Annotated in this window: 106 protein-coding genes, 1 tRNA gene and 3 pseudogenes (1 of these 110 running past the window's edge); 66 read left to right on the plus strand and 44 right to left on the minus strand. The window is 73.0% G+C overall.

The genetic code is table 11. The features are described from left to right. On the plus strand, positions 1-741 hold the 3' portion of the coding sequence (locus tag ACGRHY_RS22170; RefSeq protein ID WP_394637067.1) for a TetR/AcrR family transcriptional regulator. 27 nt of this gene lie to the left of the window's left edge; the window shows 741 of its 768 coding nt (coding positions 28-768); its start codon lies off the left edge, out of view; it ends in the stop codon at positions 739-741. Positions 742-763: 22 nt separating this feature from the next. On the opposite strand, the gene ACGRHY_RS22175 is transcribed toward ACGRHY_RS22170, so the two are convergent. Together ACGRHY_RS22175 and ACGRHY_RS22180 are read right to left on the minus strand one after the other, a co-directional pair. Continuing rightward, the gene (locus ACGRHY_RS22175) at positions 764-1228 is read right to left on the minus strand and encodes a MaoC family dehydratase (RefSeq protein WP_394637068.1); all 465 of its coding nucleotides are present in this window, start codon (positions 1226-1228) and stop codon (positions 764-766) included. 212 nt (positions 1229-1440) lie between these two features. After that, complete coding sequence (locus tag ACGRHY_RS22180) at positions 1441-1977, minus strand: hypothetical protein (protein ID WP_394637069.1); 537 nt, start codon at positions 1975-1977, stop codon at positions 1441-1443. Between the two features lie 195 nt (positions 1978-2172). Between ACGRHY_RS22180 and ACGRHY_RS22185 the strand changes: the two genes are divergently transcribed. From ACGRHY_RS22185 to ACGRHY_RS22195, 3 genes are all read left to right on the plus strand, one after another. Continuing rightward, positions 2173-2952 (plus strand): SDR family oxidoreductase, encoded by a 780-nt coding sequence (locus tag ACGRHY_RS22185; protein WP_394637070.1) that lies wholly within the window; start codon positions 2173-2175, stop codon positions 2950-2952. A gap of 27 nt (positions 2953-2979) precedes the next feature. Continuing rightward, entirely contained in the window at positions 2980-3588 is a 609-nt protein-coding gene (locus tag ACGRHY_RS22190) for a TetR/AcrR family transcriptional regulator (RefSeq protein WP_394637071.1), read from the plus strand. A gap of 123 nt (positions 3589-3711) precedes the next feature. Beyond that, a complete protein-coding gene (locus ACGRHY_RS22195) occupies positions 3712-4704 on the plus strand; it encodes an NADPH:quinone oxidoreductase family protein (protein WP_394637072.1) in 993 nt (330 codons plus the stop codon). 107 nt (positions 4705-4811) lie between these two features. Here the strand turns inward: ACGRHY_RS22195 and ACGRHY_RS22200 are convergent. Further along, positions 4812-5087 (minus strand): annotated as a pseudogene (locus tag ACGRHY_RS22200) (PIN domain-containing protein); the annotation flags it as partial. Between the two features lie 52 nt (positions 5088-5139). Further along, complete coding sequence (locus tag ACGRHY_RS22205) at positions 5140-6429, minus strand: MFS transporter (RefSeq protein WP_394637073.1); 1290 nt, start codon at positions 6427-6429, stop codon at positions 5140-5142. A 694-nt stretch (positions 6430-7123) separates the two neighbouring features. Here ACGRHY_RS22205 and ACGRHY_RS22210 point away from each other — a divergent pair. After that, positions 7124-7438, plus strand: a pseudogene (locus ACGRHY_RS22210) (ATP-binding protein); the annotation flags it as partial. A gap of 215 nt (positions 7439-7653) precedes the next feature. Here ACGRHY_RS22210 and ACGRHY_RS22215 read toward each other — a convergent pair. The 3 genes from ACGRHY_RS22215 to ACGRHY_RS22225 all read right to left on the minus strand — a co-directional run bounded on the left by ACGRHY_RS22215 (position 7654) and on the right by ACGRHY_RS22225 (position 9596). Beyond that, complete coding sequence (locus ACGRHY_RS22215; protein ID WP_394637074.1) at positions 7654-8022, minus strand: DoxX family protein; 369 nt, start codon at positions 8020-8022, stop codon at positions 7654-7656. A 14-nt stretch (positions 8023-8036) separates the two neighbouring features. After that, the gene (locus tag ACGRHY_RS22220) at positions 8037-8615 is read right to left on the minus strand and encodes a TetR/AcrR family transcriptional regulator (RefSeq protein WP_394637075.1); all 579 of its coding nucleotides are present in this window, start codon (positions 8613-8615) and stop codon (positions 8037-8039) included. A 375-nt stretch (positions 8616-8990) separates the two neighbouring features. After that, entirely contained in the window at positions 8991-9596 is a 606-nt protein-coding gene (locus ACGRHY_RS22225; RefSeq protein ID WP_394637076.1) for a DUF6928 family protein, read from the minus strand. 208 nt (positions 9597-9804) lie between these two features. On the opposite strand from ACGRHY_RS22225, the gene ACGRHY_RS22230 reads away from it, so the two are divergent. Together ACGRHY_RS22230 and ACGRHY_RS22235 are read left to right on the plus strand one after the other, a co-directional pair. Then, entirely contained in the window at positions 9805-10452 is a 648-nt protein-coding gene (locus tag ACGRHY_RS22230) for a TetR/AcrR family transcriptional regulator (protein ID WP_394637077.1), read from the plus strand. Then, on the plus strand, positions 10449-11066 hold the full coding sequence (locus tag ACGRHY_RS22235) for a nitroreductase family deazaflavin-dependent oxidoreductase (RefSeq protein ID WP_394637078.1): 618 nt from the start codon (positions 10449-10451) through the stop codon (positions 11064-11066). The genes ACGRHY_RS22230 and ACGRHY_RS22235 overlap by 4 nt, the downstream gene beginning before the upstream one ends. 74 nt (positions 11067-11140) lie before the next feature. Here ACGRHY_RS22235 and ACGRHY_RS22240 read toward each other — a convergent pair whose 3' ends face one another. From ACGRHY_RS22240 to ACGRHY_RS22275, 8 genes are all read right to left on the minus strand, one after another. Continuing rightward, entirely contained in the window at positions 11141-11542 is a 402-nt protein-coding gene (locus ACGRHY_RS22240) for a hypothetical protein (protein ID WP_394637079.1), read from the minus strand. Positions 11543-11604: 62 nt separating this feature from the next. After that, the gene (locus ACGRHY_RS22245) at positions 11605-13095 is read right to left on the minus strand and encodes an ATP-binding protein (RefSeq protein ID WP_394637080.1); all 1491 of its coding nucleotides are present in this window, start codon (positions 13093-13095) and stop codon (positions 11605-11607) included. 75 nt (positions 13096-13170) lie between these two features. After that, a complete protein-coding gene (locus ACGRHY_RS22250; RefSeq protein ID WP_394637081.1) occupies positions 13171-14397 on the minus strand; it encodes an acyl-CoA dehydrogenase family protein in 1227 nt (408 codons plus the stop codon). 6 nt (positions 14398-14403) lie between these two features. Beyond that, positions 14404-15426, minus strand: a complete 1023-nt coding sequence (locus ACGRHY_RS22255) for a phosphotransferase family protein (protein ID WP_394637082.1) — start codon at positions 15424-15426, stop codon at positions 14404-14406. Between the two features lie 148 nt (positions 15427-15574). Continuing rightward, positions 15575-16048, minus strand: coding sequence for a gluconokinase (locus ACGRHY_RS22260; protein ID WP_394638159.1), 474 nt, complete (start codon positions 16046-16048; stop codon positions 15575-15577). Between the two features lie 17 nt (positions 16049-16065). Beyond that, complete coding sequence (locus tag ACGRHY_RS22265; RefSeq protein WP_394637083.1) at positions 16066-16422, minus strand: DUF202 domain-containing protein; 357 nt, start codon at positions 16420-16422, stop codon at positions 16066-16068. Then, positions 16419-16766, minus strand: coding sequence for a YidH family protein (locus ACGRHY_RS22270; RefSeq protein ID WP_394638160.1), 348 nt, complete (start codon positions 16764-16766; stop codon positions 16419-16421). Before ACGRHY_RS22270 ends, ACGRHY_RS22265 begins: the two co-directional genes overlap by 4 nt. Before the next feature lie 73 nt (positions 16767-16839). After that, positions 16840-17397, minus strand: a complete 558-nt coding sequence (locus ACGRHY_RS22275) for an NUDIX domain-containing protein (RefSeq protein ID WP_394637084.1) — start codon at positions 17395-17397, stop codon at positions 16840-16842. Between the two features lie 94 nt (positions 17398-17491). On the opposite strand from ACGRHY_RS22275, the gene ACGRHY_RS22280 reads away from it, so the two are divergent. Further along, positions 17492-19147, plus strand: coding sequence for an FAD-binding dehydrogenase (locus ACGRHY_RS22280; RefSeq protein WP_394637085.1), 1656 nt, complete (start codon positions 17492-17494; stop codon positions 19145-19147). Between the two features lie 60 nt (positions 19148-19207). Here the strand turns inward: ACGRHY_RS22280 and ACGRHY_RS22285 are convergent. Further along, positions 19208-19292: transfer RNA gene (locus tag ACGRHY_RS22285), tRNA-Leu, on the minus strand. Positions 19293-19431: 139 nt separating this feature from the next. Here ACGRHY_RS22285 and ACGRHY_RS22290 point away from each other — a divergent pair. The 3 genes from ACGRHY_RS22290 to ACGRHY_RS22300 all read left to right on the plus strand — a co-directional run bounded on the left by ACGRHY_RS22290 (position 19432) and on the right by ACGRHY_RS22300 (position 22181). Continuing rightward, positions 19432-20769: a M20/M25/M40 family metallo-hydrolase gene (locus ACGRHY_RS22290; RefSeq protein WP_394637086.1), complete on the plus strand. Its 1338-nt coding sequence runs from the start codon at positions 19432-19434 to the stop codon at positions 20767-20769. 160 nt (positions 20770-20929) lie between these two features. Continuing rightward, the gene (locus ACGRHY_RS22295) at positions 20930-21163 is read left to right on the plus strand and encodes a chaplin (RefSeq protein ID WP_394637087.1); all 234 of its coding nucleotides are present in this window, start codon (positions 20930-20932) and stop codon (positions 21161-21163) included. Between the two features lie 166 nt (positions 21164-21329). After that, a complete protein-coding gene (locus ACGRHY_RS22300) occupies positions 21330-22181 on the plus strand; it encodes a chaplin (RefSeq protein ID WP_394637088.1) in 852 nt (283 codons plus the stop codon). Positions 22182-22269: 88 nt separating this feature from the next. Here ACGRHY_RS22300 and ACGRHY_RS22305 read toward each other — a convergent pair whose 3' ends face one another. Further along, entirely contained in the window at positions 22270-22458 is a 189-nt protein-coding gene (locus tag ACGRHY_RS22305) for a DUF5703 family protein (protein ID WP_093662929.1), read from the minus strand. 47 nt (positions 22459-22505) lie between these two features. Between ACGRHY_RS22305 and ACGRHY_RS22310 the strand changes: the two genes are divergently transcribed. Beyond that, positions 22506-23213 carry a hypothetical protein gene (locus ACGRHY_RS22310; protein ID WP_394637089.1) on the plus strand — a complete coding sequence of 236 codons (708 nt, stop codon included), beginning with the start codon at positions 22506-22508 and terminating at the stop codon, positions 23211-23213. A 67-nt stretch (positions 23214-23280) separates the two neighbouring features. On the opposite strand, the gene ACGRHY_RS22315 is transcribed toward ACGRHY_RS22310, so the two are convergent. Together ACGRHY_RS22315 and ACGRHY_RS22320 are read right to left on the minus strand one after the other, a co-directional pair. Next, positions 23281-25230, minus strand: coding sequence for a helix-hairpin-helix domain-containing protein (locus ACGRHY_RS22315; protein ID WP_394638161.1), 1950 nt, complete (start codon positions 25228-25230; stop codon positions 23281-23283). Positions 25231-25307: 77 nt separating this feature from the next. Continuing rightward, positions 25308-26291 (minus strand): aldo/keto reductase, encoded by a 984-nt coding sequence (locus ACGRHY_RS22320; protein ID WP_394637090.1) that lies wholly within the window; start codon positions 26289-26291, stop codon positions 25308-25310. A gap of 75 nt (positions 26292-26366) precedes the next feature. Between ACGRHY_RS22320 and ACGRHY_RS22325 the strand changes: the two genes are divergently transcribed. Both ACGRHY_RS22325 and ACGRHY_RS22330 read left to right on the plus strand, forming a co-directional pair. After that, complete coding sequence (locus tag ACGRHY_RS22325) at positions 26367-27419, plus strand: LLM class F420-dependent oxidoreductase (protein WP_394637091.1); 1053 nt, start codon at positions 26367-26369, stop codon at positions 27417-27419. Positions 27420-27726: 307 nt separating this feature from the next. Then, positions 27727-28617, plus strand: a complete 891-nt coding sequence (locus tag ACGRHY_RS22330; RefSeq protein ID WP_394637092.1) for a ferritin-like domain-containing protein — start codon at positions 27727-27729, stop codon at positions 28615-28617. On the opposite strand, the gene corA is transcribed toward ACGRHY_RS22330, so the two are convergent. Further along, positions 28595-29587: a magnesium/cobalt transporter CorA gene (corA, locus tag ACGRHY_RS22335; protein ID WP_394638162.1), complete on the minus strand. Its 993-nt coding sequence runs from the start codon at positions 29585-29587 to the stop codon at positions 28595-28597. The genes ACGRHY_RS22330 and corA overlap by 23 nt on opposite strands. Before the next feature lie 67 nt (positions 29588-29654). On the opposite strand from corA, the gene ACGRHY_RS22340 reads away from it, so the two are divergent. The 4 genes from ACGRHY_RS22340 to mshC all read left to right on the plus strand — a co-directional run bounded on the left by ACGRHY_RS22340 (position 29655) and on the right by mshC (position 33361). Beyond that, positions 29655-30359 (plus strand): histidine phosphatase family protein, encoded by a 705-nt coding sequence (locus ACGRHY_RS22340; protein ID WP_394637093.1) that lies wholly within the window; start codon positions 29655-29657, stop codon positions 30357-30359. A 168-nt stretch (positions 30360-30527) separates the two neighbouring features. Then, entirely contained in the window at positions 30528-31124 is a 597-nt protein-coding gene (locus tag ACGRHY_RS22345; protein WP_394637094.1) for a DUF3090 domain-containing protein, read from the plus strand. Then, positions 31088-31999, plus strand: coding sequence for an SCO1664 family protein (locus ACGRHY_RS22350; protein WP_394637095.1), 912 nt, complete (start codon positions 31088-31090; stop codon positions 31997-31999). The genes ACGRHY_RS22345 and ACGRHY_RS22350 overlap by 37 nt, the downstream gene beginning before the upstream one ends. Before the next feature lie 132 nt (positions 32000-32131). Beyond that, entirely contained in the window at positions 32132-33361 is a 1230-nt protein-coding gene (mshC, locus tag ACGRHY_RS22355) for a cysteine--1-D-myo-inosityl 2-amino-2-deoxy-alpha-D-glucopyranoside ligase (RefSeq protein WP_394637096.1), read from the plus strand. Between the two features lie 89 nt (positions 33362-33450). Here the strand turns inward: mshC and ACGRHY_RS22360 are convergent, their stop codons facing one another. The 6 genes from ACGRHY_RS22360 to ACGRHY_RS22385 all read right to left on the minus strand — a co-directional run bounded on the left by ACGRHY_RS22360 (position 33451) and on the right by ACGRHY_RS22385 (position 40983). Continuing rightward, complete coding sequence (locus tag ACGRHY_RS22360) at positions 33451-34497, minus strand: PAC2 family protein (protein ID WP_394637097.1); 1047 nt, start codon at positions 34495-34497, stop codon at positions 33451-33453. Between the two features lie 692 nt (positions 34498-35189). After that, positions 35190-35705: a DinB family protein gene (locus tag ACGRHY_RS22365; protein WP_394637098.1), complete on the minus strand. Its 516-nt coding sequence runs from the start codon at positions 35703-35705 to the stop codon at positions 35190-35192. A gap of 144 nt (positions 35706-35849) precedes the next feature. Next, positions 35850-37469: a glycerol-3-phosphate dehydrogenase/oxidase gene (locus ACGRHY_RS22370; protein WP_394637099.1), complete on the minus strand. Its 1620-nt coding sequence runs from the start codon at positions 37467-37469 to the stop codon at positions 35850-35852. Positions 37470-37474: 5 nt separating this feature from the next. After that, positions 37475-38992 carry a glycerol kinase GlpK gene (gene glpK / locus ACGRHY_RS22375; RefSeq protein WP_394637100.1) on the minus strand — a complete coding sequence of 506 codons (1518 nt, stop codon included), beginning with the start codon at positions 38990-38992 and terminating at the stop codon, positions 37475-37477. A 73-nt stretch (positions 38993-39065) separates the two neighbouring features. Further along, positions 39066-39854: an MIP/aquaporin family protein gene (locus tag ACGRHY_RS22380; protein ID WP_394637101.1), complete on the minus strand. Its 789-nt coding sequence runs from the start codon at positions 39852-39854 to the stop codon at positions 39066-39068. Positions 39855-40218: 364 nt separating this feature from the next. Then, positions 40219-40983 (minus strand): IclR family transcriptional regulator, encoded by a 765-nt coding sequence (locus ACGRHY_RS22385; protein WP_394637102.1) that lies wholly within the window; start codon positions 40981-40983, stop codon positions 40219-40221. A 223-nt stretch (positions 40984-41206) separates the two neighbouring features. On the opposite strand from ACGRHY_RS22385, the gene metH reads away from it, so the two are divergent. The 4 genes from metH (at position 41207) to ACGRHY_RS22405 (ending at position 47888) form a co-directional block, all read left to right on the plus strand. After that, positions 41207-44764: a methionine synthase gene (gene metH, locus ACGRHY_RS22390; RefSeq protein WP_394637103.1), complete on the plus strand. Its 3558-nt coding sequence runs from the start codon at positions 41207-41209 to the stop codon at positions 44762-44764. Positions 44765-44971: 207 nt separating this feature from the next. Continuing rightward, on the plus strand, positions 44972-45679 hold the full coding sequence (locus tag ACGRHY_RS22395) for an HAD family hydrolase (RefSeq protein ID WP_394637104.1): 708 nt from the start codon (positions 44972-44974) through the stop codon (positions 45677-45679). Positions 45680-46065: 386 nt separating this feature from the next. Continuing rightward, positions 46066-47664, plus strand: coding sequence for an ABC transporter substrate-binding protein (locus tag ACGRHY_RS22400; protein WP_394637105.1), 1599 nt, complete (start codon positions 46066-46068; stop codon positions 47662-47664). A gap of 14 nt (positions 47665-47678) precedes the next feature. After that, positions 47679-47888 carry a hypothetical protein gene (locus tag ACGRHY_RS22405; RefSeq protein ID WP_394637106.1) on the plus strand — a complete coding sequence of 70 codons (210 nt, stop codon included), beginning with the start codon at positions 47679-47681 and terminating at the stop codon, positions 47886-47888. A 98-nt stretch (positions 47889-47986) separates the two neighbouring features. On the opposite strand, the gene ACGRHY_RS22410 is transcribed toward ACGRHY_RS22405, so the two are convergent. After that, a complete protein-coding gene (locus ACGRHY_RS22410; protein ID WP_394637107.1) occupies positions 47987-48658 on the minus strand; it encodes a response regulator in 672 nt (223 codons plus the stop codon). Between the two features lie 43 nt (positions 48659-48701). Then, positions 48702-49676, minus strand: coding sequence for a RecB family exonuclease (locus tag ACGRHY_RS22415; protein ID WP_394637108.1), 975 nt, complete (start codon positions 49674-49676; stop codon positions 48702-48704). Between ACGRHY_RS22415 and ACGRHY_RS22420 the strand changes: the two genes are divergently transcribed. From ACGRHY_RS22420 to ACGRHY_RS22430, 3 genes are all read left to right on the plus strand, one after another. Then, positions 49591-51042: a site-2 protease family protein gene (locus tag ACGRHY_RS22420; protein ID WP_394637109.1), complete on the plus strand. Its 1452-nt coding sequence runs from the start codon at positions 49591-49593 to the stop codon at positions 51040-51042. The two genes, ACGRHY_RS22415 and ACGRHY_RS22420, sit on opposite strands and share 86 nt — an antisense overlap. A 121-nt stretch (positions 51043-51163) precedes the next feature. Further along, on the plus strand, positions 51164-52063 hold the full coding sequence (locus ACGRHY_RS22425) for a tRNA (adenine-N1)-methyltransferase (RefSeq protein ID WP_394637110.1): 900 nt from the start codon (positions 51164-51166) through the stop codon (positions 52061-52063). A 157-nt stretch (positions 52064-52220) separates the two neighbouring features. Continuing rightward, complete coding sequence (locus ACGRHY_RS22430; protein ID WP_394637111.1) at positions 52221-52985, plus strand: hypothetical protein; 765 nt, start codon at positions 52221-52223, stop codon at positions 52983-52985. 47 nt (positions 52986-53032) lie between these two features. Here ACGRHY_RS22430 and ACGRHY_RS22435 read toward each other — a convergent pair whose 3' ends face one another. After that, on the minus strand, positions 53033-53344 hold the full coding sequence (locus tag ACGRHY_RS22435; protein WP_394637112.1) for a ferredoxin: 312 nt from the start codon (positions 53342-53344) through the stop codon (positions 53033-53035). A gap of 278 nt (positions 53345-53622) precedes the next feature. On the opposite strand from ACGRHY_RS22435, the gene arc reads away from it, so the two are divergent. The 5 genes from arc to prcA all read left to right on the plus strand — a co-directional run bounded on the left by arc (position 53623) and on the right by prcA (position 59389). Next, complete coding sequence (arc, locus tag ACGRHY_RS22440) at positions 53623-55389, plus strand: proteasome ATPase (protein WP_394637113.1); 1767 nt, start codon at positions 53623-53625, stop codon at positions 55387-55389. Between the two features lie 259 nt (positions 55390-55648). After that, entirely contained in the window at positions 55649-57160 is a 1512-nt protein-coding gene (gene dop, locus ACGRHY_RS22445; RefSeq protein ID WP_394637114.1) for a depupylase/deamidase Dop, read from the plus strand. 228 nt (positions 57161-57388) lie between these two features. Further along, positions 57389-57607 carry a ubiquitin-like protein Pup gene (locus ACGRHY_RS22450; protein ID WP_394637115.1) on the plus strand — a complete coding sequence of 73 codons (219 nt, stop codon included), beginning with the start codon at positions 57389-57391 and terminating at the stop codon, positions 57605-57607. A gap of 125 nt (positions 57608-57732) precedes the next feature. Next, positions 57733-58578, plus strand: a complete 846-nt coding sequence (gene prcB, locus ACGRHY_RS22455; protein ID WP_394637116.1) for a proteasome subunit beta — start codon at positions 57733-57735, stop codon at positions 58576-58578. Positions 58579-58600: 22 nt separating this feature from the next. Continuing rightward, positions 58601-59389, plus strand: coding sequence for a proteasome subunit alpha (gene prcA, locus ACGRHY_RS22460; protein ID WP_394637117.1), 789 nt, complete (start codon positions 58601-58603; stop codon positions 59387-59389). A gap of 38 nt (positions 59390-59427) precedes the next feature. On the opposite strand, the gene ACGRHY_RS22465 is transcribed toward prcA, so the two are convergent. Further along, the gene (locus ACGRHY_RS22465; RefSeq protein ID WP_394637118.1) at positions 59428-60570 is read right to left on the minus strand and encodes a LacI family DNA-binding transcriptional regulator; all 1143 of its coding nucleotides are present in this window, start codon (positions 60568-60570) and stop codon (positions 59428-59430) included. Between the two features lie 96 nt (positions 60571-60666). Here ACGRHY_RS22465 and ACGRHY_RS22470 point away from each other — a divergent pair, with 96 nt between their 5' ends. The 11 genes from ACGRHY_RS22470 (at position 60667) to ACGRHY_RS22520 (ending at position 72803) form a co-directional block, all read left to right on the plus strand. Continuing rightward, complete coding sequence (locus tag ACGRHY_RS22470) at positions 60667-61962, plus strand: MFS transporter (protein ID WP_394637119.1); 1296 nt, start codon at positions 60667-60669, stop codon at positions 61960-61962. Between the two features lie 9 nt (positions 61963-61971). Beyond that, on the plus strand, positions 61972-63333 hold the full coding sequence (gene pafA / locus ACGRHY_RS22475; RefSeq protein ID WP_093850885.1) for a Pup--protein ligase: 1362 nt from the start codon (positions 61972-61974) through the stop codon (positions 63331-63333). Between the two features lie 187 nt (positions 63334-63520). Next, the gene (locus ACGRHY_RS22480; protein ID WP_394637120.1) at positions 63521-64531 is read left to right on the plus strand and encodes an FKBP-type peptidyl-prolyl cis-trans isomerase; all 1011 of its coding nucleotides are present in this window, start codon (positions 63521-63523) and stop codon (positions 64529-64531) included. 79 nt (positions 64532-64610) lie between these two features. Continuing rightward, positions 64611-64982, plus strand: a complete 372-nt coding sequence (locus tag ACGRHY_RS22485; protein ID WP_394637121.1) for an FKBP-type peptidyl-prolyl cis-trans isomerase — start codon at positions 64611-64613, stop codon at positions 64980-64982. 114 nt (positions 64983-65096) lie between these two features. Further along, on the plus strand, positions 65097-66083 hold the full coding sequence (locus ACGRHY_RS22490) for a helix-turn-helix transcriptional regulator (protein WP_394637122.1): 987 nt from the start codon (positions 65097-65099) through the stop codon (positions 66081-66083). A 91-nt stretch (positions 66084-66174) separates the two neighbouring features. Further along, positions 66175-67137: a helix-turn-helix transcriptional regulator gene (locus ACGRHY_RS22495; protein ID WP_394637123.1), complete on the plus strand. Its 963-nt coding sequence runs from the start codon at positions 66175-66177 to the stop codon at positions 67135-67137. A 76-nt stretch (positions 67138-67213) separates the two neighbouring features. After that, positions 67214-67411 carry a hypothetical protein gene (locus ACGRHY_RS22500; RefSeq protein WP_394637124.1) on the plus strand — a complete coding sequence of 66 codons (198 nt, stop codon included), beginning with the start codon at positions 67214-67216 and terminating at the stop codon, positions 67409-67411. Positions 67412-67671: 260 nt separating this feature from the next. Beyond that, entirely contained in the window at positions 67672-67965 is a 294-nt protein-coding gene (tatA, locus tag ACGRHY_RS22505) for a Sec-independent protein translocase subunit TatA (RefSeq protein ID WP_394637125.1), read from the plus strand. Between the two features lie 87 nt (positions 67966-68052). Continuing rightward, positions 68053-69015, plus strand: a complete 963-nt coding sequence (gene tatC, locus ACGRHY_RS22510) for a twin-arginine translocase subunit TatC (RefSeq protein ID WP_394637126.1) — start codon at positions 68053-68055, stop codon at positions 69013-69015. Between the two features lie 17 nt (positions 69016-69032). Continuing rightward, positions 69033-69950 carry a diacylglycerol kinase gene (locus ACGRHY_RS22515; RefSeq protein ID WP_394637127.1) on the plus strand — a complete coding sequence of 306 codons (918 nt, stop codon included), beginning with the start codon at positions 69033-69035 and terminating at the stop codon, positions 69948-69950. A 45-nt stretch (positions 69951-69995) separates the two neighbouring features. Further along, entirely contained in the window at positions 69996-72803 is a 2808-nt protein-coding gene (locus ACGRHY_RS22520; protein WP_394637128.1) for a DEAD/DEAH box helicase, read from the plus strand. A gap of 74 nt (positions 72804-72877) precedes the next feature. Here the strand turns inward: ACGRHY_RS22520 and ACGRHY_RS22525 are convergent, their stop codons facing one another. Both ACGRHY_RS22525 and ACGRHY_RS22530 read right to left on the minus strand, forming a co-directional pair. Then, the gene (locus tag ACGRHY_RS22525) at positions 72878-73126 is read right to left on the minus strand and encodes a hypothetical protein (protein ID WP_394637129.1); all 249 of its coding nucleotides are present in this window, start codon (positions 73124-73126) and stop codon (positions 72878-72880) included. A 62-nt stretch (positions 73127-73188) separates the two neighbouring features. Then, positions 73189-74097 carry a 5'-3' exonuclease gene (locus ACGRHY_RS22530; protein ID WP_394638163.1) on the minus strand — a complete coding sequence of 303 codons (909 nt, stop codon included), beginning with the start codon at positions 74095-74097 and terminating at the stop codon, positions 73189-73191. A 93-nt stretch (positions 74098-74190) separates the two neighbouring features. Here ACGRHY_RS22530 and ACGRHY_RS22535 point away from each other — a divergent pair, with 93 nt between their 5' ends. Beyond that, complete coding sequence (locus ACGRHY_RS22535; protein WP_394637130.1) at positions 74191-74988, plus strand: helical backbone metal receptor; 798 nt, start codon at positions 74191-74193, stop codon at positions 74986-74988. A 150-nt stretch (positions 74989-75138) separates the two neighbouring features. Continuing rightward, positions 75139-76110, plus strand: a complete 972-nt coding sequence (locus ACGRHY_RS22540; RefSeq protein WP_394638164.1) for a DUF2510 domain-containing protein — start codon at positions 75139-75141, stop codon at positions 76108-76110. Positions 76111-76273: 163 nt separating this feature from the next. Here the strand turns inward: ACGRHY_RS22540 and ACGRHY_RS22545 are convergent. Then, a pseudogene (locus ACGRHY_RS22545) lies at positions 76274-76498 on the minus strand (transposase); the annotation flags it as partial. Between the two features lie 224 nt (positions 76499-76722). After that, positions 76723-77937 (minus strand): amino acid deaminase/aldolase, encoded by a 1215-nt coding sequence (locus ACGRHY_RS22550; protein ID WP_394637132.1) that lies wholly within the window; start codon positions 77935-77937, stop codon positions 76723-76725. 304 nt (positions 77938-78241) lie between these two features. Between ACGRHY_RS22550 and ACGRHY_RS22555 the strand changes: the two genes are divergently transcribed. Genes ACGRHY_RS22555 through ACGRHY_RS22565 form a run of 3 tightly spaced genes read left to right on the plus strand, consistent with a single transcriptional unit; the run spans position 78242 to position 81145 of the window. Then, positions 78242-79123, plus strand: coding sequence for a hypothetical protein (locus ACGRHY_RS22555; RefSeq protein ID WP_394637133.1), 882 nt, complete (start codon positions 78242-78244; stop codon positions 79121-79123). Beyond that, positions 79120-80382 (plus strand): type VII secretion-associated serine protease mycosin, encoded by a 1263-nt coding sequence (mycP, locus tag ACGRHY_RS22560; RefSeq protein WP_394637134.1) that lies wholly within the window; start codon positions 79120-79122, stop codon positions 80380-80382. Before ACGRHY_RS22555 ends, mycP begins: the two co-directional genes overlap by 4 nt. Positions 80383-80404: 22 nt before the next feature. After that, on the plus strand, positions 80405-81145 hold the full coding sequence (locus ACGRHY_RS22565; RefSeq protein WP_394637135.1) for an SseB family protein: 741 nt from the start codon (positions 80405-80407) through the stop codon (positions 81143-81145). Positions 81146-81220: 75 nt separating this feature from the next. On the opposite strand, the gene ACGRHY_RS22570 is transcribed toward ACGRHY_RS22565, so the two are convergent. Then, a complete protein-coding gene (locus ACGRHY_RS22570) occupies positions 81221-81625 on the minus strand; it encodes a DUF1844 domain-containing protein (RefSeq protein ID WP_175541057.1) in 405 nt (134 codons plus the stop codon). 421 nt (positions 81626-82046) lie between these two features. On the opposite strand from ACGRHY_RS22570, the gene infC reads away from it, so the two are divergent. The 7 genes from infC to pheT all read left to right on the plus strand — a co-directional run bounded on the left by infC (position 82047) and on the right by pheT (position 89533). Then, positions 82047-82661, plus strand: a complete 615-nt coding sequence (infC, locus tag ACGRHY_RS22575; RefSeq protein WP_394638165.1) for a translation initiation factor IF-3 — start codon at positions 82047-82049, stop codon at positions 82659-82661. Positions 82662-82798: 137 nt separating this feature from the next. After that, positions 82799-82993 carry a 50S ribosomal protein L35 gene (rpmI, locus tag ACGRHY_RS22580; protein ID WP_093850868.1) on the plus strand — a complete coding sequence of 65 codons (195 nt, stop codon included), beginning with the start codon at positions 82799-82801 and terminating at the stop codon, positions 82991-82993. Between the two features lie 137 nt (positions 82994-83130). Beyond that, positions 83131-83514 carry a 50S ribosomal protein L20 gene (rplT, locus tag ACGRHY_RS22585; RefSeq protein ID WP_093662401.1) on the plus strand — a complete coding sequence of 128 codons (384 nt, stop codon included), beginning with the start codon at positions 83131-83133 and terminating at the stop codon, positions 83512-83514. 147 nt (positions 83515-83661) lie between these two features. Next, complete coding sequence (locus ACGRHY_RS22590) at positions 83662-84519, plus strand: TrmH family RNA methyltransferase (RefSeq protein WP_394637136.1); 858 nt, start codon at positions 83662-83664, stop codon at positions 84517-84519. A 39-nt stretch (positions 84520-84558) separates the two neighbouring features. Further along, positions 84559-85719, plus strand: coding sequence for a sensor histidine kinase (locus ACGRHY_RS22595; protein WP_394637137.1), 1161 nt, complete (start codon positions 84559-84561; stop codon positions 85717-85719). A gap of 179 nt (positions 85720-85898) precedes the next feature. Then, positions 85899-87026, plus strand: a complete 1128-nt coding sequence (pheS, locus tag ACGRHY_RS22600) for a phenylalanine--tRNA ligase subunit alpha (protein ID WP_394637138.1) — start codon at positions 85899-85901, stop codon at positions 87024-87026. Beyond that, a complete protein-coding gene (gene pheT / locus ACGRHY_RS22605; protein ID WP_394637139.1) occupies positions 87026-89533 on the plus strand; it encodes a phenylalanine--tRNA ligase subunit beta in 2508 nt (835 codons plus the stop codon). The genes pheS and pheT overlap by 1 nt, the downstream gene beginning before the upstream one ends. A gap of 138 nt (positions 89534-89671) precedes the next feature. Here pheT and ACGRHY_RS22610 read toward each other — a convergent pair whose 3' ends face one another. Together ACGRHY_RS22610 and ACGRHY_RS22615 are read right to left on the minus strand one after the other, a co-directional pair. Beyond that, entirely contained in the window at positions 89672-90529 is an 858-nt protein-coding gene (locus tag ACGRHY_RS22610; RefSeq protein ID WP_394637140.1) for a 3-hydroxybutyryl-CoA dehydrogenase, read from the minus strand. A 159-nt stretch (positions 90530-90688) separates the two neighbouring features. Further along, positions 90689-93355 carry a cellulose binding domain-containing protein gene (locus ACGRHY_RS22615; RefSeq protein ID WP_394637141.1) on the minus strand — a complete coding sequence of 889 codons (2667 nt, stop codon included), beginning with the start codon at positions 93353-93355 and terminating at the stop codon, positions 90689-90691. A gap of 214 nt (positions 93356-93569) precedes the next feature. Here ACGRHY_RS22615 and ACGRHY_RS22620 point away from each other — a divergent pair, with 214 nt between their 5' ends. Continuing rightward, positions 93570-94820 carry a glycoside hydrolase family 10-like protein gene (locus tag ACGRHY_RS22620; protein ID WP_394637142.1) on the plus strand — a complete coding sequence of 417 codons (1251 nt, stop codon included), beginning with the start codon at positions 93570-93572 and terminating at the stop codon, positions 94818-94820. Between the two features lie 54 nt (positions 94821-94874). Here ACGRHY_RS22620 and ACGRHY_RS22625 read toward each other — a convergent pair whose 3' ends face one another. Next, positions 94875-95096 carry a DUF1918 domain-containing protein gene (locus tag ACGRHY_RS22625; protein ID WP_394637143.1) on the minus strand — a complete coding sequence of 74 codons (222 nt, stop codon included), beginning with the start codon at positions 95094-95096 and terminating at the stop codon, positions 94875-94877. Positions 95097-95288: 192 nt separating this feature from the next. On the opposite strand from ACGRHY_RS22625, the gene ACGRHY_RS22630 reads away from it, so the two are divergent. Together ACGRHY_RS22630 and ACGRHY_RS22635 are read left to right on the plus strand one after the other, a co-directional pair. Beyond that, a complete protein-coding gene (locus tag ACGRHY_RS22630) occupies positions 95289-95708 on the plus strand; it encodes a GNAT family N-acetyltransferase (RefSeq protein ID WP_394637144.1) in 420 nt (139 codons plus the stop codon). 72 nt (positions 95709-95780) lie between these two features. Continuing rightward, entirely contained in the window at positions 95781-96353 is a 573-nt protein-coding gene (locus tag ACGRHY_RS22635; protein ID WP_394637145.1) for a histidine phosphatase family protein, read from the plus strand. Positions 96354-96426: 73 nt separating this feature from the next. Here ACGRHY_RS22635 and ACGRHY_RS22640 read toward each other — a convergent pair whose 3' ends face one another. After that, positions 96427-97176 carry a MerR family transcriptional regulator gene (locus ACGRHY_RS22640; protein WP_394637146.1) on the minus strand — a complete coding sequence of 250 codons (750 nt, stop codon included), beginning with the start codon at positions 97174-97176 and terminating at the stop codon, positions 96427-96429. A 137-nt stretch (positions 97177-97313) separates the two neighbouring features. After that, positions 97314-98135 (minus strand): LysR family transcriptional regulator substrate-binding protein, encoded by an 822-nt coding sequence (locus ACGRHY_RS22645; RefSeq protein ID WP_394637147.1) that lies wholly within the window; start codon positions 98133-98135, stop codon positions 97314-97316. Positions 98136-98207: 72 nt separating this feature from the next. Between ACGRHY_RS22645 and ACGRHY_RS22650 the strand changes: the two genes are divergently transcribed. The 6 genes from ACGRHY_RS22650 (at position 98208) to ACGRHY_RS22675 (ending at position 104006) form a co-directional block, all read left to right on the plus strand. Beyond that, positions 98208-98612, plus strand: a complete 405-nt coding sequence (locus tag ACGRHY_RS22650) for a DUF5997 family protein (RefSeq protein WP_394637148.1) — start codon at positions 98208-98210, stop codon at positions 98610-98612. Positions 98613-98833: 221 nt separating this feature from the next. Beyond that, a complete protein-coding gene (gene argC, locus ACGRHY_RS22655) occupies positions 98834-99862 on the plus strand; it encodes an N-acetyl-gamma-glutamyl-phosphate reductase (RefSeq protein WP_394637149.1) in 1029 nt (342 codons plus the stop codon). A 293-nt stretch (positions 99863-100155) separates the two neighbouring features. Beyond that, positions 100156-101307, plus strand: coding sequence for a bifunctional glutamate N-acetyltransferase/amino-acid acetyltransferase ArgJ (gene argJ, locus ACGRHY_RS22660; protein ID WP_394637150.1), 1152 nt, complete (start codon positions 100156-100158; stop codon positions 101305-101307). Then, entirely contained in the window at positions 101304-102218 is a 915-nt protein-coding gene (gene argB / locus ACGRHY_RS22665; RefSeq protein ID WP_394637151.1) for an acetylglutamate kinase, read from the plus strand. Before argJ ends, argB begins: the two co-directional genes overlap by 4 nt. Further along, positions 102215-103438 (plus strand): acetylornithine transaminase, encoded by a 1224-nt coding sequence (locus ACGRHY_RS22670; protein WP_394637152.1) that lies wholly within the window; start codon positions 102215-102217, stop codon positions 103436-103438. The genes argB and ACGRHY_RS22670 overlap by 4 nt, the downstream gene beginning before the upstream one ends. A gap of 7 nt (positions 103439-103445) precedes the next feature. After that, positions 103446-104006 (plus strand): arginine repressor, encoded by a 561-nt coding sequence (locus ACGRHY_RS22675; protein ID WP_394637153.1) that lies wholly within the window; start codon positions 103446-103448, stop codon positions 104004-104006. 45 nt (positions 104007-104051) lie between these two features. On the opposite strand, the gene ACGRHY_RS22680 is transcribed toward ACGRHY_RS22675, so the two are convergent. Both ACGRHY_RS22680 and ACGRHY_RS22685 read right to left on the minus strand, forming a co-directional pair. Next, positions 104052-104618: a GNAT family N-acetyltransferase gene (locus ACGRHY_RS22680; protein WP_394637154.1), complete on the minus strand. Its 567-nt coding sequence runs from the start codon at positions 104616-104618 to the stop codon at positions 104052-104054. A gap of 163 nt (positions 104619-104781) precedes the next feature. After that, positions 104782-105291, minus strand: a complete 510-nt coding sequence (locus ACGRHY_RS22685; protein WP_394638166.1) for a GNAT family N-acetyltransferase — start codon at positions 105289-105291, stop codon at positions 104782-104784. 457 nt (positions 105292-105748) lie between these two features. On the opposite strand from ACGRHY_RS22685, the gene ACGRHY_RS22690 reads away from it, so the two are divergent. From ACGRHY_RS22690 to argH, 3 genes are all read left to right on the plus strand, one after another. After that, positions 105749-106255 (plus strand): PLP-dependent transferase, encoded by a 507-nt coding sequence (locus ACGRHY_RS22690; RefSeq protein WP_394638167.1) that lies wholly within the window; start codon positions 105749-105751, stop codon positions 106253-106255. Beyond that, a complete protein-coding gene (locus tag ACGRHY_RS22695) occupies positions 106252-107448 on the plus strand; it encodes an argininosuccinate synthase (protein WP_394637155.1) in 1197 nt (398 codons plus the stop codon). The genes ACGRHY_RS22690 and ACGRHY_RS22695 overlap by 4 nt, the downstream gene beginning before the upstream one ends. 171 nt (positions 107449-107619) lie before the next feature. Beyond that, positions 107620-109086 carry an argininosuccinate lyase gene (argH, locus tag ACGRHY_RS22700; RefSeq protein ID WP_394637156.1) on the plus strand — a complete coding sequence of 489 codons (1467 nt, stop codon included), beginning with the start codon at positions 107620-107622 and terminating at the stop codon, positions 109084-109086. Positions 109087-109104: 18 nt separating this feature from the next. On the opposite strand, the gene ACGRHY_RS22705 is transcribed toward argH, so the two are convergent. Then, a complete protein-coding gene (locus ACGRHY_RS22705) occupies positions 109105-109812 on the minus strand; it encodes a carbonic anhydrase (protein ID WP_394637157.1) in 708 nt (235 codons plus the stop codon). Between the two features lie 202 nt (positions 109813-110014). Between ACGRHY_RS22705 and ACGRHY_RS22710 the strand changes: the two genes are divergently transcribed. Beyond that, complete coding sequence (locus ACGRHY_RS22710) at positions 110015-110617, plus strand: hypothetical protein (RefSeq protein ID WP_394637158.1); 603 nt, start codon at positions 110015-110017, stop codon at positions 110615-110617. Positions 110618-110691: 74 nt separating this feature from the next. Here ACGRHY_RS22710 and ACGRHY_RS22715 read toward each other — a convergent pair whose 3' ends face one another. Then, the gene (locus tag ACGRHY_RS22715) at positions 110692-111372 is read right to left on the minus strand and encodes a lysophospholipid acyltransferase family protein (RefSeq protein WP_394637159.1); all 681 of its coding nucleotides are present in this window, start codon (positions 111370-111372) and stop codon (positions 110692-110694) included. Between the last annotated feature and the right edge of the window lie 509 nt (positions 111373-111881).

The following is a 111881-nucleotide window of genomic DNA, read 5'->3' on the forward strand; positions in this document are numbered from 1 at the left end:
GCTGCGGAGACGGGAGCGGAGTCCGTGGAGTCGGTGGATGCCGGGAAGACCGCGGACACCGCGGAGGAGGCCCCGGTCGGCGCGGACGGCGCGGGCGAGCCGGACGACTCCTGGGGCGAGGTGGCCCCCGACGCCGCCCGCCGGCTGCTGCTGGCGGCTGTCGAGGCCTTCGCCGAGCGCGGCTTCCACGCCACCACCACCCGGGACATCGCCTCCCGCGCCGGAATGAGCCCCGCCGCCCTCTACATCCACTACCGCACCAAGGAAGAACTGCTCTACCAGATCAGCCGGGTCGGCCACGAGCGCTCGGTGCGCATCCTCACCGAAGCCGGCAACGGCGCCGTGGCCCCCGCCGACCGGCTCGCCGCCGCGGTGCGCGCCTTCGTGCGCTGGCACGCCGAGCGTCACACCACGGCCCGGGTGGTGCAGTACGAACTGAACGCGCTGGCCGAGGAGCACTACGCCGAGATCGTCGCCCTGCGGCGGCGCAGCGAGGAGATCCTGCGCGGCATCCTGGAGGACGGGGTGGCCACCGGGGACTTCACCGTCCCCGACGTCCGGGGCACGGCCCTGGCCGTGCTGTCGCTCTGCGTCGACGTCGCCCGCTGGTTCCGCTCCGGCGGCACACGTACCCCCGAGGAGGTCGGCGAGCTCTACGCCGGACTGGTGCTGAGGATGGCCGGCGCCCCGGCCGCCGCCCCCGCCGGCGAAACCGCGGGCGGGGCCGGCCGGGGAGCGTGAGCCCCGCAGGACACGGTGGGTGTCAGAGGTGGTAGCGCACGACGCTCTCCGCGACGCACACCGGCTTCTCCCCGCCCTCCCGCTCGATCGTCACCAGCGAGGTGAGCTGGGCGCGGTCCTCGCCCACCTCGGAGACCTCCGTGATCCGCGCGGTCGCGCGCACCCGCGAACCGACCGGCACGGGGGAGGGGAAACGGACCTTGTTCACGCCGTAGTTGATGCCCATGCGCACACCCTCGACGCGGATCAGCTGCGGCACCAGTACCGGCAGCAGCGAGAGCGTCAGATAGCCGTGCGCGATGGTCGTGCCGAACGGGCCGGCGGCGGCCTTCCCCGGATCGACGTGGATCCACTGGTGGTCACCGGTCGCGTCCGCGAACAGGTCGATCCGCTTCTGGTCGATCTCCAGCCAGTCGCTGGTGCCCAACTCCTCGCCGACCGCATCCCGCAGCTCGTCGACCGATGTGAAAACCCGGGGCTCCGCCATCGAAGCTCGCCTCCCCAACCATGCGTGGTGTCCGTGGTGTCGGTACGCGCCACTAAGCGCTTGCTCAGCATGGTCGGGGGTGTCGGGCATGTCAACGGCCGCCCCGTCTCCCGTACGCTCCCGACGCGTCACGGCGGACCCCGGAAGACCCGGGACCCGCCGTGACGCGTCATGCCCCACCGGGCCGCCCGAGCCGGACGCGGTCGCGGGCGTCAGCCGCTGACCGCGATCCTCCCCGTGCCGCCGCCGTGCGCCACCGCCCCCGGCCGCCGGGCCCGCAGGGCCTGCTCGGCGGTGTGCATCGCCTGCGCCGCACGCCGCGCCTCGCGCGCCTCCGCCTCGCGGACCAGCCGCCGCAGCACCTCCGCCAGCGGGGCGGGCGGCGCGGCGCCGGGATCCTCGACGGGCAGCAGCCCGCGACCGCCCCAGCAGCGGCGGTGCCAGGCGTCGCCCGGCGGCTGCCGGACGCCGACGTGCTTCTGCTCCCTGCGCCGCCGCGCGAAGTCGCGCTCGTACGCCAGCCACACCTCCCGGGCCTCCTCCAGTTCCTCCAGCGCGGCCACCAGCCGCTCCGGATCGGGGCTGCGGTCGTCGGGAGAGATGCCCGCGCGGGCGCACAGGTGGTGCCAGGTGGCGCGGTGCCCGTACGGTGCGAACCGCTCCAGGCACTTGCGCAGGGCCTGCCTGCGCTGGGACGGGTCTCTCCCGGAATCACGGACCTGTTCTGCCAGAGCATTGAAACCGGCCAACGCGTACCACCTCCGACGTAATCGACCACAGCCGTCATCGCTGGGACGTACCGGACCCTCCAATGGATCCGTGTGCCCCCGAATCTTCCGATGCCACATACCGACTGGTTAGTCTGTGCGGGAAATCCATGGATCACCGGAAGCGGGCCGGACACGGCCACCGCCGGCGACCGGAACGAGACGGAGGGTGGGCACATGGAGGACCTGCGGGACTCGGGCGTCGTGGTGACCGGGGCGGGCGGCGGCATCGGCGCCGCCCTCGCCCGAGCCTTCACGGCACGCGGCGCCAGGGTCGTCGTCAACGACCTCGACACCGGAAAAGCCGAAGCCGTGGCGCGGGAGATCGGCGCCACGGCGGTGCCCGGCGACGCCTCGGACATCGTCCCCGCCGCCCGCGAGGCCCTCGGCGGCGGAATCGACGTCTTCTGCGCCAACGCCGGCATCGCCCCCGCCGGCGGCCCCGAGGCCGAAGACGCCGTCTGGGACGCGGCCTGGGACGTCAACGTCATGGCCCACGTCCGGGCGGCGCGCGAACTGCTGCCCGAGTGGCTGGAGCGCGGCCGCGGCCGCTTCGTCGCCACCGTCTCGGCCGCCGGGATGCTCACCATGGTCGGCTCAGCGCCCTACAGCGTCTCCAAGCACGCCGCCCTCGCCTTCGCCGAGTGGCTGTCGGTCACCTACCGCCACCGCGGGGTCGACGTCCACGCCGTGTGCCCGCAGGGCGTGCGCACCGACATGCTCGCCTCCGCCTCCACCGCCGGCGACCTGGTGCTCAAGCCCACGGCCATCGAGCCGGACGACGTCGCCCGCGCCGCGCTGGAGGCGATCGACACCGGGCGCTTCCTGGTCCTGCCGCACCCGGAGGTCGGCCGCTACGCCGTCGCACGGGCGTCCGACACCGACAAGTGGCTGGACGGCATGAATCATGTGCAGCGGAAGCTGGAGACAATCCAGCGGGACCAGCAGGCCCGGTAAGGCCACCGAAAAGCAGGAGGAACCGCCATGACGAGCCCGGCGAACCAGCGGCAGGACGACGCCCCCACCCAGCCGGTCCCGCAGCGGCTGCTGGCCGCCGCCACCCGGCTGTTCGCCGACCGCGGCTACGACCGCACCTCCGTCCAGGAGATCGTCGAGGCGGCGGGCGTCACCAAGGGCGCCCTCTACCACTACTTCGGGTCCAAGGACGATCTGCTGCACGAGATCTACGGCCGGGTGCTGCGTCTGCAGCAGGAGCGGCTGGACGCCTTCGCCTCCTCCGGCGCCCCCGTGGAGCAGCGCCTGCGCGACGCCGCCGCCGACGTCGTCGTCACCACCATCGACAACCTCGACGACGCCTCGATCTTCTTCCGCTCCATGCACCAGCTCAGCGAGGACAAGCAGAGGCAGGTACGGGCCGAGCGCCGCCGCTACCACGAGCGGTTCCGTGCCCTGATCGAGGAGGGGCAGCGGGCCGGGGTGTTCAGCACCGCCACCCCGGCCGACCTGGTGGTGGACTACCACTTCGGTTCCGTCCACCACCTCAGCACCTGGTACCGGCCCGGCGGGCGCATGACCCCGCAGGAGGTCGCCGACCACCTGGCGGACCTGCTGCTGCGGGCCCTGCGGCCGTAGATCCCCACAGGCCCGGTGCCTCGCGGACCACCCGAAGAACCAGGCACGACCCACGACCCCACACCTTCCACGACATCAGACCCACGACCCCACACGGTCCACGACCCAAGGCGGAGGCCTCAGGTGAAGGCATGGCGCGTCCACGAGAACGGCGAACCGCGCGAGGTGATGCGGCTGGAGGAGGCCCCGGACCCCGAGCCGGGCCCCGGCCGCCTCCTGCTGCGCGTACGGGCGGCGAACGTCAACTTCCCCGACGCGCTGCTGTGCCGCGGCCACTACCAGGTACGGCCCCCGCTGCCCTTCACCCCCGGCGTGGAGCTGTGCGGCGAGGTCGTGGCGGCCGGCGAGGGCACGTCCACCGCCACCGGCACCCGCGTCATCGCCCAGCCCGACCTGCCCCACGGCGCCTTCGCCGAACTGGTGGCGGTCGACGAGGCCCGCTGCGCCCCCGCTCCCGAGGCGCTGGACGACGCCGAGGCCGCCGCCCTCCACATCGGCTACCAGACCGGCTGGTTCGGCCTCCACCGCCGCGCCCGCCTCCAGGCCGGCGAGACCCTGCTGGTCCACGCCGCCGCCGGGGGAGTGGGCAGCGCCGCGGTCCAGCTCGGCAGGGCGGCGGGCGCGAAGGTGATCGGCGTCGTCGGCGGACCCGAGAAGGCGGCGGTGGCCCGGGAGCTGGGCTGCGAGGCGGTGATCGACCGGCGCGCGGTCGACGGCGTCAAGGGCCTGGCCCAGGCGGTCAGGGAGGCCACCGGCGGTCACGGCGCGGACGTGGTCTACGACCCCGTCGGCGGCGACGCGTACACCGCCTCCACCAAGTGCGTCGCCTTCGAGGGGCGGATCGTGGTCGTCGGCTTCGCGAGCGGCACCATCCCCAGCCCCGGCCTCAACCACGCCCTGGTGAAGAACTACGCCATCCTCGGCCTGCACTGGGGCCTGTACAACACCCACGACCCGGCCGCCGTCCGCGCCTGCCACGAGGAGCTGACCAGGCTCGCCGAACAGGGCGCGGTCAAGCCGCTGGTGAGCGAGCGCGTACCGATGCACGGCGCGGCCGACGCCGTCCAGCGCGTCGCCGACGGCACCACGACCGGCCGCGTCGTCATCCAGCCCTGAGCCCTGCCGGTCCACCAGCCGGCGCCGTGTGCCCCGGACCGCCCGGCGGTCCGGGGCACACTCAGAGTTACCGCCATCCCCGACTTCCGCCGCTGCGGCGGGCCGGGTCAGAGGACATCGCGAATGCCGTACTCGGCCAGGTCGGAAGCATGTCGGGCGACCACCCTGCAATCGGCGTCGTCGTGCAGGACGGTCAGCCCGTGGTGGGCGGCGGTGGCGGCGATGACGAGATCCACAGCCGAGGCACTGCGGTGCTCCCCGGCCTGAGCCATGCGGTGCTGTACCGCGCCGACCCAGCGTCCCGCACCCTTCGGTACGGACACATCGGGATAGAGGTCCGTGAACATCTCCGCGATCTGGTCGTACTCGCGACGGTTCCGGGCACTTGAGTGCGACGGGTGGGACAGTCAGGCGGTCGTCCCGCTGCGCAACGGGCTAGCCTGCGGTTTCTTCTCCTGCCGGTTCCGCGGCTACGGTCTTCCGCCTCGTCGCCGCGGGCCGCTCGGCCTGCGCGGGGGCGCGCAGAGTGCGCACCTGCGGCGCCAGCAGTGCTGCCAGGGTCGCCACGGTGATCAGGGCGGAACAGGCGAACAGCATCTGCCCGGTGCCCCATGCGCCGGCGGCCGGGCCCGCCGCCAGCAGGCCCAGCGGAGCGAAGGCGAGCGAGCCGAACCAGTCGTACGAGATCACCCGGGACAGCACTTCTTCCGGCACCTTCTGCTGGATGGTGGTCGACCACAGCACGGCGAAAACGTCGGAGAAGACCCCCGAGGCGAACATCGCCACCGCGATCAGCCACACCGGCGCCCCGGCGCCCAGCAGCGCCATCGGCACGGCCATGGGCAGGGTGGCCAGCACCGCCACCAGGATCGGCCGCCCGACCCGCACCCGGGCCGCCAGGCCCGCACCGGCGATGGCACCCAGGGCCTGCGCGGCGACGATCACCGACCAGGCACGGGCCCCTCCCAGGCCGTCTTCGGCGGCCAGCGGGCCCAGCACGCCCACGAAGGCGTTCAGCGCGGCCACCACGAGGGTGTACTGGCCGACCACGGCCCACAGCCACTGCCGGGAGGAGAACTCCCGCCACCCTTCCCGAAGGTCCGTCCAGCCAGAAGACTTCCTCCGCGGACGCTCGCCGATCCTCAGCAGCCAGGTCAGCACCGCACTGACCACGAAGGACAGGGCGTTCAGGGCCAGTGCCCAGCCCGCGCCCAGCCAGGCGACCGCCGCTCCCGACAGGGCCAGGCCCACCAGCAGCGAGATGTTCGTGCCCACCCGGAGCAGACCGTTGGCCTGCTGGAGCTGCCCGGCCGGCACCACCAGCGGTACCGCCCCGTCCATCGCCGGGGAGAACAGCGCCGTCGCCGTGCCCGCGGCCACGGCGAGGACGCACATCAGCACCAGTGATGCGTGCTCCGCCAGGACCAGGGCCGCGAGCCCGCCATAGGCCACGGCACCGACCACATCGGCCATCGCCATCAGCCGGGACCGCGACATCCGGTCCGCGATCACGCCGCCCAACAGGATGAACAGCAGCTGCGGAACCGCCTGACAGGCCAGCACCAACGACAGCCGTCCCGGACTGGCTCCGGGCAGAGCCAGCACCGCGAAGGCGAGCGCCACCCGGGCGAAGCCGTTCCCCAGGACCGAGATGACCCGTGCGGAAGCCAGAAGAGCGAACCGTCGGTTACGCCCCAACGGCGACCGGTCCAGGGAAGCAGGCATGGCCCCGGACCCTACGACGCCACCACTGCGCGACGAGCCCATCCGGCCAACGCGGCAGGACCATCGGCCCAGCCCCGGAAGGGGCCCAGTGCACCAAGGCCTGCCAGGCGGGAACTCTTCGACGGCCGAAACACATCCCACCCGTCCATCCGGCGGGCCTCGCACTCACCTATGACTGATGGCGGGCCTTCTTCGCTCCGGACGATCTGACCGCTCTGCTGTCCGGCTGCGGCTTCGAGTCCGTCAGACATGTCCGCCAGCGCGAGATGCTCGATGCAGTCCTGTGGGACCGCCAGAAGCACTGGCACCGCTTGACCTGTCCCATATCGCCCACGCCCGGACACGCGGGCAGGGGCGAGCGTACCGCTTCGCCCGGGAAGTGCTCCTTCGGCGACAACGGCTGGGCACCGGAGATACGGTCACACCATGGAGTCTGAGCAGGACATCACCGCAATACGGGAACCTTTGCCGTCCGATCCTCCGGCCAGACACGTGCTGCGTCACACCTTCACGAACCCGCTTCGCGTGGCGGCTCTGGCCGCCGTTGCACTGGGGGTGGTGAATGTCGTGAGGGTCCTCCCGTACCCGTGGGCGGCATTCGTGCCGGGACTTACCGTGGTGCTTCTCGGTTCGTGGATGCGGCACAGCGCCCAGAAGCATTGGTTGGCGGGAACAGGGGTTTCGGGTCGTCCGGGTGCGGCGGAGGGCGACCGACGTTGACAGCCGTCGGCAGGCAGTACGCAGGCCTGCTTCTGTAAGGGGGGGGCAGGGATCGGAAGCCGGTTGTGGGTTCGAGTCGGGGCCGCTTTCCGCTCCGGGATCTGGGCTGAAGCCGCCGTCGGAAGCCACTCGACGGTCTCGTGTTCGTGGGGATCATCAAGCTAAGGTCGACCTTCTGTGTCTGGACGAGTTCGGCTACGCGAACCTGGACAAGAAAGGCTCCAGGCTGCTGTTCCAGACCTTCACGGAGCGGGAGGAACGCAAGGCCACGGTGGTCGCGACGAGCTCCCCCTTCGCTGAGGGGAGAGGACGTTCGGCGACCGCCGGCTCTGCGCGGCCATCGCTGACCGCCTCACCTTCCGCGGCATTCTGCCCCGGACCGGCACCGAGTCCTACCGACTCCAGGCCACCTGCGACGAACGCGAAAACCACTGATGGAGGACCCTGTGGCTTCGTACCTGAGGGCGATCCCGACACTGTCACGACGACAGCGCCCGTGGTGAGTTACAGGCGCACGAAGCTCACCATGAGCACAGCCAGGGACAGAAGTAGCATGCCCAGGCAGTTGACCCAGAACGCGGAGTTCAAGGCTCGCGCGCGAATGTGGGATGCGGCGGCCGCCAGGAAGTAGACAACGATCGCAGCAGTGGTCGTCATGGCGACCCCGGGCACCCAGAGCCCGACGATGAGCCCCACCACGGAGGCCGCCTTGGAGGTGATCAGCGCCCACCACCAGTCGCGCGGGAACCGTACGCCGTCCAGGCAGTCGACGATGAATCTCGGTGGACGGAGCATCATCGCGGCGTCGCCCGCCTGTATCCCGAGCAGGATCAGGATTGGCCAGACGGGAGAGGGGAGTTCAGACAGAGTCATCGGCCATTCCCTGCTTATACGGTGACGAATTCGGCGGCGCGCCGGATCCTGGCTGCCGTCTGCTGCCGGTCGGTGGATCCCGCGGCAAGCAGCATCAGCTCACCCAGGTAGCTGGTGAACATCACCTGCGCACCATGCCGGGCACGGGGGTCGGGTATTCCCGCCTTCACCATCGCGGCGGTGAGATTGTCCTCGGTCAACGTGCGCAGCCCGTCGAGGGCCGCGTTCTCGGCTCGATCTCGGGTCAGGGACCGGAAGTACGAGCGTGCGAGTTCGTCGTTCTCGGTGAACAGGTCGAGGAACGGGTCGAAGTAATGGGCCAGGTAGTCGACTGCGGAGGCCGCGGACTCCGTCGCCGGTGGCGCGGGGATGCGGGCGGCGATGGCTTGGTCGTAGACAAGGCTCAACAGAGACTCCTTGTCCCCCACCGCCATGACGGCACCCACGGAAACATTCGCCTCCGCGGCGATCTGCCGCACCGTTGTGCCCTGGAAGCCACGCTCCTGGAAGAGCCTTTCGGCGGCCTCGATGATGCGGGTGGTGGTCCGCCGTTTTCGTTCGGTGCGAGTCGCCTGAACGTGTTCACTGAACATGTTCAGAAGATAGTCGGTGCGGTTGCACCGACGCAATAGTGTCGGTCAGCACGGTTTCAGGACGGAGGCCAGGGACCGGGGCGAACGCGGCGACGGCAGCACGGAGTGGTTCGCGAAGGCCCACCGTGCTACCCCACGACTCTTTGTGGCTGATGCCTGAACTACGGATCCCGGTCTACCGCACGGACAACAGCCCCACCTGATCCACAAAGGAGCCGGACCCTTCCGAGCCGCGCCTGTCAGGGACGCGGGTCGAGAGGGCCCGGTGACACACAAGCTGTCGCCATCCACCCCCACTTCATCGGGGACACTCCGACCAGCACGATCCTGATCAAGAAGTCACCCGATAGAGGTGGCTCTCATTCACTTTGACGATCATGCGCCTGTGTCGTCGTCCGTCCCCTTCGCGGATGGAGCAACCCGGCCCCGAAACTGACCGATGCGGTGGCTCTCGCTTACCCCGATAAAAACAGGTTCCTCCTCTTCCTCTTCCTCCTCGTCCGGCCAGGGGGTGACGTCGGTGGGACGGTTCCCGGCCCAGTAGGGCAGTTCGAAGGGGAGCGGTTCGCCGATGTTCTCGATGATCCCGTCGTCCGGAGACAGACTCAGAGAACGGACGAGGCGCCCGTCCTCCCACACGGCGGACGCGAACCGGTCGACCATGCTGTGCATGGCGTGCAGGACGAGCCGTCGGCCGGTGCTCGCCGCAACGAGGTACTCCGGAAGCCGCGACGGGAAGTCGACCATCACCCCCCGGTCGCAGACGATCTCCAGGCCCGGCCGGCGGGCTGCGTACACCGTCCCGTCCGGCGGGTACACGCCGTCCCGCAGGTTTGAGCCCGTGCCTTCCCCGCTCTCCTGGCCCGGATGCAGGCGACGCAGCAGGGCGGATGTCTGTGCGGGGTCCGCCGCCCCCACCTGCCGCAGAAGGTCCGGCACATCCCCGTCGGCGCACACGAGCAGCCCCGTCTTGGCTCCCAAAGCCCCTCCCGAGATCATCTACGTCTGTTGTCGCACGCTAGCCGCCCGCACCGACATCGGGCGGGCCTCGGCCACCGTGAGCTGATCGATGCCGCCCGCCGCGACGTGCGGAGGAAGCGGTGTCATTCACGAGGACGGCTCCCATCGTCCAGGGACGCAGGCGGGTCCGATTCACCGGACTGCTGAACGAGCGTTTAGTATGTTGAACATGCGTTCAGCCTCCGAGGGCAGGATCACCCGCGCGGTCCTCCGCGACGAATCACTCCGTCTCTTCGCAGAGAAGGGCCCGGACAGCGTCTCCGTACGGCAGATCGCCGCCGCTGCCGGAGTCTCCCCCGGCCTGGTGCTGCACCACTTCGGCTCGAAGGACGGGCTCCGCGAAGAGGTGGACCGGTACGTGCTCGACGCGTTCGACCGGCTGCTGGGGGCGATCACCGCCGACGGCGCGCCGGGTTTCACCGACCCGGCCGCACACGGGTCGCTGACCGAGGCGATGCTCGAGCACCTGCCGGCCGACTCCCCGATCCCCTCCTACCTCTCCCGGCTCCTGCTGTCCGGCAGTGGTTCCGGGCGGCGGCTCTTCGCCCGGCTCTACGAACTGAGCCGGGCGACCCTCGACGCGATGGTCAGGGCCGGGCTCGCCGCGCCGGGCCGGGATCCGGCGGCGCGCGCGGCGGTTCTGATGGCCAACGACCTGGCCGTGCTGCTGCTGCGCGACCACCTCACCGCCGTCCTGGGCACCGACCCGCTGTCGGCCGAGGGCATGGCCCGCTGGGGGCCTGAGGTGCTCGCTATCTATTCCGGCGGGCTCACCGTCGCACCCGAGGGAGAGCCCGAGGGGGATATCGCTCCATGACCACCGCGGCGAACGCCGCGCCGAGTGCCACGGCCGTACTCCGGGCGCGGGGCCCGTACAAGGCGTACGGACCCCGCCGCGGCCACGGCGACACCACCAGCACCCTCATCCGCACCCGAAGGACACCCACGATGGAGATCACCAGGCGTCCCGCCCCGCCCACCGGCATCCGCCGCCTGCTGTTCCGGGCCCCCATCCATCTCTACCGGCTGCGCCTGGGCTGGGTCTTCGGCGGCCGGCTGCTGCTGCTGAACCACACCGGACGCGTCTCGGGCAAGCACCGTCAAGTCGTCATCGAGGTCGTCGAACACGACCGGACCGACGGCAGCTACGTGGTCTGCTCCGGCTTCGGCACCAAAGCCGCCTGGTACCGGAACCTCCTCGCCACACCCCAGGCCGGCATCCAAGTCGGCCTGCGCACCCTCCCCGTCACCGCACACCCCCTCGACAGGGAAGAGGGCGGTGACTTCATGGCCCGCTACGCGCTCCGCCACCCCCGGGCCGCACGCAGACTCGTGCGCTTCATGGGCTTCTCCGTCGACGGCACAGCGGAGGACTACCGCGCGGTCGGACGCCGACTGCCCTTCGTGCGACTCGGCCCACGCCGACCGTGAAGCCGACGGTTTTCCGGCACCGGTCGGTGTGACGGCTTCCGGGCGGCACGGCACCGACCGCCTCGGAGAGTGCCTCACCCCCGTCCGGGCTCCTCAAGGCGGTTGAAGCCGGAAAGGCGGGGCGAGACGGTGAAGGGGAGGGAATCGCCGCCAGGGGCCCTGAGGGCCGCCACGATGTCGTGGTCCGGTTCGCCGAACACCTCGAAGCGCTGCACGGCGCAGTGCTCCGTCACCTCGCGGATGTACGGATCCGACAGCCGCCAGTGGGTACGGACGGCGTCGGAGTCGCGGTAGAGCTGGAAGCTGTGCGCCAGCATCCGTTCCTCGTCGATGAAGACCTCCACCATGAGTTGGGGGCCGTGCTCCTGAACGAACGCCACTGCCTGCGCGATGGCGCGGCGGAAGCCGTCGAGGCGGCCGTCGGCGATGCGCATGGTGTTGCGGAAGAGAACGGTATTGCTGCCTGTGATCTCCATGCGCCGAGTGTCGTATCTCAAGCGAGGCCGAGGTCAAGGGTGCTCCGGAGCCGCCGCACCGCTCAGGCGTAGAGGTCCTCCAGGCCGACGAGCAGTACGTCGCCGTCGCGTGCCGCCTCGGCGCGCAGGGCGTCGCTGAAGCCCGCGCCGCTGAAGCAGGCCAGCCGGCACCCGCCGGTTTCCGTCGCGCCCCGCCCGGTGAGGATCTCCCGGGCCCGCCTGAGCCTCGCCAGGTGCTTCACGCCCATGACCGTGCCCCACTTGGCCTCGCCGAGCAGGGCCACCGACGATCTGCCCGCCCCCGATCCCGGCTCGACCGCGGCCACGTCGATCTCGATCTGCCTGCGTGCCGCCGGGTCGGTGACGACGCCACTGCCCACCTGTCCGGGGAAGGAGTCGAGCAGGGCCTGCCCCGGGCCGAGTACGTACTCGCGGCACACCGCCTCGAAGTGCGGTCCGGCCACCTGGGAGGCGAAACGCTCGGCCGACCGTTCCCACACCTGGGCCGCCTGGCCGCTCTCCAGCCGCGCCCAGGAGGGGCGCATCACGGCCTCGTAGAAGGTGATCAGCGGCTCGCTGATGCGGTAGTGCGACTTCCCGGCGCGGAAGACGTCCGCCTCGCGGACCAGCAGATGGCTGTCCTCCAGGACGTGGAGGGGGTGGGAGATGTCCACCGACTTGCGGCCGATGTAGCCCGCGATCGCTCCCCGGGAGGTGTTGCCCTGGGCCACCGCGGCGAGGACCGAGTGGTAGAGCGCGGTGTCGCGGATGTCCGCCTCCTCGGCCAGCAGGTACCGGGCCTCCCGGAAGAGCGGGCTGAGGGGGGAGAGGACGGTGCGGCAGAGCCAGTCGTCGAACTCCTCCAGGCTGCCGGGAACGTCGTCCGCCAGGAACTGCCGCCGGTACGCGGGTGTGCCGCCGAGGACGGCGTGGAGCCGGGCCGCGAGGGCGGGCTCGTCCGCCACACCCCAGAAGTCCGCCGCCTCCCGGTAGCCGAAGGGCCTCACGACCAGCTCCAGTTGGGCCCGGCCGCGCAGGGGGGCGGTGCTCGCCAGCAGCCCGCCCATGACGGACATCGCCGAGCCGCACAGCAGCAGCCGCATCCGGCTCTCCCGCACCTGGAAGCGGTCGATCTCCCGCTGGATCAACGAGGGGAGCTCCGGAGCCGTCTTCACCAGGTAGGGGAACTCGTCGATCACCACGAGCACCGGCCCCTCGCCGCGCTCGGGCAGGGCCAGCGAGAACAGGTAGGAGATCGCGTCGTCCCAGGTGGCGAAGGAGAACGGGGCCGGGGAGCCGGTGTACTCGGCCAGGGCGGCGCCGAACTGGCGCAGCGACTCCGCGGCGGTCGCGGTCGTGGCCCCGAAGTGGAAACCGCCCCGCTGCTCCACGAGGGCGCGCAGCAGATAGGTCTTGCCCATGCGCCGCCGGCCGCTGACGACTCCGAGCATGGCATGCGGCAGCGGGCGGGCCGCGAAGGCCGCGAGGCCGCCCCATTCGGCGTCCCGGCCGAAGACGTGGGGCGGTTTGGCGGGGAGATTCGGGCGCGGCATCTTGCTCCAGGTGTTAGGACTACACTCCTTAGGAGTGTAGTCCTAACACCTTGGCACGCCCCTGGGCGCAGGGCCTCAGGGCTGAGCAGGCGCGAAGCGCTTCAGCTCGCGGCGGGCCAGGGAGCGCTGGTGGACCTCGTCCGGGCCGTCGGCGAGCTGGAGGGTGCGGGCCCCGGCCCACAGCTCGGCCAGCGGGAAGTCCTGGCTGACACCGCCCGCGCCGTGCAGCTGCACCGCGCGGTCCAGGATGCCCACCACCGTGCGCGGCACCGCGATCTTGATGGCCTGGATCTCGGTGTGCGCGCCCCGGTTGCCGGCGGTGTCCATCAGCCAGGCCGTCTTGAGCACCAGCAGCCGAAGCTGCTCCACCGACACCCGCGCGTCGGCGATCCACTGCTGGACGACGCCCTGTGCGGCCAGCGGTTTGCCGAAAGCGGTACGGGTGCCGGCGCGGCGGCACATCAGCTCGATCGCCCGCTCGGCCATGCCGATCAGCCGCATGCAGTGGTGGATGCGGCCCGGGCCCAGGCGGGCCTGGGCGATGGCGAAGCCACCGCCCTCCTCGCCGATCAGGTTGGCGACGGGGACGCGCACGTCGTGGAAGAGGACCTCGGCGTGGCCGCCGTGCCAGTGGTCCTCGTAGCCGTAGACCGTCATCGCGCGGCGCACCTCGACACCCGGGGTGTCGCGCGGCACCAGCACCATCGACTGCTGGCGGCGGATGTCGTCGCCGTCCGGGTCGGTCTTGCCCATCACGATGAAGACCGCGCAGTCGGGGTTCATCGCCCCGGAGATGTACCACTTGCGGCCGGTGATGACGTACTCGTCGCCCTCGCGCCGGATGCGGGTCTCGATATTGGTGGCGTCCGAGGAGGCGACCTCCGGCTCGGTCATGGCGAAGGCCGAGCGGATCTCCCCGGCCAGCAGCGGCTTCAGCCAGCGCTCGCGCTGCTCGGCGCTGCCGAACTGGGCCAGCACCTCCATGTTGCCGGTGTCGGGCGCGGCGCAGTTGGTGGCGGTCGGGGCGAGCTGCGGGCTGCGGCCGGTGATCTCGGCCAGCGGCGCGTACTGGAGGTTGGTCAGCCCGGCGCCGTGCTCGGCGTCGGGCAGAAAGAGGTTCCACAGGCCGCGCTCGCGGGCGGCGGCCTTCAGCTGTGCCACCACCGGCGGGGTGCGCCACGGCGAGTCCAGCGCCGCCCGCTGCTCGTCGGCCACGGCCTCCGCCGGATGGACGTGCTCGTCCATGAAGGCCAGCAGCTTCTTACGGAGCTCCTCGGTGCGTGCGTCGAATCCGAAGTCCATGGCGGATCAGCCTTCCTGAAGGGTGGTGAGGCCTTCTGAGACGAAGAGGGGGACGAGTGCGCCGATGCGGTCGAAGCCCGCGCCGACGGTCTGCCCGAGGGTGTAGCGGTAGTGGATGCCCTCCAGGATCACGGCGAGCTTGAAGTAGGCGAACGCCGTGTACCAGTCGATGTTCGACACGTCGCGGCCCGACGAAGCGGCGTACCGTTCGGTCAGCTCCCGCGCGTCGGGGTGGCCGGGCGCCTCGCGGGTGGTGGCGATGGGGGCACCGGGGATGTGCCGCTGGCTGCTGTACATCACCAGCAGGCCCAGGTCGGTCAGCGGGTCGCCGAGGGTGGACATCTCCCAGTCGAGGATGGCGGCGATTCGGTCGTCCGCACCGACGAGCACGTTGTCCAGCCGGTAGTCGCCGTGGACGATCGCGGGGGCGGGAGAGGCGGGCAGCCGGCTGCCGAGCAGGGCATGGAGCTCGTCGATGCCGGGCAGCTCGCGGCTGCGGGAGGCGTCCAGCTGCTTGCCCCAGCGCCGCAGCTGCCGCTCCAGGAAGCCGTCGGGCCGCCCGAAGTCGCCCAGGCCGGCGGAGGCCGGGTCCACCGAGTGCAGCTTCACCAGGGCGTCGGACAGGCCGAGCACCAGCTCGCGGGTGCGCTCGGGGCCGAGCGGGGCGAGTTGCTCGGCGGTGCGGTACGGGGTGCCCTCCACGTACTCCATCACGTAGAAGGGCGCGCCGAGGACGTCCTCGTCCTCGCACAGCAGCACCGCGCCGGGCACGGGCACGTCGGTGGGGCCCAGGGCGTTGATCACCCGGTGCTCGCGGGCCATGTCGTGCGCGGTGGCCAGGACGTGGCCCAGCGGAGGACGCCGCACCACCCAGCGCGAGGTCCCGTCGGTCACCTTGTAGGTCAGGTTCGAGCGGCCGCCCTCGATCAGCTCCGCGTTCAGGGACCCCTGGACGAGCCCCGGGCGCTCGCCGTCCAGGTACGCGCGCAGCCGCGCGGGATCGAGGCCCGGTGGGTGGTGCTCGGTCATCGGTAGGCTCCTCGGCGGGAAGAGGGTGGTCGTGCGTACCGAGCCATGATGCCGACCAGTCGGTATGGAGTCCAGGGAGGGCACCGAAAAGAGAGCCCCGACACCGCGTGGAGACGGCGCCGGAACAGGGCGAAGCGGTACGGACGGGTCAGCGGGGGACGGCGGCGACGGCCAGCTCCGTGACCTCCTGCGGCGTCCCGTCGATGGGAACGACCGCGCCCGCCTCGTCCGCGTCCAGTGCCTCCAGCGTCTCGAACTGGGACCTCAGCAGCGCGGACGGCATGAAATGGCCGGTGCGGCCCGTCAGCCGCTCGCCGATCAGCTCGGGCGAGCCGTCCAGATGGAGGAAGAACACCTGGGGCGCGGCCCGGCGCAGCCGGTCGCGGTAGGCGCGCTTGAGGGCGGAGCAGGTCACCACACCGCCCTCCCCGCTCTGTGCCTTGAGCCAGGCGGCGATCGCGTCCAGCCAGGGGGCGCGGTCGGTGTCCGTCAGCGGTACGCCCGAGGCCATCTTCGCCACGTTCTCCGGGGGGTGGAAGTCGTCGGCCTCCGCGTACGGCACTCCCAGCCGCTCCGCCAACGCCGTGCCCACCGTCGTCTTCCCGGACCCGGACACACCCATCACCACGACGAGCGGACTCACAACAGCCACACCACCACTCCAGAGATCGGCACGGCCAGCGTACAGACGGCCGCCGCGTACGTCGTGCGCGTACCCAGCGGGCCCGGCCGGGCCACATCCAGCGCGCGGATACGGCGGTGGGCCAGGGCCAGGAACACCAGCCACACCAGCGCCCCCAGCGCCGCCAGGACGTACTCCCGCGGCGGCCCGCCGTCGTGCACCGACCCGCGGGCCAGCAGCGCCACCACCGCCGCGAAGGCCAGGGTGGTGCGCCGCCACGCCATCCGGGTGCGCTCCGGCTGAGCGGCCGGATCGCGTACGGCCGCCCCGTCCCCACGTGCCCCGTCCCCGTGCGACCCGCGGTCCGCGCTCACCGGCCCAGCTCCCCGAGCACCACCCCGGCGACCACCACCAGCGCGGCCACCGCCGTGCCCAGCGCCAGCAGCACGGGGAAGCGGGACAGCGGCAGATCGTCGCCGCGCCGCATGGCCCGCTCGGTGCGCAGCCAGTGGTTGACCGCCCGCACCGCGCACAGCGCGCCGCCCGCCAGCAGCACCACGGCGATCGCCGTCCGCGGCGCGGCGCGCATCCCCGTCAGGAACTGGTCCACCGCGATGCCGCCCGCCACCAGCGCCAGCGCGGTGCGGATCCAGGCCAGGAAGGTCCGCTCGTTGGCCAGGGAGAAGCGGTAGTCGGGGGTGGCGCCCTCGGTCCGCATCCGCTCCGGCGCCAGCCACAGCCGCAACGAGTCCCGCAGTCCGTACCAGAGCCGTTCGATCACGCTCCCGACACTACGCGGGACTTCCGTCCCGCTTCCGGTGCCACTCCTCCAGCCGCCGGTGGCACTCCAGCCCGTCGGGCACCACGTCCCACTGCGCCAGCCGCCGCTCCACCTCGTCCTCCGGCAGGAAGTCCCACCAGGCGACCTCCTCGGTCTGCGGGCGCACCGGCAGCTCGCACCGCACCTCGTAGACGGCCAGGAACCAGGTGTGCTCCGGCGACTCGTACAGGAAGGTCAGCCGGTGCTCCGGGTGCGGCAGCCCGCTCACCCCCAGCTCCTCCTCGGCCTCGCGCAGCGCCGCCTCGTCGTAGCTCTCGCCCGCGCCGACCACGCCCCCGACCACCACGTCGTACATCGAGGGGAAGACCAGCTTGCCCGGGGTGCGGCGGTGCACGAAGATCCGGCCCCCGGCGTCCCGCACCCGCACCGACACGCTCCGGTGCCGCATCCGCCGGGCGGTGGCCGTACCGCGCCGGGCGCGGCCGATCACACGGTCGTACTCGTCCACGATGTCCAGCAGTTCGTCCGCGGATCTGCCCGCCGTCTCCTCGCTCGTTTCGCTCGCCATCCGGCCATCCAAGCAGCCCGCGGGGGGTGCCGTACCTCCGGGCGGGAGGTTACTCTCCGGTCACCAGCGGACGGACCGAGGAGCGGATGGGCCGATGGCGTACGACGCCGATGTGATCGTGATCGGGGCGGGCCTGGCCGGGCTCGCGGCCACCGCCGAACTGGCCGACGCCGGGCGGAAGGTGATCCTGCTCGACCAGGAGCCCGAAGCCTCGTTCGGCGGCCAGGCGCACTGGTCCTTCGGCGGGCTGTTCCTCGTCGACTCCCCCGAGCAGCGTCGTATGCGCGTGCGCGACAGCCGCGAGCTGGCCTGGCAGGACTGGCTGGGCACGGCCGGCTTCGACCGCGCGGAGGACGCCTGGCCGCGCCGCTGGGCCGAGGCGTACGTCGACTTCGCCGCCGGGGAGAAGCGCGCCTGGCTGCGCGCCCAGGGCGTGAGGCTGTTCCCCGTCGTCGGCTGGGCCGAGCGGGGCGGCTACGACGCCTGCGGTCACGGCAACTCGGTGCCGCGCTTCCACATCACCTGGGGCACCGGGCCCGGCCTGGTCGAACCGTTCGAGCGGCGGGTGCGCCAGGGCGTCCGGCGAGGTCTGGTGGACCTGCGCTTCCGGCACCGCGCCACGGGGCTGGCCCGCAGCGCCGGAGCGGTGGACACAGTCACCGGCGAGGTGCTCGCCCCCAGTGGCGCCGCACGCGGCACGGCCAGCGGCCGGGAGGTGACCGGCGTCTTCGAACTGCGCGCCCAGGCGGTGGTCATCGCCTCCGGCGGCATCGGCGGCAACCACGACCTGGTGCGCGCCAACTGGCCCGAGCGCCTGGGCGCTCCGCCCGGGCGGATGCTCTCCGGAGTGCCCGCCCACGTCGACGGCGCGATGCTGGGCATCGCCGAGGAGGCCGGCGGCCGGATCGTCAACCGCGACCGGATGTGGCACTACACCGAGGGCATCGAGAACTGGGATCCGATCTGGGCGCGGCACGGCATCCGCATCCTGCCCGGCCCTTCCTCCCTGTGGCTGGACGCCACCGGCCGCCGGCTGCCGGTGCCGCTCTTCCCCGGCTTCGACACGCTCGGCACCCTCGAACACATCATGCGCACGGGGTACGAGTACACGTGGTTCGTCCTCACACAGAAGATCATCGAGAAGGAGTTCGCGCTCTCCGGCTCCGAGCAGAACCCCGACCTCACCGGCCGCAGCGTCCGCCAGGTGCTCGGCCGCGCCCGCTCCGGCGCGCCCGGCCCGGTGCGCGCGTTCATGGACAAGGGCGCCGACTTCGTCGTCGAGCGCGATCTGTCCGCCCTGGTGCGCGGCATGAACTCGCTCACCGGGGACGGCCTGATCGACGAGGCCGCCCTGCGCCGCGAGATCACCGCCCGCGACCGCGAGACCGCCAACCCCTTCACCAAGGACCTCCAGATCACCGCCGTCCGGGGCGCCCGCACCTACCTCGGCGACAAGCTGATCCGCGTCGCCCCGCCCCACCGGCTGCTGGACCCGAAGGCGGGCCCGCTGATCGCCGTGCGCCTGAACATCCTCACCCGCAAGACCCTCGGCGGTCTGGAGACCGACCTGTCCTCCCGTGTCCTCACCGAGGGCGGCGAAGCGCTGCCCGGCCTCTACGCGGCGGGCGAGGCCGCCGGCTTCGGCGGCGGGGGCATGCACGGCTACCGTTCCCTGGAGGGCACCTTCCTGGGCGGCTGCCTGTTCTCGGGCCGCACCGCGGGCCGCGCGGCGGCGAAGGCGGTGGGCTGAGCCGGGCGGGCCGGAACGGCGAGGGCCCCGCGCATATCCGCGGGGCCCTCGACTCTCCTGTGTCCGGAGGGGGACTTGAACCCCCACGCCCGATAAAGGGCACTAGCACCTCAAGCTAGCGCGTCTGCCATTCCGCCACCCGGACAGGTGTGTGCCGCCGACCGTGGTCATGGCGACGTGTAAACCATAGCACTGGAGCGGAGCCGGGCGATCACCCCGGCTCCTGTGCCCCGGGCCCCGGAGACGGGAGGATGGGCGCGGACCACGCAACACGAGGAGGCAGTGTGAGCGAGCCGAACACGACCACCACCGCGTCCGACGCGGTCAGGGGCGAGGACGAGGTCGTCGACCTGTGCCGCGATCTCATCCGGATCGACACCAGCAACTACGGCGACCACTCGGGACCGGGCGAACGGGCCGCGGCCGAGTACGTGGCGGAGAAGCTCGCGGAGGTGGGACTGGAGCCGCGGATCTTCGAGTCGCACCCGGGCCGGGCGTCGACCGTCGCCCGGATCGAGGGCGAGGACCCCTCCCGGCCCGCGCTCCTCATCCACGGGCACACCGACGTCGTCCCGGCCAACGCCGAGGACTGGACCCACCACCCGTTCTCCGGCGAGATCGCCGACGGCTGCGTGTGGGGCCGCGGAGCGGTCGACATGAAGGACATGGACGCGATGACGCTGGCGGTCGTGCGCGACCGGCTGCGCAGCGGCCGCAGGCCCCCGCGCGACATCGTGCTGGCCTTCCTCGCCGACGAGGAGGCGGGCGGCACCTGGGGTGCGAAGCACCTGGTGAAACGGCACCCGGAGCTGTTCGAGGGCGTGACCGAGGCGATCGGCGAGGTCGGCGGCTTCTCCTTCACCGTCAACGAGAAGCTGCGGCTGTACCTGGTGGAGACCGCCGAGAAGGGCATGCACTGGATGCGGCTCACCGTGGACGGCACCGCCGGGCACGGCTCGATGACCAACGACGACAACGCGATCACCGAGCTGTGCGAGGCGGTCGGGCGGCTGGGCCGGCACAGGTTCCCGGTCCGGGTGACCAAGACGGTGCGCTCCTTCCTCGACGAGCTCTCCGACGCCCTCGGCGTGGAACTGGACCCGGAGAACATGGACGAGACCCTGGCCAGGCTCGGCGGCATCGCCAAGCTGATCGGGGCGACGCTGCGCAACACCGCCGCCCCGACGATGCTCGGCGCCGGCTACAAGGTCAACGTCATCCCCGGGCAGGCCACCGCCCATGTCGACGGGCGCTTCCTGCCCGGCCACGAGGAGGAGTTCCTGGCCGACCTCGACCGGATCCTGGGCCCGCGCGTGAGGCGCGAGGACGTGCACGCCGACAAGGCGGTGGAGACGGGCTTCGACGGCGCCCTGGTGGACGCCATGCAGTCCGCGCTGAAGGCCGAGGACCCGATCGCGCGGGCCGTGCCGTACATGCTCTCCGGCGGCACCGACGCCAAGTCCTTCGACGACCTGGGCATCCGCTGCTTCGGTTTCGCCCCGCTGAAGCTGCCGCCGGAGCTGGACTTCGCCGGGATGTTCCACGGGGTGGACGAGCGGGTGCCGGTGGAGGGGCTGAAGTTCGGCGTGCGGGTGCTGGACCGCTTCCTCGACCAGTGCTGACCGGTCCGGTACGGCCGGCTCCGTCCCCCCGGTAATCGCCCATGCGTGCGTGTACGACCAGAACGGGTGAATGCGCCCTCGGGCCGTAGCCCGCCTCCTCCGGTGTCGTTACAGGGAGTGCGGTCCGCGGCTGGGATCGCACTGCCAACAAGGAGGAAGAATGATCAAGAAGGTCGTCGCCGTCGCGGCTGCCACCGGTGGTCTCGTGCTCGCGGGCGCGGGTGTGGCCGCCGCCGACTCCGGTGCCCAGGGCGCTGCCATCGGCTCCCCCGGTGTCATCTCCGGCAACGTCATCCAGGCGCCGATCCACGTCCCGGTGAACGTCTGCGGCAACACGGTCAGCGTGATCGGGCTGCTGAACCCCGCCTTCGGCAACTTCTGCGTCAACAGCTGACGTCGCGTCCGGGCCCGCCTGGGCCTGTGCGCGGCGGCCCCGGAGCGCGCGCCATGCGCTCCGGGGCCGCCGTTTCGGCGGGCGGGGAGGCGAGGAGCGCCCCCTGTCCGCGCACAACCCGTAGACCGCAAGCCACCCGCACATCAGAGGGCAAGGGGAAGTACACATGCGACAGGTCACAAGGAAGGGCCTGATCACCATCGCCGCGGCCGGCGGCGTGCTGGCCATGTCGGGCGGTCACGCCGCCCACGCGGACGCCGAGGCCCGGGGCGTGGCCGCGGGCTCGCCGGGCGTGCTGTCCGGCAACACCGTCCAGGCCCCGGTGCACGCGCCGGTGAACGCCTGCGGCAACACCGCGACCGTCGGCGGCGGCCTCAACCCGGCCTTCGGCAACAAGTGCGCCAACGTGGACGACCACCGCGGCGGTCACCACCAGGGCGACCACGGCGGCGGACACCACCGGGGCGGGCACGAGGGCGGGCACCGCGGCGGCCACCAGGAGAACCCCGGCGGGCAGCGCCGGGAGCAGGGCAAGGAGCACGGCGAGAAGCAGCGGGGGAAGCACGCCGGCGACGGCGGTGCCAGGGCCGAGGGCGTGGCCGCGGGCTCGCCGGGCGTGCTGTCCGGCAACACCGTCCAGGCCCCGGTGCACGCGCCGGTGAACGTCTGCGGCAACTCCGTGAACGTGGTGGGTGCGCTCAACCCGGCCGCCGGCAACGAGTGCGCCAACGAGAGCGGCCACAGGCCGTCTCCGGAGAAGCCCGGGCCCGAGCACCCGCAGAAGCCGAAGCCGGAGAAGCCCGAGCAGCCGCAGAAGCCGAAGCCGGAGGAGCCCGAGCAGCCGGAGGAGAGGGACGAGCCCCGTGCCGAGGCCCCCGAGAAGCCCGCTCCCCAGGTCATGGGCGGCGAGCTGGCCCAGACCGGCGGCAGCGGGCTGGGCACGGTCGTCCCGGTCGGTGCCGGAGTGCTGCTCGGCGGCGCCCTGCTCTACCGGCGCGCCCGCGCCATGCGGGGCTGACCGGCGCCGGGAGCCACGGCCGGGAGCACGGCGAGGAGCGGGCTCCGCCCCTTACAGGGGTCGGGGTCCGCTCCTTCCGCCTTCCGCGTCACCAGGTGGCGCGCAACTGGCGGATGATCCGCCGCCGCAGCCGCACCTGGCGGCTGCCGTCGGAGTTGAGCCTGAGGCGGTCCAGTTCCCAGTGTCCGTACTCGGCGTGTTCGGTCAGCAGACGTGTGGCGGCCTTGCGGGAGACCCCGCGCGGGACGTACACATCACGAAATTCGTATTCCGGCATCACATCTATTGTGCGTGCGGGGCCCCGGTACGGATAGCGTCTGCACTATGTCTGATGCTGCGCAGCCCGGTGCTGCCGAGGTACGAGCCGCCGCCGAAGAGTTGAAGACCGCGCTGGACCGTCACCTCGAAGCCGTCGAACGACGGTCTGCCGAGGGGGGCTCGGGCGCCGGGGCCGCCCGGGCCGAGGCCGCCGTCCACGCCGCCTTCGACGAACTCGCCGCGGCGGGCGAGGCGTACGACGAGCTGTTGTACGACGTCTACGACGAGGTCACACCCTTCGAGATCCCGGGTGGCGACAACATGCCCGCCTACGCCGGGCCTGAGGAGCCCAGCACCCTCAGCGTCCTCATCCGCCGCGACTACACCGTCGTGGAGCCGCAGCGTCTGATGGCCCAGGCGCAGCGCGTCACCGCGCTCGACCCGGACTCGGCGGACGCGGACGAGGAGGCGCTGGAAGGCCCCTTCGCCGGGAGCGGGGTGCACGCGGCCCTCAGCGTGCTGTTCGGCGAGTACGAACCGGACGAGATCGCCACCCGGCACGAGGAGTTCGGCATGGAGGAGGGCGACTCCACGCTCTGGGTGATCGCGGGCGACGAGCCCGCGGAGCCGGGGGAGTGGCTGGGTTCGCCCTTCGACGGGGCCGACCCCGAGCAGGTCGTCTGCCGCTTCGACGTCAGCACCGTCTTCGACGAGGAGGAGGACCTCTACGGCGAGGACGGGGACGCCGGGCCGGTGGTCCGGGCCGCGGACTGACCCGGACCTGCTCCTGCGGCCCTGCCGCCGGCCCGCGGCCCGGCGGCAGGGCCGGCGGCCCCAGGGGTCAGCCCGCGGCCTCCGGCGCCTGCGCCGCCTGCGCGAGCAGCAGCGTGCGCAGTCGTGTCGTGCGCTCCGGGGCCGGGATCCGCTCCACCGCCCGAGGCAGTGCCTGGTCCACGCCGTGCACCACGGACAGATGCCGCTCACCGCGGCCGAACGCCGTGTACACCCAGGCGCGGCTGAGGGCCGGGACCGCGTCGCCCGGAAGCACCACCACGGCCGCCGGCCAGCGCGTCCCGACGGCCTGGTGGGCGGTGATCGCCCAGCCGTGCCGCACCGTCCGCGCCACCCGCTCGCGCGGGACGGTGACGGCGCGGCCGGAGCAGTCCAGACGCAGGCCCTCCTCGTCCCCCGACACCACCGTGCCCAGCGCGGTGTGCCCGGGGGCGGGGGAGTGGGCCACCCGGTCGCCCGGGTCGAAGCCGCCGAACCGGCCGGGGCCGGGGTTGAGCCGTTCCTTGAGCGCGGCGTTGAGCACCCGGGTGCCCGCGGCGCCGCCGTGGCCGGGCGTGATCACCTGCGTCAGCCCGGCGGGCACCCCCAGCGCCCGCGGCACCGAGTCGGCGACGAGCTGCACGGTGCGGTGCACCGCCTCCCCGGCGTCGCGCACCGGGACGATCACCACCTCCCGGCCGGGCGCCTCCACCTGGTTCAGCTCGCCGATCCCGATGCCCGAGACCAGCTCGCCCACCGGCCCGGGATCCGGGGTGCGGGAGACCACCTGCGGGCAGACGCGCGCCGCCAGCAGATCGGCCAGTACCTGGCCCGCGCCCGCCGAGCCGAGCAGATGCGGATCGCCGCTGAGGACCAGCCGCGCACCGTCCGGCAACGCCTCGACCAGCATCGCCGCGCGTTCGGCGTCGAGCTGGGGGGCGTCCAGCACGGCGAGCAGGTCCAGCGCGTACGCGCCCTCCTCGTCGCGGCCGGGGCCCTCCCGGCCGGCCAGCAGCCCGTCGACGGTGACGGCCGCCGGACCCGGGCCGCCGTCCGGGTCGTTGTCCCGGCCGTCCTCGCCACCGCCTCCTGCGTCCAGCGGCCCCGCCAGCCGCCGCCTGCCGTCCTCGCTGTGCGCGGCGGCGTACGCCCGCAGCCCCAGTGCCCGGGCCGCGGCCACCAGCGCGGCCGGCTCGGCGCGGGCGGCCTCGCCGCCGGTGTGCGCCACCAGGCCGCTGCGGGCGGCGGCGCGCACCAGCTCGGCCGCGGACGGGCCGGGCGCCCTCCGCGCGGCTTCCTCCCAGCGGGCCGCCTCCTCCTCGCCGGGCGGGGTGAAGGTGCTGTTCAGCCGGGCCAGGCCCTCGGCCAGGCTCTCCTCGGCCAGCGCGTGGCGCTCCAGGCCGACGAGCAGCCGCACGGGCCGCTCGCCCTCCTCTTCCTCCTCGTCAGCCCCGGCTTCCCCGGCCCCGGAGCCCTCCTCCCCGGCGTCCTCGAAGGCCAGCACCGCGCCCGCGTCGACCGCCTCGCCCACCGCCGTCTCCGGATCCGGTACGCCGTACCGGGCCAGCCCTCCGGCCAGGGCCTCGGGGCCGAGCACCGTGTGCCCGGACAGCGCCGCCCGCTCCAGCAGCCACACCGCCAGGGCCCGGCAGCGCCGTTCGTCGCCCGGACCGCTCTCAGGCCCCAGCAGCGCCCGTGCGAAGCCGTCCGCCTGCTCCGGCGCCACGCCCGCGACGGCCAGCAGCTCCCATGGATCGGCGCGCAGCACCTCCTCGGCGCCCTCGCCGAAGGTCTCCGCCACGGCCGCGCCCAGCGACGCGGGCGCGCCGCCCTCGGCCAGCAGCGCGGTGACGCCCTCGGGCACGGCCACCGGTCCGCCGCCCGGTGCGGCCCGCGGACCGTCCCGGCCGCCGGGCCGGGCGGCCGGGACGGTCCGCCGGGGCCGGGGTGCGGGCTTCGGCTCGGCGAAGAACTCGGCGGCCGAACGCTCGCCGCTCTCCACGGCGCGTACGGCGGCCATGAGTTCCGCGGCCCTGTCCCGGGCGCCCGGGGCGGCGGTCTGGCGGGCCTGATCGTCGTTGTCGGCGCCGGACGCGGTCACAGCGTGCTCCAGTCGTGATCGGGATAGCGGTGCACCGGGGCCGACACATCGTCCAGCGCCCGGCAGATCTCGTCGGGAAGCGTAAGGCCCTCCACTGACAGAGCCTCGCCGAGCTGCTGCGACGTACGCGGGCCGATGATCGGGGCGGCCACCCCGGGCCGGTCGCGCACCCAGGCCAGCGCCACCTGGAGCGGGGTGACGGCCAGCCCGTCGGCGGCCGTGGCGACCGCGTCGACGATCCGCGCCGCCGCGTCGTCCAGATAGGGCTCCACGAAGGGCGCCAGATGTTCCGAGGCCCCGCGCGAGCCGGGCGGGGTGGAGCGCCGGTACTTGCCCGTGAGCACCCCCCGGCCCAGCGGCGAGGACGCCAGCAGCCCCACCTCCAGGTCCAGTGCGGCCGGCAGCACCTCCCGCTCCACACCGCGCTGGAGCAGGGAGTACTCCATCTGGACGCCGGCCAGCCGGGTGCGCGCCCCCGGAGCGGCGAGCTGCCAGGTGGCGGCCTTGGCCAACTGCCAGCCGCAGAAGCCCGCCACCCCCGCGTAGCGGGCGCGGCCGCTGGCCACCGCGGTGTCGAGGGCCTGGAGGGTCTCCTCCACAGGGGTGAAGGGGTCGTAGGAGTGGACCTGCCACAGGTCGACGTAGTCGGTGCCCAGCCGCTCCAGGGAGGCGTCCAGAGCGGCCAGCAGATGGCCGCGCGAGCAGTCGGAGCGCCGCTCGGGGTCGGGCACGCCGCCCGCCTTGGTGGCGATCACCAGATCCCGGCGGGGCACCAGGTCCTGCACCAGCCGGCCCAGGAGGTACTCGGCGCCGCCGTCGGCGTACACGTCGGCGGTGTCCACCAGTGTCCCGCCGGCCGCCCAGAAGGACTTCAGCAGGTCGGCCGTCTCCCGCTCCCCGGTGTCCCTCGCCCAGGTGAGCGTACCGAGCCCGATCCGGGATACGCGGAGGCCGGTGCGGCCCACGTGCCTGTGCTCCATGGGCGTTGAGAGTACTTGCGGCCGCGCGCTAGAGTCCCGGCGACGGGCACGTTACCGATCGGTAAGGGGACGCGGATGAGGCTCGGGATCAACCTCGGCTACTGGGGCGCCGGGATGGACGCCGACAATCTCGCGGTCGCCCAGGAGGCCGACCGGCTGGGCTACTCCGTGTGCTGGGCCGCCGAGGCCTACGGGTCGGACGCCCCCACCGTCCTGGCCTGGGTGGCGGCCCGGACCGAGCGGATCGACGTCGGCTCGGCCATCTTCCAGATTCCCGCCCGCGCCCCCGCGATGACGGCCATGACCGCCGCCACCCTCGACGTCCTCTCGGGCGGACGCTTCCGCCTGGGCCTGGGCGTCTCCGGTCCGCAGGTGTCCGAGGGCTGGTACGGGGTGCGGTTCGACAAGCCGCTCGCCCGCACCCGCGAGTACGTGGAGATCGTCCGCAAGGCGATGTCCCGCGAGCGGCTGACCCACTCCGGCGAGCACTGGACGCTGCCGCTGCCCGACGGCCCCGGCAAGCCGCTGAAGCTGACCGTCCACCCCGTCCGTGAGCGGATCCCGCTGTACATCGCCGCCATCGGCCCGAAGAACCTGGAGCAGACCGGCGAGATCGCCGACGGCGCGCTGCTGATCTTCTTCGCCCCCGAGCACGCCGGGGAGACCACGCTCGGCGCGCTGCGGGCCGGACGCGAGAGGGCGGGCCTGACCATGGAGGGCTTCGACGTGGTGCCCACCGTGCCGCTGGCCCTCGGCGACGACGTCGACGCCCTGGCCGACACCTTCCGCCCGTACACGGCGCTGTACGTCGGCGGCATGGGCAGCCGCAGGCAGAACTTCTACAACCGGCTCGCCCGGCGCATGGGGTACGAGAAGGAGGCCGCCGAGATCCAGGACAGGTACCTGTCCGGGGACAAGGAGGGCGCCGCGGCCGCGGTGCCCCGGCAGCTCATCGACTCCACCACGCTGCTCGGCCCGGTCGAGCGGATCGCCGACCGGATGCGGGCCTACGCCGAGGCCGGGGTGACCACCCTGTCGCTGGCACCGGCGGGCTTCACCCTGGAGGAGCGGATCGCCGCGCTGCGGGCCGGTGTGGAGGCCCTGGAGCGGTCCGGGACCGCCTCCTGAGGAGCCGCCGCCCCCGTTTCCCCATCCCGCCGCCGTTCTCCGTCCCGCCGTGAACGCCGCGCGGGGCGCGGCCGGACCGAGCCGCCCGGCCGCGCCCCGCGCCGGGACGTGTCCGCGGCCGTGATGGGGGCTCGGGGGTCCTCCCCGCCACGGCCGTCTCCAGGCACAACGGCGCGGAGCCGCCGGGGTTACGCCCGGCGCGGTGGACACGTCCGTTCGGCGCAGGGGCGGGGGTGAGCTGTTGCCGCCGCCCGCCCGCACCGGTTGACTCGGCTTCTGCGGATACGTCCAGGGAGGGTGTCGGACCATGCTGCGCAGAACGGACCTGGTGCGGGAGGTCTTGGACGACGACGCGTCCTTCCGGCTGCTGTGCTCGCTGGCCGCCGCGGCCGAGGCGCGCAACGGCCGGGAGAGCCGCAGGATCGCCGCCCTCGCCCCCCAGGGCCGGCGCGACCTCGCCCCCGGGATGGCCCGGTACGGCGAGCTTCAGGAGAGGAACGCCCGGCTGCTGGCAGGGCTGCTCGACGACTGCGGTCTGGAACCGGCCGAGGTGCCGCCCGAGGCGGACCACGCCGTCCTCCTGGAGCGGCGGGGGAGCTGCCCGGCGCACGCCCGGATGCGGTGCGGGCAGCCCCTGAGCGAGCGGGACGTCCTCGCCCACCTCGCCCACGGGTACGCGGCCTCGTCCCGTGCCGCCGCCTGGCTCGTCCGCCTGGCCGGGCACGCCTCCCGCCGTCCCGGGGCCGGCGAGGCGGTCCGGGAGGTCTTCCGCGCCGAACGGGAGTACCTGGCCTGGTGCCGCGAGGGGATGCTGGGCTTCGTCCGCGCCGGCCACGTCGCCGCCGTCGAGCTGGTGCTCAGGGAGAACGCGCTGGCGGAGGCCCGTGCCCACCGCGACGCCGCCCTCGCCGTACTGGCCCGCACCGGCCATCTGCTCGGCTGGAGCATGGCCAGGTCGGTGGTGCTGGAGGGGGGAGTACAGGCCCGGTACGCCCGTGAGCGGCTGGCCGGCCGGCGCCGCACCGTGAACCTGGACACGCTCCCCGCGCTGCCCGGACCCGGACCCGGACCCGGACCCGGACCCGGACCCGGACCCGGGCCAGGGCCCTGGCGCGGAGCGGCGCGGGCCGGACCGGGGACGGAGCCCGGGACGGAGGGTCCGTCCGGGGAGGCGGCTACAGCCAGCCCCGGCGTTTGAAGAACCGGTACAGGCCGGCGCTCGCCGCGACCATCAGCACCATCACCCCCGGATAGCCCAGCGGGTGGGCCAGCTCGGGCATGTGGTCGAAGTTCATGCCGTACACCCCGGCGATCATGGTGGGGACCGCGGCCATGGCCGCCCACGCCGAGATCTTGCGCATGTCGTCGTTCTGCCGGACGCCCACCTGCGCCAGATAGGCCGACAGGATGTCCGACAGCAGCCTGTCCAACGCCTCCACCTGCTCGTTCGCCCGGGTCAGATGGTCGCTGACGTCGCGGAAGAACGGGCGCGAGTCGTCGTGCACGAACGGCACGCCGATGCCCGCCAGCCGCTCCATCGGATCCGCCAGCGGCCCGGTGGCCCGGCGGAACTCCAGCACCTGGCGTTTGAAGGCGTAGATGCGGCTCGCGACGGTGCCGCGCGCCGTCCCGCCGGGGGTGAAGACCTCCTCCTCCAGCTCCTCCAGGTCGATCTGCAGCTCGGCGGCCACCTCCATGTAGTGGTCGACCACCGCGTCGCTCACCGCGTACATCACGGCCGTCGGACCGTGCTGGAGCACCCGCGGGTCGCGCTCCAGCCGGTCACGCACCGAGCCCAGCGGATTGGTGGCGCCGTGCCGCACCGACACCACGAAGGAGTCGCCGAGGAACAGCATCAGCTCCCCGGTGTCCACCGTGTCGGCCGCCTCGTCGTAGTCCACCGGCTTGAGTACCAGGAACAGCGAGTCCTCGTAGACCTCCAGCTTGGGCCGCTGGTGGGCCGACAGGGCGTCCTCCACGGCCAGCGGGTGCAGCCCGAACTCCCGGGAGACCTGGTCGAACTCCTCCTCGGTGGGCTCGTGCAGCCCGATCCACACGAAGGCGTCGCGGTCCGCGCGGGCCGCCCGGAACGCCTCGGCGAGACCGGAGGGGCCCTCGGCGCGGCGCCCGTCCCGGTAGATCGCACAGTCCACAATCACACCCACGATTCTCCCCCGCCCGCCTCCCCGGCCCCGCACCTACTCGGTCCCGCCGCCCTCGCCTACGCTGGCTGCCATGCCCACGCTGCTCCTCGTCCGGCACGGCCGGTCCACCGCCAACACCTCCGGACTGCTGGCCGGACGCACCCCCGGCGTCGAGCTGGACGAGCTCGGCATCGCCCAGGCCGCCGCCCTTCCCGGGCGTCTGGCCGCGCTCCCGCTGGCCGCCGCCGTCCACAGCCCGCTGGAGCGCTGCCGCCAGACCCTGGCACCGCTGGCCGACGCCAGGCCGGACCTGCCGCTGCACACCGAGGAGCGCGTCGGCGAGTGCGACTACGGCGACTGGACCGGCCGCAAGCTCGCCGAGCTGAACGAGGAGCAGCTGATGGCCACCGTCCAGCAGCACCCCTCGGCGGCGGCCTTCCCCGGCGGCGAGACGATGCGCGGCATGCAGACCCGGGCGGTGGAGGCCGTACGGGAGTGGAACGGGCGGATCGAGCGGGAGCACGGGCCGGACGCCACCTACCTGGTGTGCTCGCACGGCGACATCATCAAGTCGCTGGTCGCCGACGCCCTCGGCATGCACCTGGACCTCTTCCAGCGCATCCACGTCGAGCCCTGCTCGGTCACCGCCATCCGCTACACCCCGCTGCGCCCCTTCCTGCTGCGACTGGGCGACACCGGTGACCTCGCCTCGCTCGCCCCGCGCGAGGCGGACGCCGCACACGGTGCGCCCCGGCCCGGCGGCGACGGCGGCGCGGTCGTCGGGGGCGGCGCCTGACGGCGCCGCCCGGAAGCCGCCCGCACCGCACGGGCGTTCGCCCGGCACGGCACCCGGCACGGCGGCGGACACGGCGGCGGACACGGTGGCGGGTGCGGTGGTCGGCACGGTGATCGCCGGGCGCAGTAGGGTGCCAGTGTCCCAGCAGTCGACCCGATGGAGCAGGACGTGTCCCGTCAGGTGTTCCTCTACGACCCCCCGGAACGCTTCGTGGCCGGCACGGTCGGGCTGCCTGGCCGCCGGACGTTCTTCCTCCAGGCGTCCGCGGCCGGCCGCACCACCAGCGTCGCCCTTGAGAAGGCACAGGTCGAGGCGCTCGCCGAGCGCATAGACGAACTCCTGGACGAGGTCGTGCGGCGCACCGGCGGCAGCGCCCCGGTCCCGGCCGTCGCACCCGCCGAGACGGCCGACAACGCCCCCCTCCAGGCTCCGGTGGAGGAGGAGTTCCGGGTCGGCACCATGGCGCTGGCCTGGGACGGCGAGGACGAGTGCGTGATCGTGGAGGCGCAGGCCCTCGTCGAGATCGAGATCGAGGCCGACTCCGACGAGGACCTGGCCGAGGCCGAGGAGAGGCTGCTGAGGGACGACGAGAACGGCCCGCCGGTGCTGCGCGTGAGGATCAGCGGCATCATGGCCCGGGCCTTCGCCAAACGCGCCATGGAGGTCGTCAAGGCCGGCCGGCCGCCGTGCCCGCTGTGCAGTCTGCCGCTCGACCCGGAGGGACACGTATGTCCGCGCCAGAACGGATACCGCCGCGGCCTGTGAAGCCGGCGGCGGACGCCTGCGCACCGCCGGCCGAGCTGCTGGCCCGCGGTGAGCTGACGGTGCGCGGACGCCTCGGCGGCGCCTCCAACGCGGTGCTGTACTGCACGGTCGCGGAGGCGGGCGCGGAAGGCGGGGACGGCGGGGACGGCGGGCGGGGAGTGCCCTGCGTGTACAAGCCGGTGCGCGGGGAGCGCCCGCTGTGGGACTTCCCCGACGGCTCCCTCGCCCGGCGTGAGGTGGCCGCCTACGAGGTCTCCGAGGCCCTGGGCTGGCATCTGGTGCCGCCGACCGTGCTGCGCGACGGCCCGTACGGCGAGGGCATGTGCCAGCTGTGGATCGGACCCCGTCCGGACGGGACACAGGAGCCGGGGGAGGACGGCGGGCCCGCCGCCGCGGAACTGCTCGCACTGGTGGAGGAGGGGGAGCCGGGACCGGGCTGGAAGCCCGTCGCCCCGGTCGGCGTGGGCGGGGACCGCACCGCGCTGCTGGTGCACGCCGACGACCCCGGGCTGCGCCGGCTGGCCGTCCTCGACGCGGTGATCAACAACGCCGACCGCAAGGGCGGGCATCTGCTGACCGCCCCGGACGGAAAGCTGTACGGCATCGACCACGGCGTGACCTTCCACACCGACGACAAGCTGCGCACCCTGCTGTGGGGCTGGGCGGGCGAGCCGCTGCCCGAGGACGCGCCGGAAGCGCTGCGAGGCCTGTCCGCCGCACTGGCCGACGGCGGGCCGCTCGCCACCCGGCTGGCCGGGCTGATCACCTCCGCCGAGCTGGAAGCCCTGCGCAAACGGACCGACGCCCTGATCGGCACCGGCCGCCATCCGCTGCCCGGCGGCGACTGGCCCGCGATCCCCTGGCCGCCCGTCTGACCCGCCCGCCCCGCCCCGGGCCCGGCCGGCGGCGCCCCGTCAAACGGGTCGCACCGGCCGCGGCGCGCCGGTTCAGGCCATTGCGCGCATCCCGTTCGTGGGCGGCACCGCGTGCCGGTTACGCTCATGACCATGCATGCCTGGCCCGCTTCCGAGGTGCCCGCCCTGCCAGGTCAGGGCCGAGACCTCAGCCTCCACGACACCGCGACCGGCGGACGGGTGACCGTCGCCCCCGGTCCCGTCGCCCGCATCTACGTCTGCGGCATCACGCCGTACGACGCGACCCACATCGGGCACGCGGCGACCTACAACGCGTTCGACCTCGTGCAGCGCGTGTGGCTCGACACCAAGCGGCAGGTCCACTACGTGCAGAACGTCACCGACATCGACGACCCGCTGCTGGAGCGGGCCGCCGCCACCGGCGAGGACTGGACGGCCCTGGCCGAGCGCGAGACGGCTCTCTTCCGCGAGGACATGACCGCCCTGCGGATGCTCCCGCCCAGGCACTACATCGGGGCCGTGGAGTCCATACCCGGGATCGTCCCCGTCATCGAGCGGCTGCGGGAGACCGGCGCCGCCTACGACCTCGACGGCGACGTCTACTTCTCCGTCGCCTCCGACCCCCACTTCGGCGAGGTCTCCGGGCTGGACGCCGAGACGATGCTGCACCTGTCGGCCGAGCGCGGCGGCGACCCGGACCGCTCCGGCAAGAAGAACCCGCTCGACCCGCTGCTGTGGACGGCCGCCCGCGAGGGCGAGCCCTCCTGGGACGGCGGCTCGCTCGGCCCCGGCCGCCCCGGCTGGCACATCGAGTGCGTCGCCATCGCCCTGGAACACCTGGGCATGGGCTTCGACGTCCAGGGCGGCGGCTCCGACCTGGCCTTCCCCCACCACGAGATGGGCGCCTCGCACGCCCAGGCGCTCACCGGGGAGCACCCCTTCGCCCGCGCCTACGTCCACGCCGGGATGGTCGCCCTCCACGGCGAGAAGATGTCCAAGTCCAAGGGGAATCTGGTCTTCGTCAGCGCACTGCGCCGCGACGGCACAGACCCGGCCGCCATCCGCCTGGCCCTGCTGGCCCACCACTACCGTGCCGACTGGGAGTGGACGGACGCCGTCCTCGACGAGGCGGTGGCCCGGCTCGGGCGCTGGCGGGCCGCCGTCTCCCGCCCCGACGGCCCGCCGGCCGACGCGCCGGTGGAGGAGATCCGCGCAGCCCTCGCCGACGACCTCGACGCCCCCGCCGCGCTGGCCGCGGTCGACCGCTGGGTCGAGCGCCAGGACGCGGACGGCGGTACGGACACCGGCGCGCCCGGTCTGGTGTCGCGGGCCGTGGACGCCCTGCTGGGCGTCGCGCTCTGAGGGTCTGAGCACACGACGGCGGAACACGCGACGGAGCCCGATGGGGGCGCCTGCCGAACGGCGGGCGCCCCCATCGTCTCGCTGTGGGCTCAGCCGTCCTTCTCCGGGCCCCCCGTGTCGTCGCCCCCGCCTTCCGGGCCGCCCTCGCCCTCCGGGCCCCGCGCACCGCCCTCCGGGCCGTCCTCCGGGGGCCTGGCCGGACGCGTACGCCCCCCGGCCGAGGTGTCGCGCAGGTACGAGCCGCCCTCGGCGGCCGTACCGCCTCCGGCATGACCGCCGGGCTGGCCGTCCCGCCGCCGCAGATAGCGCTCGAACTCCTTGGCGATCGCCTCGCCCGACGCCTCCGGCAGCTCCGCGGTGTCCCGGGCCTCCTCCAGCGACTGCACGTACTCGGCCACCTCGTTGTCCTCGGCGGCGAGCTGGTCCACGCCCAGTTGCCAGGCCCGGGCGTCCTCCGGCAGCTCACCCAGCGGGATCCGCACGTCGAGCAGGTCCTCCAGGCGGTTGAGCAGGGCGAGGGCCGCCTTCGGGTTGGGCGGCTGCGAGACGTAGTGCGGCACCGCTGCCCACAGGCTCACCGCCGGCACGCCCGCGTGGCCGCACGCCTCCTGGAGGATGCCGACGATGCCGGTGGGGCCCTCGTACCGGGACTCCTCCAGATCCATCGTGCGGGCCAGATCCGGGTCGGAGGTGACGCCCGTGACCGGGACCGGGCGGGTGTGCGGGGTGTCCCCGAGCAGCGCGCCGAGCACGACGACCATCTCCACGCCCAGCTCGTGGGCGAAACCCAGGATCTCGTTGCAGAAGGACCTCCAGCGCATGCTCGGCTCGATGCCGCGCACCAGCACCAGATCGCGGGCGCGGCCCCGGCCGTCGGCGTCGCCGATCCGCACCACCGACAGACGGGTCGTCGGCCAGGTGATCCTGCGCACGCCGCCCTCCAACCACACCTGGGGGCGGTTGACCTGGAAGTCGTAGTAGTCCTCGGCGTCCAGCGCCGCGAACACCTCGCCCTTCCACTCCCGCTCCAGATGCGCGACCGCGGCGGAGGCGGCGTCACCGGCGTCGTTCCAGCCTTCGAACGCGGCCACCATGACCGGGTCGACCAGCTCGGGAACCCCCTCGAGCTCGATCACCCAGTGCCTCCTTCCGGCCGACCGGAGTACTCGCTCCGTACCGGCTGACGTTCCATTACCGTGCGGGCCCAGCCTACGGCGTGACCGTGCCCGCGCCGCAGCCGTCGCACTCCTCCCCGTGCGCTGCGGCGGTGATCCGTCCGGATACCGCCGCAGCCGCCCCGGGGCGGGCCGCCGCGACCGGCCCGGTGTACACCGTAGGCACCGGCGGCGGAGGAGGGCGACGGCTGCGGCGCGACCGGCCGGACCGCGGGGAGCGGACACGACCGGTCGGCTTCGGCGTGAACCACGGCGACCACCTCGCCGGGTTCGTCGCCGGCCCCGACGCCGACGTGGTGCTGTGCGCGGGCCGCCGGACGCTGCCGGACCACCGCGCCGCCGGCCTGCCGCCGGTGTGCGCCCGCCTCGGCCACCGCCGGACGCCGGGGCGGCCGGTGGAGCGGGCGCGGCGGATCCAGGAGGCCTGCGGGGAGTTCGGCGTGCCGCTGCGGGCGGCCGCGCCGCGTTCCCCTTTCGGCCACCCGGCGCCGGCCTCGGTGGTCGCCGGCCGCTCCACCGACGCGGAGGTACGTGACAACGTGCGGATGTCCGCCCACGAGGTCCCGGGCGCGATGTGGCGTGCGCCGGCCGAGCGCGGCCCGCCGGGGAGGGCCTGCCGCTGCAGGAAGGGCGAGGAGCGGGACGGACGGCGGCTACCGGGCCACGTCGTGGAGGTGGTGGACGGGGTCGTGGATGAAGTAGCGGGCGATGGACTCCACCGTGAAGCGGGAGCCGTCGCCGCGGCGTCCGGTGCGTTCCCACCGCGTGCCGGACACCGCGGCGAACCGCTTGGCCAGGGCCTCGCCCGCCTCCTCCAGCTCGTCGGCGACCCGGTGCGGGTCCTGCTCGCCGTAGCGCTCGGCGACGGCGGTGGCGTCCTGGTCCCAGTCGGGGAAGGACGGGGCGTCCTCGGTGAGCATCAGCCGCAGCCGCTCGTCGAAGACCCGGAACACGTCGCGCACGTGGCAGGCGTACTCCAGCGGGGACCAGACGTCCGGAGCGGGGCGCTCGCGCACGTCGGCGCGCTCCAGGACGGGGCGCCAGGCGGCGGCGTTCTCCCGCAGCAGGGCGGTTACGTCCTCGCCCCCCACTTCCCGGGAGTCGAAGCCGCACTCGGGGCAGGGGCGCTCCAGCACCCAGGTCCAGTTCTTGGTGTCGGGTCTGATCACGGCCCGAGCATCCCGCGCCACGTCGTCCGGCACCAGCGATTCCTTCTTCACCCGAAGGTATAGCGCCGCTTAAGCGGCACCGGCGTGCCCCGGGCCCGTACGGCGTGCCGCGCGGCACGCCGTACGGGCCCGGGGGCGCGGAGGTCAGGACCGGCGTCCGTCCAGCACCTTCGCGACCTCGGCGCGGACCTCACCGGTGTCCAGACCGCGGACGGTCAGCGTGGTGCGGCGGCGCAGCACGTCGTCCGCCGTCGCGGCCCACTCGCGGTCGCGGGCGTAGACGACCTGCGCCCAGATCTCCGGGGCGTCCGGGTGGACGCGCTCGCCCAGCGCCGGGTCCTCGTGCACCAGACGGGCGATGTCGAACGCCAGCGCCCCGTAGTGGGTCGCCAGGTGCCTGGCGGTCAGCGGGTCGAGCCGGGTGCCCGGCTCGCGGTCCACCAGCAGCCGGTGGGCGACCGCGTCCGGATTGGCCACCCCCGGCAGCGGCACCCGCCGCACCAGCTCGGAGACCGGCACGGCGTCCTCGGCGAAGCCGGTCCGCGCGGTGCCCGGCAGCGCCGCCAGCTTCCGCAGGACGGTGCGGCCGATGTGCCGGTAGGTGGTCCACTTGCCGCCCGCGACCGAGAGCATCCCGCCGCGGCCCTCGGAGACGACCGTCTCCCGTTTGGCCGACTCCACACCGCCCGGGCCGCCGGGCAGCACCCGCAGGCCCGCGAAGGCGTAGGTCACCAGATCCGGCGAGAGCTGCTCGTCGCGCACGGAGAAGGCGGCCTCGGCCAGGATCTGCCGGACATCGGCGTCGGTGGCCGACACCTCGGCCGGGTCGCCCTCGTAGGCCTCGTCGGTGGTGCCCAGCAGCAGGTGGTCCTCCCAGGGGAGGGCGAAGGTGATGCGGTACCTGTCGACGGGGGTGGCCATCGCCGCCCGCCACGGCGCCGTCCGCCTCAGCACCAGGTGCGCGCCCTTGGACAGCCGGACGCTGGGCTCCGCGCCCGCGTACTCCATCCGCCGCAGGTGGTCCACCCACGGTCCGGTGGCGTTGAGCACCAGCCGGGCGTCCACCTTGAACTCCGTGCCGTCCAGCCGGTCCCTCAGCTCCGCGCCGGTGACCCGGCCGCGGGTGAAGCGCAGACCGGTGACCTCGGCGTGGTTGAGGACGACGGCGCCGGAGTCCACGGCGGCGCGGACGGTCATCACCGCGACCCGGGAGTCGTTCATCTGGTGGTCGCCGTAGACCGCGACCGCCTTGAGGCCCTCGGTGCGCAGTGCCGGGTTGTCGGCGGCGGCCTTCGCCGGGGAGATCAGCCGGCCCACCCCGTCCCCGAAGGCGGACAGGGCGGAGTAGGCGAAGACGCCCGCGCCGAGCTTGGCCGCACCGTGCGGGCCGCCCCGGTAGACCGGCAGGTAGAAGGTGAGCGGGTTGACCAGGTGCGGGGCCACGTCCCTGGCCAGCACCCGCCGCTCGTGATGGTTCTCGGCGACCAGTTTCACCGCGCCGGTCTGCAGGTAGCGCAGCCCGCCGTGGACCAGCTTGGAGGAGGCGGAGGAGGTGGCGCCGGCGAAGTCGCCGGCGTCCACCATCGCCACCCGCAGCCCCGACTGCGCCGCGTGCCAGGCGACCGAGGTGCCCAGGATGCCGCCGCCGACGACCAGCAGGTCGAAGACCGCGCCCTCCAGCACCTCCCGTGTCTCGGCACGGCCCGGGTCCGGACCGGCGGTCGGGCGCGCCCCGAGGGTGGGGGCGCTTCGGAGGGTGTTCATGTGGATCAGTTCTCCTCTTCGAGCCAGCCCATGGTCCGCTCCACGGCCTTGAGCCAGTTCTTGTACTCGCGTTCGCGGATGTCCGCCTCCATCCGGGGCGTCCACTCCGCGGCCCGCCGCCAGTTGGCGCGCAGGGCGTCGGTGTCCGGCCAGAAGCCGACCGCCAGGCCGGCCGCGTAGGCGGCGCCCAGGCAGGTGGTCTCGGCGACCATCGGCCGGACGACCGGGGCGTCCAGGACGTCGGAGATGCACTGCATCAGCAGGTTGTTGCTGGTCATGCCGCCGTCCACTCTCAGGGCGGTCAGCTCGACGCGGGAGTCCTTCTCCATCGCGTCGACGATCTCGCGGGTCTGCCAGGCCGTCGCCTCCAGCACCGCGCGGGCGATGTGCGCCTTGGTGACGTAGCGGGTCAGGCCCGCTATGACGCCCCGGGCGTCGGAGCGCCAGTAGGGGGCGAACAACCCGGAGAAGGCGGGGACGAAGTAGGCGCCGCCGTTGTCCTCGACCGAGCTGGCCAGCGTCTCGATCTCGGCGGCGCTGTTGATCAGGCCCATCTGGTCGCGCATCCACTGTACCAACGAGCCGGTGACCGCGATCGATCCCTCCAGCGCGTACACCGGGTCCTGGCCGCCGATGCGGTACCCGACGGTGGTCAGCAGGCCGTTGTAGGAGTTGACGGCCTCGGAACCGGTGTTGAGCAGCAGAAACGTACCGGTTCCGTACGTCGACTTGGCCTCGCCCGGCGAGAAGCAGGTCTGGCCGAACAGCGCGGCCTGCTGGTCACCCAGCGCGGAGGCCACCGGCACGCCGGCCAGCGCTCCGCGGGCCTCGCCGTAGATCTCGGCGGAGGAGCGGATCTCGGGCAGCACCGCCATGGGCACGCCCATGGACTCGCAGATGCGCGGGTCCCAGTCCAGGGTGCGCAGGTTCATCAGCAGGGTGCGGGAGGCGTTGGTGACGTCGGTCACGTGCACGCCTCCCTCCGTGCCGCCGGTGAGGTTCCAGATCACCCAGGAGTCCATCGTGCCGAAGAGGATCTCGCCGGCCTCGGCGCGCTCGCGCAACCCCTCGACGTTGTCCAGCAGCCAGCGGATCTTCGGGCCCGCGAAGTAGGAGGCGAGCGGCAGGCCGGTCTCGCGGCGGAAGCGGTCCTGCCCGACGTTGCGGCCCAGTTCCCGGCAGAGCGCGTCGGTGCGGGTGTCCTGCCAGACGATGGCGTTGTGCACCGGCTCACCGGTGGCTCTGTCCCACAGCAGCGTCGTCTCGCGCTGGTTGGTGATGCCCAGCGCCCGTACGTCCTCGCGCGTGATGTCCGCCCTGTCCAGGGCCTCGGCGACCACCTCCTGGACATTGGCCCAGATCTCGGCGGCGTCGTGCTCGACCCGGCCGGGCTCGGGGAAGATCTGCTCGTGCTCCTTCTGGCCGACCGAGACGATGCGGCCGTCCCGGTCGAAGACGATGCAGCGGCTGGACGTGGTGCCCTGGTCGATGGCGGCGATGAACTCGCGGCGGGTGTCGCTCATGTCGGGGTGCTCCATGGGTGGGCGGCGGGATGGCGTCGGGAATCGGGGAGGGGCGGCGGAGGGCAGGAGGCGGTCAGGCGAACGCGAGCCGGTAGAGGACGCCCGCGAGCGCTCCCCCCAGCAGGGGGCCCGCCACCGGAATCCAGGCGTAGCCCCAGTCCGACCCGCCCTTGTTGGGCAGCGGGAGCAGGGCGTGCACGATGCGCGGCCCGAGGTCGCGGGCGGGGTTGATCGCGTACCCGGTCGGGCCGCCCAGTGAGAGGCCGATCCCGACGACGACCAGGGCGGTGACGAGGACGCCGGTGCCGGACAGGGCCAGCCCCTCGGTGAGGCCCTGGGTGAGGATGGCCAGGACCAGTACGGCGGTGGCGATGGTCTCGGTGGCCATGTTCTGCACGGGGCTGCGGATCTCGGGCGCGGTGGAGAAGACGCCGAGCACCGGGCCGGGGGCGTCGGGGCGCTGCCGGTCGGCGGCGGCCGTCGTCTGGGCGCCGGGGCCGCCGACGACCTCGCGGTCGGTCAGGTGCGCCAGGAACTGTCCGTAGTAGGAGACCCACACCAGGGCGGCGCCGGTCATGGCGCCGAGCAGCTGGCCGGCGAAGTAGACGGGCACCTTGCCCCACTCCCCGCTCTGCACGGCGATGCCCACGGTGACCGCCGGGTTGAGGTGGGCGCCGGAGAGGCCCAGGGAGATGTAGGCGGCGGTGAGGACGGCGAATCCCCAGCCGAAGGTGATGGCGACCCAGCCGGCGCCCACGGCCTTGGACCGTCTGAGCGTGACGGCGGCGCAGACGCCGCCGCCCAGCAGGATCAGGACGGCGGTACCGATGACCTCGCCCAGGAATATGTCGGAGCTGGACACCCGCGACTCCTTTGCTCTTGTCCGGAGGGAGCCAGATGGAAGAGGTGGGGGAGGCGGACCGAGTCCGTTCAGTGTTCGACATTGTCGACCGCCGAACGGCAGTTTCGCCCCAGTCGAACATCTCGTCAAGGGCGCGGGCGGCTGATCGTGACGGCGAACACGGGCCGCACGGCCGAAACCGTGCGAAAGCGGCCGGGTGGGCGGGGGTCGTGCACGGGGCGCCTCCGGACACTGCCCAGGGGCGGCCGTCCCGAACCGGGCGAAGGCCTGTGTCGAACAAATAATGTGCCAAGCAGATGAACAGACTTTCATTGGCGGCAGGCCGGCGAGCCGGCGCGAGCGGAACGGCGTGGAGCGCGGTGGGTCAGAAGCGGCCCGCGCCCAGGTCGCGCGACACGGCCCGCGCACAGTCCCGTACGGCCGCCACCAGTCGCGCCTGTATCTCCCCGTCGGCGCACACCCGCTCCACCGCGCCGGTGACGGCCACGGCGCCCACCGGCATCCGGCGCCGGTCATGGACGGGAGCGGCGATGGAGGCGACCCCTTCCCAGGTCTCCTCGACGTCGGCCGCCCAGCCGCGGGACCGGGTCAGCTCCAGGACCCCCTCGAACGACTCCGGATCGGTGATCGTGCGGGCGGTCAGCGCCTCGCGCTCGGAGTCCATCGCCTCACTGTGGGCCACCGGGTCGTACGCCGCCAGCACCTTGCCCAGTGCGGTGCTGTGCAGCGGCTGCATCGCCCCCACCTCCAGTACCTGCCGGCTGTCGTCGGGGCGGAAGACGTGGTGCACGATCAGCACGCCCTGCTGGTGGAGCACGCCCAGGTAGACGCTCTCGCCGCTGGAGCGGGCCAGGTCGTCGGTCCACACCAGGGCGCGGGCCCGCAGTTCGTGGACGTCCAGATAGCTGTTGCCCAGCCGCAGCAGCTCCGCACCCAGCTGGTACCTGCCCGAGGCGGGATCCTGCTCGACGAAGCCCTCCTGCTGGAGGGTGCGCAGCAGACCGTGGGCGGTGCCCTTGGCCAGGCCCAGGGTGGAGGCGATGTCGGACAGCCCGAGGCGCCGCTCACCCCCGGCGAGCAGCCGCAGCACTGCCGCCGCCCGCTCCAGCGACTGGATGGTCCGGGCCATCGCGCACCTCTCCTCTGTTCGCTTCCCCCGGTGGGCCGGAAGACGGCATTCGGCAATGTCGAACGCTATCGGATCATGCCGATGCCGTGGTAGCCGTCCGGTGCCCGGCGTCCACGCTTCGGGACACCCGCGGCTCTCGCGGTGCCGACAGATACCCTGGCCGGGTGCGCTTCCCTATGGAAGACGCAAAGCCGACAGCCGTCGCATCTCTGGGAGCCCTTCCATGGCAGCTTCGCCGACCTCGCACGACCTCGACCCGACACCGACCGCCGGACCCGCCTCCGCCGGCACGTCGAAGACACCCCGCGCCGACGCCCTGCGCGAGGCGCTGGCGTCGCGGGTGGTGGTGGCCGACGGGGCGATGGGCACGATGCTGCAGTCGGCCGATCCGTCGCTGGAGGACTTCCAGCAGTTGGAGGGCTGCAACGAGGTCCTCAACGTCACCCGCCCGGACATCGTGGCCTCGGTGCACGAGGCGTATCTCGCGGTCGGTGTGGACTGTGTGGAGACCAACACCTTCGGTGCGAATCACGCGGCGCTGGCGGAGTACGACATCGCCGACCGGGTGTACGAGCTGTCCGAGGCCGGGGCGCGGGTGGCGCGGGAGGTGGCCGACGCGTTCACCCGGGACACGGGGCGGCAGCGGTGGGTGCTGGGAGCGATGGGGCCGGGCACCAAGCTGCCCACCCTCGGCCATGTCGGGTACCGCACGCTGCGGGACGCCTATCGGCGCAACGCCGAGGGCCTGCTGGCGGGCGGGGCGGACGCCCTGCTGATCGAGACCACCCAGGATCTGCTGCAGACCAAGGCGGCGGTGCTGGGAGCGCGCCGGGCGCTGGACGCGGCGGGGCTGTCGGTGCCGTTGATCTGCTCGGTGACGGTGGAGACGACCGGCACGATGCTGCTGGGCAGCGAGATCGGGGCCGCTCTGACGGCGCTGGAGCCGCTGGGCATCGACATGATCGGACTGAACTGCGCCACCGGCCCGGCCGAGATGAGCGAACACCTGAGGTATCTGGCCCGGCACGCCCGGGTGCCGATCGCGTGCATGCCGAACGCGGGGCTGCCGGAGCTGACCGCCGACGGTGCGCGCTATCCGCTCACACCGGGCGAGCTGGCGGATGCGCAGGAGTCCTTCGTGGCCGAGTACGGGCTGTCGATGGTGGGCGGGTGCTGCGGCACCACGCCGGAGCACCTGCGGCAGGTCGTTGAGCGGGTGCGTGGGGCGGCGCCGGCCGAGCGGGAGGTGCGGCCGGAGCCGGGGGCGGCGTCGCTGTACCAGGCGGTGCCGTTCCGGCAGGACACCTCCTACCTGGCGATCGGGGAGCGCACCAACGCCAACGGGTCGAAGAAGTTCCGCACCGCCATGCTGGAAGGGCGGTGGGAGGACTGCGTGGAGATCGCGCGGGAGCAGATCCGCGAGGGCGCGCACCTGCTGGACCTGTGCGTGGACTACGTCGGCCGGGACGGCGTGGCGGACATGACCGAACTGGCCGGGCGGCTGGCGACGGCCTCCACGCTGCCGATCGTTTTGGACTCCACCGAGCCGGCCGTCATCGCGGCCGGGCTGGAGAAGCTGGGCGGCCGCGCGGTGATCAACTCGGTGAACTACGAGGACGGCGACGGGCCCGACTCGCGTTTCGCGCAGATCACCGCTCTGGCCAGGGAGCATGGTGCGGCGCTGATCGCGCTGACCATCGACGAGAACGGGCAGGCGCGCACCGCCGAGCACAAGGTGGCCGTGGCCGAGCGGCTGATCGACGACCTGACGGGGAACTGGGGCATCCGTGAGGAGGACATCCTCATCGACTGCCTGACGTTCACCATCTGCACCGGCACCGAGGAGTCCCGCCGCGACGGGGTGGCCACGATCGAGGCGATCGGTGAGCTCAAGCGGCGGCACCCGAGGGTGCAGACCACGCTGGGGCTGTCGAACATCTCCTTCGGCCTGAACCCGGCCGCGCGGATGGTGCTCAACTCCGTGTTCCTGCACGAGTGCGTGAAGGCCGGTCTGGACTCGGCGATCGTGCACGCCTCCAAGATCCTGCCCATCGCGCGGATCCCGGACGAGCAGGTCCGGGTGGCGCTGGACCTGGTCCACGACCGGCGGGCCGAGGGTTACGACCCGCTGCAGCGGTTCCTGGCGCTGTTCGAGGGCGTGGACACCAGGTCCGTGAAGGCGTCCCGGGCCGAGGAGCTGGCCGCGCTGCCGCTGGCCGAGCGGCTGCAGCGGCGGATCATCGACGGGGAGCGCACCGGGCTGGAGGCCGACCTGGACGAGGCCCTCCGGACGCGTCCGGCCCTGGACATCGTCAACGACACCCTGCTGGCGGGCATGAAGGTCGTCGGCGAGCTGTTCGGCTCCGGGCAGATGCAGCTGCCGTTCGTGCTCCAGTCGGCCGAGGTGATGAAGACGGCCGTCGCCTTTCTCGAACCTCATATGGAGAAGGCCGAGGGCGAGGAGGGCAAGGGCACGATCGTACTGGCCACGGTGCGCGGGGACGTGCACGACATCGGCAAGAACCTGGTCGACATCATCCTGTCCAACAACGGCTACACGGTGGTCAACCTCGGGATCAAGCAGCCGGTGGCGGCGATCGTGGAGGCGGCCGAGGAACACGGCGCGGACGTGATCGGCATGTCCGGGCTGCTGGTGAAGTCCACGGTGATCATGAAGGAGAACCTCCAGGAGCTCAACGCCCGCGATCTGGCGGCGAGGTATCCGGTGATCCTGGGCGGGGCCGCGCTGACCCGCGCCTACGTCGAGCAGGACCTGCACGCCCTCTACGACGGGGAGGTCCGCTACGCCCGCGACGCCTTCGAGGGGCTGCGGCTGATGGACGCGCTGATCGGCGTCAAGCGTGGCGTGCCGGGTGCGAAGCTGCCGGAGCTCAAGCAGCGCCGGGTGCCCCGGCGGGAGACCACCGACCTTCAGGTCACCGAGCAGGCCGGTCCGGTGCGCTCGGACGTGGCCACCGACAACCCCGTGCCCGAGCCCCCCTTCCTCGGCACGCGGGTGGTCAAGGGCATCCAGCTCAAGGAGTACGCCTCCTGGCTGGACGAGGGCGCGCTGTTCAAGGGCCAGTGGGGTCTGAAGGCGCCGCGCACCGGGGACGGCCCCTCCTACGAGGAACTGGTCGAGCGCGAGGGCCGCCCCCGTCTGCGGGGCTGGCTGGAGCGGCTGCACACCGAGAACCTGCTGGAGGCCGCGGTGGTCTACGGCTACTTCCCCTGCCACGCGGACGGCGACGACCTGGTCGTCCTCGGCGAGGACGGATCCGAGCGCACCCGGTTCACCTTCCCCCGCCAGCGCCGCGGCCGGCGGCTGTGCCTGGCCGACTTCTTCCGCCCGAAGGAGTCCGGCGAGACGGACGTGGTGGGCCTCCAGGTGGTCACCGTCGGCTCCCGCATCGGGGAGGCCACCGCCGACCTGTTCGCCGCGGACGCCTACCGCGACTACCTGGAACTGCACGGCCTGTCGGTGCAGCTGGCCGAGGCGCTGGCCGAGTACTGGCACGCCCGCGTCCGCGCCGAGCTCGGCTTCGCCGGCGACGATCCCGACGCCATCGAGGACATGTTCGCCCTCAGGTACCGCGGCGCCCGCTTCTCGCTGGGGTACGGAGCCTGCCCGGACCTGGAGGACCGCGCCAAGATCGCCGAGCTGCTCCAGCCCGAGCGGATCGGGGTGAAGCTGAGCGAGGAGTTCCAGCTCCATCCCGAGCAGTCCACCGACGCCATCGTCCTGCACCACCCCGAGGCCAAATACTTCAACGCGCGATAGTTCACGGACCGACGTAGACTGATCTGTCCGGTACAGGCCGGTCGCCCGCACCGTCAGGTGCGGGCGACCGGCCTTCGCGTCCCCGCAGGAGGCACACGGATGACTGGTCCCCTCTCCCGCGCCGGAGTTCCGCCCGCCTTCGGCGGCAGTGCTCCGGCTCCCGTCTCCGCGCCCGTGCGGGTCCCCGGCGGAGGGGGGAGACCGGCCGTGGCGGCCGCGTCCACCACCGCCTCACCCGCCGCGTCCGGGGTCACAGCGGCCGGTCTCCAGGCCGTTCTGCTGGACATGGACGGCACGCTGGTGGACACCGAGGGCTTCTGGTGGGAGACGGAGGTCGAGGTGTTCGCCGAGCTGGGGTACGCGCTGGCCGACGAGCACCGTGAGGTGGTGGTCGGCGGGCCGATGTCCCGCAGCGGGACGTATCTGATTCAGGCCACCGGGGCGGACATCTCCCTGGGGGACCTGACGGTGCTGCTCAACTCCAAGTTCATCGAGCGGGTCGGGAGGGGGGTGTCCCTGATGCCCGGTGCCCGGCGGCTGCTGACGGAGCTGGCCGCGCACGACGTGCCCGCCGCCCTGGTGTCGGCCTCGCACCGGCGGGTGATCGACCGGATGCTCGTCTCCCTGGGGCCGGAGCACTTCGCGCTGACCCTGGCGGGTGACGAGGTGGAGCGGACCAAGCCGCACCCGGACCCGTATCTCCTGGCCGCCTCGCGGCTGGGGGCGCACACGGGGCGCTGTGTGGTGGTGGAGGACACCGCGACCGGTGTGGCCTCGGCGGAGGCGGCGGGATGCCATGTGGTGGCGGTGCCGTCGGTGACGCGGATCGAGCCCGCGCACCGGCGCACGGTCGTGCCGTCCCTGGAGGAAGTGGATCTGCCTTTTCTGCACTCCCTGATCGCTTCCGCGTACTGAGCGTACGCCGTTCGCTGCATGATGAATGCATCGAAAACCGTGAGCAGCGGACCGTTCATTATCGGTGACGAATACGGTGGCCGAATCCCTGCTTTCGCCTGGTGGTTGAACGCGTGACGTTCATCACGCGACCCCGGGCTGCGAGATGGGGGCCGGGGTGGCGGCGAGGGTGGTTGGCCCCTTTTCCGTGCGTCCATGTGTCCCGTTTGGTGCCCACTCGCGCAGATCGCTCCACCGTTCGGTTATCGGATCGTGCGACAGGGTTATCGGAGCGTGATAATTCCGCGCCGGTAGCCCGGAGAAGTGACGGACTCCGCGGCTACTAATGTCTGTCTCCCGGCCGGAGAATTCGGCGACAACCCGGCTGGACGAGGAGACCGTCACCGATGAACCGCAAGACGCTGCTGCTGCCCGCTGTCGCGGGCCTGCTGGCCCCCCTGCTCGTCGCATGCGGCGACGACAGCGCCGGCGGCGAGAACGGCGGAACGATCGTTGTCGGTACCACCGACCGGATCGAGGCCACGGCGAAGGCACCCGCTCCGCTCGATCCCGCGGCGGTCTACGACATCAGCACGTGGAACATCTTCCGCAACACCTTCCAGACCCTGCTGCGCCTGCCCCGTGCGGGCACCCAGCCGGAGGCGGAGGCCGCGCAGGAGTGCGGATTCGCCGACCAGCGCAGCACGCAGTACCGCTGCACCCTCCGCGAGGGGCTCACGTTCTCCAACGGCAACGAACTGAACGCCGAGGACGTGGTGTTCTCCGTCAACCGCATGCTCGGCATCGACCACTCCGGCGGCCCCGCGTCGTTGCTGAGCAACCTCGACCGGGTCGAGGCGCCCTCCGGGGACGAGGTGGTCTTCCACCTCAAGAAGCCCGACGCCACCTTCCCCCACAAGCTCGCCACCCCCGCGGCGGCGATCCTGGACAGCGAGGTCTACCCGGCCGACAAGCTCTACGAGGGGTACTCGATCACCGGTTCCGGCCCCTACGTCCTGGAGTCCTTCGACGCCCGGGGCGGCCGGGCGGTCCTCGCCCGCAACAAGGCGTACAAGGGGGACCTGGAACTGCGGAACGGCCGCGTCGAGCTGCGCTTCTTCGACGACTCCAAGGCCATGGAGAAGGCCCTGCGGGACGGTGGCATCGACGTGATGAACCGGAGCCTGTCGCCCGAGCAGATCGACCGGCTGGGGGGCGACAGGGGCGACGGCATCGATGTCGTGGAGATGTCCGGTCAGGAGATCCGCTACCTCGTCTTCGCCACCGACGACCCGGTCGTCGGCCACAAGGCCGTGCGCCAGGCCATCGCCCAGACGGTGGACCGCGGCGAGCTGGTGCGCGATGTGTACGCACGGACCGCCGAGCCCCTGTACTCCATCGTCCCCAGCGGGCTGACCGGCCACCGCAACTCCTTCTTCAACGTCTACGGCGAGCCCGACGTCAAGGCGGCCCGCGCCGTCCTCGAACGCGCCGGCGTCGACACCCCGGTCGAGGTGGAGCTCGCCTACACCACCGACCACTACGGGCCCGCCACGGCCGAGGAGTTCGAGGTGCTGGCCGAGCAGCTCAACGACTCCGGGCTGTTCCGGGCGACGGTCAAGGGCGTGCCGTGGAAGACCTACCGGCCCGCCTCCGCCGAGCAGGAGTACGCGGTCTACGGCATGGGCTGGTTCCCGGACTTCCCGGACCCGGACAACTTCGTCGCGCCCTTCTTCGCCGAGGACAACTTCCTGGGCTCCCCGTACGAGAACAACGAGATCCGCGAGCAGCTCATCCCGCGCACACGGGCCGAGGAGCAGCGCGACCAGGCGGTCGACGACTTCGTCCGGGTCCAGGACATCGTGGCCAAGGAGGTGCCCGTGCTGCCGCTGTGGCAGGGCAAGCAGTACGTCGCCGCCCGTGACGGCGTCACCGGGGTGGAGTGGGCGCTCAACTCCTCCTCCGTACTCCAGCTGTGGGAGCTGGGCAGAAGCGTTCAGGGCTGAGACGGATCACCTCCGTGCTGCCGCCGCGCACGGCCGCGGCGAGCGACCGCGCCGCCACCGTGGAGGACTTCGGCGAGACCCAGGACGCCGTCCCCCGGGACCTGCCGGTCCGGCAGGACAAGCAGTACGCCGTGGCACACGGGGACGTCTCCGGGCTGGAGCGGACGCCGGACGCCTCCACGGTCTTCCGCTTCCGGGAGATCGGCGAGGGCGCCGCGGGCTGATCCCGCTCCCTGCCCGGGCCGGTGCCGTTGCCGGTGTGCGCCGCCCCCGCTTCCCCGCGGCGGGCGGCGCACCGGCGTCACCGGCCCCGACGGGCGCCCTACCGGCCGCCGGGGCGGACCAGCCCGCTCTCGTACGCGTACACCGCCGCCTGCACACGGTCGCGCAGGCTCAGCTTGGTCAGTACATGGCCGACATGGGTCTTCACCGTCGTCTCGCTGACGAAGAGGTCCGCGGCGATCTCGGCGTTCGACAGGCCGCGTGCCACCAGTTTGAGCACCTCGACCTCGCGGTCGGTGAGCGTGCCCAGCGCGTCGGGAACCTCCTCCTCGCCCGAGGGCAGCTTCCCTGCGTACTTGTCCAGCAGACGCCGGGTGACGCTGGGTGCGAGCATCGCCTCGCCGGCCGCCACCACCCGGATCGCCTGCACCAGCTCGGCGGCCGGCGCGTCCTTGAGCAGGAAGCCGGACGCGCCCGCGCGCAGCGCCTCCACCACGTACTCGTCCAGGTCGAACGTGGTGAGCACCAGCACCTTGGCGGGGCCGTCCCGCTCCGGGCCGGTGATCTGCCGCGTCGCCTCCACACCGTCCATCCGCGGCATCCGGATGTCCATCAGGACCACGTCCGGCTGGAGCGCCCGCACCTGCTCCAGCGCCTGCAGGCCGTCCCCGGCCTCACCCACCACGGCGATGTCCCCCTCGGCCTCCAGGATCATCCGGAAGCCGGTGCGCAGCAGCGGCTGGTCGTCGACCAGCAGGACGCGGATTGCCACGGGAACTCCTATCGGGACGGGGGCTTGACGGGCCCATTCTCGCCTAGCCGGCCGCGCCCTCCGCCTCCGGGAGGGTGCCCAGGGGGCCGCCGCCGGAGCCGCTTTCCCCGCCGCCCGTGCCGCCGTCCGGCTCCAGCGGCAGCCGCGGCTGGATCATCAGCGGATACGGCGGGGGAGTGCCCCCGAACTCCGGGCACAGCGCCTGGTGGGCGCACCAGCCGCACAGCGGGCCCGGCCTGGGCCGCCAGTCGCCGGTCTCGGTCGCCTGCCGGATCGCCTCCCACAGGGCCAGCAGCTTGCGCTCCACGCCGCGCAGGTCGTTCTCGTCCGGGTCGTAGGTGAGCACGTCCGTGCTGCCCAGGTAGACCAGCTGCAGCCGGCGCGGGATCGTGCCGCGCAGCCGCCACAGCACCAGGGCGTAGAACTTCATCTGGAACAGCGCCTCGGCCGTGTACTGCGGCCGGGGCGCCTTGCCGGTCTTGTAGTCGACGATGCGGACCTCGCCGGTGGGCGCCACGTCCACCCGGTCGATGATGCCGCGCAGCCGCAGCCCGGACTCCAGGCGGGCCTCCACGAACAGCTCGCGCTCGGCCGGCTCCAGCCTGGTGGGGTCCTCCAGGGAGAACCACCGCTCGACCAGCTCCTCAGCCTGGGCCAGCCACCGCGCCAGCTCGGTGCCGTCGCACGCGCCCTCGCCCGGGGCCGCCCGGCCCTCCTCGGTGAACAGCTCCGCCAGCTCCGGCCGCTTCGCCAACAGCCGCTCCCACTCCCGCACCACCATCGAGCGCGCCCGGCGTACGCTGCGCTCGGCGGCCGGAGCGTCGAACAGCCGCTCCAGCACCGCGTGCACCACCGTGCCCCGGGTGGCCGCGGGCGTCGGTTTCTCGGGCAGCCTGTCGATCACCCGGAAGCGGTACAGCAGCGGGCACTGCATGAAGTCGGCGGCCCGCGACGGTGACAGGGAGTTGGGCGGCGAGGCGGGTGAGGGTGCCTTGCCGGATGCCGGATGGGAGACCATGGACACGACCCTACGGCCCGACACCGACACACCGCCGCTTACCATCGATGACGTACCCCCTCGCACTCCCCCCTCGCACCGCACGGCCGCGGGGGCCGACCACCGGGTGCGAGGGCATCTTCTACGAGGGGAACCCGTGGCGGACACGGACAACAGCGGGCGGCCGGAGCCCGGCCCCGGCAAATCGGCGGACGGCAGGCCGAAGCGTCCGCGGGAGAGCGGCGGCGGCATTCTCATGGGCCGCCCCTTCGGTGTGCCCGTGTACGTGGCGCCGAGCTGGTTCGTCGTCGCCGCACTGATCACCTGGGTCTTCGGCGGCCAGCTGGAGCGCGTGCTCCCGGAGCTGGGCGGTGCCCGCTATCTGGTCTCCCTGTTCTTCGCGGTCGCCTTCTACGCCTCGGTGCTGGTCCACGAGCTGGCCCACACCGTCGCCGCCCTGCGCTTCAAGCTCCCGGTGCGCCGCATCCAGCTCCAGTTCTTCGGCGGGGTGTCGGAGATCGAGAAGGAGAGCGAGACCCCGGGCCGGGAGTTCGTCCTGGCCTTCGTGGGCCCGCTGCTCTCCCTGGTGCTGGCGGGCGTGTTCTACCTGGGGCTGTTCACCGTCGAGGCCGGAACCGTGCCCGCGGTGCTGCTGGCCGGGCTGATGGTCTCCAACCTCATCGTCGCGGTCTTCAACCTGCTGCCGGGTCTGCCCCTGGACGGCGGCCGGATGCTGCGCGCGGTGGTGTGGAAGATCAGCGGCAGGCCGATGACCGGCACCGTCGCCGCCGCCTGGACCGGCCGTGCGCTCGCCGTCGCCGTCCTGATCGGGATGCCGCTGCTCAGCTACGCGGGGGGCTACGGCGCCGAGGAGGGCTTCGGCGGGGTGGACTCCATCACCGACGCCCTGCTCGCCGCGATCCTCGCCGCGATCATCTGGACCGGTGCCGGCAACAGCCTGCGCATGGCCAGGCTGCGCGAGCGCCTGCCCGAGCTGAGCGCCCGCGCCCTGACCCGCCGCGCCGTCCCCGTCTCCGCCGACACCCCCCTGTCGGAGGGGCTGCGCCGCGCCAACGAGGCCGGGGCCAGGGCCCTGGTGGTCGTGGACGGCCAGGGGGAGGCGGTCGCCGTCGTCCGCGAGGCGGCCATCGCCGGGGTGCCCGAGCACCGGCGCCCCTGGGTGGCGGTGAGTACCCTGGCCCAGGACCTCACCGAGGGCATGCGGGTGTGGGCCGAGCTGGCCGGTGAGGACCTGCTGGAGCACCTGCGGGCCACTCCCGCCACCGAGTACCTGGTGGTGGAGGGAAGCGGCGAGATCTACGGGGTGCTGTCGGCCGGCGATGTCGAGCGGGCCTTCGTGGCGGCCATGGCCAAGCCCGCCTCCTGACTCCTGGAGAAACCTCGCGGCCCCCGTCCCGCCCGCCCGTCCGGGGGCCCGGGGACGTGTCGGGCGGATGGGGCGGCCCTCGATTACGGCCGGAGGGCGAGCCTGGACTACCCTTGCCCCCATGTCCGAACCGACCGGTGCCGCCCGCCGTCGCGGGCCCTTCCAGGTCGGGGACCAGGTCCAGCTCACCGACCCCAAGGGACGCCACTACACCTTCACGCTCGAGGCGGGGAAGAGCTTCCACACCCACAAGGGAGCCTTCCCCCACGACGAGCTGATCGGTGCTCCCGAGGGCACGGTCGTCCGTACCACGGGAAACGTCGCCTATCTCGCGCTGCGTCCCCTGCTCCCCGACTACGTCCTGTCCATGCCGCGCGGCGCTGCCGTCGTCTACCCCAAGGACGCGGGGCAGATCCTCGCGATGGCCGACATCTTCCCCGGTGCGCGCGTCGTCGAGGCGGGCGTCGGCTCGGGCTCGCTGAGCACCTTCCTGCTGCGGGCCGTGGGCGACCGGGGAATGCTGCACTCCTACGAGCGCCGCGCCGACTTCGCCGAGATCGCGCAGGCCAACGTCGAGCGGTACTTCGGCGGCCCGCACCCGGCCTGGCGGCTGACCGTCGGAGACCTCCAGGACAACCTCTCCGACACCGAGGTCGACCGCGTCATCCTGGACATGCTCGCTCCGTGGGAGTGCCTGGAGGCCGTCTCCAAGGCCCTCGTCCCCGGCGGCATCCTGTGCGCCTACGTCGCCACCACCACCCAGCTCGCCCGCACCGTGGAGTCCATCCGCGAGCACGGCACCTTCAACGAGCCGGCCGCCTGGGAGACCATGGTGCGCACCTGGCACGTCGAGGGCCTGGCCGTCCGCCCCGACCACCGCATGATCGGGCACACCGGCTTCCTGCTCACCGCCCGCCGGCTCGCCGACGGGGTGGAGCCCCCGATGCGCCGCCGCCGCCCGGCGAAGGGCGCCTACGGGGAGGACTACAGCGGTCCGGGCAGCGGCTCCGGCCGCGGCTGAGGCGGCTCTTTTCCGCCATCCGCCACCCCCGATCCGCGACCCGCGCGTGCCGCCGCCCGGCTCCGACAGGAGCCGGGCGGCGGCACGCGGCACGTGCGGGGTGGGCCGGGCGGGAGCCGGGACGGTGGTGAGGCGCACCCGGCCGTTCCACCGCGGTGTGACGTATGGCACGATGCTGGGCACCCCGGCCGACCGCACCTCACAGGAGTCGTCCCGCGTGCAGCTTCCGGCAGACTCTGCGCCCGCTCCCCCTCCCTCCGCCTCGCTCCTTCCAGCCGCCGCCCCGTCCCGCGTCCCGCACCAGCCCGGTCCGGCCGGGGCCTCCTGCGCGGCGGGCCGCGCACCGTTCTCCCCCGCGCCTTCCCCCGCCGCCCCCGCCCCCGCCCACACCCGCGCCCGCGCGCCGCACTGGTTCGCCACCGCCGCGGCGCTGGGCGCGCTGCTGGGCGCCTCCGCGCTGCTGGAGCCCGCCGGCGTCGGCGCCGCCCAGGCGCGGGAGACCACCGCGGTGGCTCCCGGTCCGGACGCGGACACGGCCCGTTACCCGCTGGAGTGCGGCCCAGTGGAGGCCGAGGTGACCGACAGGGCGGCCGTGGACTTCGACGGCGACGGCCGCGCCGAGACCGTCGCGGTGGTCCGCTGCGCCGCGGGGATCGGCACCCCGCCCAGCGGGGTGTACGTCCTGGCGCATCCCGCGCACGAGGGGGGCGGGCCCCGGATCGCCGAGACCCTGGTGGAACCGGGGGAGGGGATGGCGGTGCAGGATCTGGCCGTTCGCGACCGCACGGTGTCCGCCAGGCTGCTGGGCTACTCGTCGCCGGACGTGCCCCGCTGCTGTCCCGACAAGGCGCGGGACGTCGAATGGGAGTGGCGGGGCGGGAAGTTCGTGCTGGAGGCGGCGCCGACCGCCCGGAGTGTCTGAGTGGTCGCGCAACGCCTGGCGCGGCCGGAGGCCGGAACGCCGCCGCGCTACCCGGCGTCGGGACCGTACACCTCGGCACCGTCGTCCACCCGGCGCACGTGGATGCACTCGCCCGGGCACTCCTTGGCCGAGTCCGCCACGTCGCCGAGCAGCGGGAGCGGTACGGGGGCGGTGGCGCCCGGCTCCGTGCGCAGCTCCGCCTCCTCGCCCGCGGGGGCGGGGCCCTTCACGTAGGCGAGCCCGTCGATGTCCAGCTCGAAGACCTCGGGCGCGTACTGCGCGCAGATCCCGTCGCCGGTGCAGAGTTCCTGGTCGATCCAGACTTCCAGTTCTGCGGTCTGCTCATTGTGCGAGCCCATGTTGCTGCCTGCCGTTCCTGCACTCGTGACCGGACCGTTTGACGGATTGGCGGTGTGATCTTGGCGGAATAGAGCCACCCGTGACGGGGGTTGACGCTTCAGACGATACAACCGGCCGCTTTCCGGAGAGGTTGGGTGGGTATTCACCCGGGGTAAGGGAGTGCGCAAGGGTGAAGATCAGACACACCCCGACCGTGTTTGTGATCTAGGGGTTTCAACCCCCACGGGTCCAGGTAGGGTCAGGAAGCGTCCAGCTCCCCTTGGAGGAGGTGAGGACCGTGGCAGCCCACGACGACGACATCAACCGCGGCATCCGGCCCGAACGGGGTTCCGACGACCCGGCAGGCCAGGTTGCCCATCTCGAGCAGGAGATCGCCGTCCTGCGCCGCAAGCTCGCCGACTCTCCGCGCCACACTCGGATTCTCGAGGAGCGGATCGTCGAGCTGCAGACGAATCTGGCCGGTGTGTCCGCACAGAACGAGCGGCTCGCCAACACCCTCCGTGAGGCCCGTGACCAGATCGTGGCCCTCAAGGAGGAGGTCGACCGGCTCGCCCAGCCGCCGGCCGGCTTCGGGGTCTTTCTGCAGGCGAACGAGGACGGTACGGCCGACATCTTCACCGGTGGTCGCAAGCTCCGGGTGAACGTCAGCCCCAGCCTCGACCTCGGTGAGCTCAGGCGTGGCCAGGAGGTCATGCTGAACGAGGCGCTCAATGTGGTCGAGGCCATGGAGTTCGAACGCGCCGGGGACATCGTCACCCTCAAGGAGGTCCTGGAGGACCGCGAGCGTGCCCTGGTGATCGGACACACCGACGAGGAGCGCGTGGTCAGGCTCGCCGAGCCCCTTATGAACGCCACGCTCCGGGCCGGTGACGCACTGCTGCTGGAGCCGCGCTCGGGGTACGTCTACGAGGTCGTGCCCAAGAGCGAGGTGGAGGAGCTCGTCCTCGAAGAGGTCCCGGACATCGACTACAACAAGATCGGTGGCCTGGGCGGCCAGATCGAGCTGATCCGCGACGCGGTGGAGCTCCCCTACCTGTACCCGGACCTGTTCAAGGAGCACGAACTCCGCCCGCCCAAGGGAGTTCTCCTCTACGGCCCGCCCGGCTGCGGCAAGACCCTCATCGCCAAGGCCGTGGCCAACTCCCTTGCCAAGAAGGTCGCCGAGGTGACCGGGCAGCCCCAGGGGAAGAGCTACTTCCTCAACATCAAGGGCCCCGAACTGCTGAACAAGTACGTCGGCGAGACCGAGCGGCACATCCGGCTGGTCTTCCAGCGAGCCCGGGAGAAGGCGAGCGAGGGCACGCCCGTCATCGTCTTCTTCGACGAGATGGACTCCCTGTTCCGCACCCGCGGCTCCGGCGTCAGCTCGGACGTGGAGAACACCATCGTCCCGCAGCTGCTGTCGGAGATCGACGGTGTGGAGGGGCTGGAGAACGTCATCGTCATCGGCGCCTCCAACCGTGAGGACATGATCGACCCGGCGATCCTGCGCCCGGGACGCCTCGATGTGAAGATCAAGATCGAGCGTCCGGACGCCGAGGCCGCCAAGGACATCTTCTCGAAGTACCTGACCCCGAACCTCCCGCTGCACGCGGACGACCTCACGGAGCACAACAAGGACCCCGAGGCCACCGTCGCCGGGATGATCCAGTCGGTCGTCGAGCAGATGTACGCCGAGTCCGAGGAGAACCGCTTCCTGGAGGTCACCTACGCCAACGGTGACAAGGAGGTCCTGTACTTCAAGGACTTCAACTCCGGTGCGATGATCCAGAACATCGTCGACCGGGCCAAGAAGATGGCGATCAAGGCCTTCCTCGACCACAACCAGAAGGGCCTGCGGGTCTCCCATCTGCTCGCCGCGTGCGTGGACGAGTTCAAGGAGAACGAGGACCTGCCCAACACCACCAACCCCGACGACTGGGCCCGTATCTCCGGCAAGAAGGGCGAGCGGATCGTCTTCATCCGCACCCTCGTCACCGGAAAGCAGGGCGCGGACACCGGACGCTCCATCGACACGGTGGCCAACACCGGTCAGTACCTGTAAAGACACCGTCCGGCTGCGGATGCCCGTGTCCCCGTCGAGAGGCGGGGGCGGGCGTCCGCAGCCGGATCTTTTCGGACCGATCTCCACCGAGGAAACACGGGAAGTCCGCAGTGATCTCCCAACCGGGGCCCGACCGCCCTAGGCTCGTCCGTACCGCCGCCATGCGGAGCGCGGGGCCGAGGGCCGCAAACGGGCCGGATGCGCAGCGGGACTTGAGCGGTGGCCCAAAGGCGGGCCGCCGCCGGGCAAGGAGGGCCGCATGACCGTACGGCGAGTGATGGGCATCGAGACGGAGTACGGGATCTCCGTCCCCGGTCACCCGAACGCCAATGCCATGCTCACCTCGTCCCAGGTGGTCAACGCCTACGCGGCGGCGATGCACCGGGCGCGCCGCGCCCGCTGGGACTTCGAGGAGGAGAACCCGCTGCGGGACGCCCGGGGCTTCGACCTCGCGCGCGAGGCCGCCGACTCCAGCCAGCTCACGGACGAGGACATCGGCCTGGCCAACGTGATCCTCACCAACGGCGCGCGGCTGTACGTGGACCACGCGCACCCCGAGTACAGCGCCCCGGAGGTCACCAACCCGAGGGACGCGGTGCTGTGGGACAAGGCCGGCGAGCGGGTCATGGCCGAGGCAGCCCGGCGTGCCGCCGAGGTGCCCGGCGCCCAGCCGATCCATTTGTACAAGAACAACACCGACAACAAGGGCGCCTCCTACGGCTGCCACGAGAACTACCTGATGAAGCGGGAGACCCCCTTCTCGGACATCGTGCGCCATCTGACGCCCTTCTTCGTCTCACGCCAGGTCGTCACCGGGGCCGGACGCGTCGGGATCGGCCAGGACGGCTCCGAGCACGGCTTCCAGATCAGCCAGCGGGCCGACTACTTCGAGGTGGAGGTCGGCCTGGAGACCACCCTCAAACGGCCGATCATCAACACCCGCGACGAGCCGCACGCCGACGCCGAGAGGTACCGCCGGCTGCATGTGATCGTCGGCGACGCCAACCTGTCGGAGGTCTCCACCTATCTCAAGCTCGGCACCACCTCCCTGGTGCTGTCCATGATCGAGGACGGTTTCATCGCCGTCGACCTGGCCGTCGACCAGCCCGTACGCACCCTGCACCAGGTCAGCCACGACCCGTCGCTGCGCCGGCCGATCACGCTGCGCAGCGGACGGACGCTCACCGCCGTACAGCTCCAGATGGAGTACTACGAGCTGGCCCGCAAGTACGTGGAGGAGCGCTGGGGGCAGGACGTGGACGAGCAGACCGCGGACGTGCTGGCCCGCTGGGAGGACGTCCTGGGGCGTCTGGAGAGCGACCCGATGAGTCTGGCGGGCGAGCTGGACTGGGTCGCCAAGCGGGAGCTGATGGAGGGCTACCGGCGCCGCGACGGCCTGGACTGGGACGCGGCACGGCTGCACCTGGTGGACCTGCAGTACGCCGACGTGCGCCCCGACAAGGGCCTGTACAACCGTCTGGCGGCCCGTGGCCGGATGAAGCGGCTGCTGGACGAGCCGGAGGTGGAGCGGGCCCGCTCCCAGCCTCCGGAGGACACCCGCGCCTACTTCCGCGGCCAGTGCCTGGAGCGGTACGCCGACGCGGTGGCCGCGGCCTCCTGGGACTCGGTGATCTTCGATCTGCCGGGTCGGGACTCCCTCCAGCGGGTACCCACTCTGGAGCCGCTGCGCGGCACGCGCGCCCACGTCGGCGAGCTGCTCGACCGCTGCCGTACGGCGGAGGAGCTGGTCAAGGCGCTGTCCGGGAAGTGAACCGGGGGAGAAGGGACGGCTGAACGTCTCCGGATGAGGGAATCATGGAAATGGCTTCCGAACGTCCGCGACGGCGGCGTGGCAGGGGCGCGGCAGTGATATGGCGGTGACATGGCGGCTGTGTGGCGGCGGCATGGCAAAGAAGCGCCATCGACAGGAGCAGGGCCGATGTCAGGCCCGGCTTGTAGGGTCTGATCTTGTACCGTCCAACCGAGCGGGGTGAGGTATATGGCGACCAAGGACACCGGCGGCGGTCAGCAGAAGGCGGCACGCTCCACCGAGGAGGCCGACGAGCAGGCGCAGGAAGCGCAGGTCTCGGAGGATCTCAAGGAGCGCCAGGAGGCGCTGTCGGACGAGGTGGACTCCGTGCTGGACGAGATCGACGACGTGCTCGAGGAGAACGCCGAGGACTTCGTGCGTTCCTTCGTGCAGAAGGGCGGCGAGTAGGGCGTGCCCGTCCGTCCCGCACCCCCGCGACGGCGGGGGTGCGGGACGGATGACATCCGCCGCCACGGGTAAGGTCCGTGCAGAATTCTCAAGATCCGGTCTCACGATCTGGTGGAAGGAAACGTGTGGAAGCCAACACCCGTAGCACAGGGCGCCTGCCTGCTGCCTTCCTGACGCCGGGCTCGTCCTCGTTCATGGACTTCCTGTCCGAGCACGCGCCCGAGCAGCTTCCCGGCAACCGTCCGCTCCCGCCCGTGAAGGGCGCCGTCGAGGCGCCGCACGGCACGACGATCGTCGCGGTCACCTTCCCCGGCGGCGTGGTGCTGGCCGGCGACCGGCGCGCGACGATGGGCAGCATGATCGCCCAGCGCGACATCGAGAAGGTCTTCCCGGCCGACGAGTACAGCGCCGTCGGCATCGCAGGGACCGCCGGGCTCGCCGTGGAGATGGTCAGGCTCTTCCAGTTGGAGCTGGAGCACTTCGAGAAGGTCGAGGGCACCCAGCTGTCCCTGGAGGGCAAGGCCAACCGCCTGTCCACGATGATCCGCGGCAATCTCGGCATGGCCATGCAGGGCTTGGCGGTGATCCCGCTGTTCGCCGGGTACGACGTGGACCGGGGCAGGGGCCGCGTCTTCTCCTACGACGTGACCGGCGGGCGCTCCGAGGAGCAGGGCTTCGCGGCGGTCGGTTCCGGTTCGGTCTTCGCTCGCGGTTCGCTCAAGAAGCTGCACCGCGACGACCTCGGCGAGCGGCAGGCGGTCACGGCCGTCGTCCAGGCCCTCTACGACGCCGCCGACGACGACTCCGCCACCAGCGGCCCCGACCTGGTGCGCCGGATCTACCCCGTCGTCACGGTGATCACCGAGGACGGCTTCCGCAGGCTCACCGAGGAGGAGGTCGCCGAGATCGCCCGCTCGGTGTACGACGGCCGGCTCCAGTTGCCCAACGGGCCCCAGGCCCCTGTGCTCTAGATCAGGAAGGGACCGATAGCCGGTGTCGACGCCGTTCTATGTCTCACCCCAGCAGGCCATGGCGGACCGTGCCGAGTACGCCCGCAAGGGCATCGCGCGCGGCCGCAGCGTGGTCGTGTTGCAGTACGCCGACGGCATCGTGTTCGTCGCCGAGAACCCCTCTCGGGCACTGCACAAGGTCAGCGAGATCTACGACCGGATCGCCTTCGCGGCGGTGGGCAAGTACAACGAGTTCGAGAACCTGCGCATCGGCGGCGTCCGCTACGCCGACCTGCGCGGCTACACCTACGCCCGCACGGACGTCACCGCGCGGGGCCTGGCCAACGTCTACGCCCAGACCCTGGGCACCATCTTCTCCAGCGCGGCGGAGAAGCCGTACGAGGTGGAGCTGATCGTCGCCGAGGTCGGGGAGGGCCCCGAGGACGACCAGATCTACCGGCTGCCGCACGACGGCTCGATCGTCGACGAGCACGGCTCGGTGGCGGTCGGCGGCAACTCCGACCAGATCGGCAGCTACCTCGAACAGCGCCACCGGGACGGGATGACCCTGGCCGAGGTCCTCGAGCTGGCGGTGGAGTCCCTGAGCCGGGACAGCAACGGCGGCGAGCGCACCCTCACGGCCGACCAGCTGGAGGTCGCCGTCCTGGACCGCGCCCGGCCCCAGCAGCGCAAGTTCAAGCGGGTGCTCGGCCGGCAGCTCTCCCGGCTGCTGGAGGAGGGCGGTACGTCCGCGGATGAGTCGTCCGGCGAGTCGTCCGGCGAGTCGTCCGGCGGGGCCTCCTCGGGGGAGCCCTCCGCCTCCGAGGAGTAGCCTCCGCGCCCCTGCCCGCCCGTGGGCCCCTGCCGTGCTCAGCGCCTGCCGGGGCCCACGGGCGTGTCCGGGGGCGGCGCGGTTGAGCCCCGCACGGTCAGCCGCACCGGCAGCGTGGTCACCCGGGCGGGGGATCCGGAGCCGCCGGCCTCCCGCGTCCGGCCGTCCGGGACGGCACTCTCTGTCCGGCCGTCCAGCACAGCCAGCAGAGCCCGCATCCCGGCCGCCCCAGCCTCCTCGGCGGGCAGCCGCACCGTCGTCAGCTCCGGCTCGACCGCCCGGGCGAGCGCCAGATCGTCGAAGCCGGTCACCGAGACGTCCTGCGGCACCCGCAGCCCCAGTCGCCGTACCGCCTTGCACGCGCCCGCGGCGAGCACGTCGTCGTCGCACACCAGCGCGGTCGGCCGGGGGAACGCCGCCAGCGCCTGTGCGGCGGCAAGCGTCCCGGCGGCCACGTCCAGGTCGGCCGTCCAGGTCGGCGGCGGCGGGCAGCCGGCCCCGGCCAGTGCCCCGGCCAGTGCCGCGGCCCGCACCTCGAAGGTCCAGGAGTCCACCGCCGCGGCGATGTGGGCCACCCGGCGGTGGCCCAGTTCCAGCAGATGCCCGGCCGCCTGCCGCATGCCGTCGGCGATGTCGAGGTTGACGGTGGCCGCCGCCTGGGTGTTCTCCGGCTCGCTGTCGAGCATCACCAGTGGCAGTTCGCCGCCGGAGCGCAGGGCGGCCAGCGCCTCGGAGGCCATCGAGGAGGCGATCACGCCGTCCAGGGCGGCGCCGGCGGAGCCGAAGGGGTCCCGGGCGGGCCCGACGCCCTCCGGAGAGGGGTAGAGCACCACTCCGAAGCCGTGCTCGGCGGCCACCCGCGCGGCGCCCGCGTGGAGCCGGGCGAAGAACTCGTTGGTGAGCGCCGGGACCACCAGCAGCGCGGTGCGGGTGCGCCCCAGCCGCAGACTGCGCGCGGCCAGATTCGGCCGGTAGCCCAGCTCCCGTGCCGTCTCCCGCACCGCCTCGGCCTTGCCCGGCGAGACCCGGCCGCGCCACTTGCCGCCCAGCACCAGGGAGACGGCCGCCTGTGAGACCCCGGCGGCACGCGCCACGTCCCGGCTCGTGGGCCGGGGTCGGTCGGTGGTCACTGGCCGGCTCCCGGAGTGGACGGACGGTACGGGCGGTGCCCGGGCCCACATGGACCCGGGGGCTGGTTCATGGTACGTATGACGCAGCAGGTTATACGTAACACTTCCGCAGGCTGCCGGAGAACCCCGGGGAAGAGGAGCCGATCCATGGCGACGGGCTACGCCGAACTGCTGCGCGTCAGACACGCCGCGCGGCTGCTCACCGGCACCCTGCTCGGCCGGCTGCCGAACGCCACCGCCGCCCTGGCGATCGTGCTGTTCACCCGTGCGGAAGGCGGCAGCTACACCCTGGCGGGCGTGCTGTCGGCCGTCTACGGGCTGTCCAGCGCCGTCGGCCAGCCGATGCTGGGCCGCGCGGTGGACCTGTGGGGCCAGCCGAGGGTGATGCTGCCCGCCGCGCTGCTGTCCGGCCTGGGCATGGCCGCCCTCGCCCTCGCGGGCACCGAGCCGCTGCCCGTCGCCTACGCCGCCACGGCCGTCGCCGGCCTGTTCACCCCGCCCCTGGAGGGCGGCCTGCGCGCCCTGTGGCCGTCCGTCCTGAAACACCCCGACCGGGTGCACGCCGCCTACGCGCTGGACGCGGTGTCCCAGGAGGTGATGTTCACCCTGGGGCCGCTGGCCGTCACGGTGCTGGTGGCCTTCTGGAGCGAGGCCGCGGCCCTGCTGGTGATCAACGCCCTGGGAGTGCTCGGCGCCCTGTCCGTGGTGGTCTCGCCGCCCTCCCGCCGCTGGCGCTCCGAGCCGCGCGAGGCGCACTGGCTGGGCGCCCTGCGCTCCGGCGGCCTGCTCGCCCTGCTCGGTTCGTTCTTCTTCGTCGGCCTCGCACTGGGGACGATCGCGGTGGCCGCGGTCGCCTACGCCGAGGGCCACGGCGACGAACTGATCTCCAGCTATCTGCTCTCGGCACTGGGTGCCGGCGCCCTGGTCGGCGGCCTGGCCTACGGGGCCCGCACCTGGGCGGGGGAGCCCGAGACCCGGCTGCGCGCCCTGGTGGCCGCCCTGGCGGCCGGCTACCTGCCGCTGGCGCTGGTGCCGGGCCCCGCGGCCATGACCTTCCTGGCCGGGGTCGCTGGCCTCTTCCTGGCCCCCGCGCTGGCCTGCGCCTTCGTGGTGGTGGACCGGCACGCGCCGGCCGGCACGGTCACGGAGGCGTTCTCCTGGCTGGTGACGTCCTTCGGCGTCGGAGCCGCGGCGGGGACGGCCGTGGTGGGCCCGGTCATCGAACGGGGCGGGGCGCCGGCGGGCTTCCTCGTCGCCGGTGCGGGCGGCCTGGCCGCGCTGCTGGTCCTGCTGGCCACCCGGCGTGTCCTGGCGGCTCCCGCCCCGCCCCGGCCCCCGGCCCCCGCCCCCTCTCCCGCCTCGCCCCCCGACACCGTCGCCCGGATGGAAAGTGATCGGAACGGGGGCGCCGGAGCCGGTTTCAAAACCGGGCATCAGGCGTAAAGTTCATTCATGGACCGCCGAATCTTCGGGCTGGAGAACGAGTACGGCGTCACGTGTACGTTTCGGGGACAGCGGCGCCTGTCTCCTGACGAAGTGGCGCGGTACCTCTTCCGCCGTGTCGTGTCATGGGGCCGCAGCAGCAACGTCTTCCTCCGCAACGGCGCCCGCCTCTACCTCGACGTGGGCTCGCATCCGGAGTACGCCACTCCGGAGTGCGACAACGTGACCGAGCTGGTCACCCACGACAAGGCGGGCGAGCGCATTCTCGAAGGACTCCTCGTCGACGCCGAGCGACGCCTCCACGAGGAGGGCATCGCGGGCGACGTCTACCTGTTCAAGAACAACACCGACTCGGCGGGCAACTCCTACGGGTGCCACGAGAACTACCTCGTGGCCCGGCACGGGGAGTTCTCGCGCCTGGCGGACGTCCTCATCCCGTTCCTGGTGACCAGGCAGCTCGTCTGCGGCGCCGGCAAGGTGCTCCAGACCCCGCGAGGCGCGGTCTACTGCGTCAGCCAGCGCGCCGAGCACATCTGGGAGGGCGTCAGCTCCGCCACCACCCGGTCCCGGCCGATCATCAACACCCGCGACGAGCCGCACGCCGACGCCGAGCGCTACCGCCGCCTCCACGTCATCGTCGGCGACTCCAACATGTCCGAGACCACCATGCTGCTCAAGGTCGGCGCCACCGACCTGGTGCTGCGCATGATCGAGGCCGGTACGGTCATGCGAGACCTCACCCTGGAGAACCCGATCCGGGCGATCCGCGAGGTCAGCCACGACATCACCGGCCGGCGCAAGGTCCGGCTGGCCAACGGGCGCGAGGCCTCCGCGCTGGAGGTGCAGCAGGAGTACTACGAGAAGGCCGCCGACTTCTGCGAGCGCCGGGGCATCCGCACGGGCGTGGTGGACCAGGTGCTGGAGCTGTGGGGCCGCACCCTGGAGGCGGTCCGCACCCAGGAACTCGACAAGGTCAACACCGAGATCGACTGGGTGATGAAGTACCAGCTCATCGAGCGGTACCGGGCCAAGAACAACATCACCATGTCCCACCCCCGGATCGCCCAGATAGACCTCGCGTACCACGACATCCACCGCCGCCGAGGGCTGTATTACCTGCTGGAGCGCAAGGGGCAGGCCGCCCGGATCTGCAACGACGTCAAGATCTTCGAGGGCAAGTCCGTGCCGCCCCAGACCACCCGTGCCCGGCTGCGCGGCGACTTCATCCGGCGGGCCCAGGAGCAGCGTCGCGACTTCACGGTGGACTGGGTGCACCTGAAGCTGAACGACCAGGCCCAGCGCACGGTGCTGTGCAAGGACCCGTTCCGTTCGGTGGACGAGCGTGTGGAGAAGCTCATCTCCGGCATGTGAGCCCGGCGGGCGGCGCGCCCGCGGCCGTGTCACACCGGAGCCGGTCCCGGGCGCGTTCCCGGGACCGGAGCCGGTCCCGGGAACGAAATCGGTCCTTCCGCGAGTTGTGGGAGGTGGGCCGGGCGGCCCGTAGAGTGGCCGGCACGCCCGGCACGCCCGGACACCTCCTACACCACGAGTTGGACTGATGCTGCAATCTCGAGGGGGACGCCCCCCACACCCCCGCGCCCTGGCGAAGGTCGGCCGCCGCGTCGCCGCGGCCCTGGTCGTGCCCGCCGTGCTGTTCACCGCGGCGTGCGGCTCCGACGGGTCCGACGGCTCCTCCGAAGCCGCCACGAAGGTCTCCGGCAAGGTCGGCGAGGAGCCCAAGGTCACCGTCGCCGAGGGCTCCGAGGCCCCTGACGAGGCCGCCGTGCGGACCGTCACCGAGGGCAAGGGCGACAAGCTCGCCGAGGGCGACTTCGTCCGCATCGACATCCTGATGACCAGCAACGGCCAGGAACTGATCAACACCTGGAAGCAGCAGCCGGAGGGCGCCTCCGAAGACGGCGCCCACCGCCAGGAGGTCCTCCGTCTCGGCGAGGCGCAGGGGCTCCCCGAGCCGGTCACCCAGTCCCTGATCGGCGAGCGGGCCGGAAGCCGCGTCCTGATCGAGGGCACCGCCGAGGCGATCATGGGCGACTCGATCAACCCGCAGATGGGGATCGACGGGGCCGACAGCATGGTCTGGGTGGTCGACGCCGTCGCCTCCGCCAGGACCGACGCCAAGGCCGAGGCCGACGGTGAGCAGGCGGCCGCCGGCGAGGGCATGCCCGAGGTGAAGGCCAACGAGCAGAAAGCCGCCACCATCACCGTCCCCAAGGGCGAGAAGGCCCCCGAGAAGCTGAAGCAGCAGGTGCTGATCGAGGGCGACGGGCCCGAGGTGAAGGCCGGCGACGGCCTGATCGCCCAGTACACCGGGGTCAAGTGGGAGGACGGGGAGAAGTTCGACTCCTCCTGGGACCACGGTGGCGCCACCGCATTCCAGATCGGCACCGGCAAGGTCGTCAAGGGCTGGGACGACGCACTGGTCGGCAAGAAGGTCGGAGACCGCGTCCTCCTGGTCATCCCGCCGGACCTCGCCTACGGCGGCAACCCGCAGTCGGAGCTGGCCGAGAACACGCTGGTGTTCGTCGTGGACATCGTCGGCAAGGTCTGACGATCTTCGACGGCGGCTGCCCGCCGGGTCTGCGAGACTGGCCCGGTTGACCGATGGAAACGTTCGTAGGAGCAACTTCGTGAGCATCGACAAGCCCGAGATCGACTTCCCGGGCGGCGAGCCCCCGGCCGACCTGGAGATCAAGGACATCTGGGAGGGCGACGGACCGGTCGCCAAGGCTGGCGACACCGTCTCCGTGCACTACGTGGGCGTCGCCTTCTCCACCGGCGAGGAGTTCGACGCCAGCTGGAACCGCGGCACCCCGCTGAGCTTCCAGCTCGGCGTCGGCCAGGTCATCTCCGGCTGGGACCAGGGCGTGCAGGGCATGAAGGTCGGCGGGCGCCGCCAGCTGGTCATCCCGCCGCACATGGCGTACGGCGACCGCGGCGCCGGCGGCCGGATCAAGCCGGGCGAGACGCTCATCTTCGTCTGTGACCTGGTCTCCGTCTGAGACCGGTGGAACACCCGCCCGGGTCCCCGCCGCAGGGCGGGGGCCCGGGCTTTGTACCGGGCCCGCCCTGAGCGGTACGGTCGACGGTCGGGACAAGTGCGAGAGAGGGCGTCGATGGCCATTGCCAAGGCCGAGCGGCTGATGAACCTGGCGCTGTGCCTGCTGGGGACGCGGCGCCCGCTGACCAAGCGCGAGCTGCGGGCCTCGATCGAGGCGTACCTGGAGGTCGGCGGAGGCCCGGGCAGGGGCGGCGAGGACGCCTTCAACCGGATGTTCGAGCGCGACAAGGACGATCTGCGCGAGCTCGGCCTGGTGATCGAGACGGTGGAGAACCTGGAGGGCGAGATCGCCTACCAGGCCCGCCGCGACAGCAACCGCCTCCCGCCCGTCGCCCTGGACGCGGAGGAGGCCGCCGCCCTCACCCTGGCCGCCAAGGTCTGGCAGCAGGCCCGTCTGGCCGGGGCCGCCAGCGGCGCCCTGCAGAAGCTGCGCGCCGCGGGGATGCCGCTGGCCGACACCGGCGGCGCGGAGGACCCGTACGGCGGCCACAGCGCCCTGGAGCCGCGCATCCCCGTACGCGAGGCCGCCTTCGAACCGCTGATGCTCGCCTGCCGCGACCGGCGTCCGGTCACCTTCGACTACCGCAAGTCCACCGCCGCCCGCCCCGGGACCCGGCACGTGGAGCCCTGGACGCTGGAGTGCTGGCGCGGCCACTGGTACCTGGTGGGCCACGACCGCGACCGGGGTGCCGAGCGGGTCTTCCGGCTCTCCCGCATCACCGGACCGGTCCGCTCCCGTGCCGGGGCCTACACCGCCGAGGTGCCCGACCACGTCACCGTCCGCGAGACCGTCGAGCGGTGGGCCGGGGAGATCGCCACCGCCACCGCCCGCATCCGGCTGCGGCAGGGCGCCGGCTATCCGCTGCGGGCCAGGGCCCTGGAGATGCGCGAGGCCGGGGACGGCTGGGACGAGCTGGAGATCCCCTACGGTCACGGGCTGGACGCCTGGCTGGTGGAGTTCGGGCCGGACGTGGTCGTGCTGGAGCCCGCCGAGCTGCGGACCGACGTGGTGGACCGGCTGCGCGCCGTGGCCAAGGGATGACCGGCCCCGGCGAGAGGCCGTGCAGGGCCGGCCGGCCCTGCACAGGGCCGGCGAGGGTTTGAGGGAACTCAGGGGAAGAGGCACCACCGACATGGCCACCAACGCCATCGACCAGACCCGCCGGATGCTGTCCCTGGTGACGTATCTGCGCGAACGGCCCGGCGCCCGCGTCGAGGACGTCGCCCGCGCCTTCGGCATCACCACCGACGAGCTGATCTCCGACCTCCACGTCCTGCCGATGTGCGGCACCAGCTTCCGGGGCGGGGATCTGCTGGACATCGACACCGACGGCGAGCGCATCTGGTGGCACAACGCCGACGCGGTGGGCTCCAGCACCGGCGAGCCGCTGCGGCTGGCCGCCGACGAGGCCACCGCGCTGCTGGTGGCCGCGCGGGCCGTCGCCACCCTGCCGGGACTGCGCGAGAGCGATCGCGAGGCCCTTCAGCGCGCCACCGCCAAGATCGAGGCGGCGGCGGGCGAGAGTGCCGGGGCCAGTTCCCGGCTCTCGGTCATCTTCGAGTCCGAGGGCGGGGTCTTCGCGGACGTCGACCGGGCCATCGCCGAGCGCCGCAGGCTGTGGATCCGCTACTACTCGCCGACGCGCGACACGCTGACCGAGCGGGAGATCGACCCGATCCGGCTGTTCGCCGTCGGCCACACCTACGTCGAGGCGTGGTGCCGCCTGTCCGAGGCGCACCGCACCTTCCGGCTGGACCGGGTGGCCGAGATCAGGCTGCTGGACGAGCCCTCCGACCCCCCGCCGGTGGAGCTGCGCGACCTGTCCGAGGGGCTGGTCCAGCCCTCCGCCGAGGACCCGCAGGTGGTGATCGAGGTGGGGCCGGGCGGGCGCTGGGTCGCCGAGTACTACCCGCACGACAGCGCCGAGGAGCTGCCCGAGGGCGGTCTGCGCATCACCCTGCGCGCCCCCGACCCGGCCTCCCTGCGCCGCCTGGCCCTGCGGCTGGGGCGCGACGGCCGGATCATCTCCCCGCGCGAGCTGGCCGACAGCGCCCGGGACGCGGCACGGGCCGCGCTGGCGGCGTACGGCGACTGAGAACCGGCCAGGTCCCGCAGGCCCCGGCCGGACAGGGGTTCCCGCTCCGGCCGCGGCCGTCCACTACGCTCGCCCCATGCTCTGGCCCATGTTCTTCCTCACGCTCGCCTTCTGCGGAATCGCCGTGCTCGGCGTCCTCGCCGTCCGGGTGGGACTGGAGGTACGACGCTTCGCCCGCGCGGTCGGCGACGGCTGCGAGCGCGTCGCCCGGGCCGCCGAGGACCTGGAGCGGGCCGCGACCCCCCTGGCCGCACGGGCGCGGACCGAGCGCTGAACGGGGCGCCGGCGGTGTGTCGGCGGTGTGCCCCGAGATCGCCGCCGGGCGTCGCCCCCTCCATGTGGTGCCGCCGGGGCGGTACCCTTCAAGACGGTGTAAGCGCGGCGTCCGTGGCCGGCACCGGGATGACGCGGAGGCATTGCCCCGCGTTCACCCCCCGGGGTTACGATCGCTGCCAGCGCACCAGTACGAGCAAGCCCGTCCGAATCAGTAGGGCAGGCACGGACACCGCCGCCCCGGCGAGAAGGTAGTGGCACATGATCGGCAACCTCAGGCCCATGGAGATCGTACTGATCCTCCTCGTCGTCCTGCTGCTGTTCGGCGCCAAGAAGCTCCCCGACATGGCCCGCTCCCTCGGCAAGTCGGCCCGCATCCTCAAGAGCGAGGCCAAGGCCATGAAGAAGGAGAACGAGGCCGCCCAGCAGGACACCTCCGCCCAGCAGGACACCTCCGCTCAGCAGGCCGCGCCCAGGACCATCCAGGCCGCGCCCGGCGACGTCACCAGCTCCCGCCCGGTGAACGAGCCCGGCCAGCAGACCACCAAGAACTGATCCGGCCCCAGGTCCGGTGACGGGCCCGGCGCCGCCGAGGCCGGACACCGACAACCGACACACCGCCACTGACACCGAGGACGTGGGTTGCTCAAGTCCGCCCGCAAACAGGGGAAGCCGCAGGGGGATCCCGAGGGGCGCATGCCGCTCGCGGAGCACCTGCGGGAGCTGCGCAACCGCCTGATGAAGTCGGTGCTGGCCATCCTGGCCGTCACCGTCGTCGGGCTCGTGTACTACAAGCAGGTCGCCGACTTCCTCACCGAGCCGCTCCGCGACGCCGTCGGCTGCACCGCGGGCTTCGGCCGGGCCGCGGAGAAGGGCGAGGCCTGTGCCGAGATCACCATCAGCGGTGTGATCGCGCCCTTCACCCTCATGCTCAAGGTGGGACTCACCACCGGCATGGTGCTGGCCTGCCCGGTCTGGCTCTACCAGCTGTGGGCCTTCCTCGCCCCCGGCCTGCACAGCCACGAGAAGAAGTACGCCCGCTCCTTCGTCGCGGCCGGCGTGCCGCTCTTCCTCGGCGGCGCCTACCTCGCCTACATCGTCCTGCCGACGATGGCCGCCACCCTGATCGAGTTCACCCCCGAGGGCACCGGCAACCTCGTACCCCTGGACGAGCTCCTCGACATCATCACGCGGATGGTGATCGTCTTCGGGCTGGCCTTCGAGCTGCCCCTGGTGCTGGTGATGCTGAACTTCGGCGGTGTCCTCACCGGCCGCAGGCTGCTGGGCTGGTGGCGGGTCATGGTCGTCTCCATCACCCTCTTCGCGGCCGTCGCCACCCCCAGCGGCGACCCGCTGACCATGGGCGCCCTGGCCGCGCCGATCGTGCTGCTGTACTTCATCGCCGTCGGGATCGCCCTGTTCAACGACCGGCGCCGCAGCCGCAAGGACCCCTACGCCGGACTGAGCGACGACGAGGCGTCCCCGCTCGACCACACACCGGAGAAGGTCGGCGCGATCGAACCCGTCGACGGCCCCTCCGCGCTGCCCGAGGGCGCGTCCGAAGACGGTCCGACCAGGCGCGACGGTTACGACGACGCCACCTGAGCCGGTAGGGTCCGCGCGTGACCGGTGAGATCACCCTGTTCGTCAACCCGACCGCGGGCCACGGCCGCGGCGCGGGAGCCGCCCAGCCCGCCGCACGCGCCCTGCGCGCGGCGGGCTTCTCGGTGCGCACGGTCGTCGGCACGGACGCCGACGACGCGCTCACCCGGGCGCACCGGGCCGTACGCGGCGGCACCGGAGCGCTGATCGCCGTCGGCGGGGACGGCATGGCCTCCCTCGCCCTCCAGGCGGTGGCCGGCACGGACACCCCGCTGGGCGTGGTCGCGGTCGGCACCGGCAACGACATCGCCCGCTCCCTGGGCCTGCCCGTGCGCGACCCGGCCGGAGCGGGACGGGTGATCGCGCAGGCGCTCAAGGAGGGGCGGAGCCGGAGCATCGACCTCGGCCGGGTCGGCGGACGCTGGTACGGCAGCGTGCTGGCCTCCGGCTTCGACTCCCGCGTCAACGACCGGGGCAACCGCATGAGGTGGCCCGCCGGACGCCTGCGCTACGACATGGCGGTGCTCGCCGAACTGGCCGGGCTGCGGACGGTCCCGTACCGCCTCACACTCGACGACGGCCCGCCGCTGGAGACCGACGCGACACTGGTCGCGGTCGGCAACGGCCCCTCCTACGGAGGAGGCATGCGGATCTGCGCGGACGCCCGCCTCGACGACGGCCTGCTGGACGTCACGGTGGTGGGGGAGTGCGGCCGAACCACCCTGCTGCGGGTCTTCCCGCGCGTCTACCGGGGCACCCACCTCGCCCACCCCGCGGTCACCGTGCACCGGGCGGCGAAGGTGACCCTGGAGGTCGCCACGCCCGGGGAGACGGTGACCGGCTACGCCGACGGCGAGCCGCTGGGCCTCCTGCCGCTCACGGTCGAGGCGGTCCCCGGGGCGGTTCGGGTGCTCGTGCCGGAGCCCGCGGGGCCGTAAAGACCGGGTGCCGTGTCGGTGGCGGCCGGTAGGCTCGTAAGTACGATGACCGAGGACATGTCCCCAGCAGAGCGCTACGCCGCCGCCCGGGTCCGCGCCGCCGAGCAGGCCACCGCTCTGGCTCCCTTCCGCGAGATGTACGACTTCGAACTGGACCCGTTCCAGATCGAGGCGTGCAGGGCACTGGAGGCCGGCAAGGGCGTGCTGGTCGCCGCGCCCACCGGATCCGGCAAGACGATCGTGGGCGAGTTCGCCGTCCACCTGGCCCTCACCCGGGGCCGCAAGTGCTTCTACACCACGCCCATCAAGGCGCTGTCCAACCAGAAGTACAACGACCTGGTCAAACGCCACGGCGCGCGGAACGTCGGCCTGCTGACGGGCGACAACAGCATCAACTCCGGCGCGCCGGTGATCGTGATGACCACCGAGGTCCTGCGGAACATGCTCTACGCCGGTTCGCAGGCGCTCGCGGGCCTGGGCTACGTGGTGATGGACGAGGTGCACTACCTCTCCGACCGGTTCCGCGGCGCGGTCTGGGAGGAGGTCATCATCCACCTCCCCGAATCGGTGACGCTGGTGTCGCTGTCGGCGACCGTCTCCAACGCCGAGGAGTTCGGGGACTGGCTGGACACCGTCCGAGGCGACACCGAGGTGATCGTCTCCGAGCACCGGCCCGTGCCGCTGTGGCAGCACGTGCTGGCCGGGCGGCGGATGTACGACCTGTTCGAGGAGAAGAACGGCCGCCGCGAGGTCAACCCGGACCTGCTCCGCATGGCCCAGCTGGAGAACAGCCGCCTGCCCGCCTTCCGCGACCGGCGCCGCGGCAAGCCGCTGCGCGAGGCCGACCGGGAGCGCGAGCGGCGCCAGCGCAGCCGGATCTGGACGCCCGGCCGCCCCGAGGTGATCGACCGGCTCGACTCCCAGGGGCTGCTCCCGGCGATCACCTTCATCTTCAGCCGCGCCGGCTGCGAGGCGGCCGTACAGCAGTGCCTGTACGCCGGGCTGCGGCTGAACGGCGCCGGGGAACGGGCGCGGGTGCGCGAGCTGGTGGAGGAGCGCACCGCCTCCATCCCCGACGAGGACCTGCACGTGCTGGGCTACTTCGAGTGGCTGGAGGGTCTGGAGCGGGGCATCGCCGCGCACCACGCGGGCATGCTGCCGACCTTCAAGGAGGTCGTGGAGGAACTGTTCGTCCGCGGCCTGGTCAAGGCCGTCTTCGCCACCGAGACCCTCGCCCTGGGCATCAACATGCCCGCCCGGTCGGTGGTGCTGGAGAAGCTGGTCAAGTGGAACGGCGAGCAGCACGCCGACATCACCCCCGGCGAGTACACCCAGCTCACCGGACGCGCGGGACGGCGCGGCATCGACATCGAGGGCCACGCGGTGGTGCTGTGGCAGCGCGGCATGGACCCGGGTGCGCTGGCCGGGCTGGCCGGCACCCGCACCTACCCGCTGCGTTCCTCCTTCCGCCCGTCGTACAACATGGCGGTCAACCTGGTCTCGCAGTTCGGGCGGCACCGCTCGCGCGAACTGCTGGAGACGTCCTTCGCGCAGTTCCAGGCCGACCGCGCGGTCGTCGGCATCTCCCGGAAGGTGCAGCGCAACGAGGAGGGCCTGGAGGGCTACCGCGAGGCGATGACCTGTCACCTCGGGGACTTCGACGAGTACGCGCGGCTGCGGCGCGAGCTGAAGGACCGCGAGACCGAACTGGCCCGTCAGGGTGCCCTCCAGCGGCGCGCGGCGGCGGCCGACTCGCTGGAGAAGCTGCGGCCTGGCGATGTGATCCACGTGCCCACCGGCAAGTTCGCCGGACTGGCGCTCGTGCTGGACCCGGGCGTTCCGGCCGGGCGCAGTCACGGCCACCGCGGCTGGGACCACCACGACGGCCCCCGCCCGCTGGTGCTGACCGCCGCACGGCAGGTCAAGCGGCTGGCCTCGATGGACTTCCCCGTGCCCGTCGAGCCGCTGGAGCGGATGCGGATCCCCAAGTCGTTCAACCCGCGCAGCCCGCAGTCCCGCAGGGACCTGGCCTCCGCGCTGCGCACCAGGGCCGGCCATCACGAGCCGGGACGCACCCGCCGCAGGCAGCGCTCGGAGGCCGCCGACGACGCCGAGATCGCACGGCTGCGCAAGGCCATCCGCGCCCATCCCTGCCACGGCTGCGACGAGCGCGAGGCGCACGCCCGCTGGGCCGAGCGCTACCACCGCCTCAAGCGCGACACCCGGCAGCTCGAGCGCCGTATCGAGGGCCGCACCAACACCATCGCCCGCACCTTCGACCGCGTCTACGCGCTCCTGTCCGATCTGGGCTATCTGCGCGGCGACGAGGTGACCGACGACGGCAGGCGGCTGGCCCGGCTCTACGGCGAGCTGGACCTGCTGGCGAGCGAGTGTCTGCGCGAGGGCGTCTGGGAGGGTCTGCCCCCGGCCGAACTGGCCGCCTGCGCCTCGGCCCTGGTGTACGAGGCGCGCTCGGCCGACGACGCCCTCCAGCCGGTGCTGCCCGGGGGGAAGGCCAAGGACGCGCTGGGCGAGATGGTCCGCATCTGGGGCCGGCTGGACGCCCTGGAGGAGGATCACCGGATCAACCAGTCCGAGGGCGTGGGCCAGCGCGAGCCCGACCTCGGCTTCGCCTGGGCCGCCTACCGCTGGGCGGAGGGCGACAGCCTGGACTCGGTGCTGCGGGAGGCCGAAATGCCCGCCGGTGACTTCGTGCGCTGGTGCAAGCAACTGGTCGACGTGCTCGGCCAGATCGCCGCGGCGGCGCCCGAGGGCGGCACGGTGGCGCGCAACGCCCGCAGGGCGTCCGAGAAGGTGGTGCGCGGCGTGGTGGCGTACACCTCCGTGGGCTGACGCCCGGGCCCCGGCACGCACGGTCCGGTCGCCCGCCCGGCGCGCGCCGGGCGGGACAGGGGCGTGACGCGCGGTCAGCGTGCCCGCGCCCCGGCCTCTGCCCCGCCCTCCGCCCCGGCCGGAGCGGAGGGGCCGGGCGCGCCGGATGCTTCCTCCTGCTCCGCCTCCACCCGCGCCTTCCACCCCCGCTCCGACGCCTGCCGGCCGTCCTCGTCATGACCAGGGCACAGGCAGCCGGAGACCGGCAGCCGCCCGCGCGGCACACCGCCCGGTGCGCAGATGGCGGCGCGACCCCCCCGCCCGGCCCGCCTCGCCGTGGACATGGGCATATCCGACTTTACGGGCTGCCCGCCGGACCGCCCCCGTCACCCGGGCCGTGAGGGGCTCAGCCCGCCAGGGCGTCCAGCAGCCGCCGCAGCGAGCCGCCCAGCCCCCACCGCTCGGCCAGCTCCTCCAGCTTCTGGGCGTGCAGTGGTTCGGCCGGAAGCGCCGGGTCGAACTCCGGCAGCGCCACGTCCCCGGCCACCCGCACCACCTTCGGCGCCACGGCCAGGTACTCCCGCGCGGCCTCCAGCCTCCGCCGCTGTGCCGGGGTCATACCGGAGGCGGGATCACCGACGGCGGCCAGGACGCCGTCCAGATCGCCGTACGACTCCAGCAGCCGGGCCGCGGTCTTCTCCCCGACGCCGGCCACACCCGGCAGCCCGTCGCTCGGGTCACCGCGCAGCAGGGCCAGATCCGCGTACGCCGCCCCGCTCGCCACGCCGTACTTCTCCCGAAGGGCCGCCTCGTCGACGACCATGGGGTCGCCCATGCCCTTGACGGGGTAGAGCACCCGCACCCCGCGCGCGTCGTCGACGAGCTGGAACAGGTCGCGGTCGCCGGTGACGACGTCCACCGGCCCGCCGACCCGCCGGGCGAGGGTGCCGATGACGTCGTCGGCCTCGTAGCCGTCCGCACCGACCCGGGCGATGCCGATCGCGTCCAGCACCTCCTCGATCACCGGGACCTGCGGGGAGAGCGTGTCGGGCGTCTCTTCGGTGTCCGGGCCCTCGGCGGACTCCTCCACCACCCGGTGCGCCTTGTAGGACGGGATCAGCTCGACCCGCCAGTGCGGCCGCCAGTCGTTGTCCATACAGGCGACCAGATCGCCGGGGCGGTGGTCGCGCACCAGGCGGGCGATGAAGTCCAGCAGCCCGCGCACCGCGTTGACCGGGGTGCCGTCGGGCGCCCTGACCGACTCGGGGACCCCGAAGTAGGCTCGGTAGTAGAGGGATGCGGCATCGAGGAGCATCAGGCGTCGCGTGGTCACGCCCCGATCATGCCGCACCGGTCCGACAGCGAGGCCCCGCAGCGGGGTGCCGGTCGCAGAGCCTAGGCTGACCGCATGGCGACCGCACGACGACACCAGCCCTCCTCGGCCCGGGCCCGGAGTCGGGGTTCCGGCACCGTCCGCCGCGTCGTCTCGCTGGTGCCGTCACTGACCGAGGCAGTCGCAGCCACCGGCCCGGAACTGCTGGTCGGGGCCACCGACTGGTGCAGCCATCCGCCCGGTCTGGACGTGGCGCGGGTGCGGGGCACCAAGAATCCCGACCTGGAGCGGATCGAGGCCCTCCGCCCCGAGCTGGTCGTCGCCAACGAGGAGGAGAACCGCCCCGCCGACATCGCCGCCCTGCGCGGCGCGGGCATCGGGGTACTGGTCACCGAGATCCGCACGCTCCCGCAGGCGTTCGCCGAACTGGACCGGGTGCTCACCACCGGATGCGGACTGCCCCGGCCCGCCTGGCTGGACGAGGCCGAGGACTCCTGGAGCGCGCTGCGGCCCGCGGTCGACGCCACCGCCGTGGTGCCGGTCTGGCGGCGGCCGTGGATGGTGCTGGGCCGGGACACCTTCGCGGGCGACCTCCTGGCCCGCCTCGGTGTGCGCAACGCCTACGCCGGCCACGCCGAGCGCTATCCGCGCGCCGGGATCGGGGAACTGAACGAGCCGGGCCGGGCCGATCTCGTGGTGCTGCCCGACGAGCCGTACCGCTTCACCGCCGGTGACGGTCCCGAGGCGTTCCCCGGTCTGCCCGCGGCCCTCGTCAGCGGGCGGCACCTGACCTGGTACGGGCCCTCGCTGACCGAGGCGCCGGCCGTGCTCGGCGCGGCGCTGGCCGCCGCGCTTTCCGGCCCGCCGCCCTGACCGGCGCGCGCCGCCGCGGTTCCCGGTCGGCGGCGCCGCCGGACTCCCGGCCGGCGGCGGCATGTCGGGGCATACTCCGCACCGTCGCGGCCGATGGTGGCGCACCGGTCCTCCCGGGCGCCGGTTCCCGCTACTGTGCACGCCGTGAGCATGACGACACCGCCCGGCTGGTACGCGGACCCCGGGCACACGGGTCCCGGCCCGGCACCGGAGCGCTGGTGGGACGGCTCGGCCTGGACCGGACACACCCGGACCACCGACGCCGGTCCGTACGACACGTACGACACGTACGACACGTACGGCGCCCGGGACACGCACACCCCGTACGGAAAGCCGGTCATCCTCCCGCGGGACCCCGAGGCGGGGCCGTCGCGCGGGCTGCTGGTGGCCGCCGTCATAGCCGCCGCGGTCGTGGTGAGCGCGCTCCTGGCGGGAGGACTGCTCCTGCTCGGCGGCTCCGGTGGTTCCGGCGGCTCCGACGACCGCCGGGCGCGGCCCGGCGCCACCGCCGGCGAGGACGAGAAGCCCGGCGGGGCACCGTCCGGCGGACCGCAGGAGGACGAGCCGGACAGGGACCCGGGGGGCGAGGAGGACGACGGAACCCCCGGCACCGCGGTCGACCGCGTCAACGGCGTCAGCCTCCCCGTCCCCGAGGGCTGGAACGAGTCGGAGACCGACAGCGGGATATGGCTCTCCTCCGGTTCCTACTCCTGTCCCGGGGACGCCTCCCTCACCTGCGTCCGCGCCGGGGTCTCCCTGCGGGCCGCCGACGACCCCGCGGGTGCGGGCCCGCGGGCGATGGCCGAGGCGGACATCGCCCGTCACGCCGAGGAGTCCTACGACACCAGGGGCTACGGCGGGATCGAGGAGCACGAGGTGGTCTCCTCCGCAGAGGTCACCGTCGCGGGGCGGAAGGGGCACCGGGTGCGCTGGCGGATCGCCAACGAGCTGGAACCCGACGCGTACGTGGAGTCCGTCGTCTTCCCCGCGCCCGACGGCAGCGGCCGGATGCTGGTGATGCGCCTGGGCTTCGACATCCACGCCGATGCCCCGGACCCCGGCGAGATGGACCGGATCGTGGCCGGCGTCCGCGCCGTCGGCGGCCCGGGCATGGAGGTCTGAGACCCGCCCCGGCATGACGGGGCAGGACCGGTGGAGCCGGCGAGCCGGTTCAGCGTGGTCCGGCAAGGAACCCCGGCCTCTTTTGGGGCTCGGGAGGAATTGCTTCTCAAGACCGCTCCGGCCTGCACGTGAGCACGGGTCTGTCCTGTTGACCCCGGTTCGCTCAGCTGGGGCGCTTCTGGTTCTCGATGTGCTCCTTGACGGCGGACAGGGGTGCGCCGCCGCAGGACGCGACGAAGTACGAGGGTGACCAGAAGCGTTCGCCCCACAGGTGCCGCTTGATGTGGTCGGGGCACTCTCCCCGGCCTCCGGCCGGGGGCGCCCACATGCGGAGGTAGTGGGCGGAGACGCCCTTGAGGCTGCCGGCGAGGGCGGACAGCTTCTCCTGTCGTCGGTGCGGCCTCGCCGGGCCGGCCGACCACGTCGCCGGGGTCAACGCGCGTGACCGCGCACGCCCGGCGTGGGTATTCGTGAACATGCCCCGACCCGGCCCCGTGCGGGGGCCGGGCGATGTGCCCCGTGACCGCCCCGTCGTAGGGGGCGGCCGGGAGCATGAGCGGAGCCTCGCAGGGACCCGGCCGGAGAGCCCGGTCCCTTCAGGGGCCGAGTTGTTTACAGGAAGGTGTGGCCCTCGCCGCGGTAGGTCGGCACCGTCGCCGCCACCCGGTCGCCCTCGATCAGGTGCAGTGCCGCGAAGCGCTCGCACAGCTCCCCGGCCTTGGCGTGCCGGAACCACACCTTGTCGCCGATCAGCAGGTCGTCGGCGGGCGGTCCGAGCAGCGGCGTCTGGACCTCGCCCGGCCCCTCCGCCGGGTCGTAGCGCAGCCCGGCGGGCAGACACGGCACCGGCAGCCGGTCACGGCCCGCCGCACCGGAGGCCGGATAGCCCCCGCCGAGCACCGTCACCGCACCCACTCCGGGCCGCCGCACCACCGGCTGCGCGAACAGTGCCGCGGGACGGCCGGAGAACGAGGTGTAGTGGTCGAACAGGCGGGGCATCAGCAGCCCCGAACCCGCGGCGATCTCGGTGACCGCGTCCTCGGCGGCGGTGTGCTGCACGCTCCCGGTCCCGCCCCCGTTGACGAACTCCAGGTCCGGCGACACCGCCCGCACCGCGCGTACCGCCGCCGCGCGCCGCTGGACCAGCTCGCGCCGCGCGGCCGACTGCATCAGCCGTACCGCCCGCGCGCGCAGCGGACGTCCGGGAGGAGCGTCGCCCACGCCCGCGATGTGCCCCTCGTACGCCATCAGGCCCACCAGCCGGAAGCCGGGCCGGCGCGCCACCGACCGGGCCAGTTCGGCCAGTTGGGCGGGGGAGTGCAGCGGCGAGCGCCGCGCGCCGATCCGCACCCGGCCCCCCAGCAGCCACAGGGAGGCGTCCAGCTCCAGGCAGACGCGTATCTCCTCGCGTCCGCCGCCGCGGGCCGCGTCGATCAGGGCGAGCTGCACGGGGTCGTCGACCATCACCGTCACGGACGCGGCCAGCTTCGGGTCGGAGGCCAGCTCGGCGTAACCGGCCCGGTCCGCCGACGGATAGGCGAGCAGGACGTCGTCGAACCCGTGGCGGGCGAGCCACAGCGACTCGGCGAGTGTGAAGCTCATGACCCCGGCGAACCCGTCCCGCGCCAGCGCGCGCTCCAGCAGGGTGCGGCAGCGTACGGACTTGCTTGCCACGCGGACGGGCTTGCCGCCGGCGCGGCGCACCAGGTCGGCGGCGTTGGCGTCGAACGCCGCCAGATCGACGACGGCGAGCGGTGCGTCGAGATGGGCGGTGGCCCGGTCGTAGCGGGTCCGGTCGGCTGCGGGATCAGCGGTCGTGTCGAACACCCCGGCAGCTTGCCAGAGCCGGCCGTGCCCGGGACAGACCCGGTGGCGGTGGCCCGGCGTCCCCGTGCGGGGTCCGGGCCCTTACGGGGACCGGGACGCGGGTTGCCGCCACCGTGCCGGATCCACGTAGAGTGACGCGCACACCACCGCCGACCGCTGGTCAGCGGTGCGATGTCCCGATACCAACCGGCCTGCCCCGAAAGGGACTCGACGGGGCGGCACAGAACACGAGGGGGTGCCGGTGAGCACTGAGGCCGATCCGGTCCGGGCTCCGCTCCCACCCGTCGTACCACCGCGGCCCGCCATGCCGCCGAGAACCCCCCGGGTCTCGGCCGCCGCGCCCCCGATAGCGACGGGGCCGCCGCCACCGCGGTTCGCCGCCCCCCTGGTGTACCCGGACGTGCCGGCCGCCGCCCCGGCCCCGGGGCGGCGCGTGCGCGGGCCGGCCCGCACCGCCGCCGCGGCCGTCTGCCTCGTCCTGGGCTTCGGACTGCTGGGCGGGGCCGCCGCCGGGGCCTGGCTCACCGGCGACTCCGGCGAGCGCCCCGCGGCCGACTACGCCGAGGCGCGCTCGCTGTGGCGCGAGATACCCGTCGACACGCTCTTCCCCCGCACCCTGCGCGGCAGGGGTGCCGGACCGGGACGCGCCGACCGGCGCTGGACCCGGGTGGCGGTCGCTCCCGCCGCCGACTGCCGCAACGCCTTCGACCCCCTGTTGGCCGAGGCCCTCTCGCCGGCCGGCTGCGAGCGGCTGCTGCGCGCCACGTACACGGACGAGACCGGCAGCGGCGTCACCACGGTCGGGCTGCTGTTCACCGAGGCCGACGAGAAGGGTATGCGCGCCCTGCGCGAGCGGTTCGACGAGAAGAACCTCGAACTGCGCGCCGATCTGATGCCCCGTCCGTACGCGGCGCGCGGCACCGCCGCGGCCCGCTTCGGCGACGCCCAGCGCGCGAGCTGGACGGTCCGGCCGCTCACCGACGCCCCCGTGGTGGTCTACACCGTCTCCGGCTTCGCCGACGGCCGTACCGTCGGCGAACCGCAGCCGGCCTCCGAGGCCGTTCTGGAGGACCAGACCACCGCACCCGCCCAGGCGGGCCTCGGCCACGACGCCCGCGGCATCGCCGACCGCGTCGAGCGCGGCCTGCGCCGCATCGTCGCCCAGGGAACCGGGCAGGACCGATGAACACGACGGGCCTCCCCGCCACCGCGAACCCCCCGCACGCCCGCCGCACCCGTCGCGCCGCCGAGCTGCTCTCCGCGCTGTCGGCGCTCGCGGTGCTCTGCGCCTGCCTCCTGCTGGTCGCGCCCGCCGCGCACGCCGACGAGGTGCGCGACCGGCAGTGGGGCCTGGACGCGGTGGGCGCGCGCGACGCCTGGAACACGACCAGGGGCCAGGGCGTCACCGTCGCCGTGCTCGACACGGGGGTCGACGCCGGCCACCCCGACCTGCGCGGCCGGGTGCTGAAGGGCAGGGACCTCGTCGGCTTCGGGGCCCGCCGGGGCGACGAGCACTGGGCCCGGCACGGCACCGCGATGGCAGGCATCATCGCCGGGCGCGGCCACGGCCCCGGCGACTCGGCGGGCGTCCTCGGAGTCGCCCCCGAGGCGCGGATCCTGCCCGTGCGCGTCCTGCTGGAGGACGGCGACCCGCAGCGGAAGAAGGCCCGCGAGGAGCGCGGCGAGGCGCTGGCCGAGGGCATCCGCTGGGCCGCCGACCAGGGCGCCGACGTCATCAACCTCTCCCTCGGCGACGACAGCGCCTCCGCCCACCCCGATCCGGCCGAGGACGCCGCCGTCCGCTACGCGCTGGGCAAGGGCTCGGTGGTGGTCGCCTCCGCCGGCAACGGCGGGGAGAACGGTGACCGGGCCTCCTATCCGGCCGCCTACCCCGGCGTGATCGCCGTGACCGCGGTGGACCGCGACGGCCGGCGCGCCCCCTTCTCCACGCGCCGCTGGTACGCGACCGTCAGCGCCCCCGGCGACGATGTGATCATCACCTATCCTGACCGTGAGTACTACGAGGGCTGGGGGACCAGTGCCGCGGCCGCCTTCGCCTCCGGCTGCGTGGCCCTGGTGCGGGCCGCCCACCCCGATCTCAGCCCGGCGCAGGTCAAGGAGCTGATCGCGCAGACCGCCCGGAACACCCCGCCCGGCGGGCGCAGCGACGATCTGGGCAGCGGCGTCGTCGACCCGGCCGCCGCCATCGAACTGGGCGCGAAGGTCGAGCCGCGGCGGCAGCAGCCGGTGGCCGAGGCGTATCCGAAGGAGTACTTCGGTGCCGGTCCGGCCCCCGAGCGCGGGTACGGCGGCCGGCTGGCGCCCGCCGCCGCGGTCGCCGGCCTGCTGCTGGTGGTCTGCGCGGTGCTGCTCCACCGGGGCGGCCGGCGGGGAGCGCGGAGCGGGGAGCGCGTTGGGGGGCAGGCCGGGGGGCGGACCGTCTGAGCCGGGCGGATACCCTCAAGGCGTGGCGCTCAAGAACATCCCCGATCCCGGCTTCTCCGGCGACGACGGCTCGGCCGACCCCGCACTCGCCCGGGCGCTGGCCGCCTGGGCACAGGACCGCACCGCCGAGCCGGAGGTGCTGGCCGCCCTGGCGGAGGCCCGGCTGCTGGTCCCGGTGGTCGCCGTCCTCGGCGAGGCGGAGACCGGCGAGGACGGTCTGCGCCGGGAGAAGACCAGCGACATGGCGGTGCCCACGCTCAACGCGCCGGGCGGGCGCAGGGCCCTGCCGGCCTTCACTTCCACCGACAGCCTGGCCCGATGGCGCCCGGAGGCCCGTCCGGTCGCCGTCCCCCTGCGCCAGGCGCTCCAGGCCCTCGCCCAGGAGGGCGCCGACACCCTCGTGCTGGATCTCGCCGGACCGGTGACCTACCAGCTCACCGGCCCGGCGCTGCTGGCCCTCGCCGAGGGCCGCGCCGAGACCGCCGATCCGCTGGAGGACCCGGCCGTCACCGAGGCGCTGCGCACGGTGCTGGCCGCCGAGCCCGCGGTGAGCGCCGCCCGCCTGGGGCCCGGCCGCGGCACCGACGGCGTACTGGCTCTGCGCCTGGATCCGGCCGCGCCGCCGCGCGAGACGGCCGGGCGGGTGGCCGCCGCGCTCGCGGCGGACGAGACGCTCCGCGCGCGCCTGGTGCGCGGTCTGGATCTGGCCCTGCTGCCGCCGGAGGGAGCCCTGCCGGGGCGCCCGCTGTACGACCGAGACTGAGCGGCCGGCACCTTACGACCGCTCCCGGACGGCCGGGGCGGACGGGCGGCCGCGCCGGCCGCCCGGGAGCGTCCCTCAGCCGATGACCGGGCCGGTGAACTTCTCGCCCGGGCCCTGGCCCGGCTCGTCCGGCACCGCCGACGCCTCGCGGAAGGCGAGCTGGAGCGACTTCAGCCCGTCGCGCAGCGGAGCGGCGTGGTAGGAGCCGATCTCGGTGGCGGCGGCGGTCACCAGCCCGGCCAGCGCCTGGATCAGCTTGCGGGCCTCGTCCAGGTCCTTGTGGTCCTCGCCGCCCTCGGCCAGGCCGAGGTTGACCGCGGCCGAACTCATCAGGTGGACCGCGACCGTGGTGATCACCTCGACGGCGGGAACGTCCGCGATGTCGCGGGTCATCGTCTCGAAGTCGGCTGCCCCTCCGGCCCCTCCGGCCCCTCCGGCTGCGCCGGGGGAGGGGGTGGGGGTGCCGCTGTCGTCGCTCATCGTTCTCCGCTTCCTGCTGGTCGGGTGCGCTCCAGCCTAGGTCCCGCCTGTTGCGTGCGCGTACGACGCCCGGGGAGGAACTTCGCCGCGACCCTGCTATGCTGGGATATCGACCGGCCGGACCATACTCCCGCTGTGATCACCGGGGCGATCACCCAGACGATTCGCCCGAACGATCCGCGCAGAGCGCGTTCCGGCCCGCAAGTGGAGGCTCCGAAGCTCCCACCCGACCGACCTCCGGGCCGGCGGGTCAAAGGTCAGGCTGCGCCCCGCGGTGTATCGCGGCGGTGCTCCCGGTCAATGAGGAGCCCCGCCTGCGTCCCGTCCGGGGCGTTTTCGCGTTCCGGTTCGGTGGTCGTACCGAACGCAACCGTGCGCGGCTGTCCGCCAGGCATCCGCGTGGCGCAACCGAGGAGGCCCCATCAGCGCCGAGCCCCGCATCAACGACCGGATTCGCGTCCCCGAGGTGCGACTCGTCGGTCCCAGTGGCGAGCAGGTCGGCATCGTGCCGCTTGCCAAGGCCCTGGAGCTTGCCCAGGAGTACGACCTCGACCTGGTCGAGGTCGCGGCGAACGCCCGTCCGCCGGTGTGCAAGCTCATGGACTACGGAAAGTTCAAGTACGAGTCGGCCATGAAGGCCCGTGAGGCACGCAAGAACCAGGCGCACACGGTCATCAAGGAGATGAAGCTCCGGCCGAAGATCGATCCGCACGACTACGACACCAAGAAGGGTCACGTCGTCCGGTTCCTCAAGCAGGGGGACAAGGTCAAGATCACGATCATGTTCCGCGGTCGTGAGCAGTCCCGTCCCGAGCTGGGCTACCGGCTGCTCCAGCGCCTCGCGGAGGACGTCCAGGACCTGGGCTTCGTCGAGTCGACCCCCAAGCAGGACGGCCGGAACATGATCATGGTCCTCGGTCCGCACAAGAAGAAGACCGAGGCGATGGCCGAAGCCCGTGAGGCGCAGGCCGCCCGCAAGGCGGAGCGCCAGCAGCAGGGGAACGCAGCCCCTGCCGAGGAACGCGCCGAGGCATGATCCGGCGGTCGCGGAACCGGCCGCCGGATCGCACGGGCCCCTTCCCGGGCCCGGACAGCAACCGAAACAGCTGACGCTGCCGCACGCCGGCCCACGGCCGGCTACGGCGGCGCCACCGACGAGGAGAGAACGGCGACATGCCGAAGAACAAGACGCACAGTGGTGCGAGCAAGCGCTTCAAGATCACCGGCTCCGGCAAGGTGATGCGCCAGCGCGCCGGCCGCCGCCACCTTCTCGAGCACAAGCCGTCCACGCTGACGCGCCGCCTTGCCGGCAAGACCGAGATGGCTCCGGCCGACGCCAAGAAGATCAAGAAGCTTCTCGGCAAGTGAGCCCGCCGCCCGCCGGTCCCCGCGACCGGCCGGGCGCAGGACACCGGACACCGGGACCCCATCGAACCTTCGGGCCGACGGCGCCGTAGCACGGCAGCCGGACCACCACACCGGCCCCGCGACAAGGAGTAATTCACGTGGCACGCGTCAAGCGGGCGGTCAACGCCCACAAGAAGCGCCGGGCGATCCTCGAGCAGGCCAGCGGTTACCGCGGCCAGCGCTCCCGCCTGTACCGCAAGGCGAAGGAGCAGGTCACCCACTCCCTCGTCTACAACTACAACGACCGCAAGCGCCGCAAGGGCGACTTCCGGCAGCTGTGGATCCAGCGGATCAACGCCGGCGCCCGCGCCAACGGCATGACCTACAACCGCTTCATCCAGGGTCTGAAGGCCGCCGAGGTCGAGGTGGACCGCAAGATCCTGGCCGACCTCGCGGTCAACGACCCCAACGCGTTCGCCGCGCTGGTCGAGGTGGCCCAGAAGGCGCTTCCGAGCGACGTCAACGCCCCCAAGGCCGCCTGACGACGGCAGGGGACGTCACCGGACCCGCGGGCCGTCGAGCCCGCGGGTCCGGTCGTTTGCCCCGGCCCGCCCGGCCCGCCCGGCCCGCCCGGCCGTCCAGCCTCCGCCCGCCCGCCGAGAAGCCCCGAGAAGCGAGAACGCCGCGCCATGGCCGCCGCCCCGGAACTGACCTCCCCGCGCTCCCCGCGCGTCATCGCCGCCCGGCGGCTGGCCCGCCGCAACACCCGCGGCAAGGAGCGCCGCTTCCTCGCCGAGGGACCCCAGGCCGTACGCGAGGCGGTCGGCCACCGCAGCGGCGGCGAGCCCACGCTCACCGAGCTGTTCACCACCCCCGAGGCCGCCGGGCGGCACGCCGACATCGTCGCCGCCGCCCGCACCGCCGGGGCCCGCGTCCGCACCGCCGCCGACGAGGTGATCGCGGAGCTGTCGCAGACCGTCACCCCGCAGGGGCTGGTCGGAGTCTGCCGCTTCCTCGATCTGCCCTTCGACCGGGTGCTGGCCGCCCGCCCGAAGCTGGTCGCCGTCCTCGCCAACGTGCGCGACCCCGGGAACGCCGGGACGGTGCTGCGCTGCGCGGACGCGGCCGGCGCCGACGCCGTGGTGCTCACCGACGCCTCGGTGGACCTGTACAACCCCAAGTCGGTGCGGGCCTCCGCCGGCAGCCTCTTCCACCTCCCCGTCGCCGTGGGCGTCCCCGTCGAGCGGGCCGTGGCCGGGCTGCGCGAGGCGGGCGTGCGGGTGCTTGCCGCCGACGGCGCCGGCGAGCACGATCTGGACACCGAGCTGGACGAGGGCCGTATGTGCGGCCCCACCGCCTGGGTCTTCGGCAACGAGGCCTGGGGGCTGCCCGAGGAGACCCGCGCGCTGGCCGACGAGGTGGTGCGCGTACCCATCCACGGGCGCGCGGAGAGCCTGAACCTCGCGACCGCCGCGGCGGTGTGCCTCTACGCCTCGGCCCGTGCGCAGCGCGCACCCGGAGGGTGCCGCTGCGTCACCCCGAGCTAGTAGGGTGGCGGCCCCGGGGACCGAAGGGGGTGAACGGGAGTGGACGTGAGGGTGTCCGGCGGGCAGAGCGGCGGGCCGTCCGACGCGCCCGGCGTGCCCCGCACACCCCGCGACCGTCCCGCGCGGCAGGAGCCGCCGCGGCCCGATGGCACGGGGGTGCTCCCCGACGACCTCCCCGACGGCCTGGTCGTCGCCGACGCCCAGGGCCGGGTCGTCTGCTTCAACACCGCCGCCGCCCGTATCACCGCGCTGCCGCGCGAGGACGCGCTGGGCCGTCCCGTCGAGCAGGTCCTGCCCCTGGAGGACCTGGAAGGGCGGCGCTGGTGGAAGGTCACCGACCCCTACAGGGGCCTGGCCATCCGCACCGGTCAGCCCGAACGCAACCTCTTACTCCCCGGAGGCCGGGAGGTCCTGGTCTCCGCCCGGTACGTCCGAGCCCGTCCCGCCGGCCCCCTGCGGCGACTGGTGGTCACCCTGCGCGGCACCGAGGCCCGGCGGCGCACCGAGCGCAGCCACGCCGAGCTGATCGCCACCGTCGCCCACGAACTGCGCTCTCCCCTGACCTCGGTGAAGGGTTTCACCGCGACGCTGCTGGCCAAGTGGGAGAGGTTCACCGACGACCAGAAGCGGCTGATGCTGGAGACGGTGGACGCCGACGCCGACCGCGTCACCAGACTCATCACCGAACTGCTGGACATCTCGCGCATCGACTCCGGGCGGCTGGAGATCCACCGGCAGCCCGTCGACATGGCCGCCGCCGTGGAGCGGCACATACGGGCCCACATCGCCGCGGGCCGCCCCGAGGAGCGCTTCGCCCGGAGGATCGTCACTCCGCTCCCGCCGCTGTGGGCCGACCCCGACAAGATCGACCAGGTGCTCGGGAACCTGCTGGAAAACGCCGTGCGCCACGGCGAGGGAACGGTCACCATGGAAGTGGCACCGGCACGGACGAAGACGGGCGACGAAGGAACGGCGGTCACGGTGAGCGACGAGGGCCCCGGCATCCCCGAGGAGTCGATGAGCCGCGTCTTCACCCGCTTCTGGCGCGGCAGCAAGCGCGGCGGCACCGGCCTGGGCCTGTACATCGTCAAGGGCATCGTCGAGGCCCACGGCGGGGTGATCACGGTCGGCCGCTCGTCCGCGGGCGGCGCCGAGTTCCGATTCACCCTGCCCGCGGGCGTCCCGGCCTTCATGGCCTGAGCCGGCGCCCGCGGGCTCCTCCGGGTCAGTAGTGATCTTCCTCGCCCCGTAGACTCGACAACCGGTACCTTCGAGCGGCCCGGGAACCGGCTCCGCCGAGACACAAAGGGTGCCGAAGCGCCGGAGCGGGGCGAAGCAACCAACCGAAACCACGGGCCAACCGAAAAGCACGGGAAGAGATGTCCGCACCCAACAAGTCGTACGACCCCGTAGAGGTCGAGGCACTGAAACCGGAAGAGATCGACCGGGCACGGGACGCGGCCCTCGCCGCGATCGCCGCCGCCGGTGATCTGGAGGCGCTGCGCGAGGTGAAGGCCGCCCACGCGGGCGACCGTTCGCCACTGGCATTGGCCAACCGCGAGATCGGCGCCCTGCCACCGCATGCCAAGGCCGAGGCCGGCCGGCGGGTCGGCCAGGCGCGCGGCGCGGTGGGCCAGGCCCTCAAGCGGCGCCAGGAGGAACTGGAGGCCGAGCGCGACGAGCGGGTGCTGGTCGAGGAGGCCGTGGACGTCACGCTGCCCTTCGACCGCGTCCCCGCAGGTGCCCGCCACCCGCTGACCACGCTGTCCGAGCGCATCGAGGACGTCTTCACGGCGATGGGCTACGAGGTCGCCGAGGGGCCCGAGGCCGAGGCCGAGTGGTTCAACTTCGACGCCCTCAACATCGCCCCGGACCACCCGGCCCGCACCATGCAGGACACCTTCTTCGTCCAGGGCACGGGCGGCTCCGGGGAGGGGGAGTCGGGCGTCGTGCTGCGCACCCACACCTCGCCGGTACAGATCCGCTCCCTGCTGGAACGCAGGCCGCCGGTGTACGTGATCTGCCCCGGCCGGGTCTACCGGACCGACGAGCTGGACGCGACCCACACCCCGGTCTTCCACCAGGTCGAGCTGCTCGCCGTGGACGAGGGCCTGACCATGGCCGACCTCAAGGGCACCCTGGACCACATGGTCCGGTCCCTGTTCGGCGAGGACCTGAGCACCCGGCTGCGCCCCTCGTACTTCCCCTTCACCGAGCCGTCCGCCGAGATGGACATGGTGTGCTTCGCCTGCCGCGGGGAGTCCGTCGGCAACCCCGACCGCCCCTGCCGCACCTGCTCCTGCGAGGGCTGGATCGAGCTGGGCGGCTGCGGCATGGTCAACCCGCGGGTGCTGACCGCCTGTGGCGTGGACCCGGAGCGCTACAGCGGCTTCGCCTTCGGGTTCGGCATCGAGAGGATGCTGATGTTCCGCCACAACGTCGAGGACATGCGAGACATGGTCGAGGGTGACGTCCGGTTCACCCGGCTGTTCGGGATGGAGATCTGATGCGGGCCCCGCTTTCGTGGCTGCGGGAGTACGTCGACCTGCCGGCCGGTGAGACCGGCCGCGACGTCGCGGCGAAGCTGATCGCGGCCGGGCTGGAGGTCGAGACCGTCGAGCGGCTCGGCGCCGGGATCACCGGACCGCTGGTCGTCGGCCGGGTCCTGGCGATCGAGGAGCTGACCGGCTTCAAGAAGCCGATCCGCTACTGCCAGGTCGACGTCGGTGACGCCAACGGTTCGGGCGAGCCGCAGAACATCGTCTGCGGCGCCACCAACTTCGCCGTCGGCGACAAGGTCGCGGTGATCCTGCCCGGCGGCGTGCTGCCCGGCGACTTCCTGATCGGCGCCCGCAAGACCTACGGCAAGGTGTCGGAGGGCATGATCTGCTCGGCCAGCGAGCTGGGCATGAGCGACGACCACGAGGGCATCATCGTGCTCCCGCCCGAGCACGAGGTGGGCACCGACGCGATCGAGCTGCTGGAACTGGTCGACGAGGTCCTCGACATCGCCGTCACGCCCGACCGCGGCTACTGCCTGTCCATGCGCGGTGTCGCCCGCGAGGCGGCCACCGCCTACGGCCTGCCGCTGCGCGACCCGGCGCTGCTGGACGTCCCCGTGCCCAACGAGCACGGCCACCCGGTGAAGGTCGAGGACCGGCGCGGCTGCGACCGCTTCACCGCCCGCACGGTCACCGGTGTGCGGCCCGACGCACGCTCCCCGATCTGGCTCCGGCGGCGGCTGCAGAAGGCCGGGATGCGCCCGATCTCGCTGGCCGTGGACATCACCAACTACGTGATGCTCGAACTCGGCCAGCCCCTGCACGCCTACGACCGCTCCCGCGTCAGCGGGGCGATCGGTGTGCGCCGAGCCCGGCCGGGGGAGAAGCTCACCACCCTCGACGGCACCAAGCGCGAGCTGCACCCCGAGGACCTGGTCATCACCGACGACAGCGGGCCGATCGGCCTGGCCGGGGTGATGGGCGGAGCCGACACCGAGATCACCGACGCACGGGAGACGGCCGGCACCACCGAGATCGTGATCGAGGCCGCGCACTTCGATCCGGTCTCCATCGCCCGCACCGCCCGCCGCCACAAGCTGTCCTCCGAGGCGTCCAGGCGCTTCGAGCGCGGCGTCGACCCGCAGGCCGCCTCCGCCGCCGCCCAGCGCGCCGTGGACCTGCTGGTCCTGCTGGCGGGCGGTACCGCCGAGGCGGGCGTCACCGAGATCGTCTCACCCAGCGGCCCGCACACCGTCAGGATGCGCGCCGACCACCCGGACCGGGTCGCGGGCGTCGACTACGGCCGCGAGACCGTGGCGCGCCGGCTGCAGGACGTGGGCTGCGACGTCTACGGCACCGACGAGCTGACCGTCACCGTGCCGTCGTGGCGGCCGGACCTCACCGACCCCAACGACCTGGCCGAGGAGGTCATGCGGCTGGAGGGCTACGAGTCCCTGCCCTCCACCCTGCCGCGCCTGCCCTCGGGCCGCGGTCTGACCGAGCGGCAGCGGCTGCGCCGCCGGGTCGGGCGGGCGCTGGCCGGAGCAGGGTACGTCGAGGCGCCGAACCACCCGTTCGTCGGGGACGCCGCCTTCGACCGGCTCGGCCTGGAGCCGGACGACCCCCGCCGACGCACCGTACGGCTGGTCAACCCGCTCTCCGACGAGGAGCCGGCGCTGCGCACCACGCTGCTGCCCGGACTGCTCGCCGCGCTGCGCCGCAACGACGGCCGGGGCTCCCACGATCTGGCGCTCTTCGAGACCGGCCTGGTCTTCCGTCCCACCGGACGCGAGACCGCCGCGGTCCGGCTGCCGGTCGACCGTCGTCCCACCGACGAGGAGCTCGCCTCCCTCCAGGCCGCGCTGCCCGAGCAGCCGCGCCGGGCCGCGGTCGTGCTGGCCGGGGCACGCGAGCAGGCCGGCTGGTGGGGCAAGGGCCGCCCGGCGACCTGGGCCGACGCGGTCGAGGCGGCCCGCACCGTCGCCGGCGAGGCCGGTGCGGAGCTCGCCATCGAGGCCGACCGGCACGCCCCCTGGCACCCGGGACGCTGCGCCGCGCTGTACGCGGGCGCCGGCGGCGAGCGCACCCTGGTCGGGCACGCCGGTGAACTGCATCCGCGCGTGATCAAGGCGATGCAGCTGCCCGCCCGCACCTGCGCCATGGAGATCGACCTCGATCTGCTGGAGCGGGCCTCCTCGGGCGCTCCGCAGGCCCCGCGCGTGTCCGCCTTCCCGGTGGCCACGCAGGACGTCGCCCTGGTGGTGGACGCCTCCGTGCCGGCGGCCGAGGTCGAGTCGGCGCTGCGCGAGGGCGCGGGCGAGCTGCTGGAGTCGCTGCGGCTGTTCGACGTCTTCACCGGCGAGCAGCTCGGCGAGGGGAAGAGGTCCCTGGCCTACGCCCTGCGCTTCCGAGCGCCCGACCGCACGCTGACGGCCGAGGAGGCCACGGCCGCCCGCGAGGCCGCGGTGTCCGCGGCGGTCGCACGCACCGGCGCGGTGCTGCGCGGCGCGTAGCCGCCTCCCCTCCGCCGCGGCCGGCCCGCCCGGCGCCGGTGACGGGGAACGCCGATGGCGGGGCGGCTCCGGAAGGGTGCCCCGCCATCGGCGTTCCCCGCGCCTCGCGGCCCGCCGCGCCGGGCGGGCCGGCGGGTGTCAGTAGGTGTAGAAGCCCGCGCCGGTCTTGCGGCCGAGGCGGCCGGCGTCGACCATCCGCTGGAGCAGCGGCGGGGCGGCGTACAGCGGCTCCTTGTACTCCTCGTACATCGAGTAGGCGACCGAGGCGACGGTGTCCAGGCCGATGAGGTCGGCGAGCTTGAGCGGCCCCATGGGGTGCGCGCAGCCCATCTCCATCCCGTTGTCGATGTCCTCGCGGCTGGCGATGCCCGTCTCGAACATCCGGATCGCCGAGAGCAGGTACGGGATCAGCAGCGCGTTGACCACGAAGCCCGAGCGGTCCTGGGCGCGGATGGCGTGCTTGCCCAGCAGCTTGACGACAGCGGTCTCGGCCCGCGCGATGGTGTCGTCGGAGGTGGTCAGCGCGGGGATCAGCTCCACCAGCCGCTGCACCGGCGCGGGGTTGAAGAAGTGGATGCCGATCACCCGGTCCGGACGGGAGGTCGCCACGGCCAGCTTCACCAGCGGGATGGAGGAGGTGTTGGAGGCCAGGACCGCGTCCGGGCTGGTCACCACCTGGTCGAGGATCTGGAAGATCTCGGTCTTGATCTGCTCGTTCTCCACGACCGCCTCGATCACCAGATCGCGGTCGGCGAACTCGCCGAGGTCGGTGGTGAAGGAGAGGCGCCCCAGGGTGGCGTCGCGCTCCGCCTCGCTGATCTTGCCTCGTGCGGCGGCCTTGTCCAGGGAGGTCACCAGCCGGGTACGGCCTATCTCCAGGGCTTCGCCGGTGGTCTCGGCGACCATGACGTCCAGGCCGGCCCGTGCGCAGACCTCGGCGATACCCGAGCCCATCTGGCCGCAGCCAACCACTCCGACGCGTTCGATGTCGGTCACATCGTGCCTTTCGCTGGTCCACTGGTCCGTGACGCCGCCCCCGTACGGTTCCGGCCGCAGCGCCTCGCCGACCGACGTTACCGCGTCGCGCCGTGGAAACGGTCGGCCGGGGCTCGGCGGCCCCGGCCGACCGGCCGTCCGGGCGGCGGCCCGGGGAGGTCAGCCCGTGGCGCAGGCCGCTCCGTCGACCTCGAAGGCGTCGGGGACGCCGTTGGCGCCGGACCAGGAGCCGGTGAAGCCGAAGGACGCCGAAGCGCCCGGCTCCAGCCGCGCGTTCCAGTCCACCGAGGAGGCCGTCACCGTGGCGCCGCTCTGGGTGAAGGAGGCGTTCCACATCTGGTCGACCTGCTGGCCGTCCGGGAAGGACCAGACCGCCTTCCAGCCGTCCAGGGCCGTGGTGCCGGTGTTCCGCACGGTGACGTCGGCCTGGAAGCCGCCCTGCCACTGGTTGGTGACCTCGTAGGCGACGGCGCACCGCGCGGTGCCGGGGCCGTCCGGGTCGTCGGGGTCGGTCGTCCCGGCGCTGTCGCCGTAGAGGATGCCGCGGCCGTTGGTGGCGACGTAGACCCGTCCGTACACCCGGGGGTCGCCGGTGATGTCCGCGCCGGTCCAGCCCCACTGGTGGGCGTCGTCGTTGATCCGCACCCAGCTCGCCCCGGCGTCGTCGGAGCGGTAGATCCCCCGCACCCCGCCGATCTTCGCGCTGCTGTACAGGGCGGGGTACGGGGCGTCCGGCGCGGCCTTGCCGAAACCGATGGTGTCCGCCTCGTCGACGCCTTCGACCCGGGTGAAGCTCTCCCCGCCGTCGGTGGAGCGCCACAGCCCGTAGGTGTCGCCGCTGCCGCCCGCGAGCCAGATGTGGCCCTCCTTGCCGGGCACGGCCTTGAAGCGGACGTCGCCGTCGGCGGGCAGTCCGGTGGCGCCGGAGGCGGTGAAGGTGGCGCCGCCGTCGCCGCTGACGTAGAAGGTGCCGCCCGAGAAACCGTAGAAGGTGCCGGCGTCCACCCGGTCCGCCTCGACGCGCGCACCCGCCGGGACGCCCTGCGAGGCCGACCAGGAACTGCCGTAGCCGGTGGTGTGGTGCACACCGGCGCCCTCCGGGCTCCACACGAAGCCGCTCGCGTCGGCCGCCGCGGCCACCGTACCGCCGCCGGTCACCCCGGACGGCAGGCTGCTGCCGGCGAACCAGTTGGTGCCGTTGTCGGTCGAGAAGGCGATGTGCTGCCCGGTCTCGCTGCTGCCGACCCGGACCACCGTGTTCGGGTCCTTCTCGGCGTAGTCCAGGCCGGAGACGGCCTCCATGAACGGCGACCGGTACATCAGCTCCGGCACCCGGTCCAGGTCGGTGTGCCGGAAGCCGCCGATGTCGAGCATGCCGCTGAGCAGCGGGGCTCCGGAGGGCGGGCTGATCAGGTCGCCGACCGCGGTCTCCTCCAGACCTTCGACCACCGGCTTAACGGTGAAGGTCTCGTCCCGGTCCCAGGCGGTCAGCTCCTCGGTGCCGTAGACCGTGGCCCCGGTGCCGTACATCATCCGGTCGGAGTCGAACGGGTCGATCTCCAGCGACTCGGTCATCCAGCCGAGCTTCGGCGCCGTCTCCGGTGGCGAGGGGCTGCCGCCGAAGGTCAGCCAGGGCACGGAGGAGACGTCCATGGTGAAGCGGTCGGAGCGGTTGGGGTAGCCGTCGTACTCCCAGGCGCCGGTCCAGGTCTCGCCGCTGTCGGTGCTGCGGAAGATCTGGGTGTCCGGCCACCAGGAGCTGTAGCCGGTGACCATGACCGTGCCCGGGTCCTGGCGGTCGACCGTCAGCCCGCTGTAGCCGAAGTAGGTGTCGGCCTCGGGCACCGGACTGACGTCCCTCCACTCGCCGCTGCCGGTGTCGTACCGCCACACCTGCCCCTTCTCACCGTCGTACGGGCCGCCGGTGTCGGAGGTGGCGATGTAGAGGTGGCCGCTGTCGGTGTCCAGCACGCCCTTGTGGGGGAGGTAGCCGGTGGGCTGGCCGGGAACGGCCTCCCAGGTGGCGCCGCCGTCGGTGGAGCGGTAGACCGACTCCTCCTTGTCGGCGACGCCGGCGTAGACCGTCCGGGTCCGGCTTCCGGCGCTGCCGGTGCGCTCGTCGAAGGTGACCCAGACGACGCCGACCCTGTCCGTCAGGTAGCTGTTGTCGCTGTCCGGGTCGGGGACGTAGGTGCCGGGGTTGGGGAAGCTCTCCACCTCGGACCAGGTGGCGCCGGAGTCGGTGCTGCGCCACAGGCCGTGGCCGCTGGGGGCGCCCAGGTAGAGGACGTGGTTGTCGTTGGGGTCGACGGCCAGCCGCTCGCCCATGCCCCGGCCCGGCATGTTCCCGCCGAGCTTGAAGGGCAGCTCGGCCTTCTTCCAGGTGACTCCGCGGTCCGACGAGCGCATGACCGCGCCGTTGTCCGGGTCCCAGTCGTTGGTGTAGTTGCCGACGGCGACGTACACGTTGTCGGGGTCGACGGGGTCGGTGGCCAGTGACGCGACACCCGTGTGGCCCCAGTCGTCCCAGCCGACGGAGTCCAGCAGGGGTATCCACCGCTTCCCGGCCTCGTCCCAGCGGTAGGCGCCGCCGATGTCGGTCCGGGCGTAGACCAGGTCCTTCTCCGAGGGGTTGAAGACGATGCCGGGCACGAACCCGCCACCGTCGATCCGGACGTTCTTCCAGGTGTAGCTGTCGGCCGAGACCTCGAAGCCCTGTCCCCGGGCTCCGGGACCGGCCGAGGCCGGGCTCATGGAGGCGGTCAGCAATCCTCCGGCAAGGGCCAGTGCCGCCAGGGCGGCGCCGGCCGATCGTCTTCCGGGCACGATACGTCCTCTCCGGGCAAATCCGCCCAGGCGGGCGGTGCGGGGGGTGAACCAGCGGGTGGGAGCGCTCCCAGACATGCGGATGCTAGTTGTCGAACGGTGTTCGCATAAGGGGGTGCGTCAGGAGGGCGGCGCGAACTCGTCCGTCACGCGGAGTTGCCATGCCACTACCCGGCCGGGATGATCGGGTGAGTCGTCGTCAGGAGGAGGCAGCATGGGGCGTTTCTCTCGGAGGACCTTCGGCGCGGCGGCGGTCGGAGTGCTCTCCGGCTCGCTGCTGACCGGCCCGGGGGCGGGTACGGCGTCGGCCGGGGAGTCGGGAGGCCGGTACCGGCGGCGTCCGCAGTTGCGCGGGGTGTGGGTGGCCACCGTCGCCAACATCGACTGGCCGACCAGGCCCGGGCTCGCCGCGGCCGAGCAGCGAAGACAACTGCTGGCGCATCTGGACACGGCGGTCGAGCGCCGCCTCAACACGGTGTTCCTACAGGTGCGGCCCACCGCGGACGCCCTGTGGCCCTCGCCGTACGAGCCCTGGGCGCAGTACCTCACCGGCACCCAGGGCGAGGACCCCGGCTGGGACCCGCTCGGCTTCGCCGTGTGCGAGGCGCACCGGCGCGGCCTGGAGCTGCACGCCTGGTTCAACCCCTACCGGGTGGCCAACCACGCCGACCCCGCGCGGCTGGCCGACTCCCACCCCGCGCGCCGCCGCCCGGAGTGGGTGGTGCCCTACGGCGGCAAGCTCTACTACAACCCCGGGCTGCCCGAGGTGCGCGCCTTCGTCCAGGACGCGATGTTCGACGCGGTGGAACGCTACGACATCGACGGCGTGCACTGGGACGACTACTTCTACCCGTACCCGGTGGCGGGAGAGGTCTTCGACGACGACGAGGCCTACGAGCGGTACGGCGGCGCCTTCGCCGACCGGGCCGGCTGGCGGCGCGACAACATCGACCGGCTGGTGCAGGAGACCGCGCTGCGGTTGAGGCGGACCAAGCCGCGTGTGCGCTTCGGGATCAGCCCCTTCGCCGTGTGGCGCAACGCGGGCACCGACCCGGAGGGCTCCGACACCCGCGCGGGCGTGGAGACCTACGACGACCTGTACGCGGACACCCGCAAGTGGGTGCGCGAGCGCTGGGTCGACTACATCGTGCCGCAGGTGTACTGGAACATCGGCTTCGCCGCCGCCGACTACGCGAAGCTGGTGCCCTGGTGGGCCGACACGGTGCGGGACACCGGCGTCGAACTCCACATCGGCGAGGCGCTGTACAAGGCGGGCGACCCGGCCCAGGGGCCGGCCTGGCACGACCCGGCCGAACTCTCCCGCCACCTGACGCTCTGCCGCCGCCACCCCGAGGTCCGCGGCAACGTCTACTTCTCGGCGAAGCACGTCGCCGCGGACCCGATCGGGGCGATGAGCCGGGTGGTGGAGGACCACTACGACCGCCCGGTGCGGGTGCCCCGCTAGCCGGCCTCCCGCGGCGGTCCTCCAGTCCCTTCCGCCCGGCGCGCGGCCCCGGCGTCAGCGGCGCCGGGGCTCGCCGTGCTCCAGCAGGGGCTCGCCGTGGCGCCGCACCACGGAGTCGGGCCCCGGCGACATCACGGTCTCGTGTCCGTCCTCGAAGCGGACCCGGTACGGCGGCTCGCCGTTCGCCCCCAGTACCTCGATGATCTCCGCGACCCTCTCGTGCTGCCCCACGAACCTGCCGTGGACCAGCAGCAGGTCGCCCGCGTTCGCCTGCATCGGCGGTCTCCTGTCCGTATAGAGAAGAAAATCCTGTTGATCCCGATTCTAGAGGCGGAGGGCGGCCGGGCGCCTGTGAGCGCGGGAGCGGGGAGGCGGAGGGGAGCGGAGGGAAACGCGGGAAGCGGGGGGAAGTGGGGAAGGAGCAAAACCGGTCGACGGCCCGCACGCCGGCTGCCAGGCTCTCCCGCCATGAGCACCCCGTACGAGATCTCCACCGACCCCGCCCGCCTCGACGCCGCACTCGTCCACCACTGGCTGTCCACCGACGCCTACTGGGCGCTCGGCCGCGGCCGCGAGAAGCAGGACCGGGCCATCGAGGGCTCGCTCAACCTCGGAGCGTACGACGGGGGCAGCGGCGAGCAGCTCGGCTATGCGCGCGTGGTCACCGACCGGGCCACCTTCGCCTGGCTGTGCGACGTCTACGTCGCTCCCGCCGCCCGCGGCCGGGGCCTGGGGAAGGCGCTGGTGGGAGCCGCGCTCGCGGAGCTTGAGCCGTACGGGTTGAAACGGGTGCTGCTGGCCACCGAGGACGCGCACGGCCTCTACGAGGGGCTCGGCTTCCGGTCGCCGGTGGGCCCTGGGCACTTGATGGCGATGATCCCCGAGTGATCCGGGCATACGTCCGAAAACAGTCCGTGCCCGACCGTCGAACAATCCGGTTCACGGTTCTACCATCCGGTAATGCATCTGCGGATCACGCTGCTCGCCGCCGCCCGCAGCTCATCCCTGCTGGACGTGCGCTTCGAGGACGACCGCCCTCTGGACGCCGCCGGATGGCGGGAGGCCGAGCGGGCCGTCCCGGCGTACGGGCATCTGGCGGGCGCCGAGCTGCGCTACTGCTCGCCGACCATGCGCTGCCGTGAGACCGGGGACGTCCTGGGGATGCGGCCGCTGGCCCAGCCCGCGCTGCGCGAGTGCGACATGGGCCGGTGGCGCGGGCACACCCTCAGGGAGGTCGCCGCGGTCGAGCCGCGGGCCGTGGACGCCTGGCTCGCCGACCCCCATGCCACCCCGCACGGAGGCGAGTCGCTGTTCTCCTTCATCCTGCGGGTGGGCGACTGGCTGGACACCCGGCCGGGCGGCGAGGGCGACACCCTGATCGCCGCGGTCGTCGAGCCGACGGTGCTGCGCGCGGCCGCGGTGTACGCGCTGAAGGCGCCGCCGCACACCTACTGGCGTGTGGACGTCCGGCCGCTGTCGTCGGTCACCCTGGCCGGGTGGGCGGGGGACTGGACGCTGGCCATGGACCACTGACGCGCGGCGGGGGCGGCGTTCCCGCCACCCCCGCCGCGCGTCGCGGACCTCGCCGCGCCTGTTCCGGTGAGCCCTACAGCTCGCGCTCGGCGTAGGCGCTCATGGCGTCCCGGACGAAGGCCGCCGTGCCCTCGTCGTACTGGGCGTAGGTGGCGGTGAAGCGGGGGTCGTCGACGTACATCTGCCCGAGCCCGGCGAACTGCTCCGCGCTCGGCCGCCTGCCCTGCCAGCCGTCGGAGACCCACTCGTAGTGCCGCCGGGAGATCGCGAGCACCTCTTCGCTGTCCGGTGCGAGACCGGCCCGGTGGGCGCGGGCGTAGTCGGTGGCGATGTCGATCTGGCGCTGCTGGAAGGACTTCTTGCCCTCTTCCGTCAGCGAGTTCCACCAGCGGTCGCCACGCTCGAAGGCGTCGCGGCCCCAGCGTTCGATCACCTCGTCCTTGTACCTGGTGTGGTCGAAACCGTCGAGAGCCTCCTCAGGCATCAGGGGCTCGCCTCCTTTCATCCTGGTCAACGTCTTCCGCACCGACTCGATCTGCCGGCCCAGGCGCTCCCGCTCCCGCTCGAGCAGCTCCAGATGGGTGTGCAGCGCGGCGGCCGCGTCCCGCTGCCCGTCGAGTGCTTCGGAGATGGCGGCCAGCCCCAGGCCGAGCTCGCGCAGCAGCAGGATCCGCTGGAGCCGCACCAGCGCGTGCTCGTCGTAGTAGCGGATTCCGCCGTACCCGACCCGGCTGGGACGCAGCAGTCCCACGGCGTCGTAGTGGCGCAGGGTGCGGCTGGTGGTCCCGGCCGAGCGGGCGATCTCCTGAATGGGCCATTCCATCGCCCGCGGCCTCCGAGTCCTCGGTGATCTGGTCGGTGCCGACGACGCTAGGGGTTTACGCGGCGTCAACCGCAAGCCCGGCGCCCGGGCGCGCCCCGGGAGGCCGTGGGGGCGCGGTGGAGGGCACCTCGGAGACGCTACGACCTGCGGCGGGGCCCGCCGCGCCTGCCGCCCCCGGAGCCCTTCGAGCCACCGGAGCCCTTGGTGCTGCCGGAGCCGCGCCGGGGAGTGCGGCCGGTCTGCCCGCCTCCCGGGGACTTCCGCCGCACGCCGTCCCCGTCCGAGCGCCTCGGCTTCGGCTTGTCCCGCTTGTCCGGCTTGCCGGGCCCGGACTCCTCGGCGGCGGAGCGCCGGCCCCGGGTGCTGTTGACGGTCCGCCCCCGGACGATCCCGATGAAGTCCTCCACGGGGTCGGTGGTCCGGTCCTCCCGCCACGACAGTGCGACACGCGACTGGGGGGTGCCCGTGACCGGCCGGTAGGTGAGGTCCCTGCGGTGGTGCAGACGGGCGAGCGACTGCGGCACGACGAGCAGCCCCACCCCCGCCGCCACCAGCTCGATCGCGTCCGCCGTCGTGGCGGGGCGCTCGAAGGCGGGCCGCCCCGGCGGGAGCTCCCAGTCCAGGGTGTCGTCGAGGGGATGCAGCACGATCTCGTCGGCCAGCTCCCCGGCGGACACCTCCTCGGCCGCCGTCACGAGGTGGCCCTTGGGGACCACGACCACCGTGGTCTCGGTGTAGAGGGGGATCGCGCTGAGATCCGTCCGGTCGGTGGGCAGCCGCAGGAAACCCGCGTCCGCGCCGCCGTCGCGCAGCACGCCGGACGCCTCGGCGGCGGGCACCTGGACGAGGTCGAGCGGGATGCCGGGCAGGCGCTCGTTCCAGATGCGCACCCACTTGGTGGGCGTCACTCCCGGGACGTACGCGAGCCGGAACGAGGGGGATGCTTCCGAGCCGTTCACCGAGCCAGGCTACCGGGCGGCCGGGGAGCCGGGTGGCGTGAGGAGTCGTGGGCGCTCGATACCCTGGACCCCATGAAGTCGCAGCAGACCGCCCAGACGATGAAGCCCGCCACCGCGGCGAAGAAGCTGGGTGTGTACCTCGAGGCCGCCCCCGCCGAGTTCCGGGAGGGCGTCGTCTCGCGCGCGGAACTGAACGCGCTGCAGACCGACCCGCCCGAGTGGCTGCGGGAGCTGCGGCGCAACGGACCGCACCCCCGTCCGGTGGTCGCGGCGAAGCTGGGCGTCTCCAACTCGGGGCTCGCGCGCGGCGGGATCACCGAGCCCCTGACCACCGAGCAGATCGAGGCGCTGAAGGCGGAGAACCCCGAGTGGCTGCGGAAGGAGCGTGCCACCCAGGCCGAGGTCCGCAAGGAGGCGGCGCGACTGAAGGAGCGGAAGGCCGGGCAGGACGACCAGCCCCGCCCGCCCCGCTCCTGACCCCGACCGCCGCCCTCGCGGCGCCCGTGTGACGCCGCGCTCCCAGTCGGCAGCCGCGGTCACAGTCCTGTCCGGCCCGCCGACCGGTCCTCCCGACCGGTCGGCGGGCCGGACGTCTTCCGGAACCCGATCCATCCCCGTGGCCCCCGGCGCCGCCATGCGCATTCATTGCATAAAACTGCTGAAGTGCGTATAGTCATGCTGTCGATGAGGAGGATTCCATGGCGGTGCGAGCGGCAGTGGCGGGAGCGAGCGGCTACGCGGGAGGCGAGATCCTGCGCCTGCTGACCGGGCACCCCGAGGTCGAGATCGGGGCGCTGACGGGCAACTCCAACGCCGGGCAGCGCCTGGGCGCGCTCCAGCCGCACCTGCCGCCGCTGGCCGACCGTGTACTGGAGGTCACCACGGTGGAGGCGCTGACCGGCCACGACGTCGTCTTCCTCGCCCTGCCGCACGGCCAGTCCGCGGCCGTCGCCGAGCAGCTCGGCGACGAGGCGCTGGTCATCGACTGCGGAGCCGACTTCCGGCTGAGGGATCCAGGGGACTGGGAGCGCTTCTACGGCACGCCGCACGCCGGCACCTGGCCGTACGGTCTCCCCGAACTGCCGGGGGCACGCGACGCGCTGACGGGGTCCCGGCGCGTCGCGGTCCCCGGCTGCTATCCGACGGCCGTGACGCTCGCGCTCTTCCCGGCGTTCGGGGCCCGTCTGGTCGAGCCCGACGTGGTGGTGGTCGCGGCCACCGGCACCTCGGGCGCGGGCAAGGTGCCCAAGCCCCACCTGCTGGGCAGCGAGGTGATGGGCTCGATGAGCCCCTACGGCGTCGGCGGTGTCCACCGGCACACCCCCGAGATGGCCCAGAACCTCTCGGCCGTCGCGGACGAGCCGGTCACCGTCTCCTTCACCCCGACCCTCGCCCCGATGTCCCGGGGCATCCTGGCCACCTGCACCGCCAGGGCCCGGTCCGGCCTGACCGCCGGCCGGCTGCGCGAGACGTACGACAAGGCGCTGGCCGCCGAGCCGTTCGTCCACCTGCTGCCCGAGGGCCAGTGGCCGTCCACCGCCGCCGTGTACGGCTCCAACAGCGCGCTGGTGCAGGTCGCGCACGACGAGGCGGCGGACCGTGTGATCGTCGTCAGCGCCATCGACAACCTCACCAAGGGCACCGCGGGCGGCGCGGTGCAGAGCATGAACATCGCCCTCGGCCTCCCCGAGGAGACCGGCCTGCCCGCCACCGGGGTCGCCCCGTGAGCAGGGGACAGCAATTCCCGGCCGTGGCCGGAGGGGCACGCGCGGCTGCCGGTCCGCTGTTGACGACGATGCCCGTGTTGTGCCGTGCGGGCGGAGAAGGGAGCGGAGAGACACCGTGAGCGACGCACGCGCGGCTGCCGGTCCGCTGTTGACGACGATGCCCGTGTTGTGCCGTGCGGGCGGAGAAGGGAGCGGAGAGACACCGTGAGCGACGCACGCGCGGCTGCCGGTCCGCTGTTGACGACGATGCCCGTGTTGTGCCGTGCGGGCGGAGAAGAGAACGGAGAGACACCGTGAGTGTGACCGCTGCGAAGGGATTCACGGCGGCGGGGATCGCCGCGGGGATCAAGGAGAACGGCAACCCCGACCTGGCTCTGGTCGTCAACACCGGGCCGCGCCTGGCCGCCGCCGGTGTGTTCACCTCCAACCGGGTCAAGGCCGCGCCCGTGCTCTGGTCCGAGCAGGTCCTCAGGGGCGGGCAGGTGTCCGCGGTCGTCCTCAACTCCGGCGGCGCCAATGCCTGCACCGGCCCGCTCGGCTTCCAGGACACCCACGCCACCGCCGAGAAGGCCGCCGGGGTGCTCGGTCACAGCGCCGGCGAGGTAGCCGTCTGCTCCACCGGCCTGATCGGCGTCCGGCTGCCGATGGACCGGCTGCTGCCGGGCATCGAGGAAGCCGCCGAGGCGCTCTCCCCGCACGGCGGCGACAGGGCCGCCATCGCCATCAAGACCACCGACACCGTGCACAAGACCGCCGTCGCCGAGGGCGCCGGCTGGGTCGTGGGCGGCATGGCCAAGGGCGCGGGCATGCTCGCCCCCGGGCTGGCGACCATGCTGGTGGTCCTCACCACCGACGCCGACGTGGACACCCCGGGGCTGGATGCCGCGCTGCGCGAGGCCACCCGCACCACCTTCGACCGGGTCGACTCCGACGGCTGCATGTCCACCAACGACACCGTGCTGCTGCTGGCCTCCGGAGCCTCGGGGGCCGCCCCGGAGGCGAAGGAGTTCGCCGAGGCCGTGCGGTCAGTCTGCGACGACCTGGCGCAGCAGCTGGTCCGGGACGCCGAGGGGGCCTCCAAGGACATCCGGATCGAGGTGGTGAACGCGGCGAGCGAGGACGACGCCGTCGAGGTGGGCCGCTCCATCGCCCGCAACAACCTGCTCAAGTGCGCCGTCCACGGTGAGGATCCCAACTGGGGCCGGGTGCTCTCGGCCATCGGCACCACCTCCGCCGCCTTCGAGCCCGACCGGCTCAACGTCGCCATCAACGGCGTGTGGGTCTGCCGCAACGGATCGGTGGGCGAGGACCGCGAACTGGTTGACATGCGCTACCGCGAGGTCCGCATCACCGCCGACCTGGCGGCGGGCGACGAGTCCGCCGTCATCTGGACCAACGACCTCACCGCCGACTACGTCCACGAGAACAGCGCTTATTCCTCATGAGCACACGTAGGCACACAGCCCTGCCCAAGGCCCAGACCCTCATCGAGGCGCTGCCCTGGCTCACCCGCCACCACGGGAAGACCGTGGTCGTCAAGTTCGGCGGCAACGCCATGGTGGACGAGGAGCTGAAGGCCGCGTTCGCCCAGGACGTGGTCTTCCTGCGGCACGCGGGCCTCAAGCCCGTCGTCGTCCACGGCGGCGGGCCGCAGATCAGCGCCCACCTGGACAGGCTCGGCCTGGTCAGCGAGTTCAAGGCCGGACTGCGGGTCACCACCGACGAGGCGATGGACGTCGTGCGGATGGTGCTGGCCGGCCAGGTGCAGCGCGAACTGGTCGGCCTGCTCAACCGGCACGGCCCGCTCGCCGTCGGCATGACGGGCGAGGACGCGCACACCCTGACCGCCACCAAGCGCTACGCGCACATCGACGGCGAGAAGGTGGACATCGGCCGCGTCGGCGAGATCACCGAGGTCGACGCTGGTGCCGTCCAGGCCCTGCTGGGCGACGGCCGTATCCCGGTGATCTCCTCCATCGCCCGCAGCGCCGACGACGGGCACGTCTACAACATCAACGCCGACACCGCCGCCGCGGCCGTCGCCGCCGCGCTCGGCGCCGAGACGCTGATGGTCCTCACCGACGTCGAGGGCCTCTACGAGGACTGGCCGAACAGCGACGACGTGATCAGCCGGCTGACCGCGAGTGAGCTGGAGAGGCTGCTGCCGGACCTGGCCAGCGGCATGGTGCCCAAGATGGAGGGCTGCCTGTACGCCGTGCGCAACGGAGTCAACACCGCCCGGGTCATCGACGGGCGCGTCCAGCACTCCATCCTGCTGGAGATCTTCACCGACGAGGGGATCGGAACCATGGTCGTGCCGGACGGCGCCGCGCCGGAGAAGGAGAAGCGGGCATGAACGACACCACCACCGACACCGCCGCGCCCGGCAACGCCGGTCTCACCCGGCGCTGGCAGGGCGCGCTGATGGACAACTACGGCACACCCCGGACCCCGATCACCCACGGGGAGGGCGCCCGGCTGTGGGACGCCGACGGCAGGGAGTACCTGGACTTCGTCGGCGGCATCGCGGTCAACTCGCTCGGCACCGCCCACCCGGCGGTCGTCCGCGCGGTCTCCGGGCAGATCGCCACCCTCGGCCACGTCTCCAACCTCTTCGTCGCCGAACCCCCGGTCGCCCTGGCCGAACGGCTGCTCCAGCTCTTCGACCGACCGGGACGCGTCTACTTCTCCAACTCCGGGGCGGAGGCCGTCGAGGCGGCGTTCAAGATCGGCCGCCGGACCGGCCGGACACACATGGTCGCCACCGAGGGCGGCTTCCACGGCCGCACCATGGGTGCCCTCGCGCTGACCGGCCAGCCCGCCAAACGCGACCCCTTCCTGCCGCTGCCCGGCGAGGTCACCCACGTCCCCTACGGCGACGCCGACGCGCTGCGGGCTGCGGTCACCGGGGAGACCGCCCTGGTGATCGTCGAACCGATCCAGGGAGAGAACGGCGTCGTCGTCCCGCCCGAGGGCTACCTGGCAGCCGCCCGCGAGATCACCGCAGCCACCGGCGCCCTGCTGGTGCTCGACGAGGTCCAGACGGGCATCGGCCGCACCGGCCATTGGTTCGCCTGCCAGGCGCAGGGGGTGCGGCCCGACGTCGTCACCCTCGCCAAGGGGCTGGGAGCCGGACTGCCCATCGGCGCCACGGTCGCCTTCGGCGAGGCCGCCGGGCTGCTGGGGCCCGGCCACCACGGCTCCACCTTCGGCGGCAACCCGGTCTCCTGCGCGGCGGCGCTCGCGGTCCTGGACACCATCGCCTCCGAGGGCCTCCTCGACCACGTCAAGCGGATCGGCAGCCGGTTGCGCGACGACGTCCGGGCTCTGGGACACCCGCTGGTCGACCAGGTCCGCGGCGCCGGGCTGCTGCTCGGTATCGTACTGACCGAACCCGTCGCACCCCAGGTGCAGCAGGCTGCCCAGGACGCGGGCTTCCTGGTGAACGCGTGTGCTCCGGACGTCGTCCGGCTGGCCCCGCCGCTGATCATCGGCGAAGCCGAGGCGGACGCGCTGGTCCGGTCCCTCCCCGCCGTCCTCGACGCCGTCGGCGGGACCCGACGAGCCGGAGACTGACAAGACGATGACCGAGGCGCAGGCGCAGGGCGGCAATCACGGCGGCCCGGCCGTACCCCACACGCGTACGGCCCGGCACCGCCGGATCGTGGAGATCCTGAACCGCGAGCCGGTCCGGTCCCAGAGCCAGCTCGCCAAGCTGCTCGCCGACGACGGGCTGAGCGTCACCCAGGCGACGCTCAGCCGGGACCTGGACGAGCTGGGCGCGGTGAAGATCCGCAACACCGGGGGTGAACTGATCTACGCCGTCCCCGGCGAGGGCGGCGACCGCACACCCCGGGCTCCGCTGGGGGAGTCCGCGAGCGAGGCGAGGATGGCGCGGCTGGCGGGCGAACTGCTGATCTCCGCCGAGGCGTCGGCCAATCTGGTGGTGCTGCGCACCCCGCCCGGCGCCGCCCAGTTCCTCGCCTCGGCCATCGACCAGGCGGAGCTGCACGACATCATCGGCACCATCGCCGGCGACGACACCCTGCTGCTGATCAGCCGCCACCCCACCGGCGGGCAGGCCCTGGCCGACCATCTGCTGCGGCTGGCGCAGAAGAACTCCCACCAGGGCAACGGCACCTGAGGTCCGGTTTCCGGCCGGGGTCCGGGCCGCGCCGGACGCGCGCCGTCAGCCGCCTGCGCCGTTCCCGGCGGCTGCCTGCCACTCGTGTGCCAGCAGGGCCCAGACCTGGAGGTCGTGACGGCGGCCGCCCATGGAGAACACGCTGCGCAGGGTACCCTCGTGCGTCATGCCCAGCCGCTGGGCCACCGCGATGCTGGGGCCGTTGTCGGGGGAGACCAGCCACTCAATCCGCGCCAGGCCGCGCACCCCGACCGCCCAGTCGACCATGCGCCGGGCGGCGGTCGTGACCAGCCCGCGCCCCTGGGCCCCGGGCGCCAGCCAGGCGCCCAGCTCGCAGGAGCCCTCGGAGGCGCTGAACAGCCGGAAGAGCATGCCGCCCACCAGTTCGCCGTCCTGCCGGATGCCGTAGATCCGGCCCTCGTCGGCGGCCTGCTTGTCGGCGTACCGCTGGAGGAAGGCCCGGGCCGAGGCGGTGTCGGTGACGGTGTGCGCCCACGGCAGCCAGGGCGCCAGATGGCCGCGCACCCGGTCGGTGTACGCGGCCAGCTCCGCCGCCTGCCACGGTTCCAGGGGGCACAGCTCCGCGCCGTCGCCGAGAGGGGCACTGAACATGGGGACTCCTCGGAAGGTCGCTCGCGGGTGTCGGTAGGGGCGTGTGGTCGCGGTGGTCCCGCCGCCTCCGGTGACCGCCATGATCGGGTCCGCCGTCACGCCGGCGGCGCCCGCCGCGCGGAACCAGCCGGTGAACGGCGGCCGGCCGCCGCTGTCCGCCGGCTCAGAGCGGTTTCTTGTGGAAGAGGGTCGTGGACCGGAGCACGCCCTCGGTGTCGGCGGCGTAGCCGGGGATCGTGCCGGCCTCGGCCCAGCCGGCCGAGCGGTACAGGCGCTCGGCCGGGCTGCCGGTCTGGGTGTCCAGCACCAGCAGGCAGATCCCCGCGCCGGCGGCCTCCCGTTCGGCCGTCGCCAGCAGCCGCCGGCCCAGTCCCCGGCCCCGGGCGTCCCGGTGCACGATCAGCTTGGCGACCTCCGCGCGGTGGCGGCCGTTGGGCGTGCCGCAGAACCTGAGCTGCACGGTTCCCAGGACCCGGCCGCCGCTCCGAGCGGCCCACACCGCCGTCCGGCCGTCGGCGACCTCGGGCGCCAGACCTTCCCACCAGGACTCTGCCTCGGCGGGGTCGAGCGGGGCGAGGAAGCCGATCGAGGAGCCGCCCTCGACGGCGTCGCGGAGCAGGGCGGCCAGGTCCCGGGCCGCGGCGAGGAGTCCGGCGTGGGACAGACGGGTGATCGCCTGCGCGGTGCTGTTGACGCGTTCGGTTCGCACGACCGGATGGAACCCCTTACCGGGGCCTGGCCGCAAGGCCGTTTCGCCAGGCGGTCGGGCGGTCGGGCGGGGCGGGCGGCAAGGGGCCCGGGGTACGGGTGCGCCGGGTGCGCGGGAAGGCGGCGGACGGGCGCCGGTGAACCGGACAGGCCAGATGGCGTCCCACCGGATCCGCGGACGGTGCCCGGTGAGCGCCCCGGAGCCGCTCGGCCCGCTCCCCGGCCCGCTGGTCGGCACCGGCCGGCTCGCGTCTCGGCTGGGCCGGCCGGGGCCGGTCGTCCTCGACGCCTCGGTGGGCGCACACCGCGGCGCCGCGCGGCGGATACCGGGGGCGCGGGTCTTCGACATCGACGGAGCGCTGTCCGACCACTCCTCCCCGCCACCCCACACGATGCCCGGGGCGGACCGGTTCACCGAGGAGATGCGCTCCCTCGGCGTGGACGACGCCGACACCTGCCTGGGCCTGCGGGGACTGCGCACCCTGGGCGTCCGGCCGGACCGGCACCGGCACCAGGCCCTGGAACTGGCACGCCGGCCGCGGGAGCAGGGCGGGGTGCGCGGTGCGGTCTACCCGGCGCTGCCCGGCGACCCCGGCCACGAGTTGTGGCGCCGGGACCCCTCGGCCGCTCGGGCCTGTTCGGGCCCGAGCGGGCCCGGTTCGGGGGCCCGCCGTGGAGGCGATGCCGGGACGGCTGCGGCTGTTCGGATCCGGCCACCGCCACGGCGCTTACGCGAGCCCGATCGTGCCGGCCGACCCGGCCGACCTGCGGGGCCCGGCCTCCGGGGCGGCCCGCCCCCGGAGGCCGGGCCCCGCCGCAACCCCGCCGACCCGCCGTTCCGCGGCGAGGCGGGCGGCGCTTTGACGAACCATGCGGAGGAGTGCATACTTATACTAGTTACCGCATGCATCCTAAGGAGTCCCCCGTGACCGAGCGCGTCGTACTCGCCTACTCCGGCGGCCTGGACACCTCCGTCTGCATCGGCTGGATCGCCGAGGAGACGGGCGCCGAGGTCATCGCCGTCGCCGTCGACGTCGGCCAGGGCGGAGAGGACCTGGACGTCATCCGCAAGCGCGCGCTCGCCTGCGGCGCCGTCGAGGCGGAGGTCGCCGACGCCAAGGACGAGTTCGCCCAGGAGTACTGCCTCCCCGCGATCAAGGCGAACGCGCTCTACATGGACCGCTACCCGCTGGTCTCCGCCCTCTCCCGGCCGGCCATCGTCAAGCACCTGGTGGCCGCCGCCAGGAAGCACGGCGCCACCACCGTCGCCCACGGCTGCACCGGCAAGGGCAACGACCAGGTGCGGTTCGAGGCGGGCATCTCCTCCCTCGCCCCCGAGCTGAGGTGCATCGCGCCGGTACGGGACTACGCCATGACGCGTGACAGGGCGATCGCCTTCGCCGAGGACAAGGGCCTGCCGATCGCCACCACCAAGAAGTCGCCCTACTCCATCGACCAGAACGTCTTCGGGCGGGCGGTGGAGACCGGCTTCCTGGAGGACATCTGGAACGCGCCGACCGAGGACGTCTACGACTACACCCGGAATCCGGCCGCCCCGCGCGAGGCCGACGAGGTGGTCATCACCTTCGACAAGGGCGTCCCCGTGGCCCTCGACGGCAGGCCCGTCACCGTCCTGCAGGCCGTCCAGCAGCTCAACGAGCGGGCCGGGGCCCAGGGTGTGGGCCGGATCGACATGGTCGAGGACCGTCTGGTGGGCATCAAGTCCCGCGAGGTCTACGAGGCGCCGGGCGCCATCGCGCTGATCACCGCCCATCAGGAGCTGGAGAACGTCACCGTCGAGCGCGAACTGGCCCGCTACAAGCGGCAGGTCGAGCAGCGGTGGAGCGAGCTGGTCTACGACGGCCTGTGGTTCTCCCCGCTCAAGCGGGCCCTGGACGGCTTCGTCGAGGAGGCCAACGAGCATGTGTCCGGCGACATCCGGATGACCCTGCACGGCGGCCGGGCCACCGTCACCGGCCGACGCTCCCAGAAGTCGCTGTACGACTTCAACCTGGCCACCTACGACACCGGCGACACCTTCGACCAGTCGATGTCCAGGGGGTTCATCGAGATCTTCGGCATGAGCAGCAAGATCGCCGCCGAGCGGGACCTCGCGCAGTAACCTGCCCCCGCGGCAGCCGCACACCGCGCACCGCCCGTCTCCTCCGCCCCGTGGTGGGAGAGGCGGGCGCCTTTCCGTCCCGGCCGGGGCCGGCACGGCCCGCCGACATCCGATACCGCCCGATACCGACCGGCACGCCCAGTACGACCGGTAAGCGCACGAGGAGCACCGATGACCAACGCCCCCCAGACCCCGCCCCCCGCCGCAGGCGGTGACGTACGGCTGTGGGGCGGCCGGTTCGCCGACGGACCGGCCGAGGCGCTGGCCGCCCTCTCGGCCTCCGTCCACTTCGACTGGCGGCTGGCCCCCTACGACATCGCCGGGTCGCGCGCCCACGCCCGGGTGCTGCACGGAGCCGGGCTGCTGACCGCCGACGAGCTGGAGAAGATGCTCGCCGGCCTCGACCGGCTGGCCGCCGATGTCGCCGACGGCACCTTCACCGGAACCGTCGCCGACGAGGACGTGCACACCGCCCTGGAGCGCGGTCTGCTGGAGCGCCTCGGCCCCGAGCTGGGCGGCAAGCTGCGCGCCGGGCGCTCCCGCAACGACCAGGTCGCCACGCTGTTCCGGATGTACCTGCGCGACCACGCCCGGATCGTCGGCGGTCTGCTCGCCGACCTGAACGAGGCCCTGGTGTCCCTGGCCGAGGCGCACCCGGACGTGGCGATGCCCGGCCGCACCCACCTCCAGCACGCCCAGCCGGTCCTCTTCGCCCACCACGTCCTCGCCCACGTCCAGGCGCTGTCCCGGGACGCCGAACGGCTGCGGCAGTGGGACGCGCGCACCGCCGTCTCGCCCTACGGGTCGGGGGCGCTGGCCGGTTCCTCGCTCGGCCTGGACCCCCGCGCCGTCGCAGCCGACCTCGGCTTCGAGCACGGCTCGGCCGCCAACTCCATCGACGGCACCGCCTCGCGCGACTTCGTCGCCGAGTTCGCCTTCATCACCGCGATGATCGGCGTGGACCTCTCCCGGATCGCGGAGGAGGTGATCATCTGGAACACCAAGGAGTTCTCCTTCGTCACCCTCCACGACGCCTTCTCCACCGGCTCGTCGATCATGCCGCAGAAGAAGAACCCGGACATCGCCGAGCTGGCGCGCGGCAAGTCCGGCCGGCTCATCGGCAACCTCACCGGGCTGCTGGCCACCCTCAAGGCGCTGCCGCTGGCGTACAACCGCGACCTGCAGGAGGACAAGGAGCCGGTCTTCGACTCCTGCGACCAGCTGGAGATCCTCCTCCCGGCGTTCACCGGCATGATGGCCACCCTCACCGTCAACCGCGAGCGGATGGCCGAGCTGGCCCCGGCCGGCTTCTCCCTGGCCACCGATGTCGCCGAGTGGCTGGTGAAGCGGGGCGTGCCGTTCCGGGACGCGCACGAGATCGCGGGGGAGTGCGTCAAGGTCTGCGAGGCCGCCGGGGTCGAGCTGGACGGGCTGACCGACGACCAGTTCGCGCGGATCTCGCCGCACCTCACCCCCGAGGTCCGCACCGTGCTGAGCGTCTCCGGTGCCCTGGCCTCCCGCGACGGGCGGGGCGGCACCGCGCCGTCCGCCGTCGCCGCCCAGCTCGCCGAGGTCAGGGAGGACCTGGCCCGGCAGCGGGAGTGGGCCGGGGAGGCCCGCCCGGGCGCCGTGGTCTGACCACCCGGCAGGGGGCTGTCAGGGACCGGTGAGGAACTCCACCTCGCCGGTCTCCTCGCGGCAGTGGGCTCCGACCACCTCCAGTTCGCCCCGCCGCAGCAGCGGCAGCAGGACCGGGTCGTCGCGCAGGTGTGCGACGACCCGGTCCGTCTGTGCCCGGACGGTGTTCTCCACCGCGTCGCCCGGCACCCCCGAGCCGTCCCGGCAGGCCGCCGCCAACCGGGCGGCGGCCACGGCCAGATGGGCCGGCGGCCGGGTGCCGGCCGTACGCGACTCAAGCGCCGCTGCCACCGCCCCGCAGCGCTCGTGACCGAGGACGACCACCAGCGGCACGCCCAGCTCCACCGGCCCGTACTCGACGCTGCCCTCGACCATCGCGTCCAGGGCGTGCGCGGCGGTGCGGATCACCAGCAGTGCGCCGGGCTCCTGGCCGAACAGCGTCTCCGGCGGCACCGGGCAGTCCACACAGGCCAGAACGGCGGCGACGGGGCGCCGGGCGGCGGAGCACCCGCCGTCTCCCCTCCTCGCGCCCCTCCCGGGCCGGCGGCCGTTCCCCTCGCGCAGCAGCCGCAGCGCGTCGGCGGGGGCGAGCCGCCGCTCACCGGTGCCGGTGCCCTCCGCCTCCGCGCCCTTTGTGCCGCCCGGCCGGATGTTCCGCGGAGCGCCGCCGGGCAGGCAGGCGGCTCCGCGCAGTGTCCAGCGGTGGTTCATCGGCGAGCGCGGCACGTGTTCCTCCAGGTCTGTCGGTGTCCTGGGGAAGCATGGACAGCTCCGGGCCGGGGCATGCCGCCGGAAGGAGTGAACCCGGGTGCGCCGTAGGGGACACGGTCACCCGCGGGAGTGAGTGTCTGTCCGGACATCCGTTCGCGGTGCCGTGGACCGCGGCGCTCGCCGGCGCCGGTGGCGACGAGGAGGAGGGACGCGGAAGGTGCGGGAGTCCGGGAGGACCGGCAGGCCGGACTGGCTCTTCGGTACGGGCGCGACATCCGTGGACAAGGGCCTGGCCCACGCCGTGGCGGCAGCCGGGTGCGCGGTCCTCGCGGTGTACGGCCGGGACGAGGGCTGGGCCTGGTGGCAGTGGGTACTGGGCCTGCTGCTCGTGTGGGATCTGGCGGGGGGTGTGGTGGCCAACGGGCTGGACACGGCCAAGCGCTTCTACCACTCGCCGCCGCCTTCGGGGACGGGGGCGGCGGGGCGCTTCCTGCACCATCCGGTGGGCTTCACCGCCGCGCACGTCCAGCCGGTCGCCGCCGGCCTCGCCTTCGACGGCGGGCCCTGGCGGTGGGGCCCCCTGTGGTACTTCTGGGCGCTGACCGGCTCCGTGCTGGTGGCCCGGGTCCGCGAACCCCTCCGGCTCCCGGTGGCGTTGGGGGCCGTCGGTCTGGGGGCCATGGTCGCGCCGCTGGTCACCGCACCCGGTGGAATGGCCTGGCTGCCCGTGGTGCTGCTGCTCAAACTGGTCCTCGCGCACGGTGTTCCGGAAGGAGCCGCCGCCGCGCCGGCCGGACCACGCGGGCGCCCGCCCCGGTGAGCCGTCCGCCGGCGGAGAACGACGGGTCCGGTACCGCCGCGGGCGGTACCGGACCCCGGGGGCCGGACGGCGCTTCAGGCTGCCTTGGCCTTGGTGGCGTACACGTCCACGTACTCCTGGCCGGACAGGCGCATCACATGGCTCATCACCTCGTCGGTCACGGCCCGCAGCACATAGCGGTCGCGGTCCATGCCGTCGTAGCGCGAGAAGTCCAGCGGCCCGCCGAAGCGGACGGTGATCCGGCGGCCCGGTCCGATCCGGGGCAGTCCGCTGCCGCCCGGCTGCACACGATCGGTGCCGATCATCGCGAACGGGACGACCGGCGCGCCGGTCATCAGCGTCAGCCTGGCGATGCCGGTGCGGCCCCGGTACAGGCGGCCGTCGGGGGAGCGGGTGCCCTCCGGGTAGATGCCGAAGACATTGCCCTCCTCCAGTACCCGGCGGCCGGTCATCAGTGCCGCGACGCCGCCGCGGCCGCCGTCGCGGTCCACCGGGATCATGCCGACGCCGGTGAAGAACCACGCCATCAGACGGCCCTTGAGGCTCTTTCCGGTGACGTACTCGTCCTTGCCGATGAAGAAGACCTGCCGGTCGACGACGAGCGGGAGGATCATCGAGTCGATGAAGGTCAGGTGGTTGCCGGCCAGGATCACCGGGCCGCTGCCGGGGATCCGCCCCGCTCCCTCGACCTGCGGACGGAACAGCACGCGCAGGAGCGGGCCGAGCAGCGCCTTGATGAGCAGGAAACGGGACAACGTGCCCTCCGGTCGTGGTGGTCAGCGCGCGCACCCGCGCAGGTCGGTACGGTACTCGCCGGTCGCCGGCGGGTGCGCGCCGGGTTCGTCCCACGGATACCCCGTGATGGCGTGATTTGTCAGCTGTTCACGCCTCGTTTCGCGCGCGGCCTCCCGTGTCGAAGTGACGCACACCTACCATGCGCGGGTTCCGTTGCTTGTCGGGTGCGGGACGGTCACAGGCGTGTGAAGGCGAGAGGAGTGCCCATGGGGCAGGCGCGGAGGCCGGACCGCGGAACCGTGCTGGGCACGGCGGTGCTGGGCGCGGGCGCGGCGGTGCCGGGACCGGCCGCAGCCGCGGCGGCGGCCGGCGGCGGTCGGGGGAGAGGCGCGGACCGGGGACGCACGGCCCTGCAGGGTGGCGCGTTCGCGGCCCGCGCGACCGTTGCGTCCCCCGTGCCACCACGGCAGCCGTGACGCGGGAGGGGGCTCCCACCGACCCGCCGTCCTCACCGTGCCGCTCTCCCACC

The organism is Streptomyces shinuiensis, from assembly GCF_043660855.1.
Lineage (GTDB): Bacteria > Actinomycetota > Actinomycetes > Streptomycetales > Streptomycetaceae > Streptomyces.

What these genes read in the sequence shown, in the direction of transcription:
- ACGRHY_RS22270 (WP_394638160.1), bottom strand. Translation starts at nt 16,766, where the DNA reads ATGCGGACCGAGGGCGCCACCCCCGACTACCGCTTCTCCCTGGCCAAC.
- ACGRHY_RS22385 (WP_394637102.1), bottom strand. Translation starts at nt 40,983, where the DNA reads ATGGCCCGGACCATCCAGTCGCTGGAGCGGGCGGCGGCAGTGCTGCGG.
- ACGRHY_RS22570 (WP_175541057.1), bottom strand. Translation starts at nt 81,625, where the DNA reads ATGAGCGACGACAGCGGCACCCCCACCCCCTCCCCCGGCGCAGCCGGA.
- ACGRHY_RS22250 (WP_394637081.1), bottom strand. Translation starts at nt 14,397, where the DNA reads ATGGACTTCGGATTCGACGCACGCACCGAGGAGCTCCGTAAGAAGCTG.
- ACGRHY_RS22275 (WP_394637084.1), bottom strand. Translation starts at nt 17,397, where the DNA reads ATGGCGAGCGAAACGAGCGAGGAGACGGCGGGCAGATCCGCGGACGAA.
- metH (WP_394637103.1), top strand. Translation starts at nt 41,207, where the DNA reads ATGGCAGCTTCGCCGACCTCGCACGACCTCGACCCGACACCGACCGCC.
- rpmI (WP_093850868.1), top strand. Translation starts at nt 82,799, where the DNA reads ATGCCGAAGAACAAGACGCACAGTGGTGCGAGCAAGCGCTTCAAGATC.
- argC (WP_394637149.1), top strand. Translation starts at nt 98,834, where the DNA reads ATGGCGGTGCGAGCGGCAGTGGCGGGAGCGAGCGGCTACGCGGGAGGC.
- ACGRHY_RS22240 (WP_394637079.1), bottom strand. Translation starts at nt 11,542, where the DNA reads ATGGAGATCACAGGCAGCAATACCGTTCTCTTCCGCAACACCATGCGC.
- ACGRHY_RS22175 (WP_394637068.1), bottom strand. Translation starts at nt 1,228, where the DNA reads ATGGCGGAGCCCCGGGTTTTCACATCGGTCGACGAGCTGCGGGATGCG.
- ACGRHY_RS22650 (WP_394637148.1), top strand. Translation starts at nt 98,208, where the DNA reads ATGAAGTCGCAGCAGACCGCCCAGACGATGAAGCCCGCCACCGCGGCG.
- dop (WP_394637114.1), top strand. Translation starts at nt 55,649, where the DNA reads ATGACCGTACGGCGAGTGATGGGCATCGAGACGGAGTACGGGATCTCC.
- ACGRHY_RS22690 (WP_394638167.1), top strand. Translation starts at nt 105,749, where the DNA reads ATGCGCTCCCTCGGCGTGGACGACGCCGACACCTGCCTGGGCCTGCGG.
- ACGRHY_RS22420 (WP_394637109.1), top strand. Translation starts at nt 49,591, where the DNA reads ATGAAGTCGGCGGCCCGCGACGGTGACAGGGAGTTGGGCGGCGAGGCG.
- ACGRHY_RS22670 (WP_394637152.1), top strand. Translation starts at nt 102,215, where the DNA reads ATGAACGACACCACCACCGACACCGCCGCGCCCGGCAACGCCGGTCTC.
- ACGRHY_RS22630 (WP_394637144.1), top strand. Translation starts at nt 95,289, where the DNA reads ATGAGCACCCCGTACGAGATCTCCACCGACCCCGCCCGCCTCGACGCC.
- ACGRHY_RS22490 (WP_394637122.1), top strand. Translation starts at nt 65,097, where the DNA reads ATGGCCATTGCCAAGGCCGAGCGGCTGATGAACCTGGCGCTGTGCCTG.
- ACGRHY_RS22680 (WP_394637154.1), bottom strand. Translation starts at nt 104,618, where the DNA reads ATGTTCAGTGCCCCTCTCGGCGACGGCGCGGAGCTGTGCCCCCTGGAA.
- ACGRHY_RS22520 (WP_394637128.1), top strand. Translation starts at nt 69,996, where the DNA reads ATGACCGAGGACATGTCCCCAGCAGAGCGCTACGCCGCCGCCCGGGTC.
- ACGRHY_RS22530 (WP_394638163.1), bottom strand. Translation starts at nt 74,097, where the DNA reads ATGCTCCTCGATGCCGCATCCCTCTACTACCGAGCCTACTTCGGGGTC.
- ACGRHY_RS22320 (WP_394637090.1), bottom strand. Translation starts at nt 26,291, where the DNA reads ATGGAGCACAGGCACGTGGGCCGCACCGGCCTCCGCGTATCCCGGATC.
- ACGRHY_RS22205 (WP_394637073.1), bottom strand. Translation starts at nt 6,429, where the DNA reads ATGCCTGCTTCCCTGGACCGGTCGCCGTTGGGGCGTAACCGACGGTTC.
- ACGRHY_RS22185 (WP_394637070.1), top strand. Translation starts at nt 2,173, where the DNA reads ATGGAGGACCTGCGGGACTCGGGCGTCGTGGTGACCGGGGCGGGCGGC.
- ACGRHY_RS22480 (WP_394637120.1), top strand. Translation starts at nt 63,521, where the DNA reads ATGCTGCAATCTCGAGGGGGACGCCCCCCACACCCCCGCGCCCTGGCG.
- pafA (WP_093850885.1), top strand. Translation starts at nt 61,972, where the DNA reads ATGGACCGCCGAATCTTCGGGCTGGAGAACGAGTACGGCGTCACGTGT.
- ACGRHY_RS22435 (WP_394637112.1), bottom strand. Translation starts at nt 53,344, where the DNA reads ATGGGCTCGCACAATGAGCAGACCGCAGAACTGGAAGTCTGGATCGAC.
- ACGRHY_RS22305 (WP_093662929.1), bottom strand. Translation starts at nt 22,458, where the DNA reads ATGCCGGAATACGAATTTCGTGATGTGTACGTCCCGCGCGGGGTCTCC.
- ACGRHY_RS22350 (WP_394637095.1), top strand. Translation starts at nt 31,088, where the DNA reads ATGTCCGCGCCAGAACGGATACCGCCGCGGCCTGTGAAGCCGGCGGCG.
- ACGRHY_RS22540 (WP_394638164.1), top strand. Translation starts at nt 75,139, where the DNA reads ATGACGACACCGCCCGGCTGGTACGCGGACCCCGGGCACACGGGTCCC.
- ACGRHY_RS22590 (WP_394637136.1), top strand. Translation starts at nt 83,662, where the DNA reads ATGGCCGCCGCCCCGGAACTGACCTCCCCGCGCTCCCCGCGCGTCATC.
- ACGRHY_RS22280 (WP_394637085.1), top strand. Translation starts at nt 17,492, where the DNA reads ATGGCGTACGACGCCGATGTGATCGTGATCGGGGCGGGCCTGGCCGGG.
- argH (WP_394637156.1), top strand. Translation starts at nt 107,620, where the DNA reads ATGACCAACGCCCCCCAGACCCCGCCCCCCGCCGCAGGCGGTGACGTA.
- pheT (WP_394637139.1), top strand. Translation starts at nt 87,026, where the DNA reads ATGCGGGCCCCGCTTTCGTGGCTGCGGGAGTACGTCGACCTGCCGGCC.
- ACGRHY_RS22450 (WP_394637115.1), top strand. Translation starts at nt 57,389, where the DNA reads ATGGCGACCAAGGACACCGGCGGCGGTCAGCAGAAGGCGGCACGCTCC.
- ACGRHY_RS22425 (WP_394637110.1), top strand. Translation starts at nt 51,164, where the DNA reads ATGTCCGAACCGACCGGTGCCGCCCGCCGTCGCGGGCCCTTCCAGGTC.
- ACGRHY_RS22330 (WP_394637092.1), top strand. Translation starts at nt 27,727, where the DNA reads ATGCTGCGCAGAACGGACCTGGTGCGGGAGGTCTTGGACGACGACGCG.
- ACGRHY_RS22500 (WP_394637124.1), top strand. Translation starts at nt 67,214, where the DNA reads ATGCTCTGGCCCATGTTCTTCCTCACGCTCGCCTTCTGCGGAATCGCC.
- ACGRHY_RS22625 (WP_394637143.1), bottom strand. Translation starts at nt 95,096, where the DNA reads ATGCAGGCGAACGCGGGCGACCTGCTGCTGGTCCACGGCAGGTTCGTG.
- ACGRHY_RS22620 (WP_394637142.1), top strand. Translation starts at nt 93,570, where the DNA reads ATGGGGCGTTTCTCTCGGAGGACCTTCGGCGCGGCGGCGGTCGGAGTG.
- ACGRHY_RS22255 (WP_394637082.1), bottom strand. Translation starts at nt 15,426, where the DNA reads ATGACCGAGCACCACCCACCGGGCCTCGATCCCGCGCGGCTGCGCGCG.
- ACGRHY_RS22525 (WP_394637129.1), bottom strand. Translation starts at nt 73,126, where the DNA reads ATGTCCACGGCGAGGCGGGCCGGGCGGGGGGGTCGCGCCGCCATCTGC.
- mycP (WP_394637134.1), top strand. Translation starts at nt 79,120, where the DNA reads ATGAACACGACGGGCCTCCCCGCCACCGCGAACCCCCCGCACGCCCGC.
- ACGRHY_RS22370 (WP_394637099.1), bottom strand. Translation starts at nt 37,469, where the DNA reads ATGAACACCCTCCGAAGCGCCCCCACCCTCGGGGCGCGCCCGACCGCC.
- ACGRHY_RS22675 (WP_394637153.1), top strand. Translation starts at nt 103,446, where the DNA reads ATGACCGAGGCGCAGGCGCAGGGCGGCAATCACGGCGGCCCGGCCGTA.
- ACGRHY_RS22295 (WP_394637087.1), top strand. Translation starts at nt 20,930, where the DNA reads ATGATCAAGAAGGTCGTCGCCGTCGCGGCTGCCACCGGTGGTCTCGTG.
- ACGRHY_RS22310 (WP_394637089.1), top strand. Translation starts at nt 22,506, where the DNA reads ATGTCTGATGCTGCGCAGCCCGGTGCTGCCGAGGTACGAGCCGCCGCC.
- ACGRHY_RS22315 (WP_394638161.1), bottom strand. Translation starts at nt 25,230, where the DNA reads ATGGCCGCCGTACGCGCCGTGGAGAGCGGCGAGCGTTCGGCCGCCGAG.
- pheS (WP_394637138.1), top strand. Translation starts at nt 85,899, where the DNA reads ATGTCCGCACCCAACAAGTCGTACGACCCCGTAGAGGTCGAGGCACTG.
- mshC (WP_394637096.1), top strand. Translation starts at nt 32,132, where the DNA reads ATGCATGCCTGGCCCGCTTCCGAGGTGCCCGCCCTGCCAGGTCAGGGC.
- ACGRHY_RS22400 (WP_394637105.1), top strand. Translation starts at nt 46,066, where the DNA reads ATGAACCGCAAGACGCTGCTGCTGCCCGCTGTCGCGGGCCTGCTGGCC.
- ACGRHY_RS22535 (WP_394637130.1), top strand. Translation starts at nt 74,191, where the DNA reads ATGGCGACCGCACGACGACACCAGCCCTCCTCGGCCCGGGCCCGGAGT.
- glpK (WP_394637100.1), bottom strand. Translation starts at nt 38,992, where the DNA reads ATGAGCGACACCCGCCGCGAGTTCATCGCCGCCATCGACCAGGGCACC.
- ACGRHY_RS22235 (WP_394637078.1), top strand. Translation starts at nt 10,449, where the DNA reads ATGACCACCGCGGCGAACGCCGCGCCGAGTGCCACGGCCGTACTCCGG.
- ACGRHY_RS22470 (WP_394637119.1), top strand. Translation starts at nt 60,667, where the DNA reads ATGGCGACGGGCTACGCCGAACTGCTGCGCGTCAGACACGCCGCGCGG.
- ACGRHY_RS22260 (WP_394638159.1), bottom strand. Translation starts at nt 16,048, where the DNA reads ATGGGTGTGTCCGGGTCCGGGAAGACGACGGTGGGCACGGCGTTGGCG.
- ACGRHY_RS22415 (WP_394637108.1), bottom strand. Translation starts at nt 49,676, where the DNA reads ATGGTCTCCCATCCGGCATCCGGCAAGGCACCCTCACCCGCCTCGCCG.
- ACGRHY_RS22190 (WP_394637071.1), top strand. Translation starts at nt 2,980, where the DNA reads ATGACGAGCCCGGCGAACCAGCGGCAGGACGACGCCCCCACCCAGCCG.
- tatA (WP_394637125.1), top strand. Translation starts at nt 67,672, where the DNA reads ATGATCGGCAACCTCAGGCCCATGGAGATCGTACTGATCCTCCTCGTC.
- ACGRHY_RS22215 (WP_394637074.1), bottom strand. Translation starts at nt 8,022, where the DNA reads ATGACTCTGTCTGAACTCCCCTCTCCCGTCTGGCCAATCCTGATCCTG.
- ACGRHY_RS22245 (WP_394637080.1), bottom strand. Translation starts at nt 13,095, where the DNA reads ATGCCGCGCCCGAATCTCCCCGCCAAACCGCCCCACGTCTTCGGCCGG.
- ACGRHY_RS22555 (WP_394637133.1), top strand. Translation starts at nt 78,242, where the DNA reads ATGCCGCCGAGAACCCCCCGGGTCTCGGCCGCCGCGCCCCCGATAGCG.
- ACGRHY_RS22640 (WP_394637146.1), bottom strand. Translation starts at nt 97,176, where the DNA reads ATGGAATGGCCCATTCAGGAGATCGCCCGCTCGGCCGGGACCACCAGC.
- ACGRHY_RS22220 (WP_394637075.1), bottom strand. Translation starts at nt 8,615, where the DNA reads ATGTTCAGTGAACACGTTCAGGCGACTCGCACCGAACGAAAACGGCGG.
- ACGRHY_RS22230 (WP_394637077.1), top strand. Translation starts at nt 9,805, where the DNA reads ATGCGTTCAGCCTCCGAGGGCAGGATCACCCGCGCGGTCCTCCGCGAC.
- argB (WP_394637151.1), top strand. Translation starts at nt 101,304, where the DNA reads ATGAGCACACGTAGGCACACAGCCCTGCCCAAGGCCCAGACCCTCATC.
- ACGRHY_RS22340 (WP_394637093.1), top strand. Translation starts at nt 29,655, where the DNA reads ATGCCCACGCTGCTCCTCGTCCGGCACGGCCGGTCCACCGCCAACACC.
- ACGRHY_RS22465 (WP_394637118.1), bottom strand. Translation starts at nt 60,570, where the DNA reads ATGTGGGCCCGGGCACCGCCCGTACCGTCCGTCCACTCCGGGAGCCGG.
- ACGRHY_RS22325 (WP_394637091.1), top strand. Translation starts at nt 26,367, where the DNA reads ATGAGGCTCGGGATCAACCTCGGCTACTGGGGCGCCGGGATGGACGCC.
- ACGRHY_RS22635 (WP_394637145.1), top strand. Translation starts at nt 95,781, where the DNA reads ATGCATCTGCGGATCACGCTGCTCGCCGCCGCCCGCAGCTCATCCCTG.
- ACGRHY_RS22495 (WP_394637123.1), top strand. Translation starts at nt 66,175, where the DNA reads ATGGCCACCAACGCCATCGACCAGACCCGCCGGATGCTGTCCCTGGTG.
- ACGRHY_RS22300 (WP_394637088.1), top strand. Translation starts at nt 21,330, where the DNA reads ATGCGACAGGTCACAAGGAAGGGCCTGATCACCATCGCCGCGGCCGGC.